The sequence below is a fragment of the Alteromonas sp. ABH4_456 genome (assembly GCF_056160645.1).
On the sequence record NZ_JBSWXO010000002.1, the window covers coordinates 346,029 to 461,371 of the forward strand.

Below are 115,343 nucleotides of genomic sequence, written 5' to 3' on the forward strand. Positions count from 1 at the left end.
CCAGGTATTGGTTTCGTCCTGGTCAAAACGCACCAGCGTACGGAAATCGATATTCTCAACCCCTTCTGCACCAGCGGCTACGTTGCTGTCCTCAACGGTGGCATCGCGGTTAATATCCGGAGAATCCCCTTCCTGTTTGTTGTAGTTCAGCACCGTACGGTGAGAGAAGCGCTCAGATAAGGGGCCGCTGACCACAACATCTGCGCGTTTATTGCCACCTTCCAGCGAATTTTCAGGAATTTCGGTTTGTACTGTAATGCTGCCTGCTGCTACATCCGGTTTTTTAGTAATGATGTTAATGACACCACCGGAAGCACCAGAGCCGTAACGTGCCGCCGCAGGACCACGGATAACTTCGATGCTTTCAATGGCTTCAGGTGGTACCCAGTTACTGTCACCACGGGTATTACGTTCGCCCGAGCGACCCATTTTGACAGCGTTGCGGGAAAGCACAGGCTTACCGTCGATAAGAATCAGGGTATTTTCCGGGCCCATGCCGCGGATATCAATTTGACGGTTATTACCATACTGTCCGGTGCTGGAGTTACCGGTCAGGTTGATACCCGGCATGGTTTTAACCAGCTCGGAGATGTCATTGGTAACCGGACGACGTTTGAAATCTTCTGCTGTAATAACCGACACACCCTGGGCTTGTTTAAGCTCTTCTGAAGCGGCTTGAACAACAGTGGTGTCGAGGGTTTCTAATTCTTCATTTTCTTGCGCGAAAACAGCGGCTGATAAGCCGGGAAATAATGACGTGAGCAGTACTATCTTACCTAATTTAGGCATTACTTTTTCCTTGAAACTCAGAGTGTTTTTATGTGGATGAAAAATAACTTACGAGAACACGGGAATACCGGCGGGTGAAAACGCTCTTCTAATCATTTAACTATACTTCCGTTCAAAGCGTATTAAAACATATATACCAATGAGAATCATTATCATTGATCATTAAAATAATTAAAGATATTTTTTAATCGATTTTAATAGTCGGAGGGGTGTTCGAGATGTGTCAGGAAGGGGTATTGGACATAGCTGTCGAGCAAATTGATCAGCGAGAACTCGTTTGCCAGGGCCTGATAGTCACCGCTTTCACGGAATTTCGTTAACTCAAGATTGAATTTGTCCCGGAGCTGTTTATTCGGAATGACGGCATGATAAGGGCTGACGTCAAAGAGTTCGTGTACGGTCACTTCCACATCCGGCCCTTTAGGATGTTTACTGCGTATTGCTTCAAAAATATTCCGGTCCAGTACAATAGCATCCACACTGCCAAGCAGCAGCATACTGACCTGACGGTGCTGATCGGCCATTTCAAGATAGCCCTTGTGCTTTGCTACTGCTTGTGAAAATTGGGGACCGAGAGCTTCTGACGCTGTCTGAAATGCCACCACGGTATGGTTTTTCAGATCTTCCACCCGTTCAATAGACAAATTACGGTTCTTCAGTGTCACCACAACATTCTGGTATACAACATACACGTCACTGAACCAGGCTTCGGGAATGTCGTTTCGACGGCTCACTGAAAGGGCCACATCCACATCACGCTCTTTGACAAGTCTGACTGAGCGGCCCATAGGTACATACATCATGTTAGGTTCGTAACCGGCATTTTGAAGGACAGATTTAACCAGCTCGATCTCAAATCCAGTATCACCCTGAGCGATCACATAGGGTGGCTTGTCCCAGCCGGAAACCACATCCACACTGCGCACCACGGCGCCGGATGCCGGAGCAGCCAGAAAAGCTATCATTACCAGTTTGGCCAGCAGTCTCATTGGTTTTCCTGTCTCAATACCTTTTATAAAAGTAGCATCTGCCAGTGAGAAACGAAATCAGACATAAGGATACTTCTTCCGGGGGGATTCAAAATTCGGGTTAAATGGCGCTGCGGGGTGCGTTTTGCAGGCAGTAACTGATAAAATATCTGCTGATTAACGTTTTCCCTTGAAAGAGTACCCATGTCCTGGATCCAGTTACGAATCGATTCTGACTCTGAACACGCAGAGCAAATTGGCAATATGTTAAGTGCCAATGGCGCGCAGGCTGTCACATTTGTTGATGCCAAAGACACGCCTATGTACGAACCAAAGCCCGGCGAGACCATGCTGTGGCCGGATACGCAGGTAGTCGGGTTATTCAGTGCAGCCGACGACATGAAAGCGGTGATTCAGAGACTTGAACAATCGAAGGTGCTGGGCAAAGGCTTTAAACACAAACTTGACCAGTTAGAAGATAAAGACTGGGAACGGGAATGGATGGATAACTTTCATCCCATGCAGTTCGGTAAGCGTTTGTGGATTTGTCCCAGCTGGCGTGACGTGCCGGACCCTGATGCGGTAAACGTTATGCTCGATCCGGGTCTGGCTTTCGGTACCGGTACGCACCCTACCACCGCACTCTGTCTGCGCTGGCTCGACAGCCTGGACCTGAAAGGCAAAACCGTGGTCGATTTCGGTTGCGGTTCAGGTATTCTCGCGCTGGCGGCACTGAAACTGGGAGCAAAAGAAGTGATCGGTATTGATATCGACCCTCAGGCCCTGCAGGCATCCATGGAAAATGCCCGCCGCAACGGTGTGGAAGACCGCTTAAGTGTGTATCTGCCTGAAGATCAACCCAAACTGGAAGCCGATGTGGTCATGGCCAATATTCTCAGCGGGCCACTCATAGAACTGCAATCCGTTATCACTGCCTACTGCAAAACCAGTGGAAAGCTCGTTTTATCAGGCATTCTGGAAGAGCAGGTGGAAAAAATTGAAGCAGCTTACCAGACCAGTTTTTCCCTGGAACCCAGTGCTGTAGAAGGCGATTGGGCAAGAGTCAGCGGCATAAGAACCCACTGAATCTATTCATAAAACTGTCAGAAATCTGTCAAATACAGGGGCTGTGGCCTTTTTCGGCGAAAGGCTGACGGGTTATTTCACACGCAAAACTCGCCAGCACTGTCAATAGCCCGGCTTGAAATTTTGTGTGATTTTTAGCCTTTTCAAGGCTTGCGAAAACACGTAAACTTAGCGCCCCGTTTTGGCCTGGTGTATAAATTCTGCGCAACAGTTGGCTGTAAAGTATGCGAATCGGACCTCACACACTCCAGAACAATTTGATGCTCGCGCCTATGGCTGGCGTGACAGACAGGCCCTTCCGGCAGATGTGCAGGAGAATGGGGGCAGGGTTAGTTGTATCTGAAATGTTGTCCAGCAACCCCAAGGTCTGGAAAACCGCAAAATCCATGCATCGTATGGATCATACCGGTGAAGACGGGATCCGCTCGGTACAGATTGCCGGCGCAGATCCTGACCTGATGGCGCAGGCGGCACAATTTAACGTTGAGAACGGTGCGCAAATCATCGATATCAACATGGGTTGTCCGGCCAAAAAGGTGAATAAGAAATTAGCTGGTTCAGCGCTCTTGCAGTACCCGGAGCTTGTAGAAAGCATTGTCCGGGCAGTGGTAGACGCTGTTGACGTACCAGTCACTCTGAAAATCCGTACAGGGTGGGACACAGATAACCGTAACGGGGCAGACATTGCCCGGATTGCGGAGCAGAACGGCATACAATCGCTGGCAGTTCACGGCAGAACGCGGGCTTGTATGTACCGGGGAAATGCAGAATACGACACCATTCGTGCCATTAAACAGGCGGTGTCTATTCCTGTAATCGCAAATGGTGATATTACTTCTCCGGAAAAAGCACGTTTCGTACTTGAGTATACCGGTGCTGACGGCGTAATGATTGGGCGCGGTGCGCAAGGTAATCCGTGGATTTTTAAACAAATCCAACATTACCTGCATACAGGTGAAAACTTGCCGCCTCCTTCGTTGTCAGAACAGCAAGCGGTATTGCATGAGCACGTTGTAAATGTACACGACTTCTACGGCGGCATTATGGGTGTGAGAATAGCCCGGAAGCACGTAGGGTGGTATCTCGCGGAGCACGACACGGAAAATCAGTTTCGCCGGACATTCAATGGTCTTGAGGAAGCTGACGCTCAACTCAACGCCCTTGATGCGTATTTTCAATCGCTGCAAACGAGAGATAAGCGACAGATCTCTCCTGCGGCATAGTAATGACTAACTAATAGAGCAAGAAAGTATTATGTTCGATCAAAATGTGACTTCACCTTTTACTACAACAGTAACTACTCCTTCACAAACTCAGGCACAGAAGCCTCTGCGTGACTCAGTAAAGCAAGCGGTAAACAAATACCTGAAGCAACTGGACAACGCTAACATCGATAATCTGTACGAACTTGTTCTGGCTGAAGTTGAGGCGCCGTTACTGGAAGAAGTAATGACTTACACCCGCGGCAACCAGACACGCGCCGCCATCATGATGGGCATCAACCGTGGCACACTGCGCAAAAAGCTGAAGCAGTACGGCATGAACTAAGATTAAAGGGCTTAGCCCGACTTTAAGAGCACCAAACGGTGCTCTTTTTTGTTCCACTCGTTAACTTACGCAAAGAGCTCAACACCACTATGCAAACACCTAAACCTATCAAGCGCGCCCTGTTAAGTGTTTCTGACAAAACCGGCATCGTTGAATTTGCCACGTCATTACACAACAAAGGCGTTGAACTGCTATCTACCGGCGGTACGGCAAAATTACTGGCGGAAGCCGGTTTGCCGGTTAAAGAGGTTTCAGAACACACTGGCCACCCTGAAATCATGGACGGTCGTGTGAAAACTCTGCACCCGAAAATCCACGGCGGCATTCTGGGTCGTCGCGGTCAGGACGAAGGTGTAATGGCTGAGAACAATATCGCGCCAATTGATCTGGTTGTAGTGAACCTTTACCCGTTCGCTGCCACTGTCGCAAAAGACGATTGCACGCTGGAAGACGCGATTGAGAACATCGATATCGGTGGCCCTACGATGGTTCGCGCCGCAGCGAAAAACCACAAAGATGTGACGATTGTGGTTAAAGCCGCCGATTACGGCCGCGTGCTTGCTGAAATGGAAGAAAATGCAGGTTCACTGACGTACCAGACACGTTTCGACCTGGCCATTAAAGCTTTCGAACATACCGCAGAATATGACGGCATGATTGCCAACTACTTCGGCGCGCGTATTGATTCTGTTGAGTGCGCAGACGACTGTGAGCACGAGCACAGTGAATTCCCCCGTACGTTCAACGTGCAGATGAGCAAAAAGCAGGATCTGCGTTACGGCGAGAACAGCCACCAGTCTGCGGCTTTCTATGTTGAGAACAACATTCAGGAAGCGTCTGTTGCTACCGCTGAGCAGCTTCAGGGTAAAGAACTGTCTTTCAATAACATTGCAGATACCGACGCAGCGCTGGAATGCGTGAAAGAATTCGACGTACCGGCTTGTGTCATTGTTAAGCACGCAAACCCTTGTGGTGTGGCGCTGGGTGACAACATCCTTGAAGCCTATGACCGCGCTTTCAAAACTGACCCGACTTCTGCTTTCGGCGGTATCATCGCGTTTAACCGTGAACTGGATGCCGACACAGCGAAAGCCATTGTTGACCGTCAATTCGTTGAAGTCATCATTGCCCCTACTGTCAGCGAAGAAGCGAAAGCCATCGTTGCTGAAAAGAAAAACGTACGTCTGCTCGCGTGTGGTGACTGGCAGGGTCAGCTCACCGACGGTTTCGACTTCAAACGTGTTAACGGCGGCCTGTTAATTCAGGAACGTGATTTTGGCATGGTGGATATGGAAGATCTGAAAGTCGTATCTAAAGTACAACCTTCAGAAGAGCAATTACGCGACCTGATGTTCTGCTGGAAAGTAGCAAAATACGTGAAATCTAACGCTATCGTTTATGCTAAAGACAGCATGACCATCGGTGTGGGTGCAGGCCAGATGAGCCGTGTGTATTCTGCGAAAATCGCCGGTATTAAAGCGGCTGATGAGAACCTGGAAGTGGCAGGTTCAGTAATGGCATCTGATGCATTCTTCCCGTTCCGTGACGGTATTGATGCAGCCGCGGCTGCCGGTATCAAAGCGGTAATCCAGCCGGGCGGTTCAATGCGTGACGATGAAGTTATCGCAGCAGCCGATGAACATGGCATTGCTATGGTATTCACCGGCATGCGTCACTTCCGCCATTAATTGAAAAAGTTGTTTACGGTAAAGGTTGTGGCTTTCGCCACAACCCTTTTGCGTTTTTACTGTCCTGCGTTAACCTAGCTGCTGCAGTACAAGGTATTACTTTAAAAATGCTATGCACCGTTAAAACAATTAAGGATCAATTATGAAGACCACGATGCGTGTAATTGCCGCTTCTTTGCTTGCTGTATCTGCTTCACTCACATCAACACTGGCCAGCGCAGACGCTATTACCGATGCGGTAAAAAACGATAACCGCTCAGCGGATGCCAAAGCCCGTGACGAATACCGTCATCCTCAACAAACTCTGCGCTTTTTCGGTATTGAACCGGACATGACCGTTGTTGAGATCTGGCCCGGCGGTGGCTGGTATGCCGATATTCTTGCACCTTTATTAAAAGACGACGGCAACTATATTGCAGCGCACTTCTTTATGTTCGACGGTGCACCGGGTTATTACGCCGGTTCGCTCAACGGCTTCAAAGAAAAAGCCAAAGCGGGCGGCCCTTATGAAGGTGCCACGATTACGGCTTTCCATCCTTCAAAGAGCCCTGACATTGCCCCTGACGGCAGCGCAGACGCAGTGCTGACCTTCCGTAATGTCCATAACTGGTACATGGGCGGCGATAAAGAAGGCGTGACCAGCTCGTTTAAGTCGTTCTACAAAGCCCTGAAGCCCGGCGGCATCCTGGGTGTAGTTGATCATGAATTACCGGAATCCGCTGCTGACGAAGCAATGAAAAGCAGCGGTTATATGAAAAAATCCTTTGTTATCGATGCTGCTGAAGCTGCCGGTTTCAAACTGGTAGCTGAAAGTGACGTAAATGCTAACCCTGCAGACAATGCCGATCACGCTAAAGGCGTGTGGACCTTGCCACCTTCACTGCGCTTAGGCGAAGAAGATCAGGCAAAGTATCTGTCTGTTGGTGAAAGCAACCGGATGACACTTAAATTTATTAAACCTGAATAAGAGATAACGGAACGCTTTGATGAACGTACTAGTTATTGGCAGCGGTGGCCGTGAACACGCATTAGCGTGGAAAGCCGCACAATCTGACTCTGTCTCCACTGTTTATGTTGCGCCGGGTAATGCAGGCACAGCCACTGAACCTAAGCTGAAAAACGTGAATATTGGTGTAACAGACATCGAAGGTTTGCTGGCGTTTGCCAAAGACACCGCGATTGACTTAACCATTGTCGGCCCTGAAGCGCCGCTGGTTGAAGGTGTTGTTGACGCGTTTCAGGCTGCCGGTCAGATGATTTTCGGACCGACACAAGCTGCGGCCCAACTGGAAGGCTCCAAAGCGTTTACTAAAGATTTCTTAGCCCGCCATGCCATTCCTACAGCGGAATACCAGAACTTCACTGAAATCGATCCCGCTATCGCCTATGTGCGTGAAAAAGGTGCACCGATTGTCGTGAAGGCTGACGGTCTGGCCGCCGGTAAAGGTGTTATCGTTGCGATGACGTTACAGGAAGCTGAAGATGCCATCCGTGACATGCTTGCAGGTAACGCATTTGGTGACGCCGGCAGCCGCGTGGTAATCGAAGAGTTTCTTGATGGTGAAGAAGCCTCTTTCATCGTGATGGTAGACGGTAAAAATGTTGTGCCTTTCGCCACCAGCCAGGATCACAAACGCGCAGGTAACGGTGACTCTGGTCTGAACACCGGCGGTATGGGTGCATACTCACCGGCTCCGGTTGTGACGCAGGAAATCCATGACCGCGTAATGAAGGAAGTCATCATGCCTACCGTTGAAGGTATGGCAAGTGAAGGGAATCCTTATACAGGCTTCCTGTATGCAGGCCTGATGATCATGGCAGACGGTACGCCAAAGGTTATCGAATACAACTGCCGTTTCGGCGATCCTGAAACCCAGCCTATCATGATGCGTTTGCAGTCTGATTTAGTGGCAATGTGCCAACTGGCCTGTAAAGGTGGACTGGCCGGCAAAACCATTGATTTTGATGAGCGCGCTGCGGTTGGTGTTGTACTGGCTGCAGGGGGTTACCCGGGCAGTTACGACAAAGGTGATGTCATTGAAGGGCTGGATAAAGCTGCTGCTCACGAAGGCAAAGTTTTCCATGCCGGCACTGCCATGAAAGACGGTAAGGTAGTGACTGCAGGCGGTCGTGTACTATGCGCTACTGCATTGGGCAACAATGTTACCGAAGCTCAGCAGAAAGCCTATGAATTACTGAATACCATCTGCTGGAAAGATGTGTATTTCAGAACAGATATCGCATACCGCGCTATCGCCCGCGAAGCAAGCGGTCAGGCATAATCCGGTAAGGGCGCTGCGGCGCCCTTTCTTTTTACCTTTTCTTCCCCTTCCCCCAAAGAAAGACCTTATTCTCTGGTCGTAACCCGACAGCCCCGGAAAATTCCCCGTTATATACGACCAAAGCACGGTGTGCCCGCCGGCACTTTCCAATTAGTCTTACAGGTCTGTACAAAAACGCTTCAATATAGTCAGATATGGCAAAATTTATCGAGCAAATTGAAAAACTGTTGCTGATCCTCATTATGCTGGCGACGCTGGTTGCTGTGGGCGATGAAATCATGCATATGTTTCATCAGCGTAAGGTTGAACTTTCAGATCTGCTGCTATTGTTCATCTACGCCGAAGTCATCGGCATGCTGGCCGCGTACTATAACAGCAGCCGGATTCCGGTTACGTTGCCGCTGATCATCGCCATGACAGCGCTCAGCCGCATGATTATTTTGCAAAGCAAAGAGCTGGATAAAATTGTGCTTCTTTATGAGTCCAGCAGTATCTTGTTGCTCAGTATTGCCGCAGTGATCATGAGTCTGAAAGATAAAATCAGTTTGGAGAAACTGAAAAACCGGCATCTGAATCCTCCCTGTTAACGGCGTACAAAGCACGCCCGGCAATGGCCGGGCACTATAAATCAGGTGAATTTCGAACCCGTTGCGGACTTATTCTGCAACATAGTTCCCCTTGATTCTTCCGTGCTGCCAGCTTATAACAGAAGTCCGGTATTCCTATTCTGTGATTATGTCAGCCAAACATCCGATTATTGCCATCACCGGTTCTTCCGGCGCAGGCACCACAACAACGACAAATGCGATCACGCACATCTTCCGTAACCTGAATGTCAATGCGGCAGTGGTTGGCGGTGACAGCTTCCACCGTTTTACCCGTCCGGAAATGGAGGTGGAAATCCGCAAAGCGCAGGAACAGGGCCGCCATATCAGTTACTTCGGCCCCCGCGCCAACGATTTTGAATTACTCGAAACCCTGTTTAAAGAATACGGACAAACCGGCACCGGACAATTCCGCCAGTATCTGCATACCTTTGATGAAGCCGTCCCGTTTAACCAGATGCCGGGCACATTCACGCCCTGGCAGGCGCTGCCGGAAAACACTGACTTACTGTTCTATGAAGGTCTGCACGGTGGCGTTGCCACAGAAGAAAATGACGTGGCGAGCCATGTAGATTTGCTGGTAGGCATGGTACCGATTGTAAACCTCGAGTGGATCCAGAAAATTGTCCGCGATACCACTGACCGGGGACACTCCCGTGAAGCGGTGATGAGCAGTATCGTGCGCGGACTGGACGATTATTTTCAGTACATCACACCGCAGTTTTCCCGCACTCACGTTAATTTCCAGCGTGTTCCCACTGTCGATACATCTAACCCGTTCAGCGCCCGGGAGATCCCTACCCAGGATGAGAGTTTTGTCGTCGTGCGATTCCGCCGTGAAATGAAAAACGTTGATTATCCGTACCTGCTGCAAATGATCGACGGCGCCTTTATGTCCCGCATTAATACCCTGGTGGTACCGGGTGGAAAAATGGGTCTGGCGATGGAATTAATTCTCACACCGCTGATTGAAGATATCCTTGATCAGAAGCGTCGGGCAGGCAGTCAGATGGACTGGGTGAGCGAGCAGTAAGCAAATCGTACATAGCCGTTAACAGCCCGTTTTCATTGTGTTTTCATCATTCAAATGCATAACGGATATAACTGATTTTCCGCGGTTTACAACGCACCGGGCGTTCAGCCGCGGGCCCTGAGAACGTATAATTTACCCCTTACAATTTGGGGGTAAAAACCATGCTGGATTATGTACTCATCGGCATAGCTGTACTGGCGTTACTTGGCGTCGTATTCGAAGAAGTCATTCACGTAAACAAAGCCAAAACGACGCTTTTTCTCGGAACACTTGCCTGGATCCTTCTCTTTATAAACGCTAACCGCGGGCCCGGTTTAGAAGAGCTCAACGAACACCTTACTGAAAACATCAGCGAAATCTCCACCCTGTGGCTGTTCCTCGTTGCTGCCATGACCTTTGTTGCTTACCTTAACCGTAAAGGCATGATTGAGAATATGCTCAATATCATCATGCCGGCCAAAATTACGCTGCGAAAACTTATCTTCTTCACCGCCATCTTCAGTTTCTGTTTCTCTTCTCTGGCAGACAACATCACCGCCACTCTGGTGTCCATAGCCATGGTACTGTCACTGGGATTACCGTTTAACCAGACCATGCGCTTTGCGGTGCTGGTGGTATTTGCAGTGAACTCCGGCGGCGTGTCACTCATCACCGGCGATGTGACCACACTGATGATTTTCCTCGACGGCAAGGTCACTATCACCCAGTTGCTGCTGCTCATCATTCCGTCCCTATCCGCCGTACTATTCCTGGCAATGATGCTGAGTATTGGTATGAACGGCACCGTGAAGATAAAGAAAACCCGTCATGATATGCGTTCCGTTGACTATGTCATTGCCGGTATATTCTTATCCACCATCATACTAACTCTGGTTGCCAACGTTCTGTTTTCCATCCCACCGATGCTGTGTTTCCTGGCTGGTATGGCTGTCATGTTCCTGGTCGCGACCTTCATGGGCGAAGAGAAGTATCATGACCCAATCCTGGACTACATCCGCCTCATTGAGTTCGACACCCTGCTGTTTTTCCTCGGTGTACTGTTGCTGGTTGGTATGCTGGACCATATTCATGCACTGGGTGCATTGCTTGAGGTGTACAACATCTTCCCGTCAACCGGCGCAAACTTCATCATGGGCGTGCTGTCTTCAATGATTGATAACGTGCCACTGACAGCCGCACTGCTGAAAGCTGATATATCCATGTCTACCGCGGAGTGGATGGCGTTTACCTATGCCGTTGGCGTAGGGGGTTCACTGCTGATCATCGGCTCTTCGGCGGGGATTGTTACCATGAGTAAAGTGAAAGGGCTGACCTTCGCTAAGTACGGCAAATTCGCCTTGCTGCTACTGGTGGCTTACTCTTTCGGTTTTGCCATGGTTCTGCTGATGGCGGACCTGGTACTCGGCTGACGGCAGACCTGATGCCCGGCTGACATTATTTGTAACATTCCACGGACATTCGCAACATCTCTGTGCTTTTGTCCGTGACCTGAAGTGGTTATAGTTAAGGTAACTTAAGACAGTACCCGCCGTTTTGCGCGGCGTACTGCTTTTTATTACTGGTTACACAGCCACTGTTCAGGAATAACAACCATGGGTCAGGAAACGTCCAAAATACTTGTTGTCGATGATGATATGCGCCTTCGCAGCCTGCTGGAGCGTTATCTTGTTGAACAGGGCTTTCAGGTGCGCAGCGCAGCCAATGCAGAGCAAATGGACCGCCTGCTTGAGCGTGAGAACTTCCATCTGATGGTTCTGGACCTGATGCTGCCGGGTGAAGATGGTTTATCTATCTGCCGGCGCATGCGACAGGCAGAAAACGACATGCCCATCATCATGCTCACAGCCAAGGGTGACGAAGTCGACCGCATTATCGGCCTGGAAATGGGTGCCGATGATTACCTGCCCAAGCCGTTTAATCCCCGCGAACTGCTGGCCCGTGCCAAAGCCGTATTACGACGCAAAACCACAGAAGCGCCCGGCGCACCGTCCAGAGACGAGCAAATTGTTGAGTTCGGTGATTACAGCCTGAACCTCGCTACCCGCGAAATGACAGCCGCAGGTAAGCCGCTGTCGTTAACCAGCGGCGAATTTGCTGTGCTTAAATCACTGGTCACCCACCCCAGAGAACCGCTTTCAAGGGACAAACTGATGAATCTGGCCCGTGGCCGTGATTACAGCGCGCTGGAACGGAGTATCGACGTTCAGGTTTCCCGTCTACGTCGCATGCTGGAGAAAGACCCGGCAAGCCCGCGCTATATTCAGACGGTATGGGGCCTTGGCTATGTGTTTGTGCCTGATGGTGGCGCAGCATAAGATGATGTTCCTTGCGTGAGGCTGCTTCCTAAAAGTGCATTCGGACAAACCGTACTGCTGATCGGTGTACTGCTGCTGATCAATCAGGTGGTATCCTATTTGTCAGTCACCTACTATTTTGTGCGTCCTACCACCCAGCAGATCAGCAGTTTGCTGGCAACGCAGGTACAAAGCGTGCAGTCGCAGGGGCTGATGAGCGCGCCTCTTGAGCAACGGCTGGCCTACGCAAAACAAACCAAAGTCGAAATCATGACCACGGAGCAGGCGCTGCAGCAGGGTCTGCGTGATGCCACACACTATAATTTCATGTCTTCACAGGTATCCTCCCAAATTGGTGTCAAAGCAGATGTGCGGATCAGTACAGCTGAAACCGCCGTTGGCAGCGAGCCTTACCGGGTGTGGATATCTCTCAGCACGCGACCGAATATCTGGGTCAGTATTCCGCTGATAGGCGGCAACGACGCCCATATTTCACCGCCCCCCACCATGTATTTGATGGTAATCGGTATTTTGAGTGTGACCGGCGGCTGGTGGTTTGTACGCCATCTTAACCGGCCGCTGCAGGCGCTGCAGCAGGCCGCATTGCAGGTTGGCAGAGGACAGTTTCCGCCCCCGCTGAAAGAACAGGGCAGCAGCGAAATGCGGGAAGTGACCCGCGCATTCAACCGGATGAATCAGGGTATAAAGCAACTGGAGGATGAGCGGACATTAATGACCGCCGGTATCTCTCATGATTTACGTACCCCGCTTACCCGAATCAGGCTGGCTTCGGAAATGCTGCCGGAAGAAAGTGAGTGGGTGCGTGACGGCATCAATGAAGACATCGAAGATATGAATGCAATCATCGATCAGTTTATTGAATACGCCCGCTTTGACCGTACCGGCGAATGGGAAAATGCCAATCTGAATACGCTTATCGGTGATATGGTAAGGGTGCATGAGCGTTACGAAAGCCATCATATCACCCTGAAACTGACTTCTTTGCCGGATACGCCGGTACGCACGGTAGCCATCAAGCGGGTACTGGATAACCTGATTGAAAATGCCTTCCGCTACGGCGGTGACAAAATTTCGATAAGTACCTTCTTTGACCGCGCGAAACAACGGGTTTATTGCCGCATCCGCGACTTCGGCCCCGGCATCCCTGACAACGAGCTGGATAACGCTTTTATGCCGTTCAAACAGGGAGATAAAGCAAGGGGCAGTCTGGGCTCAGGGCTGGGTCTGGCTATAACCCGTAAAATTATCAATATGCACTTCGGCAACATCACACTCAGGAATCACCCCGAAGGTGGCCTGGTCGCGGAATTCTGGCTACCCGGCGCTCACTAGCCGCCATTCAGTCATTACTGCTATACCTGCTGCTTAATCTGGCGACTGTAATACCAGGTGGTGCTCCACAGCCATATGCTGGCAAGCGGGATGATCCAGAAGGCGATGTGAAGCCCCTGAAAACTGGCCCAGAATCCGGTGGCAAAAGAGGCTACCTGCACCCCGATAGCATTCCCAATCAACGAAATCCCGGACAAAACCGGACCTTTTGACGGATCCACATTCATTGCCGCCGAAAGTACCAGAGGAAAGAGACCCCCTAATCCCAACCCGAGCAGGAAATTGAAGCTGCCAATAGCCACACTGCCTCCGGCAAGCTTAATACCGAAAGCACCGGCAAGGGTCATGGTGGCCAGAATTATCATTAACCGGTAAACACTGTAATAGCGCAGGAACCAGGAAAAAATCAGCCGGCTTAATGTCATACCGGCAGTGAAACACGCCAGCAGATTACGGGCCTGTTCACCATCGTAACCATCGTTTTTTGCGTAACTGACAAACCAGTTCGCATTACCGAACTCCACCGCCCCGTAGCCGAAACTCACCAGACACAGCAGCAGAAACACAGGCTGCCTGAGCATATCCATGTATTTGAGTGACGATTTCTTTTCTGCCGGTTTGCCTTTGCTCAGTTTTCTGTGCTGTCCTGCAATCATAAATGTGTAGGCCGACACGCAAAGCAGAAGGAAGGTCAGAAATTGCAGCGGCTTCTGCCACTCATGAGAAAAGGTGTAGATCAGGGTCACATAGAAAGACGCAGCGAAAGTACCGAGGCTGAACATAAAGTCCATCACCCCCATCATGGCAAACCGCTTCTCTGCGTACAATTGGGCTATGAGTGTATGTCCGATGGTGATCACCGCAGAGCTCACCACACCGGTGAGAAACACCATCAGCAGCATCCCTTGCCAGGCGGTCATCAGGGAGACCCCGAACACCAGCACCGCATCCACAGCACACAACCAAGCCAGCAGATAAAGAAAGTCGAATTTACTGACGTATTTGCCGCCAAAAAGAGCACCCAGCATCATCCCCAGCGAGAATAGCAGGAACAATGCTCCGCTGACGGTTTCACTCATTGCAAGATCGGCGGCAATCTCCGGCAGCAAAACGCCCCAGAGAATAAAAAGCATCCCGAACAGAAAAAATCCGCCAAATATAATCGCGGTAACCGGCCGGCGGCTCACAAGCACGCCTTACCGTCAGACGTCATGACTACCATTTTCTGTAACGAACTTAGGAATATTAAACGCAATCGCCAGCACACCAAACACGAACAGTAACATGGGGTACCAACAATACATGGAAACGGACAGCGGAGATAGCCCGCCCACAGCGGCGATTGTGAGGATTTGCGCACCGTAGGGCACCAGCCCCTGAAAACTGCACGAAAACACGTCCAGAATGCTGGCTGTACGACGGGGGTCAACGCCATATTGTTTATTCAGATCGCTGGCTATCGGACCGGCTGCCACGATAGAAATCGTGTTATTCGCCGTGGATAAATCCAGCAAACTGACCAGAGCCGCAATACTGTACTCTGCCCCCTGACGACTTTGCACACGCCGGGTTAGCACCTGAATCAGCCAGGTAATACCGCCGTAAGCATGCATCAGACTGACAATACCACCGATTGTCAGAGCGATGACCGACAGATTCTGCATCCATCCCAGGCCGGTTTGTATACTTTGCCACATCCCCATAGGTGCGAAACTACCGGTGATAAGGCCGATACCCCCTGCGGACCCGATACCGATAGCGAGCACCAGGACCACATTCAATCCTGCCAGTGCACAGGCAATAATGAGCATGTAGGGCAGAATGCGGATGAGTTCGTAATCACCCTGCTGTAACGAACTGGTATCCGCCACGCTGACAAATGCCAGAATGATAATGGTGATCACAGATGCCGGCAGGGTGATAAGCAGGTTAGCCTTAAATTTGTCGGTCAGCCTGACGCCCTGACTGCGGGTCGCCGCGATGGTGGTGTCTGACACAAAGGATAAGTTGTCACCAAACATGGCTCCGCCAACGACCACACCGGCCAGCAATGCCGGTGACACACCCAGCCCATCAGCCAGTCCGAGTCCGATGGGAGCCAGCGCCGTGATAGTGCCGGTAGATGTGCCCATGGAAAAAGAAATAAAACAACAGATGATAAACAGACCCGGCAATATCATTGGCGTTGGTATTACGCTTAACGCCAGGTTGACGGTGGCATCCCGCGCGCCGATATCGATGGTCAGCGAATAGAATGCGCCGGCGAGTAGAAATATCAGCACCAGCAAAATAATGTTCTTGTTACCCGCCCCCTCGCAGAATTGCGCAATCTTCTCATTCAGAGTGAGCTTCTGACCCTTCGGGTTCAGCAGCAGGGCATATCCGGCGGCCAGGAAAAGGGCTACCAGAACTGGCATAGCGGTAATGTCGTCGCTGATAATGCCGGCAATCAGCATAGTGACAACAAAAAACAATATAGGTGTTAGCCCCAGAAATTGAGCAGGTGCTGACTTTTGCACGGGACCTCGTTGATTGTGCAGATGAATCCGGAAAGGATTTTATCGTAAACACACTGTCCGCGTGAACGTTAAACAGCGGTAAAACAGAGACTTTAGCCTATATTATTTCACGCTATCTTATGTAATCCTTCTGCATGACGATTTTCATCCGTCATACAGGCGAGCGGTTACCGGCATGGAGATACCCGGCTGGCACTGCAAACAAGGAGCAGAAGAAAGGTGTAATATGAAGAAGTGAATCAGTGCTTTAATTATCAGCGCGTCGGCCCTGAGTGCCGCCCCCGCGATGTCGAACGAATTAGGCAGTTGTCTTATCGATTCCTTAAACGGCAAAGAAAGAAAATCGCTGGCAAAATGGATTTTCTTTTCCATGGCCGCTCATCCTGAAATAAAAAGCTATGCCGAAGTGTCGGAAAAAGACCGCCTTGAGTCTGATAAGGACATCGGCGACCTGGTGACCCGCCTGCTCGCAAGCGACTGCCCGGCGCAGTTTAAAGTTGCTTCAGAATCTGATCCCATGGCACTCCAGCGTGCCTTCGAACTGGTTGGTCAGGTCGCAATGGGCGAGTTGATGCAGGATCCGGTTGTTACTGACGCTATCGGTAAATATTCCCACTTCATGGATCCGCAAGCCATTCAAAGCGCACTGGCCGGCGGGCAGTAACCGCCAGCCGGAACTTTCATTGCAAAAAAGCCCGCAGACACACTGCGGGCAATAAGTCGACTAACGTCGGATAGAAAGCAGTCAGAAGCCGGGTCCGGCTTTCACGATGGCATCACTGACATCGTATTTTTCGAAATTGGCTTTGAATTCCTGCACCAGATTTTCAACATAGATTTGATAAGCCTCCTGGTCGGCCCAGGTTTCTGCCGGCACCAGCAATTTACTGTCGACACCCGGTACCGCTACCGGTACGTCCAGATTCAGACCATCAATATGCCGGGTTTCCACATTAGCCAGTTCGCCGGAAACGATGGCGTCGATGACTGCACGGGTAACTGGTATATCGAAGCGCTTGCCGGTGCCGTAGGGACCACCGGTCCAGCCGGTATTCACCAGGAACACTTTCGCGCCGAAACTCTTCACCCGTTTAATCAGTAATTCCGCATACACGCCGGCAGGACGTGGGAAAAACGGTGCGCCAAAGCAGGTTGAAAAAGTCGATTCAATATCAGCAGTAGACCCTATTTCTGTCGAGCCGACTTTTGCTGTGTAACCACTTAAGAAGTGATAGGCCGCAGCTTCTTCACTGAGCACAGAAACCGGCGGTAGTACGCCACTCACATCACAGGTGAGGAACACAACGGAGCGGGGCTCACCGCCCTTATTCTCAACCACACGCTTTTCAATATGATCCAGCGGATAGGCGGCACGGGAGTTCTGTGTCAGGCTGACGTCGGCATAATCCGGGGTGCGTTTTTCATCCAGTACCACATTTTCCAAAATCGTACCGAAACGGATGGCATCCCAGATGACAGGTTCATTTTTCTGCGATAAATCGATGCACTTTGCATAACAACCACCTTCCAGGTTGAACACGCTTCCGGGCGCCCAGCCATGCTCATCATCACCAATCAGAAAGCGCTTGGGATCGGCAGACAGAGTGGTTTTGCCGGTTCCGGACAATCCGAAGAATAAGGTGACATCACCTTGCTCTCCCACGTTGGCTGAGCAGTGCATAGGTAACACTTCTTCTGCGGGTAACAGGAAATTCTGTACGCTGAACATGGCTTTTTTCATTTCACCGGCATAACGCATACCGGCGATAAGCACCTTTTTCTCAGCAAAATTCAGAATAACCACACCGTCACTGTTGGTGCCGTCACACTCAGGATCACAGGTAAAACCGGGCACATTGAGGATCTGCCATGCCTCTTTGTTATCCGGATTCCACGTTGCGGGCTGAATAAACAGGTTGCGGGCAAAGATATGCTGCCATGCCGTTTGTGTTCGTACTTTTATTGGCAAAGCATGTGTAGGGTCAGAGCCAACCTGTAAATGAGAAAGGAAATGTTCCTGTGTATTTAAAAAAGCGTCTACGCGGTCCCACAATGCATCAAATTTATCTGCATCAAAGGGCTTGTTTACCTTACCCCAGTCAATGTCTGATTCCGTAGAGGGCTCTTTGACAATAAAGCGATCCGCAGGAGAACGACCTGTCCGGTGTCCGGTTTCGACTACCAGCGCACCATTGTCTGCAAGGCAGCCTTCGCCACGTTTAAGTGCAATTTCTATTAACTCAGCTGACGTAAGATCAGTGAGTACGTTTACTGCTGTATCTGAATTTAAAAGTGGTGCCGCTGTCATTTTGGTAAGCCCTTTGGTAAGTTTACATTTTAACTTTCAAAAATCCTTTTCAATTCGATTGTATATAAAACAAGGGCAGAGACAACATCATAAATACAAATAGCGATTATTTTTTGATCTGAATGACTTTTTAAAGAAATAAACTTTCAGAATGAGTAAAGCATGAAAAAGTTGGAATGAAAGATAATAATTGATTTTCAATAAATTATGAGAAAAACGGAAGGGTTGTAACTTGATTGTAAAATCAAAATACAGGGAACAGAATTTGGTTTACACACAATTAAACGTTGGTCGCCCTTTCCGGAAACAGGGCTTTGCAGCTGCGGCATGAAAGCGGGACCTGCCGGGGCTTAACCGGCAGGCGCTGTTGTATTTCCGCTTTTTGCGAAGCGCTTACGGAGGCACTTCGCAGGGCTTTTATTGATCTTTACGGGTTTCCACAAACTGGCCATTGTGAATGGCTTCCACATCGACGCTGTCGAACAGATATTCAGAATGACAATACTGGCAGTGCATTTTAATGGCACCATCCTCTTCAATGATCTGCAGCAACTCTTGTTTGTCCACGTTTCTCAGTGCGTCAGCACTGCGCTGTTTGGAGCAGGAACAGGAGAATGAAACCGGGTGAGCCGGATACACTTCAACTTCTTCCTGGTGGTAAAGACGATACAGAATATCATTCACCGGCAGACCAAACATTTCATCTTCTTTCAGGGTTTCGGTCAGCTTGCACACATGCTCAAAGTCAGTATCCTGCGCCACATTTGTTGCGGCAGCCTGACTGGGCAGTACCTGCAATAGCATACCCGCAGCACGGGCGCGGGTGGGTTCCTGCAAATCAGTCATCAGAATGATTTTCGTCGCCAGTTGTTCAGACTGCGTGAAATAGGCTTCCAGACATTCAGCAAGTGTAGGCTTGTCCAGCCCTACAACCCCCTGATACCGTTCACCTTCTTCCGGCGTGATGGTAATCACCAGTACAGCATCTTCTACCAGTTCACCAAAGCTATCAGGCAAAACCGTCAACGTTTCATCCCAGCGGGCTACGCCACGAAGTTTGTATTCGTGGGTGGCGTTGATTACCGCGTAACTCACCGGCCCTTTACTCTGAATTTGCAAACCGATTTCGCCTTTGAATTTTAAAATTGCTGTCAGCAAACAGGTTGCCGCTGCCATTTCACTCAACAGGTGCTGGATCTGCACCGGATATTCCGTGCTGTGCACAATGGATTGCAGACTTTCTTCCAGCCTGACCAGCTCGCCGCGTACGTTTGCTGCATTCAACAAATAGCGATGTAATTCATCATAGTTGCTCATGAAATCTATCCTGTCTTAGCAGCTTACTGCTGCTTAAATTTAATAATCTGTCTGCGTTGTTTTTTGTCCGGTCTGTTGTCAGGACGCGGACTGTGAAACGCACTTAATTTACGGGCCTGCTGATTGGATTCCCGCTGGGCAATACTCTCCGGTGTTTCCTCATAAAGCGCTTCAGCTAGCGGTGCACTCAGGCGTTTATCACTCAGTCCCAGCACTTTTATTTCTTTTGTGTCCCATCCGGCCGGAACTTTTATCATGGCACCGGGCTCTACGTTTCTGCCCGGCTTCGCACGCTGGCCGTTGTAATGCACTTTACCGGCCTGCACCATCTCCCGCGCCAGACCGCGGGTTTTGAACAGACGAACAGCCCAGAGCCACTTGTCCAGGCGGACATTTACGTCAGTATCGCTTTGATTACGATTGCTCATGTAATATTTTTGTCACTCTTTCGTTTTACTGTTGTGACCCCCGCCTCGACCGGGCTATGATGGGTCGGCTAGCTCTAAATCTATTATTAAAAAAGCAGTACCTTCGACAACGCATGACACTCGACAAATTGAATTCTCAGTCACTGGCACTTTTCTTCAGCCGGCATCAGAAACAAGTGCATCTCGCAATTGTTGTTTTGCTGAGCCTGTACCTGTTAGCGTTTGCTGCAAAACTCATCTGGCGAATTATACCCGAACCAGCCGGGCCTGCCACACCAGCCGGACTCACTTCACAGCCTGAACGCATTACATCTGCGCAAGGTGGGGTCGATGTTGCCGGATTACAACAGTTGAACCTGTTCGGAACCGTCAACCGGACAGAACAGGCCGCAGACGAACAGCCGGTGACAAACGCACCGGAAACAAAACTAAATTTAACGCTGACAGGCGTGGTAGTCAGTTCGCTTAAAGAAGAAGCCACGGCGATCATTGAAAATCGGGGCACCCAAAACGTATACGGTCTGGGCGAAAAAATAGAAGGGACTAACGCGACACTCGATCAGGTCATGAACGATCGCGTTATTATTAAAAACGGTATTCGCCGTGAAACCCTGATGCTTGACGGTGTGGATTACGACGAAGCAAACCGCCAGCGTACAGCGCGCGCTGATGACACCCCCCGTGCCGCAGCCCCCGCGCCTAAACGCCGCATTCCGCCTCCTCCGCAAAATCAGGTGGAGCTGGATGAAGACGTCGCCTCATCATTACGGGAAAGCCCGGCAGATTTCATGGATTTCATCGCTATTACGCCCAAAATCGGTGATGGCCAACTGGTCGGCTACGAAATCAAACCGGGTAAAAAACCAGATCTGTTTCAATCAGCCGGCCTGCAGGCGGGCGATGTTGTCATCCAAATCAACGGATTGGATTTGACCGATACCCAGCAATCAAAGGAAGCCATGAGTGAACTTCGTCAGGCCGATACCATAGAGCTGACGCTGACACGTGATGGTGAGTACATTACCTTGTACCTGGAAATCCCGGAGGCGGGTAATGACTAATAAAAACAGGAAGACAGACTCATGAGGCAAGAGAGCCGGACTTTATTCTCCCGGATTACTGCAGCTATCTGTGCTGCCGCGCTGTGCGTCTCTGCCACAGCCGCAGAGTACATGCCGAATTTCAAAGATACCGACATCAATGAATTCATTTCCATTGTTGGTAAAAACCTCAAGAAAACCATTATTGTCGAGCCCAATGTCAGGGGCAAAATCAGTGTGCGTTCATACGACATGCTCACTGAAGAACAATACTACCAGTTCTTTTTAAACGTACTGCAAGTCTACGATTTCGCTGTGGTAGAAATGCCCAGCGGTGTGCTGAAAGTCGTGCGCTCAAAGGAGGCGAAGACCTCCAATATTCCGGTTGTTGAAGGTTCGGCAGTGGACGGTGACGAAATGATCACCCGCGTTGTACCCGTTTATAACGTGCCTGTGCGTGAATTAGCCCCAATCCTTCGCCAACTTAATGATCAGGCCGGTGGCGGTAACGTGGTTGCTCATGATCCGTCCAACGTAATGATGCTCACAGGCCGTGCGGCCGTGGTAAACCGCCTGGTGGAAATTATCGAACGCGTTGACCGCGCCGGTGATGAAGAAGTGGAAATTGTTAAGCTGCGTTACGCATCGGCATCAGAAATGGTGCGTATTGTCGACAGCATCAATAAATCGCAGGGCAAAGCCGCTAACACCGGCAAGTCAGAGCCCCGCGCTGTGGCAGATGACCGTACAAACTCAGTGATCGTCAGCGGTGATGCTAAAGCCCGTGCCCGCATTGTTAACCTGATCCAGCGTATGGACCAGGAGCTGGAATCAAGCGGCAATACCCGCGTTGTCTTCCTGAACTATGCCAAAGCAGAAGATCTGGTAAAAGTTCTGCAGGGTGTATCTGCCAGCATTCAGGCTGAAGCACAGGGCGGCAACACACAAAGCCGTGGCAGTGCGAAACGTGACATCAGCATTGATGCCCATGAAGACTCCAATGCCGTGGTTATTACCGCTGAGCCGGACATGATGCGTTCTTTAGAAGAAGTTATCCGCCAGTTAGATGTTCGCCGTGCACAGGTACAGGTTGAAGCCATTATTGTTGAAGTATTTGAAGGCGACGGCGCAACCCTTGGTGTGCAATGGGTTACTGAAGAAGGCGGCGGCACCCAGTTTAACAATGGTGTTGTACCGGTTGGTTCACTGGCTGTGGCGCTGAAACAGGCAGAAGACACCACCACCACAGAAGCCTACATCACCGATGAAGGCAACGTGGTACAAATCGATTCCACCGAAGAGGGTGATTACACCGCCCTTGCAAGCCTGCTGAGCGGCGCTAATGGCCTGCTTGCCGGTATCATTAAAGACGGCTGGGGAGCCGTCGTTCAGGCAGTCAGTAACGATACCAACTCAAACGTACTGGCAACGCCTCACCTGACTACCATGGATAACGAAGAAGCTTTTTTTATCGTGGGCCAGGAAGTGCCTATCATTACCGGCACGACCACCGGCGATAATAATTCAAACCCTTTCCAGACCGTTGATCGTCAGGAAGTGGGTATCAAGCTGAAAGTCACCCCGCAAATTAACGAAGGTGATGCCGTTCAGCTGACCATCGAGCAGGAAGTATCCAGCGTCAGTGGCGCTACGTCTGTAGACATTTCTATCAACAAACGCCAAATCAAAACCACGGTCATTGTTGATGACGGCGGCACCATTGTACTGGGCGGCCTGATTGATGAAGATGTTCAGGAAAGTGTGTCTAAAGTACCGCTGCTGGGTGATATCCCAATTTTAGGTCACCTGTTCAAGTCTACCTCTACCAGCAAGCGTAAGCGTAACCTGATGGTGTTCTTAAAGCCTACCATCGTGCGCGACGGTGTCCGTATGAATGAAATCAGTCACCGTAAGTACAACTATATCCGTGCCCAGCAACTGAAGCGCCACTCTGAAGGTGTGTCGCTGATGCCATCACAGGAACAGCCTTCCATGCCGGAATGGGATGATGCGCTGGCGCTGCCTCCCTCTTTTGAAGATTACATTCTGGAAAAAGAGAAGAACAAGGATAACGATTGATCATGGCTGCGAATGAAGACCCGCTAGAGCAGGCTATCGCAGCACAGGAAGAAGCTATGGATAGCCTGCCGGATGATGAACTGGCAGAAGCAGCAGGCCCCCGCCAGCTGAGTTTCAGCTTTGCCAAACGGCATCATGTGTTGCTGGAGACAAATACGGATCCGGCCACCCTGTATTACACCGAAGCCACGCCATTTGCGGTATTTGCTGAAGTGCGCCGTTTTTACGGTGAGCCCTTTACCTTAACGGAAATTCAGCAGGATAAATTCGAAGGCTTGCTGACACAGGCATTCCAGCGTGACTCTTCGGCTGCCAAACAATTGATGGAAGATTTGGGTAATGAGAGCGACTTGTTCTCATTAGCCGAAGAATTACCGGATACCGAAGATCTTCTCGACAGTGAAGACGATGCGCCAATCATTAAACTGATCAACGCTATGCTCGGTGAAGCCATTAAAGAAGGCGCCTCGGATATTCACATCGAAACCTTCGAGAACCAGCTCATAGTGCGTTTTCGCGTTGACGGGGTATTGCGGGAAATTTTACGTCCTAACCGCAAGCTGTCTTCCATGCTGGTTTCCCGTATTAAAGTTATGGCCAAACTGGATATCGCCGAAAAGCGCGTCCCTCAGGATGGCCGTATTACCCTGCGTATAGCCGGCCGTGCGGTTGACGTGCGTGTATCGACCATGCCGTCCAATCACGGTGAACGGGTCGTACTGCGTTTATTAGATAAGAACAATGCCCGTCTGAATCTTGAAGATTTGGGCATGACCAAACGCAACCGGGATATCTTTTCATCGTTAATCCGTAAGCCTCACGGCATTATCCTGGTTACCGGTCCAACCGGTTCCGGTAAAAGTACCACCTTATATGCGGGCTTAACGGAAATTAACTCGAAAGACCGCAATATCCTCACCGTTGAAGATCCTATCGAATTTGATTTACCCGGCATCGGCCAGACTCAGGTAAATCCCCGTGTAGATATGACTTTCGCCCGCGGACTGCGAGCGATCCTTCGTCAGGATCCGGACGTGGTGATGGTGGGTGAAATCCGTGATATTGAAACCGCGCAAATTGCGGTTCAGGCCAGTTTAACCGGTCACTTAGTACTTTCAACACTGCACACCAATACCGCAGCCGGTGCCATTACCCGTCTTGAAGACATGGGCATCGAACCGTTTCTGATGTCTTCCAGTTTGCTTGCCGTGCTTTCCCAGCGCCTGGTCAGAACATTGTGTCCTGAATGCCGTATTCCGGTGAAACCAAACGAACAGCAGGCGGAATTACTGAATCTGCCCGCCGGTGAGCCACTGCCGACCATTTATCAGCCCAAAGGCTGTGCCGCCTGTAATCAGACCGGTTATCGCGGCCGGACAGGTATTCACGAGCTGCTGCTGGTTGATGAACCTATCCGCGGCATGATGCACGATGGTAAAGGTGAGCAGGCTATCGAAAAATACATTCGCCAGACCACCCCCAGTATTCGCGAAGACGGCTGCCATAAAGTGCTGGCCGGTAAAACGTCGCTGGAAGAAGTGTTGCGCGTGACCCGCGAGGATTAATCCATGGCAGCGTTTTCATACAAAGCGGTAAACGCCAGTGGTCGCAATAAACAGGGCGTACTTGAAGGCGATAATGCCAGACAGGTACGTCAGCAATTGCGTGAAAAAGGGCTTATCCCCTTAGAAGTTGAACTGGTAGCGGAAAAATCCGGCGGTAAATCACAGGGCTTTTCTCTGTTCCGCCCGCGTATTTCGGCCGCGGATCTGTCGCTGATCACCCGTCAGCTCTCTACCCTCATTGAATCGGCACTGCCTATCGAAGAAGCGTTACTGGCGGTGGCGGAACAAAGTGAAAAACCCCGTCATAAAAATATGATGATGGCAGTTCGCAGTAAAGTTGTGGAAGGTCACGGCCTTGCGGATGCCATGAACCAGTTCCCCGGGGTATTCGACGAACTCTACCGCGCTATGGTGGCAGCCGGTGAAAAATCCGGTCACCTTGACGTAGTATTAAACCGTCTTGCCGATTACACGGAACGAAGACAGCAAACCCGCAGTCAGATAACTCAGGCGCTGGTGTACCCGTCCATTATGCTGGTGTTTGCCATTGGTGTTATTTCACTGCTGCTGACCATAGTCGTGCCTAAAATTGTGGGTAATTTTACCAACATGGGGCAGGAGCTGCCGGCCATCACTCAGTTTCTTATCGATTTGAGTGAATGGATGCAGAGTTACGGTCTGGTTGTTTTACTGCTGATTTTCATTCTGGTTGCCGTGGGTAACCGGCTTGTGCAACAGCCAGCCATGAAGTTGAAATATCATCAGTTAATATTGCGCTTACCCGTGGTCGGAAAAGTCAGTAAAAGCCTGAATACCGCGAGGTTTGCCCGCACATTGAGTATTTTGACATCCAGTGCGGTTCCGCTGCTTGAAGCCATGCGCATTTCAGCGGATGTGCTGCAAAATCAGCATATCAAGAATCAAATAAACGAAGCGGCGGTCAATGTAAAAGAAGGCAGCAGCTTACGGGCAGCGCTGGATAACACCAGGATGTTTCCTCCGATGATGATGCACATGATTGCATCCGGCGAGAAATCCGGTGAATTACAACAAATGCTGGGCCGCGCTGCGGATAACCAGGAACGGGAATTTGAGACACAGGTCAGTATTTCCCTGAAAATTTTTGAACCTATGTTGATTGTGGTGATGGCCCTTGTGGTGCTGTTCATTGTAATGGCCATCCTGCAACCGATTTTAGCTATGAACAAAATGGTGAATATCTAATGAGAAAAATGAGAAGACATGCCGGTTTTACCCTGATTGAAGTCATGATCGTACTGGTGATCATCGGCATCATCGCTTCAATGGTATTACCCAACGTTATCGGCAACCAGGAAATCGCTCAGAAGAAAAAAGCAGCGGTAGACATTCAGCAGCTTGAAGGTGCTATTGCCATGTATAAAATGCAGGCAAACCGGTTCCCGACCACGGAACAGGGCCTTGAAGCACTGGTTCAGGCTCCGACTATCGAACCCATTCCGAAAAACTATCCCAAAGGCGGCATCATTCAGCGCCTGCCGGAAGATCCGTGGGGCAATCCTTACCAGTTCATGAGCCCGGGCGAAATGGGCGACTACGACATTTACTCTAACGGTCCTGACGGCGAACCGGGTACAGATGATGACATCGGTACATGGAACGTAAACGAATACCTGTAACGACTACGTGCATGAAACAGCCCCGGCATACATTACAGCGGCATTTGCAGTGCGGGTTTACGTTACTCGAACTGATGCTGGTAATGGCATTAATGGGGCTCGCTGCCACTTATGTGGTATTCAATGTTTTTACTGTCAGTCAGTCTGATCAGTTAAAAAAAGAAGCTCAGCGCCTGCAAGTGCTGGTTGATATGGCCAGCGACTATGCCGTACTGAACCAGCGCCAGTTGGGATTACGCATCGAGCAGACGGATCATGAATACTATTTTGTGTTTCTGAACGACGAAGACGAATGGCAAAAAATCGATGATGAGAAGCTGTATGCGCCTCATACCCTCGCGGAACCTTTCACCTTTGCACTGAACCTGGACGATCTTCCCTGGGATACAGAAGATCAGTTATTCGACCGTGAAGTATTCGATGAAAATTTCTCGCTGGATGACGCCGGTGTGGAAATCGGAAATGAGGAAGATAAAAAGTTGCCGCCTCCGCAGGTTCTCATTATGTCCAGTGGTGAAATCACGCCGTTTACCCTTGTGTTCAGCTATGAACCCTCCTTCAGCACCGACGCACCGGCGTATTTTCAGTTATTAAATCAGGATGTACCGCCGCTTACGCTTAATGGTCCACTGGAGCAGCCACCAGAATGATCACACTGGTAAAACAACGGGGTATGACCCTGCTGGAAGTTATGGCGGCGCTGGTGATTTTTGCACTGGCCGGTACTGCGGTAATGAAATCAGCGGCGGAACATCTGAGCAGCGTGAGCAGAGTGGAAGAAACCACTTTTGCTACCTGGGTGGCCAATAATCGTTTAAATGAGATGAAACTCACCGGCAAATGGCCGCCTGCGAATAACGCTAAAGGCACCATGGATATGGCGGATCGTACCTGGTACTGGCAGCAGAAAGTTACCAAAACCACTGATAACGATTTACGTGCCGTTGAAGTCAGCGTCGGGCTGGACGATCAATACGAATTTTTTGAAACCTCGGTGACCACCTTTGTGGCAAAACCTGCTGAAATTGCAGCTACAGCCGGATCATCAAACTCCCGCGCCAACGGAACCAGCGGAACCAGCAGCGCCTCAGACGATGATAACGGGACACCATGATGCAACGGGGATTCACGCTGGTTGAAATACTCATTGCCATCGCTATCTTTGCCTTTATCGGCGTGGCGTCTACGGCAGTGCTGACCACGGTTATCGACAGCGATGAACTGTCTTCTGCCCGGTTCGAAAAGTTTCAGCGCCTGCAACGCGCTGTCACCACCATCGAGCGGGATATGCAGCAGGCTGTGCCACGGGCAGTACGCACCGACGGTCAGACAAACACCATTGTTATGCGTGGCGGTGAGTCAGATGAAAGCGATAATGACGGCCTCGCTTTTGTGCGCAGCGGCTGGCAAAACCCGCAAATGATGTTGCCGCGAAGTACTCTGCAGGCCGTGGCCTACCGTGTAAGAGACGGCAAACTGGAACGGCTGTACACCAATTACGTGGACAATGTAGTGGGCACAGAGCCGAAAGTGCGCGTGCTGCTGGAAGATATCAGCGATTTTAAAATTGAATTTATTGCCGATATTGATGAAGAAGAAAACTCCCTGTCAGACAACGACGAACTGAACTGGCGTGAGAGTTTTGTCGGAGCCACCCTGCCCAAAGCCATCGCGTTTGAATTTGTCAGCGATGATTTTGGCCGCATCCGCCGTGAATTTACTCTCAGCGGAGCCAGCTTATGAAGGGGCTTCAAAAGCAGCGTGGCGTAGCACTTATCATCGTATTTATGATTGTGGCTATTGTCGTGGTTATAGCTACAGACATGGGCTCCCGCCTGCAAATACAAATTCAGCGGGCTGCTAACTTAAAAGATAATAATCAGGCTTACTGGTATGCCATGGGAGCAGAAGCCTTCGCCCGCAAGTCGATTAAAACCATTTTTGATGAAACCGGCGATAAAATTGTAATTACCCAGCCCTGGTCGCAAAAATTTGCTTATCCGCTCGACAATGGCGGCATTGAGGCGCAGCTGGAAGACGCCCAAAGCTGCTTCAACCTGAATGCGCTGGGTGAAAGTGACGATAACAACAATCAGAGCAGTGCGACGCAAACCACTGAAGCCATGGAAGCTTTCGGCCGTATGCTCGAGGCCACCGGCGATAACATCGACAATTACACCGCAGAAACTGTCCGCGACAGTCTGGCTGACTGGCTCGACAGCGATACGCGCATGCGTACCTACGGTGCTGAAGACAGTGAATATGAAAGTCGTGAGCATCCTTATCTGGCTGCCAACAGCTTAATGACCAATCAATCGGAGCTGAGACTTATAAACGGTGTCAGCCCTGTGTGGTTAAATGCTATTCTGCCTCTTGTGTGCGTGCTGCCGGAAGATACCGCTCTGGCTATCAATGTGAATACGCTTACAGAAGAGCGGGCAGCCATTCTGGCGGGACTGACCGGACTGGATATGTCTCAGGCCACCAGCCTTATCAGCAGCCGGCCACAGGATGGCTGGGCAGACGTTGACAGTTTTCTGGGTGAGCCCGTGCTGGCGGCACTGGATTTAAGTGATGAACAGCGAAGCTGGTTCACCGTGACCACCGGATATTTTATTTTGCATACGAAGACCAGCTACAATAAAGCCACTTTTTCGCTCAGTACGCTGTTTAAAGCTCAGGGTGGAGAGAACGTAAGCGTTATCCGACGTGAATTTGGAGGAGTAAAGTAATGGAACAATTACTGGTCAGGCTGGGCTCCCGGCATGAAGATCCGGTGCAGTGGCTGGTATGGTCGGGCGGTGAACAGGAGAGCATTGCGTCCGGCGAATTACCTGATGCCTCGCAACTTACCACCCTGAAGGAACGCGCAGGCCAACGTGCCGTTATTGCTCTGGCACCTGCCAGTGACGTGTTATTGCGTTGGGTGACACTTCCTCCCCGCGCCAGCCGTAAAGTACTCAATGCAATCCCTTTCATGCTGGAAGATGAGCTGGCACAGGATATCCACAAACAGTTTTTTGCCATGGGTCCGAAAAAAGGTGACCAGCAGGCAGTTGCTGTTGTCAGCCGTGAAAAAATGGATGAATGGCAACGATGGCTGAGTGACGCAGGGTTATTTTGCGACAAACTCATTCCTGATGTTCTGGCTGTTCCCCATACGCCGGGTGCCTGGAGCGTACTGACTATCGGTGATGCATTGCTGGTCCGTGAAGACGAATGGCAGGGGATGCAGGGGGAACTGAGCTGGTTGCTTCCGGCGTTCGCAAGCCAGTTACGTCGTTCTGATACCCTGGTGCCGGTGAAAAACTATTCCGACATCGATTTAGTCTCAGTACCCAATGCAGATATCCAGCAAACAGAGCTGGAATTGCCCATGCACATACTGGCAACGGAAGCCGTTAAGACAGACTTTAATCTGTTTCAGGGCGATTACCGCATTAAACGAAAAAAAGCCGGTCAGTGGCATCAGTGGCGGGTCGCCGCAGTACTGGCGGTTGTCGCTCTGACCACCAGCCTCATTGATAAAGGCGTGAGTATTTATCAGCTCAAGCAGGAAAATGCCCGCCTGAGTGCACAAATCGATCAGGTCGTTAAAGCCGGATTTCCTGGGCTGGGTCCTTACCGGGATCTCAGGCTAAAGATCCGCAGTGAAATGGCATCGATGGAACAGGGAGGCGGTGGCGCTTCCATGCTGGTGATGATGGATCAGCTCACTAATGCGTTCTCCTCATCACAAATCAAACCGCAAACGTTGCGTTTCGATGCCTCAAGAACGGAAATCCGTATGCAGGCACAGGGCAGAAATTTTGAGTCGCTGGAGCAGTTCCGCAGGCAGGCTGAGACCGCCGGATTCGAAATAGAGCAGGGTGCGATTAATAACCGCGATGACATGGTCATCGGCACAGTCGCGATACGGGGTTAATCATGAAGTTAATGGATAAATACCGTGCATTGAGTGAGCGTGAGCAGCGCCTGGTGATCATTACCGGTGTAGTCATGATTATCGCAATGTTCTACTGGCTGATCTGGCAACCCTTATCTGACGGATTAGCGCAGGAGAAAGCCCGTCTTGATAACCAGCAGGAGTTGCTGTTGTGGGTGCAGGAAAATGCAAACCGCGCACAACAACTTCGTCGCAGCGGCGGGATCAAAACCTTTAGTGGCTCACTGCCACAGGCAGTCAATACTACCTCGGCCCGTTTTAAAATCGCCATAGCCCGTATGCAGCCCCAGGACGAGCAGATTCAGGTGACGGTGGATGAAGCGCCGTTTAATGATGTGCTGGCATGGCTGCAAACCATGGAAGAAATGGGGATCCTCATTCTTCAGGCCGACCTTGCCGAAGGTAACGCCCCCGGCATGATCCGCATCCGTCGACTGCAATTGGGTAAATAATGAAATCGAAAATACTCTGGACCCTCGCTGCTGTTTTTGTGTTTCTTTTCTTTGTGGTGGCTTACATGCCCGCCGTCCACCTTATACAGAGTCAGACACTCCCGAAAGGCGTAAAGATTTATGGTGTCAGCGGTACTGTCTGGCACGGTAAAGCGCAGGCGGTAGTTGTAGAAGGCATTCCGGTAACCAACGTGGAATGGGATATTGCGGGCTTACCCATGCTGATTGGCAGCGTGCACGCCGACATTAAAGGCGGCAATTTACGTGATTCCGACGAAGTGTCGTTTAAAGGCGAACTGCGCACCAGCCTGCTGAATCCTGAAACCGTGGAGTCGGATGACTTTTTGCTGTTTCTGCCGGTAGACCGGGTGTTAGCGGAAGTGCAACTGCCACTGCCGGTTAACGCCGGCGGCCGGTTCAGAGCCAGAGTCGAAGCCTTATCGTTCGGTCCCGACTGTAACGAACTCACAGGCTTCGGCGACTGGCTGAATGCCACCGTAGCCGGTACCCGCGGCCCCATCGACTTCGGTAACTATTCAGCACAGCTACGCTGCGAAGGGAAAGGTATCGGTATTACCGTTAAAGAGCCCAACATGCTGGGACTTTCACTGGATGCGATTCTGGAACAGGGTTTTTCAAACTTCTCAATTAAAGGCAAGTTCAAACCCGACCCGTCATTACCTGAAGAAGTGCATCAGGCCGCCGCCATTTTCGGTGCGCCCGGTCCTGACGGGTATACAGAAATTCAGCTTTAAGCTGTTTAAAAAGCAAAGCCCCGGACGTCACCTGACTCCGGGGCTAATTCTTATTCAGGCCATATTTTTGGCCGTCAGACTGGCCTACTCAGCGATAAAAATCGTTTTCTCATTCACGAATTCACGCATACCGAAACCGCCGTGTTCACGGCCATAACCGCTGTCTTTCACGCCGCCAAACGGCAGGTTAGGCTGCGCCAAAGAATAACCGTTAATGTTCACCATACCGGTATCGAACTCTTCACGGGCCAAACGGATAGCTTTCTCTTTATCCGTGGTGAAGATACCGCCGCCCAGACCGTAACGGGAGTCATTGGCAATGCGCATGGCATCCGCATCGTTTTTTGCACGGATAAATGATGCCACAGGGCCAAACAGTTCATCATCATACGCTGGCATGCCCGGTTTAATGTTTTCCAGGATCGTGACCGGATAGAACCAACCTGTGGTGTCAGGGATCTCGCCGCCTAATGTGACTGTGGCACCGTTTTTCACTGACTCCTCAACCTGCTCGTGCAACTTGTCACGCAAATCTTCACGGGCCATTGGGCCAAGATCGGTTTCAGGATCGGTGGGGTCACCCACTTTCAACGCTTTAAATGCAGCGACGAATTTCTCACGGAAGGCATCATAAACACTGTCAACAATGATAAAACGCTTAGCCGCTACACACGTCTCGCCGTTATTGACGATTCGCCCCTGAACACAGGCTTCCACCGCGGTATCGATATCAGCATCAGATAACACCACAAAGGCATCGTTACTACCCAGTTCCAGCACGGTTTTCTTAGACAGACCGGCTGCGGTTTCGGCCACCGTTTTACCAACGTTATCACTGCCTGTGAAAGTCACGCCGCGCACCTTATCGTGCTCAATGAGCTTGCTGGCAGTTTTGCCGTCAATCAGTAACGACTGATACACGTTTTTCGGGAAACCGGCGTCCAGATACAGTTTTTCAATAAACTCTGCCATACCAAACACATTGGCGGCATGCTTCATCACCGTTGTATTACCCGCCATGACATTGGCTGCGCTGTAACGGATGACCTGATAAAGCGGGAAGTTCCAAGGCTGGATACCCAAAATAACGCCAATCGGCTGGAAAGTAATAATGGCGCTGCCACCGTCATATACCCGGTTTTCATCTTCCAGCACTTTTTCGCCGTTTTCAGCGGTGTAGCGACAAATAGAAGCACAGAGCGCAATTTCCTGCTTACCGTGTTCAGTCACCTTACCCATTTCTTTGGTCATCAAATCAAGAATGGTGTCCGCGTTATTCTCAATCTGATCAGCGAGGTTATTCATCAATTTAGCCCGCTCGTCGAAACTGGTCTTCTTCCATGACAGAAAGGCTTCATGGGCATTATCAACGGCTTGATTCGCGTCCGCTTCGGACATCAGCGTATATTCGGCAACGGTTTCTTCTGTTGCAGGATTAATCGTTTGTACTTTATCAGACATGCTCTGTCTCCTGTTTTCAACATGGACAGAAGGCGGTGCAAAGGTGAGGCCAACATAGAAAACACTGAAATAACAGTACGTTGAGAAAATATCGAATAAAAAGACTCAAACAACAGTAGTGACATCTACAGGGTACCCTGTTGAATTTGCAAAATCTTATGCAACGAATTGATGTCATCAGGTTCATCTGTCATAAAAATTTAGCCAATCCATTGGGCTGTTTGACGTAGACTACTGTCTTTTCCGCAGTGATAGTATTACGTTTTGTTTGTCTGGTGTGTGACCTTAATTACTCTGGCATTGTTTATCTGCCCACAGTCTGTTGCATCCAACCTCTCTCAACCATCAGAACCGCCAACGCTATTCAAGACGCTCAACACCATAGCGCAGCAGCGCAATGTCAATGTGCTTTATGAATCAAGTGCCATCCCCCCGTTCATTCATGGCCCTGTGGACAATACACTGCCGGTACCTGAACTGATTGCATCATTACTCGCTGACACACCGTTTACTGCACATCAGGTAGATGAACGCACCTTTATTATCCGGCGCAGGGCCACAGAAAAAAAAGAAGCAATAACAGAAAAATCCTACATGGATGAAGTGATTGTTACCGGCACGCGACTGCCCGACAGAACGATTCACACGGCACTCTCGCCAGTGGACGTTGTTAACGAGCCGGTAAATGTTAACTCTGTTGATTTAGCGGATAGTCTCGCTATACAGCTTCCGGGCTACACAGCTTTCAGATTGCCTCTCAGTGACGGGCAAATTTTTAACCGGCGGTCCGGATTGAGAGGACTTAATTCAGACCATGTGTTGATACTGGTTAACGGTAAACGGCGTCATCACTCTGCCTTTATCGAAACCGCCGATGGGCAGCCAACGGACTTATCTCACATCCCACTGTATGCAATCAAACGTATTGAAGTACTGCGTGATGGTGCTTCTGTTATGTATGGTTCTGACGCTATTGCCGGTGTGATTAATGTCATTCTGGATGATTCTCCGGAAACATCCTTGTCTGTGCAGTCGGGACAATATTTCGAAGGTGACGGACTTTCAAAACTGGTTCAGTTTAAAAGCGGGTACAGGACTACGGAGAGCCGGGCAACGCTGACACTGGCCGCGTTCTCGGATGACCCGACTTCAAGATCTGTACAACCCGCTGATGCGGTGGCATTTCGACGCGAACATCCTGATATTGCTTTACCTGACCCGGTACAACGATGGGGTCAGCCTGAGCGCGAAGGTATTCAGGCGGTAATCAACGCCGGGGGCACATTAAGCCCTCATTATGAATGGTTCAGCTTTGTCACACTGTCACAAACAGAAGGGACATCTGACTTCAACTGGCGAAACCCTGATACCAATGCCATTTATACACCAACGGCTGCGTTTAGCGATTTCGATTTGCGTACTGTTTACCCTGCCGGCTTTACACCTCACTTCGGGCAACATGAAACAGATATCGCAGCGACGCTTGGCACATCGGTGTCGCTTGAAGCCGGCGCTGAACTTGAAGCAAGTCTGACGGCGGGACAGAACACGATCGATTATTTCATCAGAAACACAATTAATGCGTCATTGGGCCCGTTAAGCCCCACAGACTTCAAACCTGGCGCACTGACACAGCGGGAATGGGTGCTGGATATCGATTACCAGCATCCTTTAAGTGAAAACAGCCTCTGGCAATCAGCGTCTTTAGCTACAGGGCTGGTTCTGAAAGGCGAGCAATACCGCATTCAGGCCGGCGACCCTGCATCATGGGAAGCAGGGCCTGCCACCATTTACGGTTTGCCCGCGGGCTCAAGCGGATTCCCGGGATATTCGCCGGAGCAGGCCGGAACATTTCACCAGCAAGGCTTTGCAGCCTATTCAGATCTCAATGTATCGCTGGCTCAGGATTTTGATGTCGATCTCGCCCTTCGCTATGAGGATACCGCTAACTATGCGGGAATCATTCGCGGCAAAGTGTCAGCACGCTACGCATGGAAAAATGGCTGGATGGCCAGAACAACACTGACTAACGGCTTTCGGACACCAAGCGCCGGACAGCTTTTTAGCGAGCGTACGTCACAAGGCTTAAATACCGAATATAACAGCGTTAACACCAGCGGGCGCTTTTCCCCGCTTAGTCCTGTAGCTGCAATTTTATCTCTTCGCAGCGACGTGACAATTGCGCCGCTGCGTCCCGAGCGCTCTGAAACGATAAGCGCCGGAATAGGCTACCGTACCTCAGACAACTTCGGGTTGAACGTTGATTTTTATCGTATTGAGTTAACCGACAGGTTCGGCACAACCCCTGCTTTTGAATTAACGGTACGGGAGCAAAGCGCCGTAGCAGCCATACACTCCGGCCTTAACTATCCCATCGATACCGCAACGTTTTTTCAAAACCTGTTTGATACAACCACTACAGGTTTTGACATCGTACTGACCAGACAAACCATACTGGCTGACGGACAACTTAATATCACCGCGGCAGCCAATTACAACAAAACAGACGTCACCCGACTAGGCGATGCGACAAACATTGCACAAAAGATACTGCAGGAAAAAGGCACGCCGGAATGGCAAGGCAGGGTGTCAATTAACTGGCAAAAAGGAGACTGGCAACACCAGTTCACCCTGCGGTATACCGGCAGCTGGACAGATCAACGGGAAACCGGAGAAGAAGTGTTTCAACGCTTTTCACCTATGACAATGTTTGATGTTTCCTCCACGTGGTTCATATCGTCAGCCTGGTCATTAAGGTTGTCCATAGAAAATCTCTTCAATACCTACCCCGACCGCGCGGCACTTCAGGCAAACCGCGGATTAATGTATTCAAGAAATGCCCCTTACGATACTGACGGCGGTTCATACTACCTCCGGACTGAATACTACTTTTAATGTTTCGTAGCGCCGGACATCCGGCGTGTTTTATGAAGCTTTTGTGAATTAAGCAACGAAACGCGCAGATCTTCAATTCAGGTTCGTCTTGTTAATTAGTCCCGACCGGATCCGGAAAAATGCATGCACGGTTTGGGAGTACTTTTAAGGACAACTCAACCTGGAAACCAAATGAACGCTAAATTTACTCTCTCAGCCTGTGCCATTGCACTCGCTACCGTTATGCAGCCACACGCTATGGCACAAACTCAAGACGCCTCAGCGGAAAAGGACGTTGAAAACGTCATTGTCACCGGCACACGCCAATCCAATCGCACTGTATTTGATTCAATGGCCCCTATCGACCTTATTTCCGGCGACGCCATTAACAGCACAACGTCGGAAGATCTGTCAGACAGCGTGGCGCAACTCGTACCGTCTTTTAAAGTACAGCGTTTGCCCATGGCCGACGGACAGGTATTTGTTCGCCCGGCGAGCTTACGGGGCCTGTCTTCAGACCACACGCTGGTACTGGTAAATGGCAAACGGTTACACCGCTCTGCGTTGCTCGGTTCCAATGGCGCTCAGTCTGCAGATCTTGCCACCATCCCAACTTATGCAATTAAGCGTATTGAAGTTTTGCGCGATGGTGCATCTGCACAATACGGTTCAGATGCCATTGCCGGGGTGATCAATATTATTCTGGACGACAAAGAAGGCTATAAAGCTTACAGCCAGTTCTCTCAGTACTATGAAGGCGATGGTGCCGCATGGCGTGCAGGTGGCAAGGCGGGGTGGTCGTTAAATGACAAGGGCTATCTGTCTTTCACTGCTGAATATTACGATGCCGACAGAACCAGCCGCTCGCGCCAGCGCGCAGATGCCATTGCCTATCAGGAAGCAAACCCTGAAGTCACATTGAGAAATCCGGTACAGGATTGGGGGCAGCCAGACAGAGAAGCAATGCGCTTTGCGTTTAACAGCCAGTACGATATTTCAGAGAACGCTGCTGTGTATCTGTTCGGCACATACAACGAAGGCGAAGGGCTATCTGACTTTAACTGGCGAAACCCGACTTCCGCCGTATATAACCAAAGCACTGTTTATCCTGACTTTGATCTGAACGATATTTATCCCGGAGGATTTGCTCCGCACTTTGGTCAGGAAGACTCAGATTACGCGGTGTATGGTGGTGTAAAAGGTGACCATGGAAACCTGAGCTGGGATGTATCTGCCAGCGTGGGCGGCAATGCTATCGATTACTTTATGTCGAACACCATCAACGCGTCTCTGGGCTCAGACAGCCCTACTGACTTTTACGCGGGTTCGTTAGAACAGGATGAAGTCACAATCAATGCCGACGGTGTTTACATTATCGAATCAGACAGTGTTTATGGCGATATCAACGTAGCATTTGGCACCGAATACAGGGAAGAAACCTATACTGTATCTCCCGGTGACGAAGCATCGTATGCAGTGGGTCCGGCTGCCAGTGAAGGTCTGGCATCCGGTTCAAACGGGTTCTTCGGATTCAGTCCTTCTCAGTCCGGTGAATTCAGCCAGGACAGTTACGCTGTATATCTGGATGTTGAAAGCGAGATCACTGACGCACTCACGTTAGGTGTGGCTGGCCGTTACGAAGACTATTCAGTATTTGGTGACAGCACCAACGGTAAAATATCTGCACGTTATGCTTTGTCAGAAAACCTGGCGCTGCGTTCCACATATTCAACCGGCTTTCGTGCCCCTACACCCGGTCAGCTGTTCAGTGAGCGCGTGTCCCAAGGCTTAGATACGAACACGCTTGAAGTATTTACCCGCGGCCGATACAGCCCTGAAGGTGCCATCGCGGATATCATCAACTTACGTGATGATGCAGATATTGCTTCTCTTGAACCGGAAAAATCCGACAACATCAGTTTGGGTATTACCTATCAGGGTAATGACGGTCTGTCTGCGTCACTGGATTTTTATCGCGTGGAAATTGAAGACCGCTTTGGTACGTCATCCACCTTCACACTGACAGATGAAGAGCGTCAGTCTCTGATTGATTTAGATGTCACCGGCGCAGAAAGTATAACCGGCGTGAACTTCTACCAGAATGATTTTGATACCCGCACCACGGGACTGGACGTGATTGTCAGTCAGTTATGGAAACTGGATAGCGGCTCACTGAATGTTGTGCTTGCCTATAACTACAACAAAACAGAAGTAGTGGGTGGAAATGTTGCGCAAAACGAAACCCAGCGCACACTCTTTGAAGATCGCCTGCCCACCAACAGTGCTAATTTCAGCGCCACATACAGTACCGGTGACTGGAGTTACAATGGCCGTGTACGTTACTACGGCACCTGGACAGACAGTTCCGGCAACAGCGATGGTGACATTTTTCAGGAGTTCGGTGCTGAGGCGTTTGTTGATGTCGGCGTTACATGGCAGGTATCCGACACAATTAAGCTGAGTGCCAATGTAGAAAACCTGTTCGACGCTTATCCTGATGAAGCCACTTATCAGGCAAGCCGGGGCCTGATTTACTCCAGAAACGCTCCTTATGACACTGACGGTGGCAGCTACTCGCTGCGCATTGACGCAAGCTTCTAACAGCGGCTCGTCATTATTTTGAGACATTGTGCATGTAGTTTGGTTTTCACATGCCAATGTCTTTCTATCTTTTTGTTTTTCGCAGGTATGCTATGCCACATATAACAAGACGCCATTTTGTGACCGGCGCGCTGGCTTCCACCGCCATGATATCCGCCTCAGAGGCTTTCGCTGACGACAAGGGCCTTCCTTTCCCGGAGCACTTTACAAGACAGCCCGGCCACAGCGATATCGCTTCAGATGAAGCGTTCTGGAGTCAGGTTGCCAGCTACTACGATGTTAAGCCGGGTATCATCAATGTGGAGAACGGTAACTGGGGAATCATGTCCCGCCCCGTGATGCAGGCTTACTTTGCGCACACACAACGGGTTAACCGTGACAACTCATACTTCTCACGCAAAGAATACTGGCCGGTGATGAAACCCGTCTGGCACGATGTTGCGAACCGGCTGAACGTTCTGCCGGAAGAGGTTTGTTTGACAAGAGGCGCAACCGAAGCACTGCAGAATCTGATTGGCAACTATCAGCTTTTAAAAGCCGGTGACGGCGTAATGTTCGCTGATCTCGACTATGATGCCATGCAGGCAGCGATGCGGCATAAAGCCGGCACAACAGGCGCTGACATTATTGAATTATCGATCCCGGAACCTGCTGATAAAGCATCGCTGATTCAGTTTTACCGGACTGAACTGGAAAAGCATCCGCACTGCAAGTTATTACTGCTTACCCATATCAGTCACCGTACCGGGCTGGTTATTCCGGTTGCAGAAATCACAGATATCGCAAAGGCCAGAGGCGTCGATGTCATTGTTGATGCTGCCCACTCCTGGGGACAACTCAACTTTACTGCTGACGAGCTGAAAGCAGATTTCATTGGCTTCAATATGCATAAATGGATGGGTGCCCCTATCGGCGCCGGAGCCATGTTTATTCGTAATGCCCGCCTGCAGGATATTGGCCTGAACATGTCATCAGAGCCTGAACAACAAGATTCAATCTGGGGGCGTGTGCACAGTGGCACCAGCAATTTTGCAGCGTTTTTGACCCTGCCTGATGCTTTTCGTTTTCACGATCTCATTGGCGCTGACGCAAAGGCTGCAAGGCTAAAATATTTACGCAATAACTGGGTTGATGCCGTATCAGATATAGAAGAAATCAATGTCCTCACGCCCAATGAAGATGACAGCCATGCGGGGATAACATCCTTTCGCCTGGCAGGCATAATAAGCACGCAGGAAAACAAGGCCATAGCAGACTATTTATTCAAAAAGCATGGCATTTTTACTGTTCACAGAGAAGGTATCGCCGCGGGCAGCTGCGTACGCATTACACCCGGTTATTACAACAGCTTGCAGGACATGCAAACCGTGTCTGCTGCGCTAAAGGATACCGTCGTTGCTTTCCGTGGTTAACATTAAGCCAGAGCAAGGCACACAGAGCGCGGGGCCGTGCCTTGCTTCATGGTATCGAAAATATGCTGTTACGCTCAGGCGGGTGGCCACTTTAAAGGGCGCAGACATTGATGATGCAGAAGAAATCGTGCAGGAACTTTTTATTAAATTACAGCGCTATGATTACTTGTCGGCGTTAGAAAACGAAGAAGCCTTTCTGCGTACCATGCTATCTAATTTAGTTACCGATCGTTTCAGAAAAGCACAGCGAACGCCGCAACTGGTTGATATCGACAGCATTGAGCCGGTACAAACTTCTGAGGCCCACGAACCGGAGTCGAAATACCAGGAAGACAATGAAGTAAAATTGCTTATGCAAGATCTTCAATCCCTGACTTCCGTTGCCCGCAACGTGTTTCTTTCACACAGAATTGACCACCTTTCCTACGATCTGATTGCTAAAAACAACAACATCACCGTGGCAGCGGTACGAAAACATTTACGCGATGCCCTGATAATTTTAACAACAAAGCGAGTTGAGCGTGACAGCGAAGCATAACCCACCAATATCTGAAGAGCAGATTGCGCAAGCTACCGATTGGGTACTCATTATGTCTGAGAACCCTGATATCGCACAGAACGCAGAATTTGCCCGCTGGTTGAGCCGGCACGAGAGCAATCTTACTGCATTTAATGAGGTCGCTGTCACATACGGCCTTGCCGCTAAACTACCTGAAACGATCCGGAACAAGCGCGGGCGCACTGTCTCCGGTTCTTTATCCGCAGTTTATTTTGCGCTAGCGGCATCTGTCGCACTGTGTTGCGTATTGTTGTTCACTCAGCCCCCTCCAGACAAGCAACCTGAACGACATGAGTTTGCTACCGTGACAGGCGAAATATCTCCGTTTACACTGCCGGACGACTCGACACTGGTGCTTGATACCAATTCGCGGGCTGATACGGTGATAACCGCGAAAACACGCGATGTGCATCTTAAGAAGGGCCGTATATTTGTCGATGTTGCTCACGATAAGACAAGACCGTTCTCTGTAGCCATTGATGACACCTTTGCCTTTACGGCACTCGGCACCGCCTATTCAGTTGAAAAAGAAGGAAGGGGCTGGACGCTGGAAGTTTATGAAGGCACCGTTGGTATCGCCAGTACTTTAATTACCCATGCACCGGTAAAAGCAGGCTGGGGACTGCGTTACGAAGAACGCCGCATTCACCGCTATCAGCTTCCTGAACCACTGGTTGAAGCAAAACCGGACTGGCAGCAACACCGGATCGTCTTCAACGACACATCACTACGGAACGCCATCGCCGAATTCAACCGCTACCTGACCAGACCAATAACCATTAACGATCCCGAACTGGCTTCGCTATCGCTGTCCGGCACGTTCGATTTAAGTGATAGTCAGGCATTTATAGCCAGCGTTGCTCAATTAACCGGCGCAAATATCCGTGATAGTGATGAAGGCTTTGAGATTGGTGAAGTCAGTACAAATCCGGATAATTAAACTTCGCCATGGCCAGTGTGATGGCAAGTTCATAAACACTCTGGCGGGTGGCGAGGTGATTGGTCAGCAGGCCGATTGCCCCGCCTTTCTGTTTGATGTTGTCCGTATTAAACAATTTGTCCATCAACGGGCCCAATTCTTCACCTGCCTCTAGTGCGGTGAAGACTGACGGAGGTAAAGGCAGGTTTGCACTGCGTCCCACAGACCAGATGCCCTGATGATAAATGGCAACAAAAGCAAACGTGGCCGGGCCGTCGTCAAACATATCGACACCGCCTTCAATGGCGATGAACCAGTCCTGCGCTATAGACCGCTCGTCTGCTTCTGCGAGACAGGCTTTGACCCTGTTTACAGCACCGTCCCGGGTTTGCGCAGTATTCATGGGCTGGTCCGGCACACCGCTTGGCACATTCACGCCAATGGCCTCAAGGGCAGGCAATTGCAGGGATAAACTTAACGCATTACGGGCTGCATTCAGCTTTACCGGATTTTTCGAACCCACAATGCAAACCGTCATGTTATTTCTCCACCGGAAACTGGCGAATTTCGTCCAGCAAGGTGCGGTAATCGGTTACGGAAGGGAATGCTTCAATGTCCCGGACTGGTTGCTGACTGTCCGGGTTACTTACGGCCAGCAGGTGGCCGATCCCGAACTTTTTCGCCGCCTGCAAAATAGTGATGCTGTCATCGACAAATAATGTGCGGGCGGGATCAAACTGTAATCTGGCCTGAAGCTGCTTCCATAAGTTCTGAGACTCCTTCGTCACACCAAACTCATGGGTACTGATCAACGTATCAATGTGAGCATCAAGTCGCGTATGTTCCACCTTTAGTGAAAGGCTGCCCGGATGAGCGTTGGTTACCAGCACCACATTCCGGCCGGTTTCATGAAGGGCATCAAGGAAAGGCAGCGTATCATCGCGCATGGAAATTAAGTGCTCAACTTCCCGCTTGGCGGCCATAATGTCCATGTTTAACTGCTCAGCCCAGTAATCCAGACAATACCATTGGATCTGCCCCATCACACGCTGATAATGCGCCATCATTGTGGCTTTGCACTCTTCAACGGGCTTTCCGCTCCGTTCAGCGATTTTCTTTGGTAAATGTTCGATCCAAAAGTGATTATCGAAGTGTAAATCCAGTAAGGTTCCGTCCATGTCGAGCAGAACTGTGTCGATTTCACTCCAGGGTAGAAATGGCAAGCGATTTTCCTTCAAATACATTAAGCTTAAGCATTGGTTGTCATCATAACGAAAGTTGTAACGGATAAACATGAGTAAAATCGATCCCGCCAAAACATTGCCGCAAATCAAACACCGGGAAATTGTTGCCCGCAGTCGTTTATTTAAAGTCGAAAGGCTGGATCTTACTTTCTCAAACGGTGCCGAACGTCAGTTCGAGCGCATGGCTGGTAGCGGCCGTGGCGCTGTAATGATTGTGCCGATGTTAGATGACAATACTATGGTGCTTATCCGCGAATATGCGGCGGGCACGCATACCTACGAGCTTGGTTTTCCGAAGGGTTTGATTGATCCGGGTGAAACGCCCGTTGAGGCAGCAAACCGTGAGCTCCAGGAAGAAGCAGGTTACGCCGCCCGCGACCTGAACGTAATTCATACCGTCAGCATGGCCCCCACATTTTTCAATGCAGAAATGACCATTGTTCTCGCCCGGGATTTATATCCGCAAACACTTGAAGGTGATGAACCGGAGCCGCTGGAGGTGGTCAACTGGCCTCTCAGCCAGGCAGATGAACTTCTCGGCCGGGAAGATTTCAAAGAAGCCCGCTGCGTCGCCGCCTTGTTCTTAGCTCAGAAGTGGTTAAAGGAGCAATAACATTATGCCAGACGACACCCGCGCCTCCTTACTGGAGATAGCCAAACGTATTGCTGTTGAAGCCGGCGAAGCGGTACTTAAAGTTTATGACAAAGGCGATTTCGACGCCTACACCAAAGATGATGAGTCTCCGGTAACCAGTGCCGACTACCTCGCCAACGACATCATCAACAAGCGCCTGATTGAAGCTACCCCTGACATTCCGATCCTGTCTGAAGAAAACAAACACGCCAGCCTTGCTGAGCGCGAAGCATGGCAGCGTTACTGGCTTATCGATCCCATTGACGGCACGCAGGAGTTTATCGCCCGGAGCGGTGACTTCGCCGTGAATATTGCCCTTATCGAGAACAATGAACCTACTATAGGTGTCATATTCTGGCCTCCCGGACAATCACTTTATTACGCCAGCAAAGATGCCGGCGCATTCAAGGAAAGTCCGGATGAGCACAAACAGATCCACGTCAGGAAGCTGGATGATCCCCATGAAAGTGTGGTGATGATTGCCATCAGCCGCCGTCAGTCAAGGGACAAAGTGTTTTCCCGCATGTGTGCGAAACGGGTTTATCAAACGTTACCTCTGGGTAGCTGCTCGTTGAAATCATGCTTTATTGCCGAAGGTAAAGCTGATGTATTCATGCGTATAGGCATTACCGGCGAATGGGATACAGGTGCATCGCAATGCATCGTGTCGGAAGCCGGTGGTAGCATCCTGGCAGCGAATTTTGAGCCACTGACTTATAACCAGCGTCATACGCTGGAAAACCCGGACTTTGTGGTGCTTGGTGATCAACGGGTCCCCTGGCAGGACATTGTCCAATATGAAAAAGGAGCGAAGGAATGATGAAACGAACGTTACTGGCATTATCGGCGTGTATTGCTTTACCGGCCTCAGCGGCATGGACTTTAGACAGCGATACCTCCAGCCTGCATTTTTTGTCTACCAAGAATGCCCAGATAACGGAAGTTCACAGCTTCGATGAATTATCCGGCACGCTCAGCGATGGTGGTAAGTTATCTGTTACCGTTCCGCTGACCAGTGTGAACACCAGCATTGAATTGCGTGATACCCGCATGCAGGAAATGCTGTTTGATACCACGAACTTTGCTAATGCCACCTTCACGGCAGATGTTCCTGCTGAACTGATGAAGTTGAAAAAAGGTAGCAGCAAGACTGGCTCTGTAACCGGTGAACTGGATTTACACGGCGTAAAAGCGCCCGCTACCTTTCAGGTGATTGTCAGCAAGCTGGCCAATGACAAGTTAACGGTATCTACCACAGCCCCGACGGTGATAAACGCTTCTTCTTTTAAACTGGAAGGCGGTATTCAGGCACTTCAGGATGTTGCCAAGTTAAGCAGCATCACACTGGCTGTCCCGGTGACATTCTCGGTCACGTTTGAAGAGTAACATTCTCTTTTTGCCATTTATAACGGACAAAGCCGCCAACTCGCTTTGTCCGTTACCATTATTTACGCATCTGGCTTACTGAGCCCTGTCAGAATGAATATCAGGCTGCGTGTTTCGCCTTCGGCCGGCTTTGAGCAAACTCTGCAATCTGTCCGTCTGTTAAGCGTTTTGGTAAAGGCGGGGCTTTGAGATCCTGCACGAACATGGTCTGATGGGTTTCGTCAGGCAGAACCGGTTGCAGCGCAGGATAACCTGCAATTTCTTCTGCTGAGATAGTCGCCATGTGCTCACGCACTCCCACCAGTACCGGAGCTTCGTTTATCTCTTCCTGAATCACAAAGATCCCCAACCTACGGCAGGTTTTGCCAAACGACAAGCTGCTGGTTAAACGGATAATGGGCGCTGCGAACACCATACCGGTCAATACCGGCAGCAACCACAGGAATAGCGAAGGTGTGAAGTAGAAAGTCACACCGGCCCAGATTAGTCCCAATGTGGTCATTGTTACGGCTTTAGAAATAGCGACTTTCCATGGCACCATACGTCCTTCACGGGTTTGCGCTTCCCACTTTACCTGGTGACCAATGAATACGCTGATCACGAAGTAACTGTGGAAGAACATCATCATAGGCGCGATAAGTACGGCCATAAACAGCTCGATAAGCGCACCGGACATGAGCCTGAAAGCACCACCAAAATCTTTTCTGCGCTGTATAAGCGCCAGAATAACGCCCAGCATTTTCGGCATGAACAGCAAGGCAATGGTGCCGTAAAGCGTGGCTATCATTAACCCCTCGTGGACAATTTGCCATTCGGGGAATAACTGGTGGGCAGATGTAAAATAAACCGGGTCGATAAGCGCTTTAACCAGCGCATCGGCAGTCCCCGCCATGAGCATCATAAACAACAGCAGCGACGACATGTAAGCAAAGGCACCGAAAGCAAAGTGCAACCGGTTCGTAGCTTTAAGTCCCTTAGTGCTTAACAACCCTAAGTGCTGAATATTCCCCTGCACCCAGCGACGGTCGCGGATAGCGTAATCTACCATGTTACCGGGTACTTCCTCGTATGATCCGTCAGTGTCGGTGATGAGATAACACTCCCAGCCGGCACGGCGCAATAGTGCCGCTTCCACAAAATCGTGACTCAGTACATCACCACCAAACGGTGCCCGGCCTTTCAGGGTTGGCAACCCACAGTGCTGCATAAAAGGTTGCACGCGGATGATGGCATTATGGCCCCAATAATTTGCGCTGTCTGTCTGCCAGAACGACAAACCGGTGGCCAGCATCGGGCTGTAGAGGTGCGCCGCAAACTGCACAAAACGCCCGAAGAACGTGTCCTGACGCACAGGCATGGGAATAGTCTGAATCATTGCCGCTTCGGGGTTAGCTTCAATGCGGCGGGTCATATCCAGCACGCGGTGTGCAGACATGACACTGTCGGCATCCAACACCAGCATCGATTCGTACTGACTACCCCAGCGTTCACAAAAATCGGTGATGTTACCTACCTTGCGGCCCCAGTTATCCTCGCGGCGTCGATAAAAAATTTGTTGGCTTTGTTCGCCAAGACGGGAAATAAGACGCTGCCAGGCTTTAAGCTCTGCTTCGGCTTTCGCCTTATCCTGGGTATCGCTCAACATATAAAAATCGTATTTGTCAGCGTACGGGGTATCAAGAATGGCTTTAACGCAGGCTTCGAACCCGACGATAATGCGGTCAGTATCCTCGTTGTACACCGGCATGACGATAGCGTGGCGTTGGGTGACGGGCGCCTGATCATCAGAGGCCTTCAATTCCCGGCGAAGTGATAACGGGTCGATATGAAAAAGCTTCAGCAGAAAGCCGATAACAGAGGTCCAGAATGACCAGGTCAGCCAGATGAACAGCACCATACTCAGCGCTAGTTGTATCATTTCCAGCGGCGTAAACCGGTTGGGCCTGAAAATTTCAAACAGGCTGTAACCGGCAAGGGCCGTAGACACTATGGTCAACAGCCCCATCAGCACCAGCCGCCACCGGCGGCCGTTTACTTTTAAAATTTTATCTTTCGTGGCTATGTTGTCCGGTGCCACGGTGCTTTCCCCGGGATCATTGTGGCTCATACACATAGCTCCAAATTTCGCTCATTTGCGTTTCGTTCTGATTTAAAAACATGCGCATATCGACAACCGCTTCGCCGTCGGGAATGACCAGAAATGTCACGCGAACGCTTTTATCACCATCTACCTTGTACACTCTGGCCTGCTCGACCTTGCCGTTAGTGGCGTCTAAAATCAGATCTACCTCATCAGGATTCAGCTTCATGCCTTCCGGTAAAGTGAAATCAACAACAAACCGGCGCACATTTCGCTCTTCCGTTGTTTCAAAGCCGGGCAGTTGACTAATACCCTGACGAGTGCGCTCCACTGTCGCCAGACCATAAGGCATAGGCTGCTTTTCAACGGTCTTCAATTCATATTCAAAGTAGCGGTTTTCACCGGCATTGAACGGCTTCTCAGGCACCCAGTAAGCCACGATATTGTCGTTCACTTCTGAGTCAGTAGGAATTTCCACGATTTCCAGCTTACCTTTGCCGAACCCTTTTTTCGGGGTTACCCACAAGCTCGGGCGCAGATGATAGTTCGCCTCGGCATCGAGATAATTAGCAAAGTCTGTATCCCGCTGCAGCACACCAAAGCCTTTGGGAGCCACATCGCTCAGCGAAGTGATTTGTAATTTGGTCGGGTTAGTCAGAGGACGCCAGATAATTTCCCCGCTATTGTTGAGCATCATCACCCCGTCACTGTCATGCACTTCAGGGCGATAGTCATCGCGGCGGATTTGCGAGTTTTCGCCGTAAAGGAACATGCTGGTGAATGGTGCGACGCCAAGCTTACCCACATTCTCCCGGGCAAATATCCAGCTTTTTACCTGCATGGTGGTATCTTTACCCGGCATGATTTCAAAACTGTAAGCACCCGCAACAGACGGGCTTTCTAAACGGGCATAAATTTTAATGGGCTGGCCTTCACGGGGCTCAACCACCCAGAACTTGGTAAAGTGGGGAAATTCCTCACCATCCGGCATCGCCGTATCGATGGCAAGGCCGCGGGCTGAAATGCCATAAACCTGATTTTTGCCTACTAAACGAAAATACGAAGCGCCGAGAAAAACGGCGAATTCGTCTTTGTATTCTTTGTTTTTAATAGGGTAATGCAAGCGAAATCCGGCATAGCCGGATTTTGCATCGGTCAGACCGGCCAGCGGCTCTGCATTCTTTTCATAGATGAAATTATTGCTGTCAAAGGGTACGGTATGTTCACTGTTGTCCGGAGCAATGGTGACCACTGTGACAGGTTGCTGATAGAGAAAGCCCGGGTGAAAGAATTGCATTTCATAATCATGCTCACCGTGCCACAAGGATTTTTCGGGATTGAAGCGAATTTGACGATAGGTTTCGTAACCGATGTTTTTCAATTCGTCTGCCAGATTGTGATCATTAACCACATAATCACGTGTAGCATTTTTTTGCGCCGATTCAATAACGCGATTCAATATAGGTTTGCCTTCCGGCAGGTTTCCGGTAGCCGTTTCATCCGCCAGACTCAATGTGCTGAAGCCCACGCAAATGCAATATACAAAGGCGCGCATTACCGCCGGGCTTATTGAGAAAAAAGCGCAAAAGGATGCGACGAATGAAGTAAAAGATGGTGTCGTAATTTCCGTGTTATTCGCTAACTGTAATTGCGGCAGCATGGTTGACTGACTCCGGTTCAAATTTTCCTAACGGGAACATTCCGTTTCTTATTGACCGGATGAATGCAAAAGGTGATCCATGTCGTTTGGATCACATATTTACGATGTTTTTCATAACCTTACCGAATCCGTCCGTAACAGTGTGTAGAGAGTGCACAGCAAGTATTACAGACCACCGGGTAAAACAGGGGAACCTGTCTGCTCAGACAGACACTAAGGTAGTATGAACATTGAACACCATGCTTCAGACTTAGACGCCCCCCTCCTAACCTCACGTTAAAACACCAGCCTCCCGGCAATTAATATTGACATATAAAACATAGCCTTACGGAATTATACAAGTAGAAAATAGCGCCAACGATGACCGGATTGGCAAAAAGATTGCTGAACAGGCCACTGACAGTGGATTTTCTTTTTGCATATTTAAGGAGTTTTCTATGCGCTTCACTAAAACTTTTACCGCTTTTGTTACTGCAACCACACTATCTTCTGCAGCGATGGCGGCATCACCGAACTGGCGCTTCGCTGAGGGCGGGTATACAAATGCCGAATTTGGCCGCGCAGATTTTGACGGACTTGACCTGGGTGCCACATATTTACTGGAAAACAATATTTATGTTACCGGCGATTACAGCATGCTCGATGAAAGTGGTACCGATCTGGACTTACTGACATTAGGTGCAGGGTACCGGCTGCCTCTGAACAGTTTCACCGATGCCTATTTCGTTCTGAACTATGAACGTGCAGAGGTGGAAAATAACGAAGACAGCGGCTATTCCCTGAATGCCGGCGTGAGATCCATGGTAACTGAACAGGTAGAGCTGCAGGGTGAACTGGGTTACTACGATATCGATGACGGTGATGTCACGGTAAAAGTTGGTGCTAATTACTACTTCTCACCCCGCTGGGCTGTGGGTGCAAGCTATGAAAAAATTGATGATTTGGACATTACGCAACTGAACGCCCGTTACACGTTCTGAGTATGAACGCCGTTTGACCGGAAGGACGTGTATTCACGTCCTTTTTTATTACGTGCTGTAGGAAATGTCCAGATCGTTCAGATACGCGAATGACTGGATTTGGCAGCATCAGCGCAACTTACCGGCGAGATTTACAACCCTGTTTACGAATCTGAAAGATGCGAGAGAGTCTTTGCAGCTCTGCGCCTTGTGATTATTAACGTTAGCATTAGCACTGCACCTGCAATGGTAGCCAAAATATCCATGACATCGAATGTTCTTTCCGGAATGTAAGGCTGAAGACATTCGTAAATGATAAGACCGGCGGCTACACCTGACAGACTTTTAAATTCCTGCGAGGGGTAAAGTAAAAGACATAAGGACGTAGTAATAACCACAGCACAAACATTCGGCAGGGATTCGAGCAGTAGAGAAGAGCCGGTCTCACGCAGCGAATAACCATATTCGCAGCAGTGCCAGGCAACCAGACCTGTCAAAAAATACCACAACCTGAAGGCTGCTAATTTAGAAAGAGAGGCTGAAAACACCTCTCTGTACAGCATGCTTAACTTCACCTTTAAGCAAATGCCTTCCGCGCTCTGCCAGACCAGTAATTGATACTGGATTTAGCCGAATCCCAGCTGTTCCGGAAATAGCGATCGATGCCTTCCTTGCCACCCATCGCATCATACATGTAAGCGCCCACGAGCCCTAAAGCGAGGGCTGGTAAAACTGCGCCTGATACTGTTTGTACTTCATCTTCCTTAAGCTCTCTCATTGAAATAGTCCTTTAAATTGAAATTAAAAAATCAGTGATATCCGGGTAGATGAGCAGTTCATCTTTTCACCGCGGATAAGAGGAGAATATCAATTGCTTCAGATCGGTTAAACCGGGCGGACGGACAGCTTCAGGCGTCTTCTTCACTTTCCCGGTAATCACCTTTTTCGCGGATATTTACCGAGTCGTGGAGCTCTGAATAAACCAGCACAACGTCACCCTGCTTCAGTGCTGCCAGTACCTGTTCCACTTTGTCTTGAAAGCTCGCTTCAACTTCGCCGTAATCAGTACCTTCACGAAGTACAAAGGATTCTACAATGTTACGCAGCGTGTCTTTCTCTAACGCGTCGATGGGGATAATCATGCTTGCCTCACTTTGCTGGCCGGACTGGCAGAAACTCAGAAAAATAGTCGACGGCACGCTGCTGCAGCCAGACCACCGGTCGCAGAAAGCCGCCCTGGATAAAGCCTACATGACCACCAAACTCACTGAGTTCAAGGGTAACATTGCGGGACAGTGCTGTAGCATCCGGCACAATGGACGGACTCATAAAAGGATCGTCCAGACTGTGGACAATTAACGTGGGACAATGAATGGCACTCAGGAAAGGATACGCACTGCATTTCCCGTAGTAATCCTGCGCATCCTTAAAACCGTGTAAGGGTGCCGTCACTTTTTCATCGAACTCCCGGAACGACGACAGCTTGCCTGCCTGCTCAACCGTCAGCGATAACAAATCTTTGTAGTCCAGCTTACGCATTTTACTGGTCAGCGTGGCCTTCATACTCTTTAACAGGTAGTTCTGATAAACCTTCGAAAAACCCTCGCCAATGCTGTCACTGCACGCATCCAGCTTTACCGGCGCCGACACAGCCATGGCGGCCTGCAGCCATTTCTGACCGGGTTTTTCACCCAGCAATTTAAGCAACATGTTGCCACCCAGTGAAAAGCCGATGGCGACTTTCGGCACGTCCGGGAAATGTTTGTCCAGCCAGTCTAAAAAGAACGCCGGGTCTTCTGTTTCGCCGGAATGATAAGCGCGGGGCTGGCGGTTGACTTCACCACTGCAACTCCTGAAGTGCATCATAACCACCTGCCAGCCCTGTTCGCTAAGCGCGGCCATCATGTCGTTGGCATAGTGAGAACGGATACTGCCTTCAAGTCCGTGAAACATCACAACCATGCCCTGCATATCTTGTGGTTCTGGTCCCCAGGCGAGATCAAGAAAGTCGTCGTCTGGCGTGTTTATACGCTGCCAGGTGTAAGAAACCGGTCTGCGTTTCTGAAAAAATCGAGGCCAGATAGTTTGAATATGACAGTTACGGGCCCACCATGACGGTTCGAAATGACTGCGGCGAACAACGCCATGACCATGTTCAGGTGTGTGCATGAATTACTTCGCGGTGCTGTGCAGAGACTGAATCACTGACGTAAGGTATTTAACCGCCTGAGGTTGCTGGCGCAACTTAAATAAATTCACGAAACTGGCAATGCTGCCGTTCACTCCCTGAACCGGCACATATTCTACAGACAGCCGGTTGTACATGGTAGTAAGTGCTTCCTGCTGCTGCATTTCAAGATCCAGTTCTTCCCGCTTCAGGGCGTCATAGACTTTTTCATTAAACGGACTGGCCTGCCTTGCTGCACGGCGTTTTTCACGGTGAGCCACAAGTAAACTCTCAGTTTCAGCAATTGCCGCATGCAGCACCTGCCACTGGTTCAATGTAACAATACCGCCGTTGTCCATACACCAGCATAACAGCAGCAACATATTCACATTTACGCCGAAGTCATCCTGCAACGCAATCGCTGTGGCAGCGACATTATCCCGTCCGTAAACATCTAAACTGTATTGCCAGAAGGTGTCAGTATTCAGATTCATAAGTGGCTTTTGCCGCCTCCATTGCTTCCTGGGCGTCGAGCCATGCCATTTCATGCTCTTCCATCGCCTGTTTCAACGTTGTCTGTTCATCAAGCAGTGCCATCAGCCTGGCCTTGTTTTGCTCTTCGTATAACGTGGTATCGCTTAACGACGTTTCCACGTCAGAAAGTTTGGCTGACGTGGCTTCCATGGCTTTTTCATGCTTCTCAATCGCCTTTTTCAGCGGTGCGACTGACTGACGAAACTCAGCTTCACGACGTTTTTCCGCTTTGCGATCTACTTTCGGTTTATCGGTTTGCTGCTTCGCCGCTTTCTCTTCATTTTGTTGGGATAAAATCCAGCTGCGGTAATCTTCCAAATCACCGTTAAAAGGCTCAACCTGACCACTGTCGACCAGATAAAAGTCTTCGCAAACAGAGGTCAGCAGGAAGCGGTCGTGTGATACCAGCACCATCGCGCCTTCGAACCCCTGTAAGGCCATGTTCAGTGCATGACGCATTTCCAGGTCGAGGTGGTTGGTCGGCTCATCGAGTAACAATAAATTGGGCTTCTGATAAACGATCAACGCCAGTACCAGACGTGCTTTCTCGCCACCGGACATAGGTGCAACATGTTCCAGGGCCTGATCACCATGAAAACCGAAGCCTCCCAGATAATCCCGTAACTGTTGTTCGGTAGCCTGCTTATCTAACCGCTGAAGATGCAAAATAGCAGAGGCTTTGGGATCTAACGTTTCCAACTGATGCTGGGCAAAATAGCCCACGTTAAGCCCTTTAGCTGTGGTAAACGAGCCTTGCATAGGATCGTGCACGCAAGCGAGGAGTTTGATCAGTGTCGACTTACCCTGACCATTGCGTCCCAGCAAGCCGATGCGGCTGCCCGGCACCAGATTCAGTTTGACGTTGTTTAGAATAACCTTGTCGCCATAGCCCAGTTGAATATCCCGTATTTGAATAAGCGGATTCGGCAGACCGGTTGGCTCTGCAAATTCGAAATTAAAAGCACTGGCAGCATGAGCCGGTAAAATCTGCTCCATGCGCTCGAGTTGCTTGATACGGCTTTGCGCCTGTTTAGCTTTACTGGCTTTGGCTTTGAAGCGGGTAATGAAAGACTCAAGATGAGCGATTTTATCCTGCTGTTTCTGAAATTCGATATTCTGTAAGCGGAGTCGTTCTGCACGCTGCTTTTCGTAGGAAGAGTAATTGCCTGTGTAGGCAATAAGTTGTTGCTGTTCAACACTGACGATTTGCGCCACAGTGTTATCAATAAATGCCTTATCGTGAGAAATAAGAATCAGCGTTCCTGAATAGCGTTGCAGCCATTTTTCCAACCAGATGACTGCATCTAAATCGAGGTGGTTGGTCGGTTCGTCCAGCAACAGCAGATCAGAAGGACAAAGCAGTGCCTGCGCCAGGTTGAGCCGCATGCGCCACCCACCTGAAAAATCAGTCACCGGTGCTGACAGCTGAGCGGTTGAGAAGCCCAGACCAGCCAGAATGGTAGCCGCCCGCGCCTCTACATCGTAAGCGCCTGCATGTTCCAGCTGACCATGCAGCTGTCCCATAGCTTCGCCATCCTGCTTCGCTTCGGCTTCAGCCAGTTTAGCCTGTAATCCGCGCAGTAATTTGTCACCGTCAATCACGTAATCAATCGCACAGCGATCGGTGGCCGGTGTTTCCTGTGCCACGCTGACGATACGCCAGTGTGCAGGTACCTGACAATCGCCGGCATCAACCTGTAATTCTCCGCGAAGTAAAGCGAACAAACTCGACTTACCACAGCCATTGCTGCCGATCAGAGCGGTTTTGTGTCCGGGGAATATTTGTGTACTGGCGTTTTCAAGTAGCACTTTGCTACCACGCATCAATGTAACGTCAGATAAGGTGATCATGCCTGCGCAGTTGTCCTGTAATTTAAGCGGCGTATGATAGCAAACTCACCCGGCAATGGCTTGTATTTCACTCATTAGTCGCCATAATCCAGCAAGAAGAAATTGTTGTAACCTGCGGAGTAATCATGGCTGAACGCAAAAGAAAACGTTTTATCGCCGGCGCAACCTGTCCCAAGTGTCAGGCATTAGATTCCATCATGTTGTTTTTTGAGAACAATGTGGAAAAACTGGAATGCGTTAAGTGCGGATATTCGCAATCGCAAACCGACGACAAAGTAGAAGCAAAAACCCGATCGGATGAAAATGTGATTGGTGTATTTAAGCCACACTGATTTGTTAAAGTTACCCGCCGGAGCAGGAAAAGGGTGAGCGATTATGCCGCACGGACCTGCCCGACTACCTGACTTACTTTCATTTTTCCCGTTAAAACAAAACGTTAACTCTATAACCCTGCAGCACCCCTCTCTTTACATTCACTGGCACGCCACTTGAATCGATAATAAATACCTCCGGATTATTTATTTTTCATTTAAGCGCGGACTGATCATGGCCAGACATCAAACAAGAACCATATTAAAAGCACTCGCGATCCTCGCCGGGCTGCTGATAATTGTCCGCATCAGTTTGCCTTTTGCAGCTCAGTGGTACATCAACGACGTACTGGATGAAGGGGAAGAATTTACCGGTAGTGTTGGAGATGTGGACATTATGCTGTGGCGCGGCGCTTACAGTCTGGATGACGTGGTGATTCTGAAACGGACCGGTGAGGTAGAACAACCGTTCTTTGAAGCAAAGCAGGTAGAGTTCAGCCTGTTGTGGAATGCCCTGCTGGATAAAGCCCTGGTAGCGCAGGTCGACCTTACCGCACCGGAGCTAAACTTCGTAGACGGTAAAAGTGATGCTGAAAGTCAGTCAGGTGAAAATGAGAACTGGCTTTATCTGGCGGACCAGCTAGTGCCACTTAAGGTTGACCGCTTTGAAATCCGCCGGGGTATTGTCCGGTTCATCAACCCGGATTCAGAACCCGCCGTTAACATTGAACTGCACGATATTCATGCCGTAGCAAGAAATCTGGTTAACAGCCGCTCTTTGTCAAAAGATCTCATTGCCACCATCGAAGCCAGCGGAAATACAGAGCAACAAGGGACCATTACGCTGTCGGGCTCACTGAATCCGGCTACTAAGAATCCGACCTTCGATGTCAATCTGCAGGCCAATGATGTGGCGCTGGTGAATTTCAAAAACTTCCTCGATACCTACGCACCCTTCGATTTAGAAGCCGGTACATTAGAACTGGCGCTGGAACTGGCCAGCGACGATGGCGAAATATCAGGCTACGCCAAGCCTATTCTGCATCAGGTTGAGGTTTTTTCATGGAAAGGTGATATCGAAGAAGATGACGATGGCTTCTTTCGCGGACTTGCCGAAGCACTGTCAGCTTTTATTGCGGAATTGTTCGAAAACCAGAGTGAAGATCAGATAGCCACACGCATTCCCATTTCCGGCTCACTGAATGATGTGGACACACCGGTTCTGGCGACTATCGGTGGCATTCTGAAAAATGCATTTATTCAGGCTATCAACGGTAATCTTGAAGACAGTGTGCAATGGCGCGACGCCGAAGAGGCAAAAGAAGAGAAAGAACAGGAAGCCGCCAGTGAAGAAAACCCGCGCCCTGATCCACAGTAACCGGCAGGGGTGAATCAGTTTACCATCACCCGCTCAGCTGCTCAGGACGTCACAGCCTTCTTCCGCGGACGTCCGCGCTTACCTTCCGTCAAACGACGACCGGTAACCTGCTCAATGCGCTTGATGAAACCGGGATCTCCCATAGCCAGTCCCATTTTCAGTGACTTGGCAATATCTGCATCCAGATCGTTACTCTGGTGCTGCAAGTGCTGCAAATGCAGCGCTCTTCGTTGTTCCGGTTGTTTTGCTGTTCGTTCGTAAGCACTGTGAGGCGTCACCATGGTGTTGGGTAACCCCAGTGCATTGGTACTGACACTTGACCAGGCGTATTGTTCCGGCGTACTGCACAACGCTTCATTTACCGGCTTCTGCTCTATGAAGCGGTACACTTCCAAAAGCAGCTCATCATCTAAAACCAGTGCAGATTTATAACGATCACGCCAGATTGCTCCGCTGGTACCATACCGCTGGTGAAAATACTGCGCATAAAGTCGCCCGGTTGCCTGCAACATTAACGAGATACCGTCACCGGCCGCGGGGGTACACAGAAAAAGAATGCTGTCTTTACCTGCCGACCAGGCATGCATTGCCACATTATAACGCTGTGCATAACGGCCGAGATAATCGAGATAGGTCAGCCTGTCTGTGTCATCCCGAAACGGGGAGACACCTTTTCGTCCTGTTCGCTGGACGATTTGCGGAATACCTGCCGGAGACGTTCTTAACTTTCTGGCCATGAAAAGTGCTTCGTTATGTCATTTAACGGGTCGTTTTCTTAGCTTAGACAAGATTCATGCAATTATCTAAAACAATCAACAGATTATTTCACTGCCTGCACTGACAGGTGTTGCAGACAGATTAATAGTGAGGAGGCGGAGTTTCGTCGGACAGCTTGGCAATATTAGACGGTTCAAAGCCTTTGACTTTCTCCATCATAAAACGCAACTGTACCTGCATTTTCTCGATTTGATATTGTTGAGACGTCAATGCTTCATTCAACGTATCAATTGTGTGTTCCTGGAACGCTACCTTGGTCTGCAGTTCTTCAATTTCCTGCATGGCGTGTTCCAGCGTAAGTGTGTCGCTCATTCTTCAATTGCCCATAATTCAGCTAATCCACTGCTGCTTTCAGAGAGCAGTGTGTTGTTACCCATAAACCCGACGGCATACACCACGGCAGTTGCCGGCCTCGTGCCTTCTTTCGCCGCCACTTTCCATTCGCCGGTCTGCTCACCGGTTTTAACATCCCACATGTAGATACTGCGTGAGGGTGAACCGGTAAGTAAATGCTTACCATCTTCAGAGAATACGGCATCAGTAAATATTTTCTGGCGCGCAATATACTTCAGGTTGCTGATCTGCGCACCTGTTTGTGCATCCCACACCTTAGAGCCCTGTTTACTGTCTGCAGTAAATACGTAGCGTCCGGCATCGTCCAGCGCCACTTTAGTAATACGGCTGCTGTGAGTAAAGGTATGGATAATTTGCCCGGTCTGCGTACTCCATAGATACGCCACATAGTCGTTACCGCCGGTAAGGGCATATTCACCGTTGGGTGAAATATCCACAGAGTTGATGCGTTCCCGGTGACCCAGAAACTCAAGCCGCCGTCCGGTTTCCGGTTCAAAATACATGACTTTACCGCTGGAGCGGCCAACGAGGATCCCTTTTCCATTATTGGTTACCGCCACATCGCGGATTGTCGATTCATCAATGCGCCAGAATCCTACCGGCTCACCACTTTCAATGCTCCATAACGCAAAAGCTTCGCGGTCTGATGTCACCACAAATTTATTGTCAGCGGAAATATGAATAGCCAGGACCAGATTGTTGCCTTCGCTCTGGTGCTGCCAGTGAAACAGCACATTGTCATCTAAATTGTGCCAAACGTTGATACCGTTATCGACACCGGATACCACGCTGTACTCACCGTTCGGGGATATGTCTGCGGCGTAAGCGCCGTCTTCTGCATGCCACCACTGGTTAACCGGGGTGGTATCAGGCACAGTACATCCGGTTACTGAAAAAAGTAAAAACGCCAGTAATGGCATTGTTTGGAACAATCGTCGATGAATCATGTCTTACAGGTTTCGCTTTATATGCAGCCGTGTTTACCATAGCATGGAACAGTTAGGGTCGGATGACCTTAATATCAATTTAGCAAAATGATTCTACTTTGATCGGTTTGCTAAATTGATTAGTTTATACCTTATAACACAAGCCAGTCGTCCCCGTGCGGTGCGACGAACATAATATTAGAATGGAGAAGTTTATGCGTAAGTCGCTTGTCGCCTTATCAACCGTTGCTGCTTTAGGTCTTTTTGCCTGTCAGCCAAATACAAATGAGCAGTCTAAAGAAGCTGCGGCAAAAGAAGCACCTGCACAGGGTACAGCCGCTGCGGACATGACAGACGAACAGAAGCACGCCTACGCAATGGGTGCAAGCATGGGCGTATTCATCACGACCCGCGCAAAGCAGCAGGAACAGGTTGGTTTACCGCTGGATATTGAAACGCTGAAACAGGGTTTCACTGACGCTCTGGGCGAAAACATGAAGTTCAGCCGTCCTGAAATTCAACAATTTGCTCAGGCCGGTGAAGAAGCCATGCGTGCAAAGCAGCAGGAAATGGCAGCAAAAGCCGCAGAAGAGAATATTCAGCTGGGCGCTGATTACCTGGCAGAAAACGCTAAGAAAGAAGGCGTGACTGTGACTGATTCAGGTCTTCAGTACGAAGTGATTGAAGAAGGCACCGGAAAGAGCCCTGAAGCCACTGACACAGTTAAAGTTCACTACCACGGTACGTTGATTGACGGTACTGTGTTCGATTCTTCATATGAGCGTAATGAGCCGGTGACTTTCCCGCTTAACCGCGTTATCCCGGGCTGGACCGAAGGTGTTCAGTTAATGAAAGAAGGTTCAAAATTCCGTTTCGTTATTCCAGCGGAACTGGCTTACGGCGAACGTTCTACCGGTCTGATCACACCTAACTCAACGCTTATCTTCGATGTTGAGTTGATTGAAGTAGTGGACACTGAAGAAGGCGAAACAGAGTAATTTGTTTCCCTCTCCGGCCGCGCCGGAAACAGAATTGAAAACGGCCCTTAACGGGCCGTTTTGTTATTCACTGTAAAACGGATAATCGATATATCCCTTACCCTGCGGATTGATTTGGGTGGCTTCGCAAATGATGAGTCCTGCCGTAGCACGCTGCTGATAATAAGTCAGGGCCATATCTGCAGGCACATCGGTGGTATCGTCAGCGCGACTACGGGTGAGCGGCGCCATAAAGATGCGGTTATTCACATCCACATTCCCCATGCGGGCAGATTCAAATAGTGATTTCATATTAGCTTCCCTGAAATTAACTGTGATGGATAGCAGGTAATTTCCCTACGCACCTGATCATCGGGAAGTTTAGTTACAAACATTAAATCTGCCGGCGGCCAGAACGAAACAACCCCCTCACGAAGGAGGGGGTTGTTGTATCAAAAGTTACATCTGTCAGCCCTGTATCAGCTGTTACCTGACAATAAATGTCTGCGACGCTCCGGTCTCTTCCTTAACGTAGCGCAGTGGCGGATCATCATATGACCAACTTTATAAGCGGCGATACCACCCACCAGCAACGCTGCGGTTTTCACACTGTTAATGTGAACTAAAATATCTATCATCCCGATGGAGAACAGAATAACGCCGGTGAGAAACAGCAGAAAGCCGGCAATAGTAATACCGTTTGACGTGAAGGACTGACCACCACGTTTTACTTCTGTCTGAGTTTGCTCATGCTGCATAATGTTATTCACTCGATTTATTCCATGTTAATAATGGATATTACTACGACATTTTATTTACAAATTTGTTCAATATTCATGCAAACAATCTGCATAAGCTTGTAAAAGTTATGCACAATTACCACATTGCAAACTAGTTATCGACGTAATTTTAGTTTTGATTAGCTGAAAAAACAAAAACATAGCGAAAAAGGCAAATGCGAACACCGCTTATTACCCGGAATGGGTACCGAAAGTTACAGGCAGAGCTGGATCATCTCTGGCGTGAAGAAAGACCGGAGACAACACGCAAAGTCACCTGGGCAGCGAGTCTCGGGGATCGTAGTGAGAATGCTGACTATCAGTACAATAAAAAACGTCTGCGGGAAATCGACCGCAGGGTCCGCTACTTGCGTAAGTGTTTGGAAAATCTCAAAGTTGTGGATTACTCGCCGCAACAGGAAGGTAAAGTGTTTTTTGGTGCCTGGGTCGAAATTGAAAATGAAGACGGCAAAACCATGACCCTCCGCATTGTCGGCTATGATGAAATTTTCGGGCGCAAGGACTATATCTCGGTGGATGCGCCGATGGCCCGTGCACTCATCGGAAAAACCACCGAAGATGAAATGTTTGTCAAAACCGAAGCAGGCAACTTTGAGTGGTGGATAAATAAAATTTGGTACGACACGACGGATAAGATATAGCAAACCCGCTAAAAGAGGCATGAAATGAAGTTCGCTGAGACAAAAGCCCTTCTGACATAAGCCATCGGTGATATACTTACGCCTCTTTTTTGCACCCTATTTAGGTAACAGCTGGCAGCGACTCGGGGCAGAGTGCTCATCTCCCTTTTTTAATCCAGCAGGACACAAATTAAAACGCCACAGAGCTTATTTATGATTATCAACAAAATTGCCGAAGAACTTGCCGTTAATGCCAATCAGGTGCAGGCGGCTGTTTCATTACTCGATGAGGGTGCTACGGTTCCTTTTATCGCCCGTTACCGGAAAGAGGCAACGCAAGGACTGGACGATACTCAGCTTCGTAACCTCGAACAGCGACTGACATACCTGCGTGAATTAGAAGATCGCCGCAGCGTGATTTTAAAGTCCATTGAAGAACAGGGTAAGCTTACCGATGCGCTGAGAAAGGACATCACCACGGCGGACAGCAAAACGACGCTGGAGGATTTATACCTGCCCTACAAGCCACGTCGCCGCACTAAAGGTCAGATCGCTATTGAAGCAGGGCTTGAACCTTTAGCTGATAAACTGTTTAACGACCCGTCGCTGACACCGGAAGCCGAAGCAGAAGCGTTTGTTTCTGCTGACAAAGGCGTAGCTGATACCAAAGCCGCACTGGAAGGTGCCCGCTTTATCCTGATGGAACGGTTTGCCGAAGACGCTTCTCTGCTGGCGAAAGTACGCCGCTATCTGAATGACAATGCCTTCGTAACCAGTACAGTGGCTCCCGGTAAAGAGCAGGAAGCCATTAAGTACAAAGATTATTTCGACCATCAGGAAAAACTGAAAAGCGTGCCGTCTCACCGTGCTCTTGCCATGTTCCGTGGCCGCAATGAGGGCATGCTGCATATTCAGTTGAACGCAGACCCGCAAAATGAAGATGCCACGGCACCGTCACACTGCGAATTCATCATTGCCGATCATTACAATATCAGTGACAAAGGCCGTGCTGCTGATGCGTTTTTAAAGCAGGTTGTACAATGGACCTGGAAAATCAAAATTGCTCTGCACATGGAAACCGAACTGTTTTCGGGCTTACGTGAACAGGCTGAAGAAGAAGCCATCAGCGTATTCGCTAAAAACCTCAATGACCTGCTGATGGCAGCGCCGGCCGGCGCGAAAACCACCATGGGTCTGGATCCGGGCTTACGTACCGGGGTCAAAGTCGCGGTGGTAGATAGAACCGGTAAGGTAGTAGCCACAAATACGATTTTCCCCCACGCGCCGCAAAACGCCTGGGATAAGTCTATGCGCACACTGATTAATGTGTGCAAACAGCATAAAGTAGAGCTCATCAGTATCGGTAACGGTACCGGCTCCCGCGAAACGGATAAACTGGTTGCTGAAATGCTGAAAGCAGCGCCGGAGCTGGGTGCTCAGAAAATCATGGTCAGTGAAGCCGGAGCATCGGTGTACTCGGCGTCGGAACTGGCATCGAAAGAACTGCCGGATATGGACGTATCGCTGCGTGGCGCTGTATCAATTGCCCGTCGTCTGCAGGATCCTCTCGCCGAACTGGTAAAAATTGAGCCGAAGGCTATTGGTGTTGGCCAGTATCAGCACGACGTAAGCCAGAGTCAGTTAGGCAAATCACTGGATCGCGTTATCGAGGACTGTGTAAACGCCGTAGGCGTCGACCTGAACACCGCGTCTCCTGCACTGCTGTCTTATGTATCGGGCCTGAACAAAACACTGGCACAAAATATTGTTGCATTTCGCGATAACAACGGCGCTTTTGGCGACCGTAAATCCTTATTAAAAGTTGAACGGTTAGGTCCTAAAGCCTTTGAACAGGCAGCCGGCTTCCTGCGTATCACCGCAGGCACAAACCCGCTGGATGCCTCCGCCGTTCACCCGGAAGCCTATCCGGTTATAGACAGCATTGTTGACCGTACGCAGGTCGCCGTAAACGACCTGATTGGTAACACCGATCTGCTGCGTAAGCTGGCACCAGAGGACTTCACCAGTGAAGCATTCGGTTTGCCAACCGTAAAAGATATCCTGAATGAGCTGGACAAACCCGGCCGTGACCCCCGTCCAGAATTTAAAACAGCAACCTTCAAAGAAGGCGTTGAAACCATCAGCGATCTGAAGCCGGGCATGATTCTGGAAGGTGTTGTCAGTAACGTGGCAAACTTCGGTGCCTTCGTTGACGTGGGTGTGCATCAGGATGGTCTGGTTCACATCTCGGCACTGACCAACAAGTTCATCTCGGATCCCCGAGAAGTAGTAAAAGCCGGTGATATCGTAAAAGTGAAAGTGCTGGAAGTAGACGTACAGCGTAAGCGTATCTCTTTTACCATGCGCCTTGACGATACCCCTGCGCCGGCCGCTGAAAAGCGCCAGAGCGGCGCCGGAAAACCTGCCGGGAAGCAAGGTAAAGGACGCCAGCCCGGTCGCAATGGCGGTGGTAATAACCGACAGGCGCAAGCGCCGGCTAATGCTGCCATGGGCAATGCGTTCGCGGATGCATTTGCTAAAGCTAAGCAGAAGTAGCTTCGGACAGAACCGTTAGAAAGCCGGCATAATGCCGGCTTTCTTGCTTTTACCCGCCGCTCTGAGTAAATTTAATAAAACATTCAGGACAGGCTATATGTCACAGTGATCACCATTAAATTTATCTGGCGCCCGCTGGCTGTTGCGCTCTGTTTTATCAGCCTGACTGTAGCTGCCACCAACCTGACTTCAGAACTGGAAAGCTTTGAACAAAGACTCCGGCAGGAAATCCCTATGCCGGTCGGTGAAGTGCTCGACACACTGGAATCCCGGTTGCTGGGCGACGACTATACACAGTCAGAAAAAGCCCGCATCGGGGCGCTTTACGTCGTTTACATGCTAAAGATTCATCATTCAGCCTCTGATAACGTGATCGCGGTGCTGGAATCTGTCTCGCAGGACAAAGAATCCGGCCCGGTTATCCGCGTTGGCCTGGCCAGAATGTATGGCATCAATGCTGAATACAGTAAAAGCTATTACTTGTTCGAAGGACTCCTGAAGCAAGCTTCCCATGCACCTGACGTCCGCGCACTTGCCATCGCCTACCTGATTGTGACCTACAGCGAAAACCAGGTATTTGCTTCTAACGCCAGGCTCATCAATACGCTCAGCGAGCTTATATTCAGTAATCAGCTGGAACAGTTACTCCCCCTGCACAATTACATGGTTGCTGATTACTATCATTCCATTAATTCGCTGGATATAGCGCTGGAGTATTATGAGAAGTCACTCAACGGGGCGCTCAGTCAGCAAGACTGGCTGCTGGTCAGCGACAACCTGTACGACATTGGGATATTGCACCGTAACCGGGGCAACTACGATGCCGCCATCAGCTACTTCAGAAAAGCGGAGGCCAACGATAAGAACATCGATATCAACTACTCTGAATACCTTGCTCTGTATGGTATGGCAACGACCTATTTCAATTCAGGACAGTACGATCTCGCACTACCTCTTTCGGAAGCCGTTACCTCTCATCCGCTGACATCTGCATTTTACGATACCGAAATTTATAAATGGCGGGCAAAAGCGTTTCTGGATATGAAGCAATATGCAGAGGCAGAAGAGGCTCTGGATATTTCCCGTAAAATGTACGACGAAGACAGAACTGCTGAGCAGACGACCTGGCGTGCAGAACTGGAACAGATTGCTGCTCATATAACGGCGGCCAGAGGAGATTACAAAACCGCATTTGCTCAGTACGAACAATTTCATGAAGACTATCTGGATGCAAAGAAGTACGAAGACCTGGAATTAATTGAGAGTGCGAATCTGGTACATCAGATAGAGCAGGAAAGAGAGAAAGCCAGTGAACTGGAGAAAGAAAACGAGTCTATATCGGCACTTCTCACGGCCATAGAATCGGCCAGAGCAACCCAGCAACGTTACAATCAGTGGTTAGTTGTGGTTATCGTTCTGGGTATTGTCACACTGCTCATCATTCTCTATCTGCTTCGCAAATCACGCCACACTAACCAGTTGTACGCAGATGCAAAAGCCAAAGCTGAACTTCAGGACAAGCTGAAAACCGATTTCCTGTCGAATATCAGTCACGAAATCCGTACTCCGTTAAACGCTATTATCGGTTTTGGACAGGTGCTGACCGAAAAACTGGATAATCCGAAACATAAACGGCTTACGAATCAGATCGTTAACTCTTCAGAAATGCTGCTGCAATTGATTAATGACCTGCTCGACTTCTCTAAAATTGAAGCCGGCAAGCTGGAGCTTGATGCCGAACAGTACAACATTCGCCATAGTCTGAAAAAACTGGCGGATATCTTCCACGGTCAGGCTCAGAATAAAGGGCTAAAGCTGGTTTTCTCCATCGATCCTGAGTTGCCTCCGGTACTGATATTCGACGAATTGAGATTCAAGCAGATCCTGGCGAATCTGATCAGTAACGCCATTAAATTTTCATCTGAAGGCAAAATTGAAATCAGGCTGAAACTACTGCGTATTGATGAGGAAAGCTGCACATTTGAAGCCGGTGTGAAAGATACCGGCATCGGTATCAGTGAGGCACAAAAAGAAACCCTGTTTGAACCCTTTATTCAGGCTGAAAGCTCAACTGCCCGCAAATACGGCGGCTCAGGTCTGGGACTGCATATCTGTAATCAGCTGTTGTCGCTGATGGACTCTAAGCTTGAACTGGAAAGTGAAACAGGCAAAGGCTCTGACTTCTTTTTCACCGTCACCATGCCTTACGCAACACACATAAAGCCCGTTAAACCGGTAACAAAAACGTCAGACAATACTTTTTCGGGGCAGCGGTTACTGCTGGTAGAAGACAACGATATTAACGTGGAAGTGATTCTGGCCATGCTTTCAACCACCAGCCTTCAAATCACCCGCGCTGCTAACGGCCGTGAGGCTGTGCAACAGATGGTCGACAACACCTTTGATATTGTACTGATGGATATTCAGATGCCGGAAATGGATGGCTATGAGGCAACCCGTCATATCAGACAGGAAATGGGTATTACCACACCGGTTATTGCCCTGACGGCAAACGCCATGAGTCAGGACATTGAAGCCTGCCGTGCGGCGGGTATGAATGACCACATCAGTAAGCCGGTGCAGAAAGACACCTTACTGGACACAATAATGAAGTATCTGAGCGACGACTAAATGCCGGTTAAAAATAAATACCGGTAAATCGCATCAGGCGCTGGCGGAGAAACCACCTGCTTTCGGGGTCACAGTGGCCTGATAGAATTGCTGAATTACGCCAATACGTGACTGTATGGCCGGAGACTGGTAAGCATCGCCGCCAATTTCCAGCGAACGGTCAGCAACAGCGTCAACAGAAAATGCTTCTGTATTATCCCCGCTTTCAGACTCTGTTGAGCCCGGGTTACCACCGGATGACAATTCCTGACGGGCTTCATTTGCTTTGCGCGATGCCTCTGCGGCCACTTTTAAATCTTGCGAAGATGGCTCAGCCGGCGCTAAAGCGGCAGCGCGCACCTGCTCCATTTTCTGAACGGTCTGCTCAGGCGTTTCAGCATCGGACACATCAATGCTGACTTCCCCGTCAGTTACGTATCGCTGACCATCCGGGCCTGTTTCATACTGATATTGCGGAGAACCTGCATACTGACCACCACGGGCTGCATGAGCCTGCTCGTGCTGACGCACTTCCTGGTCACGGGCTTTCAGGTCATCAACTTCCTGCTGCTGAGCCTGCTGTTGCTGCTTCTCTTCTGCCGATTCTTTACCTGCGCTTTCCTGATTAGCGTTATCGGTAGCAGCTTCAGGGCTGTCTGCATTTTCATTCTGCTGCAGTGCATCAGCACGGGCATCAACCTGAATTTGCGGGCGTTCATAGGTTACGGGAGCAGGTTTCTGACCGGGCAGTCTTGCACGATCTGATTCAGAACCTAATCCTTGCTCAGACGCACTCTGATCTGCATCTTTAGAAGGAGGAATGGTATCTTTCAGTAAGTTGTCACGGCGTGCTGACTCGGTGTTCACATTTGCTGTAGTGAACACTAACGAAGTCGGAACGGGCGTGACAATATTCATAATATTGAAGCTGTGATCAGGTCAGAGTATCGATAATGGTGCCGACGGTATCAAACGCCGTATCGACCACTTTTGCAGAAGCAAGGGCATTGTTGCGGTTGTACTGCAATGACATTAAATCAGACGTCAGGCTGTCACCACCGGTGGGCAGTGTGTTGCGGATATTCGACAAATTGTTCAGCGATGCATTGGTCAGCACCTGGCTGGTGCCATTTAATTCAACGCTGGTTTGCGCTGCGCGCTGGGCAATATTCACGGATGCCTGTGTCATGCCCTGATAGGCATTCTGAATGCCGCTCATGCCAGACACAATCGCCGAATTGATATTATTACCAATAATACTCGACATGACTGATACCTCTATTTTGCATATTGGCTACCACACCAATCTGCACCTCATACTCTCTCACGGTTAATTATTGACCAGAAATAAGTAAAAGTAAAAGCATCTATACGCTGTTTACGCTAAACGTTTGGCCGGTTTAGATATTTAGTTCAGAGAACAGATAGAAAGGCAGCCAGATCTGCTATTTCTCTGGCGACACGTCTTGCTTACACGTCAGAACCATTAAATAAATAACACTTAAGGGTGGCAAAAATGATGACAGAAAAGTAATCAGGGCAACTAAGCCCGGTGTCTCAGTTTTTCGTTTTCCTAAAATAAAGCCGATGACAGCAAAAACTATCGCCATCAAAATAATTAGCTGTCCAAGATAGGTAACATTTGCGTTCATAAATACTCCTTTTTATTAATTCGACACTGTAACTATTTCTGTAAGAGTTCGTTAAACTGATATTTGATTTGCTTTCTCAGGAGCAGTAGTTATTTTTAAAGTTCGTGAGCATCACAGGGTTATCAATCTTCGAATGAACGATCACCGCATCAACTGGGTCCGCGTTTACTAATATGCAGGCATCCTCTTTCGAAACAACTTGACTAAAAGTTATATTTTCGCTACTCGCCTCACAGTCATGAGGAACATCAGATTCTATCCACTCAATTAGCGAACTATCTGTTATCTCACTACTGTATAATTTCTCTTCTCCAATTATATATGCTGAGCAAGAAAAGCTTGTATAAAACGCCGTGGTGTTTATTTCAGCATGGCTACTAACGGGGAGCAAGCTCACACTCACTAGTAATAAAGATATTTTACTATTCATATTTCATCCTTATTTATTATCAATACGATGTTGAAGTTGTTAAACAGGATAAAAATCCCATTTTAAATACCCTTGTAACTACATCATTATTTCATTTTTTTCCGGTTACAGTATTTTTAGAAAAGCTACCAAGTGCTCTATTTCCGTCTTACTGAGATTCAAAGGGTGTAATAGATCTGTCGTTTCAGGAAATAACGGATCATTCGCGTGTTTAGCTCTTCGTTTTGGTCTCGAGCCTCCGGCGTTATACATTCGGACAATGCCCTCAAGGTCGGTAAATAAACCATTGTGCATCCACGGTTTTGTGCTGTTTAGTGCGAGCAAAGTCGGTGTACGAAACTTACCAACGTCGGCAGTATTGCCTGTGATCTGATAACGGCCAAGATCTTCAAACTTGCGTCCGTAATAGCTCAACCCAGTGTTGTGAAACTCATTGTCACTTAATAAAGCTCCTTCGTGACATGTCATACAGCGGGCTTTAGTTCTGAAAAGATGCAAACCACTAAGTTGTGCATCAGTCAGGCTATCTACTGCTTGGCTATCTCCAGATTCAACTCTTCGAAGAAACTGCTGAAATCGCGTGTCTGGTGGCGGAATAGTGAGTTCGAAAGCAACCAATGCCTCAGCCAGTCGCTCCGCAGTAATATTCCCTGCGCCGTAACTTCGGTTAAAGGCTAATTTCATATCCGGGTCCTGCGACAATATCGCAACCACTTCTGCTGGCGACGAATCCATTTCCTTCGGATCGGCAATTGGGAGAAGTGCTTGATGAGCTGCAGTCGAAGCGCGCCCATCCCAGAAAAAATTTTTCCAGGCGCTGATCTCAATCAACGCTGGCGTATTTCTCCTACCAACTTGTCCATCAATCCCAAGAGCCTGTCTTCTTCCATCACTAAAATGTAAATGTGGAATATGGCAACTTGCGCAAGACATGGTGCCATCCCTCGATAACCTCGTATCAAAAAATAGCTTTCTTCCAAGACTAACTTTTTCAGGCTCGGACTGAACCAACCGTATAAGTGCTTTCAATTGTTCTGGGGGTTTATTATCTGTTGTTTGTGCAACTGGCCAGCTTTCTACCGCTCCCTGATACTGTTCGCGAAGAGATTGCGGCGTCGCATTTACCTTGATGACAAATAATGCCACGGAAAGAACAGATACAACGCCATTTAGCCTCACCAATCCCACTCGACCCCAGCCCAAAGCGTTCTGCCTGTCTCCACGCCACCCGCCCCCGGAGCAATAAGATATGTTCTAGCGTTAAGCAGATTAGTGGCATCGACAGATAGTGACAGATCACCAAAATTCATTGTCTCTAACCGATATCGGGCAGCCAGATTTAACTGCCATCTCGAAGCTACACTGACCTTGCTGTAGACCGGTACCAAAAAACTGTCTACACCACAATCACTGCACAGCCAGGCTATGCGACCACTCGTTTCATAACGCCCTGTATTTACGGCTGTATCGTAGCCTTGGGTATAGTTGCCGTTAAGAGTAGTAGAAAACTGCTCTGTCCATTGACCGTGCCAACCGAAGTTAACCCTCAGCGGCCGTGAGAAGTTAGTGTTTATTGTAGCAATGGCAGATACGGTTGTTAACGATGCTACTCCATCATTGTAATAGAGCACGATCTCATCCAATGAGACATCTTCAACCACTTCATTGTAAGAATCATTGCTACTCTTGGTTTTGCTAAAGTCTGTATTCGCCCAGAAAGAATGCCTGTCCCAGCTTCCACTCCAGGCAATGGATACTCGCTGACTGGTCCCGTATCCACTATTGTCCTGATATGCATATCTATAACCGTCCTCTCCCAACACAGACTCTTCCGCCCTTGCCAGTTGATCTTTTTGCCAGCGGTATACTCCTCTTATGGAAAGATAACCAAAAACGCCCAGACTTTGCTTCAGTGCAACAGTAATCTCATCGTTGTAAGGTGAATCAACATCATCATACCGATACCTGAGGTTGGCATCCTGACTTGATGGGATCCATGCTTGCAGACTGCCATTCAAAATACTTCTGAATTCTGAATAGTAAGGTTCTTGCTCCTCTTTTAATTTGTAAGTTACCAGACCAGCGTCATAGTAGCGGTTTAAACCAAATATAAATAACGTATTGTTGTCGTCAAACCAGTCCCAACTTCCGCTTAAACGCGGTGCTATTGTGTGATTTTGAAAAAAGTCGTCATAGTCGTAACGTAAACCCAATTGGAACTTCCAACGCCCCCAATTAATTTCGTCATTGATATAGGCAGAAAATTGATTTACTGCAACTTCGATATCTTCCTTTGGATATACCAGCCTGAAACTAAAATACTGAGGCGTCTGTGTAACAATATTGCTGTAGGCGAGAACATGTTCAGGATTCGAAAAGTCTAAAGACTTCCCCAGTTGAGCTTCCAATTCCTCTATTGTCATTGATGTTTCAAGCTCAACACAATCAAGGGTGTAGCCGCTACAATTTAGCGGGTTATTTCCTGCTGAGGCGCTATATTGCTGAGGTGAATTATAATAATAGCTGTCAGAGATTCGCTGACGGGCTAATTGTTGGCGTGACAGTGTCACGCCCATCATTACTCGATGCTCGACCTCACCTGTAACGAAATCATTCCATTGAAACTTTTGTTCCATACGAGCGGTAGTCTGTGTTTTATCAAGGTTACCGTAGCCGCCTTCTTTCGACACATCACTCGCGCCTTGGTTATTCAGCTGTCCCCATTCCTTTCCTCTGGCTGTTAACCAGAGGAAATAGTGCTGAGGGGCTTCGCGGCTGTTTTCACTGAAATCAATGCTAATTTCACTGCGCCAAATGCCGCTATCAAACACTTTTTTAGTATTTAGTGTTGTTCCATATCCGCCCCCTGAAACTGTAAACTCCGAATTCAATGCATCAGTGAGTAAATTACGATTTTCATACGGCGCATACATCAATGAAAAATCCAGCGTATCAAACCATATATTCTTCGCAGAGTAAGTGGCCATCAGATTGATATTTTCCCTTTCCGTATCCCACGTTTCTGATAAAGATAATTTACTTTTAGTCGATTTCAGGTAGTTTCCTGACAACACTAATGCGTGATCCTCTGCTATAGGTAATTCAGCAAGCAAGTTGAGACTATCTTGTTGAAAAACAGGGAGCTGACTGGTTAACTCTTCTGATGATGTCTCTGGATTTTCATCTGAACCATCACTTTCAATAATATGGTACTCATTCCAGTCGCTACGAGAAGCCCGATATCCCAGTGAAAAGTGAGGTTCGCTTAAGCCAGCTACATTACGGGTCTTTACATCCACAACGCCCCCAGAAAATCCACCAAAGTCAACTGGAATATTACTGTCGTATACATCAATCGATTCTACGATTTGACTGTTTACATTGAAACTTTGTGGCCCTCCCTGCACGTCATTCACTGATGACTCTGAACGACTGTATGCATCGGGGTCAATTCGACTGTTGTAATTCATTCCATTGATAAAAAAGCCGGTTTGCCAGGGTTGTGCACCCGATATTGAGAGCGGTTTTGCACGAATTTCGCCGGCAGCAGAAACCGCCAGAGCATCCTCGGATAATTGCACCCCCGGAAGCAATGCAACAATATCGTTAATATCACCGGTTGTTTTTGGCGCGTTGCGAATAAAATCTTCATCTAACGTAAACCTGCCGAATGTTTCGGGCACTTCAATACCGATGTATTGACCGATAACTTCAATGTATTCTACATCCTCGGCTTTACTTTCTTCTGCTTGTTCGTCTTCATTTTGCTGAGCAAAAGCTTCTGTTGCCATTACTGGCAACAGAAGTATTACCGCAATGAAGGGCGCCCTCGTTTTACGATACTGCGTCATTATCTATTCCGCAGCATTAAGCGGTGCCAGATCTTCGATATCCGTGACACCATCGTTATCAGAATCTTCATCTGCAATCAGTTCTGACGCAGTAATTTCTTCTTCAGATGCGTCAAGCAGGAAGAAATTTACTAATCCGTCGTTGTCGGTATCGACGTTAGCAACTAGTATCCCCGGAAAATCATCCTGCTCAGCTACGATTGTAGATAATGCTGCAAAGAACTCATATTCTTCAGCTAATTCATTAACATCGCTAACCACTAGTTCTTCTGCTTCTGCGTAGAGCCCCGCATTGGCATTGAGAGTTATTAAATCTGAAATCAGATTTTGCTGCTCATTAACTGTGAGAGCGGCAGAGGCGTTTGTTAGAGCGGTAAGTGAAGCTTCTAACTGGGTTTGGAACAGAGAGAATAGCGAAGAAAAATCTTCCGTCTCCGAAATATGCTGTCGTAAGCCAGTTTTAGTGTCATAAACGTTATAGAAACTGTCAGTAAGGGAACCTGAGCCATTAAGGTCGAAGTAATTGCCCATCATATTATCGATAGCATCTTCCGTTTGCCCTTCTACTGTATCCAGCAGTTCAGTCACTAAAGTGAATACATTCTCAGCGTGTTCAACAGCAACTTCAGCGAATCCGTAAGATGCAAGTGTGCTGGAAGACAGGGCATAAAGTTCAATCGTATCGTAATCACTCTCCAGCGCACCTGTAATATCGCCAGCACTTGCTGCAAAGTTGCTAACGTTCTCACTGTCTTGTGCCAGTGCGAGCGTTTTAAGTACAAAATCGTAACCGTCTACTGTCGTTCCGTTAGTGACATTACTCTGGGAGGGCAGATAATAGTTATTGAAAATTGACATGCATGTCTGTGCCGGAACTGCTGCATCGAGCTCTTCACGGTCATATAATTTGGTAAGTCCGGCACAACCATAACTACCCAGCGTATAACGTGCTGACTCTTCCATAATGTAATCTGCATTCTGAAGAACAGTTAGTCCTTCCGCCAATACAACTTCAAGGGCATCAGTAAAACCACGATTGGCCAGAAAACCAGCTAAACGTGAATCAATATCAGCCCCGTACTGAATTAGAAACTCGTAGTAATCACGTAAGTCACCGTTTTCTTCAAAATATGTCTTAGCTGTTACCAGCGCAGAGGCAACGTCCCCATTTACTTCAGCGATCAGAACCGCTTCATAAATGTAGGTGAAAGTCACTGCGTCAATATAATTAGCCGTTCCTTCTTCCAACATATCCAGAGCAAGGTTGGATTCGGCATCTGGATAGTAGTATGCAAACAAACCCGCTAGGTTCTCTACGAAAGCACTGTAGGCATCTAAGGTTGCAGGCCCGGATTCATAAGCCTCTACGATGTAGTCGCTGTCGTATCCAGAAACGCCATAGACCGCAAATGCATCTGCCATTGCTTGTTTAGCAAGTTCGTCCTCTTTCAAATTGAAGAAATGCTCTGCAACCCTAGTGATATAAAGTACCCTCAAGTTGTAATTTTTGTCTCCTTCGAACTCACCGCTTGAAATTGTCCGGTAACCGATGTTTCCGGCAAGTTGCCAAAGTAACTTAGTTGTATTTAAGGCCAGCTGCCGGTCATCTTCATCACCTGTGGCGAAATACTGTTCCTGAAGATCAGATACATTGATCCAGACGGTAGCAACGACCTGTGCAAAAGTAGAAATATAGGTCTCTTCGTTAATAGCATCAGCATAAATAATAAGGCTGGACACTACAGAAGTAGCGGCTTCAGCGTTCCCTGCGGCGTCATAATCGTTAAATAAACCAGTAAAGAATTCAGCATCGTCTTTACTAAAATTATCAATACCCTTTTCTGCAAGATATTGATTAAAAAGAGATAGAGACGTAGCACGATAATCATCTGCCGTATCGTGTTCACCAAATTCATCTAATTTTTTCGCGATACTTCTATAACCTCTGGCTTGGGTATCCAAAGTGGTAACAGTTGCCAATACAGTCTTAGCTTGTTCACTGAAACCGGCAGCTATATATCCTACCGCGAGTGCCGTTTTTGCTTTGTTTAGCGCTTCGTCATCTCCAATATTTTTAAACATGGCTTCAGCTTGTTTAAGATGCGAGAAATCAGAACTGTAGTAATAATTTAACTTATCGGCGTTAGTAGTAAATGATGGGGAGAGGCTGATTTCTGCCTCTATTGGTTCTGCAATAACGCCGTCGGTGTACGAAACGACAAAAGAACCATCTACTAGCTCCAGGTCATCTGGCGTATAAGTAAAATCGCCAGAACTACTATCAATTGTCACCACACCATTTTCTGGCTGTGAGACAATAGCGAAGGTAATTTCATCACCGTCCGCATCTGACACATCAATAGTACCTGTGCTTGCACCTTGAGCACTTACAGTCAGCGAAGTTGTATTAATGACGGGTGCATCATTCACGTTTTCTACTGTGAAAGCGAGTGAGGTTGTGACTGATAGTTTACCATCAGTTGCAGCAATAGATGCAGTGTCTTCACCGGCGAAGTTTGTGTCGGGCGTATAGGTAAAGCTGCCATCACTGTTCAGTTCAACAGTGCCGTTATTGGCAGAAGAAGCAAGTGTATAAGTTAGGGTGTCACCATCAGCATCTGTGGCAGAAACACTACTTTCTAAACTTTCATCCTCAGTAACGGTGAAAGTATAGGTAGTGTTATCAAATTCAGGGGCATTATTGCTGTCGCTGCTTCCGCATGCGGATAACCCAAAAATTGCAGATAAGATAAGTGTATGTCTGAATGTGAAAATCTTCATTTTTATAATAACCTCCTTCAAGGAGGCTGAAGATTAACACAAACGCAAATGACATCAATTATCATTTACATACCCATATCAAAAAAAGTTGGACTAATTTGAATTACAAATAAAAACGCGCCTCCTGTAAACCGTTGGAGGCGCGTTTGTCACTAAGGTATTGATAGTTAATTAATCAATCTCGGGAATCGCTTCGGCGTCCTGGGAAATTTTTCCCACACCGGCATGATTAATGACTCTCACTTTCACAGAATCCGCATCGTCCAGCGTGTAATCATACGGTACGGAGTAACTGGAAGTCGGCTCAGCGTCCGGTCCGGCTGATACATCACCGGCATCAGGTTCTGTCCAGGTGACACCGGTTCCGAATACGTTTCCGGCGGTATTCCAGTAACCAATTACGTCAGAATAGAACGACACAATGGGGTTTTGCGTTTGCTCAAACACATTGTTCTCGATTTGCAGTTCTGCACCAATACGGGAGTTAATGGCCGTTGAGGAAATACCGTTGTAGTAGTTGTTGTACAGGTGTCCGTAGCCATAACGGAACAGCGGTAAACGGGACTCAATATTTTCAAAACGGTTATGGTGGAAAGTGATAAAGCGGTCGGTGTTATCACTGTCCGTATCATTTTCGGTATGACCATGCAGGGATGCTTTCCAGTGATCATGCAGATAGTTGTACGAAATGGTGATGTTTTTCGCGCCACGCTTACTGTCTACCAGACCATCATAGAAGTCTTTATCCACCGATAACGTGCTGTACAACTCGTTGTGGTCAATCCAGATATTACTGGTCGTCGAACCGTCATTATCACCCTCGATGCCAATGGCGTCTTTGCCTTCGGTTAACACGTGATGGATTTTCAGGTTTTGAATGATCACGTTGTTGGCCCGTTTGATGAGGATACCGATTCCGTCAAACTCGCCACGGTCGGCCACACCGATAATGGACACATCGTTCATATCTCGAACTTCAATAGGGCTGCCGGTACCACCTGTGTTGGCATCGGTAATTACGCCGTCTACATACACTGTCACCGGCGTATTGGTTGATGCTGCGGTATCCAGTGCGGCCTGCAGGTCAGCGCCGTTATCTACCGTAACAACCGTACCTCCGGCACCGCCGGTGAGCGTATAGTTATAAGCTGCAAAGCCGTTGGCTAAAGCCTCAGGTTCCTCTGCGATAACCGGTGCACTTAACGGCGACGGTATCCAGCCTTCATTGTTATTGTAGTGAGCGAAGATACTGTCGCGATCCGTCAGACCTGTCACGTCACCGGCAGTCAGCACGTAGCCAAACTGACGGGAAGAGAGATCCAGCGGATTGCCCTGCATGTCCATGCTGCCGTATTCCCGCCAGCCGGCTGACGCCGTTGCCGGATTCGGGTTAGACGCAGGCTGGCTATTGATGCCTTCACCGGCCCAGCCGATATCCGCGATGTGAGTATCAAAGCGGTTATTGATCAGCGTGATGTTATCAAAATATTCGCTGCTACCACCGCTTCGGGCAATGTACGTGGAGTTATCCAGTACGTCGTTGCCGATGGGTCCCGGACCATGGGTAAATTCACTGTTTAAGAAAATAAACCCTTTATTATTGATGTCCGGTACGCGGGCCTGCAGTACATAGCCGCCGGAAGTATCCTGAGTCGGATCGCCGTTTTTGGAATCACCGATGGTGCGGATTTCGCTTTCTTCAAACAGAGCAGTGTTCGCATAACCCCAGATGAAGTCTACGTTGCCGGCAACAAGCGACTGATAAAACCAGCTGTACCCTTTCAGCAGCAGGGTATCCTGCTCACTGATGAAGTTCATGTTGGTAGCAGTCAGACGGCCGTTATCACTGTTGAAGTACAGAGTTTCAGCCTGATTAGAGTACTCACTGCTGCGAATATGGCTGTTCTTCAGCGTAAAATTATTCAGCACCAGATTATCCACGCCCTCAATCAGGAAAACGCTGCGACCACCTGATGGTGTGCCGGTGCCCGGCGCTTCACTCTTACCGCTGCCACTGTTGAAGCTTTCAAAGTTATTGTAATACACCACGGTATTGTCACGACCTTCCCCTTGTAAGGTGACGTTATCGTGGTCCCGCAGCAGCATCATTTCCTCGTACTCACCGGCCATGATAGTGATGGTGGCAGCTTCACCAGAAGGTACACTCTGCATTACGTAGTTCAGCGCGCCCTGCACGGTTCTGAAGTCAGCTTCACCATCGTCATCTACCACCAGCGCATTACCTTCCGGTGCAGCTTCGCGGGTGGTAAATGTCCAGCCGGACGTTTTACCCAGCCCGGTGAACACTTCGCCATTTAGAGTTCCGCTGGTTACAACGTTTTCGCCAATCGCCACATAGTAGTCTTTGCCGTATTCCAGCACATGATTATGGGGTTTGATAAGCAACGTATTGCCGTCTACCTGAACAGGGCGGTAATACACTTTACGTTGACGTTCCTGACCGGCGTAGCCGATAAAGTCTTCGTCCACACCAACGTTGATCACATCAACCACAGTATCGTCGCTGGCATCGTAAATACGGATTTCACCCACGTCACCTAACACGGGCACATCATCAAATGTCAGCGCCAGAGACGTATCGATGTGGGTGTTTTGCTTACCGGCGTAAGGCACGGTGTCACCGGTGAGGCTGCCATACGCGCCTGCCGGCATCACAAAACCTTCAGCTACGTCTACGGTGATGGTTTTAACCAGTGTACTGTCTGAACCTGAAGTAAACGTTACCGAGGATGAACCGGCTGCCACAGGCGTCAGCACCACTGTCGGCCCGTCGATTTCAACATCAACAACTGCTGTGTCACTGCTTGTGGCTGTAAAGGTGTCGTCAGTAACACCGTCATTTTGCACCGCAGTCACATACACATAGAGCGGATCACTGCTGGTGGTCGTTTCCCAGCCCGGCTCCTTATAATCCAGCGTCAGCTGTACCGGTTTGACGGTGGGATCACCAATCTTAATATCATCGATTTCAAACGAACGGTTGTTGGTGAACATGCCAACCAGGCCTTTTGCCGAATACTGGCTGTCTGCCACCGTCCCCATGTTTTCGCCATCAAGATAAACCGTCAGGTTTTCACCCTGCATTTCAAATCGCACCCGGTACCAGGTGCCGTCTGTTCCGTCTTTCTCACCCAGCAAAACCGGCGATTTCTTCTGTACCGGACGGGAAATACTGCCACCGGTACTGGTTGCCACTTCCACCTGCGTACTGGAAGAAGAGTTCTGCACATTCAGACCACCGCCATACCAGTTTCCGGCACTGTCGTAGCGACCCAGCAGGAAGATCTGCTTATTCCGGGTGGTACTGTTCTGACGGGGCCGGATACGGGCTTCGACAAAGTAGTCGCCGGAATCCGGCACACCGGCCATGGCCGCGTCTGTCAGCAGGAAGATTTCACCGCCCTCTCCGCCGGCGGTATAACGCAGTACGTTATTACCGTCATCATCCAGAATATCGAATACACCCTGAGGCCCGTTACTGCCCTCAATATTGGAAAGCAGATTAAAGTTCTCCGTCGAGCCGTCAGCGAAATCATCACAGAAGTACAAAGCCGGCTCGCTGTCACAACTGAATACCTGCGGTGACGCTGCGTCGCCGGTATACGACAATACCAGATTATCAATAACCACTTTGCCCCCGCTTTCAGTCCGTAACTGCAGGAACGAGGAGGACGAGGCAATGAAACCTTCGACAGTAAGCCGCTCTCCCGGTGTGAGACTAGTAAGCGGTTCACTGAAGAACTTCGATGCGCCGCCATGCACTGACTTACCGCTGCTGCTGGTGTTGTTATCAGCATAGATAATGAAGTTGTTATTACCTTCCGTATCCGCAACAGACACGATATCCATGCTGATGGTGTACTCACGGCTTAAATCCAGAACACCCGTTGTGACGGTATCCGCATCGGTGGTTTCAGTATCCGGCGTGGTATTACCCAGCGTAAACCGCGCACTGTCGATGGACAGTTCGCCATCTGTAATGGCCAGACCGCTGCCACCGCCGGTAATGCTGTAGAACGGCACTCTGCCGTCACCACCGGTACTTTTGTACTCAGCGGAAAACAGGGTGCTGGTGTCCGTTTCAAACTTCTCTTCCAGCAGAGTATTTGCCTGAACATACTCAATGCGAATATTGTCGATAACAACAATTGAGCCGCTTTCAGTGCGGAACTGAAGATATGAATTCTGGCCGGCGATTTGTCCGGGCACACTCAGTGTGGTGCCTGCTGTTAATGTTGTCACCAGCTCATTGTAGAACCGGGAATCACCGCCAAGATAAGAATTGGCGCTACCTGACGTGTTGTTGTCGACATAAATCTGAAATTTGTTGTCTCCTTCACTGTCTTCCACGTAGACGACATCAAACACCACGTTATAAGGACGGCTCAAGTCCAGCGCCCCGCTGGCAGTAGTGTTGTCTGCCGCACTGAGGTTATCAGGATCGGTATTCCCCAGTGTAAACCGGCCGCCATCCAGCTGAATGCCGTTTTCAACCAGGGTAACTGAACCGCCGGTATTGACGAACATTGGTACAGACTCACCGGCAGCGTTTTCGGCAGCCGCAAAACTGACGGAGAAAATATCCTCGTTAGTGCCGGAAAAGGTATAGCTCTGTGGTAAATCTACCCGCGGAATGGTTACGGGAACTTCCGGCTCTTCCGGTTCCACCGGTTCTTCAGGCTCAGCGGGCTCCACCGCATCGGCCACGGTTTCTATGCGCAGATTATCCAGCGTAATGGACGCGCTGGAGTCAGTACGTAACTGGAAGAAGCTGTTGGTCACAGCCGGATTGAGGATCTTCGCATCCTCTGCAGCAGGATCGCCGCCGCTGATATCTGCGCCCGGTTCATAGGTATAACTGAAGCGGGTCCCCGGCGCTAAACCGTCGCCGTCCAGACCAATGCTGACAAACTTACTTGCAGCACCGTGAACAGAATTGTCCTGTCCGGTGGTATTGTTATCCACATACAACGAGAACGTGCCTGCGCCGTTATTGGCAACAACGTCAAAACTGATAGTGAAACCTTCACTGAGGTTATAAATACCCGTGCCCACGGTGTCAGAACCTGACGTATTGGCTAACGGATTTGCTGCCGCATTACCTATACTGAAACGATCACCTTCTAAAATAAGATGTCCGGTAGCAGGATCAACAACAGGGCTGCCGCCGGTTTTCACATACAGCGGGCCGGAATCAGGATCATCAGACAAACGCTTGTAGGATGAAGAGAAGAAGGTGGCGGTATCGGTATCGAAGTTCTCTTCCAGCGCCGCCTGAACAGCATTGGCCGCTTCCACCAACCTTTCGTTTTCTGCCTGCGCCTGAGATTCGCTGAATGCAAATACAGCGCTCATAGGATCGTCTTCAGCCAGGCATTGCTCCACTAATTCCACCATCGACGGTCCGTCAGCGGTCATTTCCCCCTGACAAAGACTGTAAACCTGATTAACGGTGTTGAACGCGCGGGATATCAGCCAGGTTTCGTTGTCACCGGATGTGAGTACCAGCACTTTGCGTCCGAAAGCAAAATGATATTCGCCGCTGACCTCCCCGTCCTCCAGGGTTTGTGTGTAGGTACCGTTTAAGTTGGTCTCATCCGCAGGGGTGAAATTATAAGATGTTTGCGTCACCGTACGACCATTTCGCACCGGTGCATAAACCGAACCGGTAAATAAATCCACATCGAAGGTATTGGGGAACAGTGTACCCCGTTCTGTCTCCAGGTAATTCACGAAATGGGTAATCGCATCGTACTTGCTGATTAAGGTGCTGCTTGCACCGCCCGCAGCACCCAGCCATGCTTCCACATCAGCCGCAAAGTCTGTATCAGACTGGGCAAAGAAATCCTGTGCGGTTTCGCCATCTCCCAACAACATTTCTGCCGCCGCGGCTGCGCTGCTGCTTAAGGTAATACCGTTTGACGGATCACCGTCGGTATCCAGTGATTGTAATAAGCGCAGTGTGTTCACTACCGGCTGATTAAACGCATTGTCGGTAGCAAATAAGTCCAGCGGCGAAATCACGCTGGAGGCCGGCGCATCCGGAAAAACCAGATCACCGATAAAGAAAGTCAGTTGTTCACCACGGAAGTAAGAAAACTCTCCGTCAGCATTGGTCGTGCCGTCGCTTACCGATTCAGAACGGTACCCCAGGCCGGCAACCGGGCTGTCAACAAACACACCGGTTAACGCCGGATCGGGTGGCAATGTTACGTTAGTTGTACTTTTTTCTCCGCAAGCGGATAGCAGCATCACGCCACTCACTACGGTGGCTATTTTTGTGAGTTTCATATCACTCAATCTCCGTTTATCTGCTGGGCGCACGTTCCCTGACGATTGTCCGCACCAGCTAAAATAGGCTCTGCCGGTGCAAGCACCGGCGCAGACAATTAGTAGAATTTCACGTTCATACCCAGCTGATAGCTGCGTCCGTATTCTTCTTTTTGGTAAAGAATATTGCCGCCGCTTTGCTCATTACCCCGGAAGTAGCGCAGATCAGCCTGGTTAGTGAGATTAATGGCGTCAAAGTAAAGCTGCACAGTGTCGGTGACGTCATATTGCAGTTTGAAATCGAGGCTCTTCACATCGGCCTGATATTGGTCGCCCCAGATTTTGCAGGACTTAGCATCATCCAGCGACGCAGACTCAGGACAGGAACCAATCTGCTCAAGGACATCCGAGCGGATATTACCGATAAGACGGGCGGAGAAAGTCTGACTTTCCCAACCGAACACCAGGTTAAACATGGTGTCGGCCTGATCGGGTAACGCCACACTGCCCTGACGAATTGAACTGTCGAGGGTCGCCTTACTGTCGAGTAATGTGGCATTACTTTGCAGGAAGAAGCCGTTGTCGAAATACTGGTTGTAGCTAAGCTCAATACCGTACACTTTGGCTTTATCGCCGTTGATGGTGATATTGATTTCGTTGAGATACAGGTTCTGCGGGATCACAAACTCCGTCACCTGATTGACCGGCAGCGTGAGCGGCAGATTATCGATAGACATGCCGATACCGTTCACATCAACAATGAAATTCTCGATATCTTTATAGAAAATGGCTGCTTCCATAAAGAGATCTTCATCAGGATACCAACCGATTGACGCATCGTAGTTAACCGATGTCATCGCCAGCAGGTTCGGATTCCCCACATCCAACGCATTGTCTGAGCCCAGAACATACTGGCTCAACTGCTGTAGTGAGGCTCCGCCCTGACTGTCATCACAGTCGTCACTGCCGGGCGGACAAAGCTCAATATCACTGTCGAAAATCGCATAGGCACGGGCCTGTTTAAACGAAGGACGGGTAAAGCTGGTCCATACCGCCGCACGCACCAGAATATCTTCAGAGGCTTCCCACTTTAAGTGTGCACTGGGGAAAAACTCGCTGTAGGTGATAGAGGCTTCCGGTAAAGGGATCGCAATATCGAGTGCACCGGCGCCGGCACCGTTAAACTCAAAGTCATCATTTTCCAGCGACATATAGCCGGTGGAAGAAAACTCAGTTTCGGTCCAGCGCACACCGGTAATGAGGGTGGCATCCATGCCTATGGGAAATTCAACCATGCCGTAAATGGCTTTGGTGTCTTCAACAATGCTGTAATCCCCTTTGGTACTTTCAATGGAGACTTCATCGTTGGTTGCAACAGCCACGGTCTGACGTGTTGCATTCACAATATCATCCACCGTTGAGCGGCTTTCAAAGGGAAGCTGAAACTGACTGCCTGCCGGAATACTGCTGTCGTAGTCAGCAAGAGTGGAATTTACTGCAGTAATGCAGGCATCATCGCTGCAATCGGCGGCGGAGGGGTCGAAGCTCCAGCGATCTTTGTCCCGCACGTGATCCCGCTGCGTCACCTGACCACCCACTTTTACGTAGTTAACCCAGTCATTGAACACGTCCGCGCGCAGATTAAGATTAACGGTTTTGATTTCGTCAGTCCTGAGGCCGTCCTCTAAGAACAAGTTATCGAATTGGTAATTAGACAGATCGGAGCCATCGCCACTGCCGGACGTACCGAAAATGCTGTCTTCAGGATCGTAAGTAAGACCGGCTATGTCTGCCGCTTCACCGGGAGAAAGGACCCTGGCACGGATGTTATCCCGCAGACCCTGACCGTAAACAATTAAATCACGCTCTCGGAACTGCACGCGGCGGTCGCCGCGGGAGTCTTCTTCAGAACGGGACTGGGCATATTCATAATCCAGCACGAACCTTTCCGCGATGCGGTTTTCGCCACCAAAACTGAACGTGACGGTTTTGTTCTCACTTTCCTGAATAAATTGCTGATGAAAGACATCAATATCGCTGAGGATGAACTCTTTGGTATCACTGTTAACGTAAACGATTTCGCCACTGCCCACAGACCCCGCATCCTGAAAGTCATAGAATTCCCGTAATGCCAGGTCGTCATCTTCGAACTGGGTGTAAGTGCCTTTTGCAAAGTAATAGGCATCAGGATTTGGCTTATACTCGATATTCAGCGCTGCGGCCTGACGGGTCCGGCCTGCCACTTCACGGCGATATTCCAGCTGTGACGGCGCGAGTATTTCATCTCCGGCAGCAATTTCCTCATCGGTTTTACCCAAATCCGCCGTGTAGAACTTCATCTCATTAGAGCTGTGATGACGGGTCTCATCGATAAGGGTTTTGCGATCTTCATGGGAAATGGCAAAACCCACACCGAGGGTTTCATCTAAAAAGAATTGTGTGCCGTCAAAACTGAATTTTGGGGAGTGCTCTTCACGGTTTTCAGAGTAGGCATCCTGAATCCGCATTTTCAGTGTGTTCTTACCGCGATCAAATGCAGAAATGGCTTTAACGTTAACCGTACCACCAATGGAGTTCAGGTTCTGGTCCGGCGTCAGGGTTTTCAGCACTTCGATGGTGCCGAGCAGGTCGGCGGGCAGGGCATCAAGGCCCACTTTTCGCTCTTCCCCGGCGCCTGACATCTGCGATCCGTTCATGTTCACAGACACAAAGCCCGGTCCCAACCCCCGCACGGTAACAAACTTACCTTCACCTTCTGAACGTTGCAGGGTAACCCCCGGCAAGCGTCGTAACGATTCCGCGACGTTCTGATCAACAAAGTTGCCTAAATCGTCGGTGGAGATCACCGAACTGAAGCCGTTTTTCATCCGTTCTAAATCACGGGCTTTCAGATCAGCTTGTTTAACCCCTTTAACCTCAACAATTTCAATATCGCTGTCCTGCGCCGTATTTTCCGCGGCCTGATTGTCACTTTGCTGAGTGGTTTGCCGGCCATTTGCGGCCTGTTCTGTGTCTGCGGTTTGTGCCAGAGCCGGCAGCGCTGAAGATATCGCCACTGCCAGAGCTGTCCATTTAAACACTCTCATGTCCTGCACTCCTTAATTCGTTTTAATTGTCGCGGCTTTATTACACTACGAATGCCACCGGTAGCATTATTGCGAAAAAAGGAATGCAGATCACATTATTTTTAACTTTTATTTCACAAAATATTAAAATGTAAACATTGAGAAAGTCGGGCTTATTAAAGCGCGAGTATACGCCACTGTTCCGCTGACAATTCTTCTGTTTCAGCGGTATCAGCAGAAGACAATTCTGCTCGATATTGCTGCCAGTCAGTCACTTCCAGTTCACTGTCGATAATGCCGTCTTTACCGGCGTAGGAGCCTGAGCGGATAGCTGCGAGGATCCGCCGGTCAGTGCTGTCGTGAGCTTTACGTCCACGGCGTAAAAAGCTGCCGGCATCGGCATTTTCTATTAGCGCCACATATGCCTGTTGCGCAGTCAATGTTGATTCCTGTAACGCACTGATTGCCCCTTGCCGGAGAGGCTTATCCGCCAGGCTCGCGGCTTTGATAGCAGCAGCCTGCTGCGGATTTTTCTTTGCCCCTTTTACTATGATACCCAGCGCGTTGCTGGCAGACATTTCAGGGTGGTCATGCATCACATTGCCATTGGCATACAGCAGTGCGAGGGGACGGTCATCTCCCCAGAATTCAAAGAACCTTGCGGATTTTGTGGCAGGACCCGGCAGGAAATAGTTAGCCGTGAAATTCGCTTTTCCACCCTCACCGCCGTAGCCGGACGCATCCTGCCAGTTCACAATAACGTTGTTGCTGATATCAACGAATTCATCTTCCTGCGGATAGGGCGACTTTAACCGCCAGCCGTTTATGCGGGGATTCCGGCTGATGTGACTTACCAGTACATTTCGCAGAAATGAAGCGTCTCTGCCTCCCCAAATCCCGCCGTAGCCGTGACTGCCTTTATGATGTCCGGCGTTATTCAGGCTCTCTGCAATTATGCTGTTCTGCAGGGTAAACCGGGTATTGTTATAAAACGACGCCACTTCGTCATTCGCCCAGCTCAGGGAACAATGGTCAATAATGATATCTGAATGACTCCGCGCACTCAGCGCATCACCTTCCTGCAAAAAATGCCCGGGGCGGAAGGCCATATGACGGATGATAACCTGATCGGCTTCAATTGACGTTGATGCTCCAGCCACCACGATTCCGGCCGGTGAAGTGTGGCCGGCGATGGTGATGTGCGGCTCTTTGATTTCGAGTGTTTTTTCCAACTGAATCACACCGGAAACGGCAAATACGACCAGTCGCGGGTAGGATTGCTTCACTGCCCAGCGTAGCGTACCTTCTTGCGGATCTTTGCTGTTATCAGCCAGACTGGACACCACCAGTACCTTGCCCTCATTTCCGCCGGTGGTGTATTTACCAAAACCGCTTGCCCCGCTGAAAGCCAGCGCTGGCTGCTCTGCTCTGATCCCCTGTGAGATGAGAAGCAGCATGACAACCACACTGCTCCGGAAGTACTTCATGAATCTCATCCGGCTTCCTTTTTATTTTGTGTACAGGTGGCTGCAGGTAATGCCGCCACAGGTTTCAGTTTGCCCGCCCAGTGGCTGAGCAGCTCTGCATCACCATGATGCTCATCCAGTTCAAGGCACAGCATCGCCAGCAGTTCACCGTCGCTTGCCAGCACCGGCACTGACACCAGCTGACCTTTTCCCGCCGGCGCATCGGACACAGCAAAACCCCGGGTGCAGGTTTGCGCTGCAAGCTTCATGACTCTGCGCGAGTCGAGTTCGGCAATATTCAGACTATTTTCATCCCGGTAGCGGGGATGATAAGCCAGCATAATGTGACCCGGCGCCGAGCCGGTAAGTGACAGTTGCATACCCGGCCGGATAGCAGACAGGCGGTGACTGTTAGAACAGAATACATCTGCAGCTACCGCACAATTGTCGGCAGGCACACACAGAATTGCTGTGTGAGTCGTATCGCCGGTGAGGGCGGTCAGTGGTGCTGCCAGCAAACGTTGAAATTTCTGTAGTCTGGGTGCCGCCCCGCCAATTCCGTACATGCCGTTTGCCAGATAGTAGCGGGTACCGCGCTTTTCTATCAGCCGCTCACTGCATAAGGTTTTAAGCAGCCGGAAAACGGAGGATCGGGGCAGTTGCAACTGCTCTTCCAGTGCCAGTGATGTCATGCCATATTCTGCGTCACCTAAGGTGCGGCAGAGCTGAATGGCCTGGTAAACGCTTGGAATAATGTAACGTTCCATAATGCATCCCTTCAGAGAAAATCAAATTACATAACGCACTTTTAACATTTCGTTAATTATTTGCCACCGGTGGCAAATGTCAAGTATTTTTGCAACTTTAGTATATAAACCATAAGGAATATAAAGAACGGGCGAGCCTTGTGGCCCGCCAATTTCAGAAGGTTGCTACCAGAAACTGACGAATAATATCGGCAGACTGTTGCGGATGAGAAATAAAAGGGGCGTGAGATGCATGGGGCAACACAACCGTGTCACTTTGCGGGTGCAGCTCGCAGATACGGTCAATGCCGCTGGTCGGTACCAGGCTGTCCAGCCGTCCGTATATCCTTAATGTCGGCTGCCTGATACGCCCGATATGTTCGCGGAGATCTTCACTGGAAAGCAGCGCCAGAGAAGCTTTCAGCGCCTCTTCTGCCGGTGAAGGCCATGCGGTAATACTTTGTCTGATGGCTTTCATATCCTGGCGGGCGGTATCACTGCCCATGGCCTGAATGGCAAGAAACCGCTCCAGGGTTTTGCCGTAATCTTTTGCCAGCTGAGTTTCAAACTGGGCAAGCAATTCGGCATCAATACCGGGCCAGCAGGGGCCGTTAACAAATCTGGGCGTTGAGGCAATGGTGATGAGTGCACTCACATGCTCCGGTAAATCCAGAGCCAGTTGTTGTGCGACCAGACCGCCCAGTGACCATCCTGCGACCACACACTTTTCCGGCAGATACGGCGTGATTAATTTCGCCACAGATGCCACGGTGTAGGGCTCTTCCGGCAGCACACCGTTGTTTTCACCAAAGCCCGGCAAATCAATGGTGGTCACTCTGAATTCGCTCTCCAGCAACGGAATGAAGTGTTCAAACACACCACTGTTCATGCCCCAGCCGTGAAGCAAAACCAGATCTTTTCCTGTACCCCGGGTACGGCTGACGAGATTTTCTGAGACGTTAGCATTTAACACTGATGACATCCTTTGACTATGCCTGCAATTTTGCCGCTGCAGAGCACCACTGCCGGGCTGACAGAGTACTTAACCATGCGACTTCCCAACTTAGCTTGTTTGCTGTGTAATCAGTACAGTGACGTACCTGTGTGTACGTTCTGCAAATTTGATACCCGCTTTTTATTACAGCTTGGCTATCAGGGTAATTTACTGCGCTACAAAAAAATCAGCCAGCAATTTTTACCGCCCTCCTACAGTGCGTTAAGGGCCTGCGGAGAATATCGCTGGCCATTTGACCAGCTTATCAAAGCCATGAAATTCCGGCGCTGTCAGATAAGTCCGGCCATTCTTGCCAACTGGTTCACCTCACAGTGTATCGATGAAGACACACTGTTACCGGATGCCTTACTCCCCGTTCCCGTACCACTACACCGCTTTTTTCGCCGGCAATTCAACCAGGCAACAGAACTGGCCCGTCACATCGGCCGCAGAATAGAAAGACCGGTCATCGCTGACTGGGCCCGCCGCACCGGAGGACGTTCACAACACACGCTGAAAAAGGACCACCGGATGTATAATTTGCACAGCGCTTTTCGGGTGAAGCCCTGTAAGGATCTACGTCACGTAGCCATCATTGATGATGTTATGACCACAGGCGCGACGGCTAATGTGCTCGCCGGTCAGCTGCGTCAACATCATCCTGACCTCATCATCGAAGTCTGGGTGATGGCGCTGACCTGCCGGTTTCCCTTAGCGGACTAAGTGACCTGACTGATAGATCGCGTTTGACATCAGCTTACCGGTACCATACCAGTAACCTCGGAAAAGCAGGTTGTCAGTAAAGCCAATCACCACGCCACGACCTTTTGGCTGAGTCAGCACAGATGCCGTGCCGCCAATCATGGTTTCCAGTTGTTTTGCACTGAATCCGGCCATTAACGGACTGCCGGAATAGTAACCGGGCCTGGTGAACGGGTCGGCGTCAGCATGCACAATCATATTACTGGTTTTAAATACCGGCAATGTTTTCCCCGTGTAACCAAAGAAAATGGGATGAGTCGGGTCAATACCGGTTTCGTACACGGCACCGGCAATAATTTTACTGGCACCCAGCGCAGATTTATCTGCATAGGTCAGCTTATCTACCGGAAAAACACTGTCGACTTTATCGCGGGATACGATTTCCGCATCCAGCCAGCCTTTTTGTGCAAAGAATTTTACCGCCGATTTCTGTCCAATCAGCACGCCGCCATTATTCACCCAGTCACTGATATCATTGTTGAGCTTGTCGCTCAGACCACTGTAACTGCCACTGACGAAAATAATATGGGAGTAGTCAGCCAGGCGGATAGTGCTCAGACGGTCCTGCTCCACAATGACCGGCGCTGTGCCTACACGGGTGTCCAGATAGTGCCAGATTTCTCCGGCTTCCGATGAACTGGTGCCGTTACCGCCCACCAGCAGAATTGATGGCGCTTTTACTGGTGCAAGGGTACGACCGCCAAGATCCGAGCCCTGCGGCGTCAGTCCGCTTTTTATACCAAACACTTCCACACCGGTTAAGGCCGACGCATCCTGTAACAGGCTGAGCAGATCATCAGGCTGTGATAATGGTGTGGGCACAATAATGGTTCCGGCTGCGAAATCACGATTCCGGCCATCAGTCAGTTTGGCGGTAAAGGGCGTTTCAGCACTGCGCACTGTGGCCCCGTTTTCCAGCAGTTGTTGCAGCATTGCCGGCGCATAGTAACTTTTCCATTCAAATGCATAGGCGTACGCTTCACCATCAACGAGCGGTACCGGCATTTTCACCGGCCCGGCTTCAGTTTTGATGCCACGCCCGGCACGTTTGCTCAGCACGTCGTAATCAAGATTAAACGCCAGCGCGATATTCCAGTTAGACACGTCATAGAAGGTGTTCTCAGCAAATTGCTGACGGGTAGAAAACAGGCTCTTTACCAGGCGGTATTTTGATTGATTAAAAGGCACAACCAGACTGCCTTTGCTGTAGCGCTTGTTATCAATTTCCTCGTCATCTCTTGCGTAACTGTATTGGATCTCATGTTGATTGAGGATCGACAGTAAAGCCTCTTTACGGCCACTGTCATCCGGCATAGCCACAATCGCCCCGAAGTGCTCATCCTTATCAATCGCGTTAGCCGTCTCAGAGAAAAATGTATTCTGGTAATTCAGAATAGCAGGCTTATTGGCCAGCGAACCGGCAATCGTACTCAGACTGGTAGTCACATGGTTCTGGATAGTTTGTGCAAAGGCCAGCTCTCCGTTCACCGTATCCTGTACGTGTCCGCGGCTGCTTGCCTGTTCAAACAGAATACCGATACTACCCATGGAATCGGGATACGATGAGCCTTTCCCGTAGTAAAAATCGTCAAAACCTTCTTCCGAGAAGTATAACTGACCTGCGTCATCAAACGCTTTGGCGTGAAAAGCTGCCAGCGCTTCTGTAAGCCTCACATTGCCGTCAGGCGTATTCGGGTTTTTCCGCGACGGCACACCGGGCTGGAAGAAATAGGTGCTGTCCGGCCCCATCTCATGATGATCGGTCAGTACATGAGGACGCCATTTCTGAAACTGTTTGATCCGCGCCTGTGACTCAGGATGGGTCAGCAATAACCAGTCACGGTTTAAGTCGAACCAGTAATGATTCGTTCTGCCGGAAGGCCAGTCTTCCTTGTGCTCCCGGTTTTCTCCGTCAGCGACAAGATTTTTGCTTTTATGCATGTTTGCCCACTGTGCGAAACGGGACAAACCGTCAGGATTGAATGAGGGATCCAGCAACACGACATTTTTGCTGAGCAAATCTGTTACCGTTTCATCCTGCGCCGCGGCCAGGTAATACGCCATAACCAGTGCAGCGTTGCTTCCGGAAGGCTCATTACCATGAATGCTGTAACCCATGTACAGAAACAGGGGCGCATCTTTTGCGGCTTTAGCCCCGCTGTTCACTGTTTTGAGATGGTTTTCCCGCCATTGCGGTAACTTGCTGCGGTTTTCCGGTGCAGTAATGGTGAGCAGCAATAACGGACGGTTTTCATGGGTGCGGCCGGTTTCTTCAATGCTGATGCGGTCAGATGCTGCTGCCAGGGTATACATGTACCCGGCCAGCTGATCATGGCGTACATGCCAGGTACCCACTTCAGTACCAAGATAAGATTCAGGGGTCGGAATAGCAGGGTCATAGCTGGTATTAGCCGGCAGATAAGCGGTAACCGGTTTACCTCCGGTATCTTTAAATACCGGTGCTGCTGATGCTGAATACACGACAAAAGCAAAAAGGGCGAACACCCATTTTCCTGCGCGTCTGAAACTTGAATCCATTTTTCTTTTTCCTGTTGTTTTTTGTACTTTTGACCACACCTGTATAAAAGCATGCAATACTTGACTGTTTTAGTCAGGTAAATTTGTTATTATATGCGCTATCACGATGCAACGTAGGATTTGTTAATGATCAATATATCAGAAGACGCACAGGCTCACTTCGCAAAACTGCTGGAAAAACAAGATGCCGGGACGAACATCAGAGTGTTCGTGGTTAACCCCGGAACCTCAACAGCGGAATGCGGTGTGTCTTATTGTCCTCCGTCTGCTGTTGAACCCGGCGACATCCGTTTAAACTTCAACGGATTCGACGCCATTGTTGACGCAGAGAGTGCGCCGTTTCTGGAAGAAGCAGAGATTGACTACGTGACGGACCAGATGGGTTCTCAGCTCACTCTGAAAGCGCCAAATGCAAAAGCCAGAAAAGTGGACGACAACGCGCCTCTGGTTGACCGTGTAAGCTATGTCATTGAGTCGGAAGTTAACCCGCAACTGGCCAGCCACGGCGGTAAAGTAGTATTGCTTGAAATCACTGAAGAAGGTTTCGCCATTCTGCAATTTGGTGGCGGCTGTAACGGTTGTTCAATGGTCGATGTTACCCTGAAAGAAGGGATTGAAAAGCAGTTGCTTGAACAGTTCCCGGGAGAACTGACAGGTGTGCGTGACGCCACCGAGCACGAAGCCGGCGAGCACTCGTATTATTAATCCGTCTGACGCGTCGCTGACTGCACTACACCGCAGCTGGCGACGGTTCAAAACAGGCCTGGCACTCTTTATCGCGGGTGCCACGGCGCTGATGACCATCAGCACTTACCATTCCGCGCTGTATTTTATCTCGCTTATCGTTCTGTTCAGTGGTTTTGTCATCGCCATGAGTGGCTATCTGGCCATACTGTGGCAACGTCTTAAAGTGATGAATCCCGCCGCCAGAAAACGAAACCGAGAGTGATCCCTCTGGCCAGCAGGAAAGCCAGCATCGCATACCAGAGCGCCACATTCCCCTGTGACTGACACACCCACCAAACCGGAAAAAACACAAAAGCCGCACTGACAAGCATGGTATTTCGCATGGCGTCTGAGCGGGTAAGCCCAACAAATACGCCGTCAAAGAAAAAGCACCAGTGTGCCACCAGCGGCAACAACACCATGAGGGGCAAATAAGCCTGCGCAGCGGTTTGCAACGCAGCAATCCCCGTGAGAGATGCGATAATAAAATCACCGGCAAGGTAAAACAAAGCGGCATACACCAGGGCAAAAGCCGAAGACCAGAATAATCCCCGCTTCACATGCCCGCCCAGGCGTTCCTCGTCATTTGCGCCGGCCGCTTCGCCGATAAGCGCTTCAACAGCATAGGCAACGCCGTCCAGCCCCAGTGCAATTAACACGAAAAACTGCATGAGAATGGCATTCACCGCTGCCGCGGTTTCACCGATCCTCGCCCCCTGAATGGTCAGAAATGCAATGCAGGCCTGAAGCGCCAGGTTCCGGATTAACATATCGCTGTTAAGCTTCAGCAGAATTTTTTGTGCTGCGCGGTTAAACCAGTCTGCCTGCGGACGCCAACCTGTAGTGAGCTTGAGGGCGCACACCGCGCCCGATAACATCATGGTGTATTCAGCCAGCACACTGGCCAGCGCCACACCACCAACAGACATATCCAGGCCATACACAAACAGAATATCCAGCGCAGCATTCAACAGGTTGCCTGCCACCTGTATCCATAACACATGACGGGTTTTCTGTTGACCTACCAGCCAGCCGGTTAATGCCATGTTGAGCATCGCAGCCGGTGCGCCCCATACCCGGATATTAAAGTACTCGCGGGTATAAGAAGCCACTTCAGCACCGGATGAGGCTAACGCAAGCCCGGCCTGCAATACAGGCACTTGCAGAGCAACGATAAGTAAACCGGAGCCGAGGGCAACCGCACCTGTTTGCCAAAGTACTTTTGCGGAGAGCAAGCCGGGCTGTTTTGGATCGCCTTTTGCCTGTGCACTCAGGCCAGTGGACGACATTCTGAGAAAGCCGCACACCCAGTAGATTTGCGTGAGGATCAATGTTCCAATAGATGCACCGGCCAGCATGGCAGATGAATCCATATGCCCCATTACGGCCGTATCAACCAACCCGAGTAAGGGAGTGGTAATATTGGCCAGAATCATGGGAAAAGCGATGGCCAGTAAGGTTTTATGGGCTGGCCAGCCAGCATTGGCGGTCGTGGTCAAAACGGAAATAACACAGTTTAAGGAATATGCATGCAGCTTATCAGAAACCGCGCAATGAAGTGGGGAAAAGGTGTGTTTGCCAGCGTTGTGATGCTGTTAGTGGTGGCACAATCTGCGGCCGCTGCCGGGCAGGACAGTGCAGTGGTTTTACTTTACCACCACGTATCTGAAGACACGCCGGCAAGCACCAGTGTTACACCTGAACAATTTAAAACCCACATGACCTGGCTGGCGGAAAATTACAAAGTCATGCCCCTTCAGGACATTACAGAAGCGCTGAAAAACAAGCAGACATTGCCGGAAAATGCCGTGGCGGTCACCTTTGATGACGGTTACCGGAATATTCTTGAAAACGGTCACCCTGTGATGCAGTCATTGAAACTTCCCTACACCGTATTTATCAATCCTGATGAAATTGGCCGCTTGAAAAACCAGTTAAGCTGGGATGATGTAAAAGCTATGCACAAAGACGGTGTGGATTTTGCCAACCATACACTGGACCATTTGCACATGCTGGACCGTCAGCAGGATGAGTCCAAAGAGGCCTGGTTAGAACGGGTATGGCAAAATGTAGAAGAAGCGGAGAAGAAACTCACGGCACAAACCGGTGAGTCACTGAAATACCTGGCGTATCCCTTCGGTGAATACAATAAAATACTGGCTGATAAACTGGCAAAAGAGGGATACACCGGATTCGGACAGCATTCCGGCGGCATCAGCAGTTACAGTGATTTTACCGCGTTACCTCGCTTTCCTGCGGCTGGCCGTTTTGCCAATATGGCGCCTTTGAAAGTGAAAATTGCAAGTTTGGGTATGCCGGTGACACACAACGATATCGATAACCCTGAGCGCACTGCCAGAGTCATCGATGAAACATTGTCGTTCACCACCAATAGCGACGATGTGGGCTTGACCCGCGCCGCCTGTTACTACCAGGGTGAATCACTGCCGGTTAACATCAACGGCAAAACCTTATCATACACGCTGAATACAGTGCTGCCGGTTGGCCGTTCACGTATTAACTGTACCGCACCGTCGAACTCGCAGAACGGTCGCTACTATTGGTTTTCGCAACCGTTCTTTATTTCCGGCGAAGACGGCACCTATCCGGATTAAGTGATAACCGGCGCAATACCTTTAGTGAATTGAATGAAAGGTGGAATTCCCTGCCTCGATTTGAAGCCCATGGATTTATAGAAATCGATGGCTCTGGTGTTGTGTTCCTCTACGTCCAGGACGAGAGATAATTTGCCCAGTTCACGTGCCATGTTTTCCATGTACCTGACGAGGATGGTGGCAACACCACTTCGTCTGGCTCCGGCTGCTACAGCGAGATGTCCGATAGACATTTCCAGCACCATAGGCGGGTTAAGCGCGATGGTGTAAGTTTGACTTCGCATCACCACATCAATAGCTTCATCAAGACCAAAGAAATCGGTAATAGATGTCAATGTATCCCGATCAAAGTGCTGCGGAAGGCTGTCATGCCAGCATGAAATAATACCGACAATTTCGTCTTCTATACACGCCAACCAGTGATTGGCAAAACCATATTGTCCCGTGCCGCGAAGCCAGGCCGCTGACAGGAAAGCAAACGCCGTATCACGGTCGCCGTCCCCATATATTTTCGTAAGTAAATGCTCTCCCGCATCCAGTAACAACGGCACCGCATAAGTCGCATCCCTTGCGGTTGCCTGACGTACTACTACTGTCATGAATACTACCGGGTGATAACCACCTTAGGCATATCTGCAAGAATTTGCTCACTGTCTATGATCGCTAACTTCCCGGGCTCCATTATTGGTTTGAACCTTCCGAGCACTTCCGCTTCGGGGCTGATGAGAACCACCGACGCGCTATGATCGACCAGATAGTCAGCTTTATCAGTGTCCTCAGTTAATGAGTACATCAATCCCATGTTCCTGACAAGAGGGAATATTTCGGCGTGCGGACCGGTTGCAGCGATGAAGTCTTTATTAAAAAAACTTATATAACTTTTAAGTCTTTGAAAAGTATCCCTTTTGGGATCCACAGACAAAAATAGTACTTGAGTATTAGCCCTGGATTTTATGGACGAAAGTTTAGGCCATATTTTATTTAAAGACGCCATCGTTGTGGGGCACACATCCGGACAATAAGTGTAGCCTAAAAATACTAATGTCCAGGCACCGGTCAGGTTTTCCCTGGTAAATGGTTGTCCGTCAGCATCTGTGAGTGAAAAATCAGCCAGTGGTTTGGGCAGAGGATAAGCCTGAAAGTACTCCGGTGCCCGGCTTTCACCGGAAGGCGGAGCGATATAAAGGGCACCTGCGATGCCGGCGATCAACGCTACCACAGCGATGATGCCGGTTAAGGTTCTTTGAGTCATAATGTTACGGGTAAGTAGTGGTCAATTAAGAGCACCACAAACAATAACATGAGATGGTAAATAGAATAGCGGAATGTTTTCATTGCCGTGTCGGGCTTTGCGGCAAACTTTAACCTGCATGCCCACAAACAGAACCCTGCATTCAATACCAGCGATCCCGCCAGATAAATTAGGTGAGACATACCGGTAAGGTAGGGCAGCAAACACACCAGAACCAGCAGCACGGTGTAAGCCAGCACCGAGGTTTTGGTGAACGACTCCCCGTGGGTAACCGGCAGCATAGGCACGTTTGCCCGTGCGTAGTCCTTTTGCCTGTGTATCGCCAGCGCCCAGAAGTGAGGGGGAGTCCAGGTAAAAACAATTAATACCAGCAGCAAAGCATGGGCGTGAATCTCGCCGGTAACCGCTGTCCAGCCCAGCAGCGGCGGTGCTGCACCTGCCAGTCCGCCGATAACAATATTCTGAGGCGTCGCCCGCTTGAGGAACATGGTGTAGATAACCGCATACCCGACCAGACTGGCCAGTGTGAGCATGGCGGTAAGGGCATTCACGAAAAACCACAGTAATGCGAATCCGGCGAGCCCCAGTACAGCAGCAAAAAACAGCGCCTGAGATACACTCACCTTACCCTTCACGACCGGGCGGTTAACAGTACGGGCCATCATGCCGTCAATGCGGTGGTCAACCACATGATTAATCACCGCAGCAGAGGACGCCAGCATACCAATCCCCGCCATACCTGCAATCAGAGCATTTGCCGGCACCAGCGACTCTGTGGCCAGGCACATACCCACCAGGGCTGTGAGCAACAGCAGCATAACCACCTTAGGCTTGGTTAACTCATAATAGTCACGCCAGCTGACCGGCTGAGATGTCGCTAAGTGGCGCTGATGAACAGAAACAGATTTAGCCATGTGCTCCTCCCTGTTGCGGATCACCCTGATAGCGAGACACCTGATAAGTGATCCATACCATTACCAGTAATAAACAGGCAGCGACGATGTTGTGAGCAACGGCAACAATGACGGGCAGACTCAGCACGACATTGCTTACGCCCAGTGTTACCTGAATCATCAGCACCCCGATGAGCAGCAGCGCGGCACTTTTCACCGGCGCAGCCACCTCCCGGCTGTACAGCCTGAAGCCGAGCCAGAGTAAATATAAAAACGTAATGACCGCGCCGGCTCTGTGCACAATATGCATTGTCATGCGTTCACCGTATCCGTGGGCGCCATATTCGTAGGTTTCTGCATAAGGCACACTGAATGCACCGGAAAAGTCGAGCCTGGAGGCCCAGCCATCTTCACAAACCGGAAAGTCAGTACAGGCAAGTGCGGCATAGTTTGCAGATGTCCATCCCCCCAGGCCAATCTGCATCAGCAGAATAGCCATGCCCAACAGCGCAAATTTGGTGATGCTGTTAATACGCCGGGGCTTTCGTTTACTCTCCCGTAATTTGAGATGCAGTAAAAACAGGCACGCCAGTATGGTGAAGCCGCCGAGCAGATGCCCCATTACCACAACCGGCAATAAATTCAGCGTCACGGTCCACATGCCCAGGGCAGCCTGAAAGATTACCAAAGCAACAAGCAACAGTGGCAGGCGCACAGTACGCCCGCTGTGACGCTGCTTCACAGCGATGGCAGCGATAGTAAAAATACATAAACCCAGTGCACCGGCAAAGTAACGGTGAATCATTTCATTCCAGGCTTTGGCAACTTCTACCGGACGTTCGGGGAAAGCGGCATTCGCCGCCTCAACATGGTGGTCTTCCAGCGGAACGGTGAGCAACCCGTAGCATCCCGGCCAGTCAGGACAGCCCAGCCCGGCATCGGTGAGCCGCGTATAGGCACCGAGAATAATAACAACCACCGCGAGGATCAGACTAAACAGGACTAACTTTCTCATGCTTGCCTCCCGGATTATCCGATACGTGACAGTTTCAGCAGTTTTTTCACGTCAGCCAGAATATCCCGGCTATGCTGTATTGCCATTTGCTTGTCTGTAAAGGTGGGGTAACGAAGCATGGCATTATTCAGGGTGTCGACGAGCAAAATAGACCCTGCATCACTCACATTAAGTGCTGCCTGCTGACGACTGTCTGCCACCTTTACAACATGCAGGTTTTGTTCTGACTGCAACTTCTCAGCAATGGCGGCATCACTGTTACCGGTAAGCAGTACCGTTGCCTCAACTCTGTCAGTCTCCCTGCCAAGGGCAATCCACACCTGATGAATACTGTAAATCGCATTCTGGCAGGCGGCATCGCACTGCTCCGGCACAGAGTACACAATGCGCCATTTAGGCTTTTCAGCGGCAAACACCGGGGTCAGATCCCTCACAGGCTGCAGCAGCTCTCCTTTGTTAGTGGCTGCATTGGTAAACCACTGATTGTCCAGGGCCAGCTTTGCCAGCATAACCGGAAGTACAAATACGGCGGCAACGCCTAACATAGTCAACTTGCTGTTTTTTCCTGCCATACTGATCATCCTTTTTTATTCGAATTCATTGAAAAGTAACTGACTGCAGCCGCAGCGATGGCCAGCCCGAACCATTGCATGGCATAACCCAGGTGCTTCTGCGGCGGCATTACAACGGGCTGCCAGTTGCGGACAAACGCACTTTTTTCCGGTGCAGTTAACTCAACCACAAAGGGTTGCAGAGGCTGTCCGGTCAGGCGGCGGATAAAGGGGATATCCAGCGCCTGCACCACCACGGGAAACGTAGCATCAGACGACAGCGTTTCGCGCACCACCGGATTGTGTCCCGGCATAGTTATACGGCCATGGAAGTGCTGAAACTTGCTTTCTACATCCACTTCGGGCAGTTCATTCCGGCTTAACGGCGCCTCCACCCATCCAAAATTCACCAGCACCGTGCCTTCACTGCTATGTACAGGCACGATAACGTCATACCCCACGCGCCCGTTTTCCACCCTGTTATCCAGAAACAGTAGCTGAGATGTATCAGCGCGGCCGTTAAACCCCACCTGATAATCACGGATATCTTCCCGCACAGGATCCAGCTGACTGAGAGAGATTGCCCCTTCGCTGCTTTTTTGCGCTATGCTAGCCAGACGCTGTTCTTTCTGGTGCATCCGGTCGAGTTGCCAGAAGCCCAGCGAAATCATGCAGATAACCGCTGTCAGTACCACAACAGCGAGAGGTAAGGAACGGAACCGGTTTGCCTGATTCATAATTGGCTCCCCTTATTGACGGAGAAAAAAATGATTATAAAAATCGTCCTTGTATGCTTAGTGATTTACATGATCGCTAACTTGTTTCTCGCCATGCGGGTAATGATGAAAGATGACCCGGACGGCGAGCCTATGAGCAAATTCATCGGCCGCCGTGTTTTAACTTCTGTCATCATTGTTACCCTGATCCTTGTTGCACTGGCTACCGGACTTATCAGTCCGAATCCCGCCCCTTACTGAGGCGGGCCAGTGCGCTGTCACTTAAAACACATACACAAACAGATACAGCATTACCCAAACCACATCGACGAAATGCCAGTACCAGCTGCCGGCCTGAAACGCGAAGTGACTTTTGGGTGTAAAGTGCCCTTTCAGCACCCTTAAGAACAACACAATCAAAATGATGGTACCCAGCGTCACATGCATTCCGTGGAAGCCGGTGAGCATGAAAAAGGTGTTGCCGTACACGCCGGACTGCAGTGTCAGACCCAGCTCCTGATAAGCATGAATATATTCTTCGACTTGTAGTGTCAGAAAGCCCAGTCCCAGTAATATGGTTACGCCCAGCATGACGGTCAGCTGTTTGCGTTTGTTCTGCTCAAGGCCCACGTGAGCAAAGTGCAGGGTAACGGAAGAAATCAGCAGAATAATGGTGTTAATGGTAGGCAATCCGGCAGCACTCATTTCCTGAGTAGTCGTGCCCCCGGGCGTGGTAACAAGGGGCCACATGGCTTCAAATGCCGGCCACAACACATCATTGGTCATCGCATTGTTCGAGGCGCCTCCGAGCCATGGCACCGAAATCATGCGTGCGTAAAACAGTGCGCCGAAAAAGGCGGCAAAAAACATCACCTCAGAGAAAATAAACCAGCTCATCCCCTGACGGTAAGAGCGGCCAAGCTGATCGCTGTATAACCCGCCCATGGATTCATCAATCTGATTTTTAAACCAGCCAAACAACATCACCAGCAACGTGACGATGCCCGCCGCCAGAACATGCGGCCCGTAGCCGCCTTCCCCTTTGGTACTTTCAATGACGGTGTTGCCGGCTCCCACCGCAATCAGAAATAAGGCTACCGCCCCGACAATGGGCCAGGGACTTTGTGCAGGCACATAATACCGTTGATATTCTTGTTGCATGGCTACTCTCCTTCCGGCCTGTCAGCGGCTGCCGCTTACAGGCTGTCGTAAATAAGGGTTGTCACTGCCGCTCAGATCGCCGGCCCTGGCGGTCACGTCGTACAGTGTGTACTGCAAGGTAAAATAGGTAATATATTCCGGCAGCCCGGCATCCACGTAGAACGACATAGGCATCCACGCTTCCTGACCAGCCTGTAAGGGCTGCTGGTTAAAGCAAAAGCATTCGGTTTTATTCAGATAAAGGGCCGCCTGTCCCGGACTGACAGAGGGAATTGCCTGAGCAATGATGTTACTGGCAGCCGGGTTTCTGACGTAAAACGCCACGGTATTCACTTCTCCGGGGTGCACCTTCACACGCTGTGTTTCTGCACGAAATTCCCAGGGCATTCCGCTGTTTGTGCGGGTAATAAATTCCACGGTCACAGTGCGGCTGGTATCGATATCTTTGCCCTGCCACACTGCGGCCCGGTTAGCCGTTTTTCCGTTGATACCGGTGATATCACAGAACACGTCATACAAAGGCACCAGAGCGAAACCGAAGCCAAACATACCCGCTACGACTACAAGCAGTCGCAGGGTAAGGGTGCGGTTACCGGCTGCGCGGTTGTCCATTTTGATAACTCACTTCACAACCGGAGGCGTTTCAAACGTGTGGTAAGGAGCAGGAGAGGGAATTTCCCACTCCAGACCTTCAGCACCTTCCCACACTTGTGACGTAACCGGTTCGCCCTGCTTTTTGCAGGCTTTAATGAGCAGTACCAGGAAAATCAGCTGGGATAACCCGAAAGCAAACCCGCCAATACTGATCCACTGGTTGTAATCAGCAAATTGCAGCGAGTAATCAGGGATCCGCCGTGGCATACCCGCCAGTCCCACAAAATGCATAGGGAAGAACAGCACATTCACGGAAATCAGTGAGCACCAGAAATGCCACTTAGCCAGCGTGATATCAAACATTTTACCGGTCCACTTGGGCAGCCAGTAATACACCGCCGCCATAATGGAAAACACCGCTCCGGTCACCAGAACATAATGGAAATGGGCCACGACAAAGTAAGTATCGTGGTACTGAAAATCCACAGGTGTGATTGCCAGCATCAATCCGGACAGGCCACCGATGGTGAACAGCACAATGAAGGCAAGAGCAAATAACATGGGGATTTCAAAGGTCATGGAACCCCGCCACATAGTGGCCACCCAGTTAAACACTTTCACGCCGGTGGGTACGGAGATCAGCATGGTGGCGAACATAAAGAACATTTCAGCAAACACCGGCATACCTGTGGTAAACATATGGTGAGCCCAGACAATGAATGAGAGCAGGGCGATGGAGGCAGTGGCGTACACCATGGAGGCATAGCCGAACAGGCGCTTGCGGGCGAAGGTCGGCACAATCTGCGAGATAATGCCAAAAGCCGGCAAGATCATGATGTAGACTTCAGGGTGCCCGAAGAACCAGAAAATATGCTGGAACATCACCGGATCACCGCCGCCGGCAGCATCAAAGAAACTCGTCCCGAAGAATTTATCGGTAAGCACCATGGTCACTGCACCGGCCAGTACAGGCATTACAGCAATCAGCAGGAATGCAGTAATAAGCCAAGTCCAGACGAACAGTGGCATTTTCATCCACGTCATACCCGGCGCACGCATATTAAAGATAGTCACGATTACGTTGATTGCGCCCATGATGGAGGAAATCCCCATAATATGGACTGAGAACACAAACAGCGCGGTACTGTCGCTGCTGTATGTCGTCGACAGCGGCGCATAGAAGGTCCAGCCGAAAGCCGGGCCACCGCCTTCCATGAACAGTGAACCTAACAACATGGAAAATGCAAACGGCAGGATCCAGAAGCTCCAGTTGTTCATTCTGGGCAATGCCATATCCGGTGCGCCAATCATCATGGGGATCAGCCAGTTAGCCAGACCGGTAAACGCCGGCATGACAGCACCGAATACCATGATCAGGCCGTGCACTGTGGTCATCTGATTAAAGAAATTCGGGTCTACGATTTGTAAACCGGGCTGGAACAGTTCGGCGCGGATCACCATCGCCATCGCGCCGCCGGTAAGAAACATGATGAAGGCGAACCACAGATATAACGTACCGATATCTTTGTGGTTAGTTGTCAGCACCCAACGCATCAGGCCTGCCGGAGCGCCGTGTCCGTGGTGATCATCGTGATGTTCATCATGTGCCGCAGTGTGCTCCGGCGTCATAGTTTCAGTTGCTTTACTCATCGCACGCTCCTATTTACCGGTTGCTACTGCATTAACGTCTTTAGGCTGGATCACATCGCCGGTGTTATTTCCCCAGGCATTCCGCTCGTAGGTAATCACAGCGGCAATATCTTTCAGGGACAGCATCTTGCCAAACGCCTGCATGGCCGTGCCTGCTTTACCGTTAAGCACAATATCGATGTGCGCTTTCTGATCCTCCAATACCATCTGACTGCCTTTAAGTGCAGGGAAAACGCCCGGCAACCCCTGACCGTTAGGCATATGGCAGGCTGCGCATGTCGCGTTGTACACTTTCTCGCCGGTACTCATCAGCTCTTCTTTGCTCATGCTCATGGCCAGCAGGCGCTGCTCTTCTTCTTTCGCCTGTTTCACAATGGCTTCCTGCTCTGTCATCCAGGTTTTATATTCATCTGGGCTCTTCGCAATCACCACTACCGGCATGAAACCATGATCCTTCCCGCACAGTTCAGCGCACTGTCCACGGTAGATACCGGGCTCATTCACTTTTGTCCACGCCTCATTGATGAAGCCCGGATTAGCATCTTTCTTTACTGCGAAATCTGGCACCCACCAGGAATGGATAACGTCGTCAGAGGTGATCAGGAAGCGAACTTTTTGTCCGGTAGGAATGACCAGAGGACGATCTACCTCAAGCAGGTAGTTTTCTCCTTTTTCGAATTTGTTCTCAATCTGCTCACGCTGTGTGGCCATGATGGAGTAAAAGGACACATCGCTGTCCATGTACTTGTAATGCCATTTCCACTGGGAACCGGTGACAAGAACCGTCATTTCAGGTTCGCTGGCATCTTCCATAGCGATGAGGGTTTGTGCTGCCGGAACGGCCATAAAAATCAGAATCAGGAAAGGAATGACTGTCCAGGCGATTTCTACTTTCACGTTTTCGTGGAAGTGCGCCGGTTTGGCGCCCCGGGATTTACGGTGCTTGAACATGGAGTAAAACATCACTCCGAACACCACCACAGCGATGGCCACACAAATTGAGAACATCAGCATATGCAGGTCGTACACCTGTCCACTGATGTCTGTGACACCTTGTCTCAGGTTGATTTCACCTGCCCGGTCTGATGTTGCCATGGTTTCTGCTTGCAGCGACGCCGGAATAACAGTCATCGCTAACCCCCAAACCATCATTGCGTTACATACGAGTTTCTTCACTCAACACCTCCGTGATGGAGGATCTTGTGTAATACCCTGCTCACAGGACCCTGTCGTATCAGGCTAGCCGCCTGTTAATTTTTATCTCTTTTTGTTATTTTTTCGTTAACAACGGTATAAGAATTAAACAGATTTCATCTTGTGTCTAGTCTTTCTGAAAAAATAAATGGCCGGGGTGGCCTCAGAAACAGGGTCAAAGCACTTCATTCTGATATTTCGAATGTTTCGTTCAGATCTTCGACACATCCGTATTTGAGGAACGCCGTATTATAGGTAAGTAAATCGTCCTCACACTTGTGACATCAACGTTATGAAAGGAATGTGTAATGAATAAATTTATCCCGGCAGTATTAGTTTCAGGTTTAATCAGTGCAGGCGCATTCGCGGCGCCTGTGAGCTATCAGATTGATCCTACTCACACCAGCGTTATCGCTTCATGGAATCACTTCGGATTCTCTAATCCGACAGCCGCCATCAACGGCGCTGAAGGCACCATCGTGTTTGACAAAGACGCGCCGGAAGACAGCAAAATCGATGTGTCGGTGAAAATTGATACCATTGATTCATTTGTTAAAAATCTGAATGAAGAATTTGTCGGTGCTGACTGGTTCAATGCAGCGAAGTTTCCTTCTGCCACCTTCACCAGTACAGATGTTGAAATGACAGGTGATAAGACGATGGAAGTGACCGGCGATCTGACGATCAAAGGAGTGACTAAGTCCGTCACTATGGATGTCACTCTGAATGGTTCAGGTGTACACCCGATGACACAGAAAGAAGCGATTGGTTTTGATGCAATGACCACCATCAAGCGTTCTGACTTCGGGATTGATATGTATGTACCGAATGTGAGTGACGAAGTCACGCTGCACATCACCACAGAAGCACAAGCTAAATAAGTTTTCGCATCACCGTCCGGATGCCCGGCCCGCGCGAGCGGGCTTTTTTATTGGTAGCGGCCTGTTAACTGCGGTAGTCTGATTGTTTTTATTGTCAGGGATTGCTTCTATGTTGCGCCGCGCTGTTTTCTCCTCTTTTCTGTTATTTTTAACACCCTCTGTTTTTGCCAAAGATCTTCCTTCCGGCGCTATTAACGCTCTGTTTGAAGAAGCGGTAAGTCATGACACAGTGCCGGGTATAACCATGGCACTGGGCAACGATAAGAGCATGCTGATGGCTAAAGGCTACGGTTTTGCCGACGTGGAAAACCAAGCACTGATGACGACAGATCACAAGGTGCGTATAGGTAGTGTCTCTAAACTCATCGCCACCGCCGGATTAATGCGCCTTGCAGAAGCAGGCTACATTGATCTGGATAAACCGGTAACTGAATACGTCAGCGCATGGCCTGCTGATAAACCGGTCATTACTCTGCGCCAGCTTACCTCACATACAGCAGGCATCAGGCACTACAAAGAAGGTGCCAATGAATTCCTTCTGAATGAAAGTTATCCGGATATCTACAGTGCACTGGCGATGTTTAAAGATGATCCGCTGCTGTTTGCACCTGGCACAGATCACCGTTATTCAACGTTTGCCTGGACACTGGTCAGTGCCGCAATGGAAGGGGCTGACTCGTCCCGGGATTTCCGCGCCATCATAAACGAAGAAGTGTTCGCGCCGCTGAAACTGGACAACACGGTATTTGACGACCAGTACACTATCATCGATCACCGGGCGAGACCTTACACCGTACACGAAGGTGAGCTGATTAATGCGCCACAAACGGATCACAGCTATAAATGGGCCGGCGGCGGTTTTATTTCTACGCCGTCAGATATTGTCCGGTTTGCTGTAGCCCATGTGGCAAGCGACTACCTGAAACCAGAGACTACCCGCGCCATGTTTACTCCTGCCAGGCTTAACAATGGTGAAACCGTGGGCTTCGGCATAGGCTGGAAAACCGGTTTTGGCGATTACAAACAACGTAAAGCGTATAAAGATAATGTGAGCGCGCTGGCTTTGATGGACGATATTCCTGATGCAGTGATGCACTCAGGTGGCAGTATGGGCGGCATTACAATGACCATTCTTTGCCGTGAACATAAAACAGCGGTTACTGTAGTAAAAAATGTCAGTGGTGAAGACAATGCTGATGTTTTTCTGCTGGCGCTCAAGACACTGCACTTTGCACATACCAGCCAATAGTAATGAAAAAGGGCGATGATGGTTCACATCACCGCCCTTCTAATTTTTCAACGCTGTGGCCAGCGCACACAATAGTTATTGCACCGCGCTTAGCGAAAAGACTTACATCCAGTCAGCATTGCGGATAACACCTACGGCCAGACCTTCAATGTTGAATGGTTCAGCAGCAAGATCTACCTTGATGGTATCGAATTCTTCATTTTCTGCATGCAGCCATACTTCGCGGCCGCGTTTTTCCAGACGTTTTACCGTGACATCCTCATCAACCCTGGCAACAACAACCTGCCCATTGTGCACGTCAGTAGTTCGGTGAACGGCAAGTAAATCACCATCCAGAATACCGATATCTTTCATACTCATACCGTTTACACGTAACAGGAAATCTGCACGGGGGTGGAACAGATCAGGGTCGACCTTGTAATGCATTTCCACATGTTCCTGCGCCAGAATAGGTTCACCTGCCGCAACACGGCCGATTAACGGTAAGCCTGCGTCTTCATCGTTTTCTGCTTCCAGCGGAATATTCAGCTTTATACCCCGTGAGGTACCCGCCAGAATTTCGATAACACCTTTACGGGCCAGCGCCTTTAAATGCTCTTCTGCTGCATTAGCTGATTTAAACCCTAATTGCTTCGCAATTTCCGCACGGGTGGGCGGCATGCCGGTTTCCAGCATGGTGGTTTTGATCAGTTCGAGAACTTCCGTTTGTCTTGGAGTAAGTGGACGCATAAACAGCCCTGTTTTTCTATACAGTTCCTGTGAGTATATACAGTTGCGCTGGTTTGACAAGAGCTGCCGGCGAAATTATTACGCTTATTCAAGGGGCGCAGTTAACAGCGCCTGGTTTTCATTGCAACGATATGCATTAGTTATACATTGTAATACGCTGTTTTAGTTCTCCTTGGGAATAAAAAGGTATCTTCTTATCAAGAAATTTTCGCCAGGTGGCCTCCTAATCAGAACGCCACCGGCTAGATTTGAGGGGAATTATGCAAGTTGTTTAATCAAGGCTTGCGCGACAGCTTCGGAGCTGGCTGGATTTTGGCCTGTAATCAATCGGCCATCTTCAACTACGTGAGGCTCCCAGTCCGCACCTTTTTCATAGTGACCGCCAAGACGAATGAATTCATCTTCTATCAAGAATGGCACCACATCAGTCAACTCCACTCCCGCTTCTTCTCCGTTAGTAAAGCCAGTAACTTTACGACCTTTGATAAGCGGCTCGCCGTTATCAGTTTTTACATGACGCAGGACCCCAGGGGCATGACACACAAAACTGATTGGCTTGCCTGCCCGCTCAAACGCTTCGATCAGTGAAACAGACTGATCTGACTCGGCAAGATCCCACAGAGGGCCATGACCGCCAGGGTAAAACACTGCATCAAAATCTGCTTGTGATACGTTTTCAAGTTTGACGGTATTCGCCAGTACTTGCTGCGCCTGCTCGTCTTGTTTAAATCGCTCGGTAGCAGGGGTTTGAAAGTCAGGCAAGTCACTTTTCGGGTCCAGAGGTGGTTGTCCCCCCAGAGGTGAAGCCAACACCAGCTCAGCACCTGCATCTAAAAAGGTGTAGTAAGGTGCGGCAAACTCTTCTAACCAAAAGCCTGTTTTTTCACCGGTGTTACCCAGCTCATTATGCGATGTAAGTACCATTAAAATTTTCATATAAACCTCTCTATCTTTTATCAATATGGGTGAATCAGTGATTAAAAAAAGCGTCTACGGCTGCTTGTTTGTCTGCATACGGTGCTCGCAAGCGAAGGTTTGATGTACCCGCTTCGCTTTGTACTACCACCGCCCTGGCATGAGAGAACTGGCGGAAGCCATGAATACCATGGTAAGCCCCCATACCTGACGCGCCCACACCACCAAAAGGCAGCTCATCAATAGATACATGGGTCATAACGTCGTTGATGACCAGCGCCCCAGAAGTCGTTTGTTGCGCAAACGCTTGCTGTGCTGTGCTGTCCTCATTGAAGTAATAGGCGGCCAAAGGACGAGGGTGTTGATTAATGTACTTAATTGCCTCGTCTTCTTCTTGATACAGACGAATGGGCAACAATGGACCAAATATTTCTTCCTGCATGATCGCCATGTCGTCAGTTGCCCCAATCACCAAATGCGGAGCGATTTTACGGCTAGAGGCGTCGTAAGCCGGTTCATTTTGCGGCGCAAGATTGATGATCTCGGCGCCTTTTTGACGTGCATCTTCTAATAGATCGACTAAGCGCTGGTAATGGCGTTCGTTAATGATCGCGGTGTAGTCGGTATTTTCTTGAATGCTTGGGAAAGTTTTTCCCATGAATTCTCGCGCTTGGTCTTTGAACGCTTGAGCCTGTTCTGCAGGCAGCAAAACATAATCTGGTGACAGGCAAATTTGACCAGCATTAAAGGATTTAATCGTTAATGTGCGTTCAACGGCTTTGCTCAGGTCAGCACCTTTGGCCACCATAACTGGTGACTTTCCGCCCAGCTCCAATGTCACTGGCACAAGGTTCTCTGCAGCAGCCCGCATCACATGCTTACCCACAGCGGTACTACCAGTAAAGACTAAATGATCGAAAGGTAAGTGGCTGAAAGCTTGGCCAACATCCGCATCTCCTAGTACGACGGTTAGCTCTTCAGGGCCGAAATAACGGGCCACTAATTCAGCCAATAAATCTGAAGTCTCAGGCGTCAGCTCAGAAGGCTTCAACATGGCGCTATTACCGGCTGCGAATACGCCAGCTAACGGTCCAAATGCTAAATTGATTGGAAAATTCCAGGGACTAATGACACCAACAACCCCTAACGGTTGAAACTGTATTTCAGTGTGCATTTCAGGATCAGGTGAGGCGGTTTGTTCTGCCTCCATCCAGGTATCGAGATTATCGATCGCGTGTTGCAGCATCTTGCTGGTCGTTACCATATCGGCCACGTAGGACTGATATAAGCTACGGTGCCCAAAATCTTCGCTCATTGCAGGACTAGAGGTGGCCATTGGGCGACCTTTATTTGAACGTTCTTCTAGTGGCGTCGAGCCTACCTCCACAGCGGATGAATTAGCCATGGGCATTGGTGATAAGCTGGAAGCAGCAGAGGCGGCTTTGGCTTCAGCAAGAGATCGATCAATGGACATCTCTGGTGTCTTGCAGATAGTCGGACATGCGGATTTTATAGCTGAGATACTCAGTGTACCGATGCTACCGTTATTGGAGTCGGGGGTGAAAATTCGTATGCACACCGGTAACGGCAGTATGGTGTCGGACATGTTACTTGAGGGGCACTGTGATCTGGGAATCTCAGCCCACCCAGTCTTAGATGATCGTTTAAAAAGCGAGCTGATTTATACCAGTAAAGTACTCCCAGTGGCCGCTCCAAGTACCGTAAAGCGCATATTGTCAGCACAAGACTTTGGCGAAGCGATTCGTGCCGAGCCTTTATTGGCTTATAACCTGGAGTTATCTTTGATCGAGCCTTGGCTGCTAAAAAATCAAATTAGTATTGCATCGTTGGTGCCTGCTGTTGTTAGTCAAGATCTGCGTGCCCAGCGTAAATTGCTGGCACAAGGCTTTGGTTGGTCTGTTATGCCCGAGTTCTTATGTCAGCAGCAAATTGCTCAAAGCGAACTCATGGAGATCCCTTCGCCAGTTGGTACACATGAAATTCACTACTACCTAATTTGGTTACCCAGTGCTTTACGTCAAGTCCGCGTTGCTCACGCAAGACAGACCTTACTCACTCAATTAAGGTCGTAATGTCGCCGTTTACTCTGGGCGTCATTATTTATCTTTTTCAGTAGCTAACGCGTTATGCACCGCACGGGTGAGAGGATAAAACCAGAGCACCACAGCCCCGAGCAGACAGCCTGCGCTGGCTACCAGCGAAATGATTTCGACAAACAGCACAGACTCAATATCAGCGTTTGCACTTTGCGCCGCATATTCCAGCGCACCGGCAATCACAGCAAAAGACAGCCCGTCGCTTATCCGCATCACCAGATGAAATGCGCCAAAGGTAAGCGCCTGATTAGGTATCCCCTGATCCCTGGCACCGTATTCAATGGTGTCTGGTAATGCTGACCACACCAGTACCAGCAGTCCGCCTGAGAAAAAACCACAAACAGCGAAATAAACACATGCACCGGTCATCGTGGCCGGGATCAGCAGAAGAAAGCTAAGGAAAGTCACAGCCAGCCCGGCCAGCGCAAGGATCATGGCATGATGCTTTTCCATGCGCTGTGAGAGGCGGTTAAACCAGGGTAGCGCCACCAGCTTTCCTGCCGCCAGACTCATAATGAACCAGGTCGTCAGCTTCTCGTCGTGAAAAAGCATGCTTGCGAAGTAAACGCCGGATTTGTAGAACACCGGAATAAAGATACACGGCAGTAATGAATATACCGCCAGTACCATGAATGCCTTATTTCGCAGGAGTGCACGGAATGCTTTACTGAGCGGAGGCGGGTGTTTGACCGCTGTCAGATTACCTTCCCGCCAGACCGGCAAAATACATAAATAAATATTCACCAGCATGAACACGCTTGCCGTGATAAGCAAGATAGTCCGCATCCCGTTATCCTTTGACTCCAGCATGGCAAGTGTATCGCCGGCAAATGCGGCGAAGAGCAGGATTGCACAGGAATTATAAAAAATGCGGGATGAAGACAGACGTGTCCGCTCATGGCTGTCTCTGGTCAGTGACCCCATCATCGCGTTGTGAGGTATGTCTACCAGTGCATAACCAATGCGAAAGAGGATGGTCACCACAAGATAAAAAGTAAACAGATAGTCCGCACCGGCCGGCAGGGGATAAAACAAAATAGCGAACGACAGTACTGTCAGCGGCGCACCTGAGGCGATGACTTTCTGGTAGTGCAAATTATATCTGTCGAGAAGCAGAGACAGCGAGATATCCAGCACGCCGGATACAAGCAGAGACACCATCAGGATCAGGCCCGCTGCCGCTGCCCCCAGTCCCTGTATATCGGCAAAATAATAAAGCAGCAGTAAATCAGTAAAGTTCCAGAGTGTACTTTTAGTAAAAGCACCGGATGCATAGGCCTGTCTCTGGAAAGATGTCAGCATGAGCAGCTTCCGGAGGGCGGGATAGCAACCGGCATATTCATATCAGAGCAGCGGCCCGCAGGAGCTTCGCTGCACGTATTTACAAGTCAGATCTTCTTTCTCTTCATAGGGACGATGCAACACAAGCTGTTGGATCAGCTTGCCGGCCGCTGCGCGTCCCAGATTGCCCACCGGCTGGTGCACAGTGCTGAGTGGTGGCCACAGATTCTTACTGGAAGGGTCGTCGTCAAAACCTATCACCGATACATCATAAGGGATCCGCAATTTCAGCTGGCTGGCCACTTTGTAAACCAGAGTGGCAAGATAATCATTGAAGGTAAAAAATGCGGTGGGGCGATCGTCCCCAGACAGCAGATGACGGATAATCTTTTCATATTCTTCATCTGACGACATAGGGCCCTGAAAAACCAGCGATGGATCAACAGGAATATCAAAATCGCGGTGCGCTTCTTCATAGCCCTGATAACGCAGTAAGCCACCGTGTACATTGTTAAAATTAATGATCGCAACACGGCGGTGCCCCAGCGTAAGTAAATGACTCACCGCCTCTTTCACGCCGGCCACAATGTCACAGGAGACACAGCTGTTGGCGTCCAGTGACATAGGCAGAATTTTAATCGCCGGTTTTTGTTCAGCTTCGATGACTGACAATACTCCCTGATCATCACACAGTGGTGGCGTAAGAATGTAACCGTCAGGGTTTGAACGTTCCGCCAGTGCCTTAACCTGTTCCGCCAGCGAGGTTCTGTCTTTTACCGGCCGCACCAGTAAATCGTAGCCAGCTTCGTCACACACTTCGATAGCACCGGATGTCAGTCTCGCCGAATAGGAGTTCGAGGCATAGTCCATATATAAGAGACAAATAAGATAAGACTGTTTGGTGCGCAGGCGCCTGGCATTGAGGTCCGGCCGGTAGCCGGTAACGGCCACTGCACTGAGCACCTTTTCTTTATTTTTATCTCTGACTGTCGGGTCATTATTTAATACACGCGATACCGTTTTAATTGATACACCGGCAACCCGGGCGACATCATGTACCGTGAGATTCTTATCCGTCTTCATTATGGCGAGCTTCGTATATTTATGAACACATTGTGCCACAGAAGACACCTGACAGAGAATCCATCAAGTTGTAAAAAGTTTCGCAAATAGACAACGATAGCATATACCTTACAAAGATATTTTTATAACCATTCAGAATATGTAAAATAAACATAAATTAAATCATAAAATTAAACTTAACTGACTTAACAAATAGCTAAAAGACAACGATAGACTTTTTAAATATCAACGTAGTATGATTGTTAAACATTTAACAGATATTAAACATTTGCCACACCGGAATCTGCCGTACCGGTGAGTGATAAAAATAAAAACCGTTAATTTGCCGGGTGCTGATAACAGCCCCGAAAGGACTACACTCTGAGGAGAAAATCCGATGTTTAACAAAAAACCACTGAATCGCGCATTGTTGCTCGCACTGGGCACGATGACATCCACTTATGCCGCGGCTCAGGACAACACCAGTGATGACGCGAAAGCGAACTCACAACTGGAGGTCATTGAAGTCACCGCACAAAAGCGGGTACAGGGCTTCATGGAAGTACCGGTTGCCGTTACCACAGTATCCGGCGAAATTTTAGATGCCGCTCAGGCCACAGAATTCCAGGACTTAGTTCAGGTAAGTCCGTCGGTGACATTTAACCAGTCCGGCGATATGCGTGGTTCCGGTGTGAACATTCGCGGGATTGGTACCACCGCGTTCCAGACTGCTGTTGAACCTACTGTCAGTACAGTCATTGACGGTGTCCCCCTTGGCCGTACGGTACAGTTTTTGTCGGATCTGGCAGATATTGACCGGGTTGAAGTACTACGCGGACCGCAGGGCACCTTGTTTGGTAAAAATGCTTCCGGTGGTGTACTGAGTATTTTTACTAAACGTCCGGAAGATTCATTCTTTGGTGAAGTCCGCCTTACGCTCACTGATGATGACGCCTGGGGCATGATGGGTCAGGTGACCGGCCCGATCAGTGACAATGTGCGCGGACGGTTGTCTTTTTATAACCGTGATTTCGATGGTTTTGTGGAAAATGTTACTAATGGCGACACCATCAACGGAGACGAAAGTAAAGGTGTAAGAGGTAAACTCGATATCGACCTGGGTATGAATGACAACGTTTATATTATTGCCGATTATTCGAAGCAGGAAAGGGACTGCTGTACGTCAGTTTTACAAAGTATTGGCCGGGGTTCACTGGCAGACTTGCATCAGTTAGGAGAAGACTATGCCGACGTGGATGTATCCTGGGGTAACAACAAGGTCAAGATTGCCAGTCCGGCATATTCCAACACTGAAACCGGCGGGATCTCAGTTGAATACAACCACAGCTTTGAAGACTTTGCGCTGACCTCAATTACTGCTTATCGCGGCTTCACCCTGGAAACAGCTCAGGATGCAGATATCAATCCGTACACGTCGCCGGTAACAGGCCATGTACTGTTCACCAAAAACGGCGCTTCCGGCGGCGGCGATCAGCAACAAACCCAGTTCTCACAGGAACTGCGTTTATCCGGCCAGGCCACTGATAATATTTTCCTGACAGCGGGTGCATTCTACTGGGAGCAAACCGTTGAGCGTTATTTTGAACGTGAAGTGATGCGCTGCGCCGATGCCTACGATCCGGCTGTGGGCACTGTCGCCTGTTCAGAAGAAGGCTCAGGCATCGGTTTTGCTGCGATGGACTCAAAAGTTGATACCCGCAACTACGCATTCTTTGGTCAGGCAGACTGGGATGTAACCGAAGATTTTACTGCGTCATTGGGCCTGCGCTACACCAAAGATGAAATATCTTTTGATTTCGCCCGCGGCGCTACAGTCATTACCGGCCCGTTCTCAGGATTACCGGCACTGCCTGCGTCAGCCGGGTATTTCACCAATGAAACCGAAGACGACGCACTAACAGGCCGCCTGGCGCTGTCGTACGATATCAACGATACCACCATGATTTTCGGTAGCTATGCCGAAGGTTACAAAGCCCCTGCGTTCGACCTGATTTTCTCGCTGAACGAAAGCCGAACCGCACCGGTACCGGCGGAAACAAACAAAGCCTGGGAAGGCGGCGTGCGTTCAGAGTTTTTCGACCGCAGATTGCGTCTGTCTGTCACCGGTTTCCACACTACCTTCGAAAATTTCCAGGGTCAGGCTTACAACCCGGAAACGGTGACCTTCTCACTCACCAGCGCCGGTGAAGTGATCACCGAAGGTCTGGAAGTAGAGTTTAACGCCAAGCCTGTCCCTGAGTTACTGATCAGTGGGGGTGTCGCCTTTATCGATGCAACCTACGGTGAATTCCAGGATCAACAATGCTATTTTAATCAAACAGCAGCACAAGGCTGTATTGACGGCTTCCAGTCGATTACCGGCGGAGATGTGCCTAACTCTCCGGATACCAAGTTTACTTTGTCCGGCAAATACAACATCTACCTGGACGGCGACATGGATATGTTCGTCAGCGCCAATTACCGCTGGCAGGATGAAACCCAGATGAATCAGAACCAGGCACCGTATCTTATTCTGCCAAGCTACAGCGTATTGGATCTGACTGTCGGTCTGCAGGCTGATGACGGTAAATGGGTCGCCAGTGTATTTGCGAAAAACGCACTCAACGACACCTATGTTGCTCAAATCGGTACCGCTATCTTTGATCAGAGCAACATTAACGCGCAGCTGACCAGAGACTTCCAGCGTTATATGGGTGTTGAATTTACATACCGCTTCGGCGCTTACTAACCCGGTGATACATTTCGCGGATAAAAGACAGCGTTGCTTTTATCCGCACTTTTTCACTTTTTACAAATACGGAATAAGCAACCATGCCCGACACATTCACTAAGAAGCTGTTAACTGCTGCCAGCGCCATCGCCTTAAGCTTGTCGATGAATGCCAGCGCTGCAGAACAACAGCGTAACGTTATTTTTGTACTGATGGATGACCTTCGCTACGACGGTATGGGTTTTCTGCAGGAAGAACTGCAAACCCCTAACATTGATAAACTGGCTGAAACCGGTGTGTATTTTCCCAATGCGGTAGTGACATCTTCACTGTGTTCACCCAGCCGCGCCACCATTCTTACCGGCATGACCGCCCGTAACCACAAGATTGTTGATAACAATAACTCCAGTGAAGAAGGCCTGACCTTCTTTCCCAAATACCTGCAACAGGCAGGCTATCAAACCGGTTTTTTCGGTAAGTGGCACATGGGCAGCCATTCAGATATGCCCCGTGACGGATTTGATAAATGGGTCAGCTTTCCCGGACAGGGAGCCTATTACCCGACTGACGCCATTCCGGCTCCGATGCTGGCGAAAGGTGTGGTGAATCAGCTCAACGTGGACGGTAAACACGTTAATCAGAAAGGCTACATCACTGACGAGCTGACGGATTACGCACTGGACTGGCTGAAAAATGATGTGAAAGGAAACCAGCCATTTTTCATGTACCTGAGCCATAAAGCCGTGCATTCCGATGCCACGCCGGCTGAGCGCCATAAAGGACAGTACGATGATGTGGATTTCAAATTACCGGACTCAGCGGTGGTGACAGAAGAGGACGCTAAAAACAAGCCCATGTGGGTACATAACCAGCGCAACAGCTGGCACGGCACTGACTTTTTCTATGCCAGCGACCGCACTATGGAAGCATACCTTAAAGAGTATTACGCCACCTTGTCAGCCGTTGATGACAGCCTGGGCGAGTTAGTGCAGTACCTGAAAGACAACGATCTGTACGACAATACCATGGTGGTATTTTACTCTGACAACGGATTTCTGATTGGCGATCACGGCCTTATCGATAAGCGCAATGCTTATGAAGGCTCAGTACGCGTTCCTCTGGTGATCAGCGCGCCGGGCCTGCTGCCACAAGGTGCGACCAGTGAAGCACTGGTGAGAAACCTGGATATGGCTCCTACTTTCCTCGAACTGGCGGGCGCTGCGCAACCTGAACAGTTTGAAGGAAAAAGCTTTTTACCCGTGGCATCCGGCAAGGTAGCAGAAGAAGACTGGCAGTCGCCTGATTTTGTTTACGAGTACTACTGGGAATGGTCTTTCCCCATGACGCCTACCACCTTCGCCATTCGTCGCGGCGATCTTAAATACATCCAGTATCACGGTGTCTGGGACATCGAAGAACTTTACGATCTGAAAAACGACCCGGAAGAAATGCATAACCTTATCCGCGATCCGAAATACGCTCATGAGTTACTGCCACTGCGTCAGGCGCTTTACGCCGCTCTGCGTCCTGCTGATAACAGCAAGCCCTCGGTACCCTTTAACGCAAGGCTGGCTGAAGGTATGAACCTGCGCAAGAAAGACGGGTTGAAGGCCGCTCCGTTTCCGGACTGGTGGCTGGTTGAGCCCAACCGCAAAGACATTTACATGGGACTGTTTCCTGATACGCCGATGAAAATCGACATGCAGCGCAAAGGTGAAATGTACTTCCCGTGGATGGAAAAAACGGCTGACAAGCCGCGTCACTAAGGAGTTTGGTAAATGCGAATGTTACGCTGGTTAACTTTCACCGTTGTTGCCGGTTTATCCCTTACCGCGTGGGGAAAGCAACCCAACATCTTGTTCATCGTTGCCGAAGATCTGAGTCCGCGCATAGGATCGTTCGGCGATGAGATTGCTAAGACCCCAAATATTGATGCACTCGCTGAGCAAGGCATTCGCTTTACCAACGTTTATGCAGCGGCCGGCGTGTGTGCGCCGAACCCCTCTGCATATACCACTGATAGTGCGGTTTCCCGACAGACGCGGTGCCGGTACTCAAAACGATAAATTAAT

102 protein-coding genes and 1 pseudogene (2 of these 103 cut by a window edge) are annotated in these 115,343 nt (G+C 49.6%); 51 read left to right on the plus strand and 52 right to left on the minus strand.

What is annotated here, in order from left to right; all coding sequences use genetic code 11:
* Both ACXAG2_RS04560 and ACXAG2_RS04565 read right to left on the minus strand, forming a co-directional pair.
* On the minus strand, positions 1 to 789 hold the start of the coding sequence (locus ACXAG2_RS04560; RefSeq protein WP_474864871.1) for a FepA family TonB-dependent siderophore receptor. Its footprint begins 1,428 nt before the window's first position; 789 of the gene's 2,217 nt are visible here — the first part of the coding sequence; it begins with the start codon at positions 787 to 789; its stop codon lies off the left edge, out of view.
* A gap of 194 nt (positions 790 to 983) precedes the next feature.
* On the minus strand, positions 984 to 1,778 hold the full coding sequence (locus tag ACXAG2_RS04565) for a substrate-binding periplasmic protein (protein ID WP_474864872.1): 795 nt from the start codon (positions 1,776 to 1,778) through the stop codon (positions 984 to 986).
* Between the two features lie 183 nt (positions 1,779 to 1,961).
* Between ACXAG2_RS04565 and prmA the strand changes: the two genes are divergently transcribed.
* From prmA to envZ, 11 genes are all read left to right on the plus strand, one after another.
* Entirely contained in the window at positions 1,962 to 2,843 is an 882-nt protein-coding gene (gene prmA, locus ACXAG2_RS04570) for a 50S ribosomal protein L11 methyltransferase (protein ID WP_474864874.1), read from the plus strand.
* A 224-nt stretch (positions 2,844 to 3,067) separates the two neighbouring features.
* Entirely contained in the window at positions 3,068 to 4,066 is a 999-nt protein-coding gene (gene dusB / locus ACXAG2_RS04575) for a tRNA dihydrouridine synthase DusB (RefSeq protein WP_474864875.1), read from the plus strand.
* 31 nt (positions 4,067 to 4,097) lie between these two features.
* A complete protein-coding gene (fis, locus tag ACXAG2_RS04580; RefSeq protein ID WP_018982332.1) occupies positions 4,098 to 4,391 on the plus strand; it encodes a DNA-binding transcriptional regulator Fis in 294 nt (97 codons plus the stop codon).
* Positions 4,392 to 4,480: 89 nt separating this feature from the next.
* Positions 4,481 to 6,079 carry a bifunctional phosphoribosylaminoimidazolecarboxamide formyltransferase/IMP cyclohydrolase gene (purH, locus tag ACXAG2_RS04585; protein WP_474864877.1) on the plus strand — a complete coding sequence of 533 codons (1,599 nt, stop codon included), beginning with the start codon at positions 4,481 to 4,483 and terminating at the stop codon, positions 6,077 to 6,079.
* A 154-nt stretch (positions 6,080 to 6,233) separates the two neighbouring features.
* Complete coding sequence (locus ACXAG2_RS04590; protein ID WP_474864996.1) at positions 6,234 to 7,046, plus strand: class I SAM-dependent methyltransferase; 813 nt, start codon at positions 6,234 to 6,236, stop codon at positions 7,044 to 7,046.
* 19 nt (positions 7,047 to 7,065) lie between these two features.
* On the plus strand, positions 7,066 to 8,361 hold the full coding sequence (purD, locus tag ACXAG2_RS04595) for a phosphoribosylamine--glycine ligase (RefSeq protein WP_474864879.1): 1,296 nt from the start codon (positions 7,066 to 7,068) through the stop codon (positions 8,359 to 8,361).
* Positions 8,362 to 8,555: 194 nt separating this feature from the next.
* On the plus strand, positions 8,556 to 8,948 hold the full coding sequence (locus ACXAG2_RS04600) for a phosphate-starvation-inducible PsiE family protein (protein WP_474864881.1): 393 nt from the start codon (positions 8,556 to 8,558) through the stop codon (positions 8,946 to 8,948).
* Between the two features lie 148 nt (positions 8,949 to 9,096).
* The gene (locus tag ACXAG2_RS04605) at positions 9,097 to 9,999 is read left to right on the plus strand and encodes a phosphoribulokinase (protein WP_119503087.1); all 903 of its coding nucleotides are present in this window, start codon (positions 9,097 to 9,099) and stop codon (positions 9,997 to 9,999) included.
* Between the two features lie 161 nt (positions 10,000 to 10,160).
* A complete protein-coding gene (gene nhaD, locus ACXAG2_RS04610; protein WP_474864882.1) occupies positions 10,161 to 11,408 on the plus strand; it encodes a sodium:proton antiporter NhaD in 1,248 nt (415 codons plus the stop codon).
* 183 nt (positions 11,409 to 11,591) lie between these two features.
* Positions 11,592 to 12,314 carry an osmolarity response regulator transcription factor OmpR gene (gene ompR, locus ACXAG2_RS04615; protein WP_119503088.1) on the plus strand — a complete coding sequence of 241 codons (723 nt, stop codon included), beginning with the start codon at positions 11,592 to 11,594 and terminating at the stop codon, positions 12,312 to 12,314.
* A 15-nt stretch (positions 12,315 to 12,329) separates the two neighbouring features.
* A complete protein-coding gene (gene envZ / locus ACXAG2_RS04620) occupies positions 12,330 to 13,646 on the plus strand; it encodes a two-component system sensor histidine kinase EnvZ (protein WP_349590632.1) in 1,317 nt (438 codons plus the stop codon).
* Between the two features lie 20 nt (positions 13,647 to 13,666).
* Here envZ and ACXAG2_RS04625 read toward each other — a convergent pair whose 3' ends face one another.
* Together ACXAG2_RS04625 and ACXAG2_RS04630 are read right to left on the minus strand one after the other, a co-directional pair.
* Positions 13,667 to 14,833: an MFS transporter gene (locus ACXAG2_RS04625; RefSeq protein ID WP_474864884.1), complete on the minus strand. Its 1,167-nt coding sequence runs from the start codon at positions 14,831 to 14,833 to the stop codon at positions 13,667 to 13,669.
* Positions 14,834 to 14,848: 15 nt separating this feature from the next.
* A complete protein-coding gene (locus ACXAG2_RS04630) occupies positions 14,849 to 16,165 on the minus strand; it encodes a Na+/H+ antiporter NhaC family protein (RefSeq protein WP_474864886.1) in 1,317 nt (438 codons plus the stop codon).
* Positions 16,166 to 16,451: 286 nt separating this feature from the next.
* Between ACXAG2_RS04630 and ACXAG2_RS04635 the strand changes: the two genes are divergently transcribed.
* The gene (locus ACXAG2_RS04635) at positions 16,452 to 16,829 is read left to right on the plus strand and encodes a hypothetical protein (RefSeq protein WP_474864888.1); all 378 of its coding nucleotides are present in this window, start codon (positions 16,452 to 16,454) and stop codon (positions 16,827 to 16,829) included.
* Between the two features lie 81 nt (positions 16,830 to 16,910).
* Here the strand turns inward: ACXAG2_RS04635 and ACXAG2_RS04640 are convergent, their stop codons facing one another.
* The 3 genes from ACXAG2_RS04640 to hslR all read right to left on the minus strand — a co-directional run bounded on the left by ACXAG2_RS04640 (position 16,911) and on the right by hslR (position 20,218).
* Positions 16,911 to 18,473, minus strand: a complete 1,563-nt coding sequence (locus ACXAG2_RS04640) for a phosphoenolpyruvate carboxykinase (protein ID WP_474864889.1) — start codon at positions 18,471 to 18,473, stop codon at positions 16,911 to 16,913.
* A 417-nt stretch (positions 18,474 to 18,890) separates the two neighbouring features.
* A complete protein-coding gene (gene hslO / locus ACXAG2_RS04645) occupies positions 18,891 to 19,790 on the minus strand; it encodes an Hsp33 family molecular chaperone HslO (RefSeq protein ID WP_474864891.1) in 900 nt (299 codons plus the stop codon).
* A 23-nt stretch (positions 19,791 to 19,813) separates the two neighbouring features.
* Positions 19,814 to 20,218, minus strand: a complete 405-nt coding sequence (hslR, locus tag ACXAG2_RS04650) for a ribosome-associated heat shock protein Hsp15 (protein WP_303572403.1) — start codon at positions 20,216 to 20,218, stop codon at positions 19,814 to 19,816.
* A gap of 113 nt (positions 20,219 to 20,331) precedes the next feature.
* Here hslR and gspC point away from each other — a divergent pair, with 113 nt between their 5' ends.
* The 12 genes and pseudogenes from gspC (at position 20,332) to ACXAG2_RS04710 (ending at position 31,713) form a co-directional block, all read left to right on the plus strand.
* Positions 20,332 to 21,279: a type II secretion system protein GspC gene (gene gspC / locus ACXAG2_RS04655; protein ID WP_474864893.1), complete on the plus strand. Its 948-nt coding sequence runs from the start codon at positions 20,332 to 20,334 to the stop codon at positions 21,277 to 21,279.
* A 21-nt stretch (positions 21,280 to 21,300) separates the two neighbouring features.
* On the plus strand, positions 21,301 to 23,337 hold the full coding sequence (gspD, locus tag ACXAG2_RS04660) for a type II secretion system secretin GspD (RefSeq protein WP_474842107.1): 2,037 nt from the start codon (positions 21,301 to 21,303) through the stop codon (positions 23,335 to 23,337).
* Positions 23,338 to 23,339: 2 nt separating this feature from the next.
* The gene (gene gspE / locus ACXAG2_RS04665) at positions 23,340 to 24,902 is read left to right on the plus strand and encodes a type II secretion system ATPase GspE (RefSeq protein ID WP_474864895.1); all 1,563 of its coding nucleotides are present in this window, start codon (positions 23,340 to 23,342) and stop codon (positions 24,900 to 24,902) included.
* 3 nt (positions 24,903 to 24,905) lie between these two features.
* Complete coding sequence (gene gspF, locus ACXAG2_RS04670) at positions 24,906 to 26,126, plus strand: type II secretion system inner membrane protein GspF (RefSeq protein WP_474842111.1); 1,221 nt, start codon at positions 24,906 to 24,908, stop codon at positions 26,124 to 26,126.
* Positions 26,127 to 26,134: 8 nt separating this feature from the next.
* Entirely contained in the window at positions 26,135 to 26,560 is a 426-nt protein-coding gene (gene gspG / locus ACXAG2_RS04675) for a type II secretion system major pseudopilin GspG (RefSeq protein WP_442858472.1), read from the plus strand.
* An 11-nt stretch (positions 26,561 to 26,571) separates the two neighbouring features.
* Positions 26,572 to 27,210 (plus strand): type II secretion system minor pseudopilin GspH, encoded by a 639-nt coding sequence (gene gspH / locus ACXAG2_RS04680; protein ID WP_474842113.1) that lies wholly within the window; start codon positions 26,572 to 26,574, stop codon positions 27,208 to 27,210.
* A pseudogene (gspI, locus tag ACXAG2_RS04685) lies at positions 27,207 to 27,578 on the plus strand (type II secretion system minor pseudopilin GspI); the annotation flags it as partial. The gene gspH and the pseudogene gspI, both read left to right, overlap by 4 nt.
* 95 nt (positions 27,579 to 27,673) lie before the next feature.
* Positions 27,674 to 28,303, plus strand: a complete 630-nt coding sequence (gene gspJ / locus ACXAG2_RS04690) for a type II secretion system minor pseudopilin GspJ (protein WP_474848830.1) — start codon at positions 27,674 to 27,676, stop codon at positions 28,301 to 28,303.
* The gene (gene gspK / locus ACXAG2_RS04695; RefSeq protein ID WP_474842117.1) at positions 28,300 to 29,292 is read left to right on the plus strand and encodes a type II secretion system minor pseudopilin GspK; all 993 of its coding nucleotides are present in this window, start codon (positions 28,300 to 28,302) and stop codon (positions 29,290 to 29,292) included. Before gspJ ends, gspK begins: the two co-directional genes overlap by 4 nt.
* Entirely contained in the window at positions 29,292 to 30,485 is a 1,194-nt protein-coding gene (gene gspL, locus ACXAG2_RS04700; RefSeq protein ID WP_474864897.1) for a type II secretion system protein GspL, read from the plus strand. Before gspK ends, gspL begins: the two co-directional genes overlap by 1 nt.
* Positions 30,485 to 30,958: a type II secretion system protein GspM gene (gene gspM, locus ACXAG2_RS04705; RefSeq protein ID WP_474864998.1), complete on the plus strand. Its 474-nt coding sequence runs from the start codon at positions 30,485 to 30,487 to the stop codon at positions 30,956 to 30,958. Before gspL ends, gspM begins: the two co-directional genes overlap by 1 nt.
* The gene (locus ACXAG2_RS04710; RefSeq protein ID WP_474842119.1) at positions 30,958 to 31,713 is read left to right on the plus strand and encodes a type II secretion system protein N; all 756 of its coding nucleotides are present in this window, start codon (positions 30,958 to 30,960) and stop codon (positions 31,711 to 31,713) included. The genes gspM and ACXAG2_RS04710 overlap by 1 nt, the downstream gene beginning before the upstream one ends.
* 84 nt (positions 31,714 to 31,797) lie before the next feature.
* Here the strand turns inward: ACXAG2_RS04710 and ACXAG2_RS04715 are convergent, their stop codons facing one another.
* The gene (locus ACXAG2_RS04715) at positions 31,798 to 33,174 is read right to left on the minus strand and encodes an NAD-dependent succinate-semialdehyde dehydrogenase (RefSeq protein ID WP_474842121.1); all 1,377 of its coding nucleotides are present in this window, start codon (positions 33,172 to 33,174) and stop codon (positions 31,798 to 31,800) included.
* A gap of 279 nt (positions 33,175 to 33,453) precedes the next feature.
* Between ACXAG2_RS04715 and ACXAG2_RS04720 the strand changes: the two genes are divergently transcribed.
* The 5 genes from ACXAG2_RS04720 (at position 33,454) to ACXAG2_RS04740 (ending at position 41,560) form a co-directional block, all read left to right on the plus strand.
* Complete coding sequence (locus tag ACXAG2_RS04720; protein WP_474864898.1) at positions 33,454 to 36,069, plus strand: TonB-dependent receptor plug domain-containing protein; 2,616 nt, start codon at positions 33,454 to 33,456, stop codon at positions 36,067 to 36,069.
* 171 nt (positions 36,070 to 36,240) lie between these two features.
* Entirely contained in the window at positions 36,241 to 38,649 is a 2,409-nt protein-coding gene (locus ACXAG2_RS04725; protein WP_474864899.1) for a TonB-dependent receptor plug domain-containing protein, read from the plus strand.
* Positions 38,650 to 38,741: 92 nt separating this feature from the next.
* Positions 38,742 to 40,061: an aminotransferase class V-fold PLP-dependent enzyme gene (locus ACXAG2_RS04730; protein ID WP_474864900.1), complete on the plus strand. Its 1,320-nt coding sequence runs from the start codon at positions 38,742 to 38,744 to the stop codon at positions 40,059 to 40,061.
* Positions 40,054 to 40,599 (plus strand): RNA polymerase sigma factor, encoded by a 546-nt coding sequence (locus ACXAG2_RS04735; protein ID WP_474865000.1) that lies wholly within the window; start codon positions 40,054 to 40,056, stop codon positions 40,597 to 40,599. The genes ACXAG2_RS04730 and ACXAG2_RS04735 overlap by 8 nt, the downstream gene beginning before the upstream one ends.
* Entirely contained in the window at positions 40,583 to 41,560 is a 978-nt protein-coding gene (locus ACXAG2_RS04740) for a FecR family protein (protein ID WP_474864901.1), read from the plus strand. Before ACXAG2_RS04735 ends, ACXAG2_RS04740 begins: the two co-directional genes overlap by 17 nt.
* Here ACXAG2_RS04740 and yjjX read toward each other — a convergent pair.
* Together yjjX and yrfG are read right to left on the minus strand one after the other, a co-directional pair.
* Complete coding sequence (yjjX, locus tag ACXAG2_RS04745; RefSeq protein WP_474864902.1) at positions 41,538 to 42,077, minus strand: inosine/xanthosine triphosphatase; 540 nt, start codon at positions 42,075 to 42,077, stop codon at positions 41,538 to 41,540. The genes ACXAG2_RS04740 and yjjX overlap by 23 nt on opposite strands.
* A gap of 1 nt (position 42,078) precedes the next feature.
* A complete protein-coding gene (gene yrfG, locus ACXAG2_RS04750; protein ID WP_474864903.1) occupies positions 42,079 to 42,762 on the minus strand; it encodes a GMP/IMP nucleotidase in 684 nt (227 codons plus the stop codon).
* Between the two features lie 70 nt (positions 42,763 to 42,832).
* Here yrfG and nudE point away from each other — a divergent pair, with 70 nt between their 5' ends.
* Genes nudE through ACXAG2_RS04765 form a run of 3 tightly spaced genes read left to right on the plus strand, consistent with a single transcriptional unit; the run spans position 42,833 to position 44,803 of the window.
* Complete coding sequence (gene nudE, locus ACXAG2_RS04755; RefSeq protein ID WP_119503108.1) at positions 42,833 to 43,396, plus strand: ADP compounds hydrolase NudE; 564 nt, start codon at positions 42,833 to 42,835, stop codon at positions 43,394 to 43,396.
* A 4-nt stretch (positions 43,397 to 43,400) separates the two neighbouring features.
* A complete protein-coding gene (gene cysQ / locus ACXAG2_RS04760; protein ID WP_474864904.1) occupies positions 43,401 to 44,237 on the plus strand; it encodes a 3'(2'),5'-bisphosphate nucleotidase CysQ in 837 nt (278 codons plus the stop codon).
* Complete coding sequence (locus tag ACXAG2_RS04765; RefSeq protein ID WP_474864905.1) at positions 44,234 to 44,803, plus strand: YceI family protein; 570 nt, start codon at positions 44,234 to 44,236, stop codon at positions 44,801 to 44,803. Before cysQ ends, ACXAG2_RS04765 begins: the two co-directional genes overlap by 4 nt.
* A gap of 100 nt (positions 44,804 to 44,903) precedes the next feature.
* Here ACXAG2_RS04765 and mdoH read toward each other — a convergent pair whose 3' ends face one another.
* The gene (gene mdoH / locus ACXAG2_RS04770; protein ID WP_474864906.1) at positions 44,904 to 46,910 is read right to left on the minus strand and encodes a glucans biosynthesis glucosyltransferase MdoH; all 2,007 of its coding nucleotides are present in this window, start codon (positions 46,908 to 46,910) and stop codon (positions 44,904 to 44,906) included.
* Positions 46,897 to 48,438, minus strand: a complete 1,542-nt coding sequence (locus ACXAG2_RS04775; RefSeq protein ID WP_474864907.1) for an OpgD/OpgG family glucan biosynthesis protein — start codon at positions 48,436 to 48,438, stop codon at positions 46,897 to 46,899. The genes mdoH and ACXAG2_RS04775 overlap by 14 nt, the downstream gene beginning before the upstream one ends.
* Positions 48,439 to 48,980: 542 nt before the next feature.
* Here ACXAG2_RS04775 and ACXAG2_RS04780 point away from each other — a divergent pair.
* The gene (locus tag ACXAG2_RS04780; RefSeq protein ID WP_474864908.1) at positions 48,981 to 49,523 is read left to right on the plus strand and encodes an outer membrane beta-barrel protein; all 543 of its coding nucleotides are present in this window, start codon (positions 48,981 to 48,983) and stop codon (positions 49,521 to 49,523) included.
* Positions 49,524 to 49,666: 143 nt separating this feature from the next.
* Here ACXAG2_RS04780 and ACXAG2_RS04785 read toward each other — a convergent pair whose 3' ends face one another.
* The 6 genes from ACXAG2_RS04785 to ACXAG2_RS04810 form a co-directional block, all read right to left on the minus strand.
* On the minus strand, positions 49,667 to 50,065 hold the full coding sequence (locus tag ACXAG2_RS04785; protein ID WP_474864909.1) for a VanZ family protein: 399 nt from the start codon (positions 50,063 to 50,065) through the stop codon (positions 49,667 to 49,669).
* A 14-nt stretch (positions 50,066 to 50,079) separates the two neighbouring features.
* Positions 50,080 to 50,280, minus strand: coding sequence for a hypothetical protein (locus tag ACXAG2_RS04790; protein WP_474864910.1), 201 nt, complete (start codon positions 50,278 to 50,280; stop codon positions 50,080 to 50,082).
* A 130-nt stretch (positions 50,281 to 50,410) separates the two neighbouring features.
* Complete coding sequence (locus tag ACXAG2_RS04795) at positions 50,411 to 50,644, minus strand: YheU family protein (RefSeq protein ID WP_474864911.1); 234 nt, start codon at positions 50,642 to 50,644, stop codon at positions 50,411 to 50,413.
* Positions 50,645 to 50,651: 7 nt separating this feature from the next.
* Positions 50,652 to 51,671 (minus strand): hydrolase, encoded by a 1,020-nt coding sequence (locus ACXAG2_RS04800; protein WP_474864912.1) that lies wholly within the window; start codon positions 51,669 to 51,671, stop codon positions 50,652 to 50,654.
* A gap of 3 nt (positions 51,672 to 51,674) precedes the next feature.
* The gene (locus ACXAG2_RS04805) at positions 51,675 to 52,163 is read right to left on the minus strand and encodes a TIGR02444 family protein (RefSeq protein WP_474864913.1); all 489 of its coding nucleotides are present in this window, start codon (positions 52,161 to 52,163) and stop codon (positions 51,675 to 51,677) included.
* Entirely contained in the window at positions 52,147 to 54,054 is a 1,908-nt protein-coding gene (locus ACXAG2_RS04810) for an ATP-binding cassette domain-containing protein (protein ID WP_474864914.1), read from the minus strand. The genes ACXAG2_RS04805 and ACXAG2_RS04810 overlap by 17 nt, the downstream gene beginning before the upstream one ends.
* Before the next feature lie 125 nt (positions 54,055 to 54,179).
* Between ACXAG2_RS04810 and ACXAG2_RS04815 the strand changes: the two genes are divergently transcribed.
* Positions 54,180 to 54,386 carry a YheV family putative zinc ribbon protein gene (locus ACXAG2_RS04815; RefSeq protein ID WP_119503119.1) on the plus strand — a complete coding sequence of 69 codons (207 nt, stop codon included), beginning with the start codon at positions 54,180 to 54,182 and terminating at the stop codon, positions 54,384 to 54,386.
* A 214-nt stretch (positions 54,387 to 54,600) separates the two neighbouring features.
* Positions 54,601 to 55,743: a DUF748 domain-containing protein gene (locus tag ACXAG2_RS04820; protein ID WP_474864915.1), complete on the plus strand. Its 1,143-nt coding sequence runs from the start codon at positions 54,601 to 54,603 to the stop codon at positions 55,741 to 55,743.
* 41 nt (positions 55,744 to 55,784) lie between these two features.
* On the opposite strand, the gene ACXAG2_RS04825 is transcribed toward ACXAG2_RS04820, so the two are convergent.
* The 3 genes from ACXAG2_RS04825 to ACXAG2_RS04835 form a co-directional block, all read right to left on the minus strand.
* Entirely contained in the window at positions 55,785 to 56,480 is a 696-nt protein-coding gene (locus tag ACXAG2_RS04825; protein ID WP_474864916.1) for a transposase, read from the minus strand.
* Between the two features lie 121 nt (positions 56,481 to 56,601).
* Positions 56,602 to 56,832 (minus strand): SlyX family protein, encoded by a 231-nt coding sequence (locus tag ACXAG2_RS04830; RefSeq protein ID WP_303572434.1) that lies wholly within the window; start codon positions 56,830 to 56,832, stop codon positions 56,602 to 56,604.
* Entirely contained in the window at positions 56,829 to 57,794 is a 966-nt protein-coding gene (locus ACXAG2_RS04835) for a WD40 repeat domain-containing protein (RefSeq protein WP_474865002.1), read from the minus strand. The genes ACXAG2_RS04830 and ACXAG2_RS04835 overlap by 4 nt, the downstream gene beginning before the upstream one ends.
* Positions 57,795 to 58,015: 221 nt before the next feature.
* On the opposite strand from ACXAG2_RS04835, the gene fkpA reads away from it, so the two are divergent.
* Positions 58,016 to 58,798 carry an FKBP-type peptidyl-prolyl cis-trans isomerase gene (gene fkpA / locus ACXAG2_RS04840; RefSeq protein WP_474864917.1) on the plus strand — a complete coding sequence of 261 codons (783 nt, stop codon included), beginning with the start codon at positions 58,016 to 58,018 and terminating at the stop codon, positions 58,796 to 58,798.
* Positions 58,799 to 58,861: 63 nt separating this feature from the next.
* Here fkpA and ACXAG2_RS04845 read toward each other — a convergent pair whose 3' ends face one another.
* Both ACXAG2_RS04845 and ACXAG2_RS04850 read right to left on the minus strand, forming a co-directional pair.
* Positions 58,862 to 59,089, minus strand: a complete 228-nt coding sequence (locus tag ACXAG2_RS04845) for an oxidoreductase (protein WP_474864918.1) — start codon at positions 59,087 to 59,089, stop codon at positions 58,862 to 58,864.
* A gap of 167 nt (positions 59,090 to 59,256) precedes the next feature.
* Positions 59,257 to 59,547: a hypothetical protein gene (locus tag ACXAG2_RS04850; RefSeq protein WP_474842154.1), complete on the minus strand. Its 291-nt coding sequence runs from the start codon at positions 59,545 to 59,547 to the stop codon at positions 59,257 to 59,259.
* A 185-nt stretch (positions 59,548 to 59,732) separates the two neighbouring features.
* Between ACXAG2_RS04850 and greB the strand changes: the two genes are divergently transcribed.
* From greB to ACXAG2_RS04865, 3 genes are all read left to right on the plus strand, one after another.
* The gene (gene greB / locus ACXAG2_RS04855) at positions 59,733 to 60,218 is read left to right on the plus strand and encodes a transcription elongation factor GreB (RefSeq protein WP_474864919.1); all 486 of its coding nucleotides are present in this window, start codon (positions 59,733 to 59,735) and stop codon (positions 60,216 to 60,218) included.
* 192 nt (positions 60,219 to 60,410) lie between these two features.
* Positions 60,411 to 62,753 (plus strand): Tex family protein, encoded by a 2,343-nt coding sequence (locus ACXAG2_RS04860; RefSeq protein ID WP_474864920.1) that lies wholly within the window; start codon positions 60,411 to 60,413, stop codon positions 62,751 to 62,753.
* 105 nt (positions 62,754 to 62,858) lie between these two features.
* Positions 62,859 to 65,384, plus strand: a complete 2,526-nt coding sequence (locus tag ACXAG2_RS04865) for a response regulator (RefSeq protein WP_474864921.1) — start codon at positions 62,859 to 62,861, stop codon at positions 65,382 to 65,384.
* Positions 65,385 to 65,417: 33 nt separating this feature from the next.
* Here ACXAG2_RS04865 and ACXAG2_RS04870 read toward each other — a convergent pair whose 3' ends face one another.
* The 12 genes from ACXAG2_RS04870 to bioH form a co-directional block, all read right to left on the minus strand.
* Positions 65,418 to 66,281: a putative metalloprotease CJM1_0395 family protein gene (locus ACXAG2_RS04870; protein WP_474864922.1), complete on the minus strand. Its 864-nt coding sequence runs from the start codon at positions 66,279 to 66,281 to the stop codon at positions 65,418 to 65,420.
* Between the two features lie 16 nt (positions 66,282 to 66,297).
* Complete coding sequence (locus ACXAG2_RS04875; protein ID WP_119503133.1) at positions 66,298 to 66,630, minus strand: hypothetical protein; 333 nt, start codon at positions 66,628 to 66,630, stop codon at positions 66,298 to 66,300.
* 178 nt (positions 66,631 to 66,808) lie between these two features.
* Positions 66,809 to 67,015 (minus strand): hypothetical protein, encoded by a 207-nt coding sequence (locus ACXAG2_RS04880; RefSeq protein ID WP_474864923.1) that lies wholly within the window; start codon positions 67,013 to 67,015, stop codon positions 66,809 to 66,811.
* Between the two features lie 76 nt (positions 67,016 to 67,091).
* Positions 67,092 to 67,445, minus strand: coding sequence for a hypothetical protein (locus tag ACXAG2_RS04885; protein WP_474864924.1), 354 nt, complete (start codon positions 67,443 to 67,445; stop codon positions 67,092 to 67,094).
* A gap of 105 nt (positions 67,446 to 67,550) precedes the next feature.
* Positions 67,551 to 68,648, minus strand: coding sequence for a cytochrome-c peroxidase (locus ACXAG2_RS04890; RefSeq protein WP_474864925.1), 1,098 nt, complete (start codon positions 68,646 to 68,648; stop codon positions 67,551 to 67,553).
* A complete protein-coding gene (locus tag ACXAG2_RS04895) occupies positions 68,621 to 71,296 on the minus strand; it encodes a TonB-dependent receptor (protein WP_474864926.1) in 2,676 nt (891 codons plus the stop codon). Before ACXAG2_RS04895 ends, ACXAG2_RS04890 begins: the two co-directional genes overlap by 28 nt.
* 3 nt (positions 71,297 to 71,299) lie before the next feature.
* Positions 71,300 to 74,077 carry a cadherin-like domain-containing protein gene (locus ACXAG2_RS04900; RefSeq protein WP_474864927.1) on the minus strand — a complete coding sequence of 926 codons (2,778 nt, stop codon included), beginning with the start codon at positions 74,075 to 74,077 and terminating at the stop codon, positions 71,300 to 71,302.
* Between the two features lie 171 nt (positions 74,078 to 74,248).
* On the minus strand, positions 74,249 to 80,389 hold the full coding sequence (locus ACXAG2_RS04905; RefSeq protein ID WP_474864928.1) for a pectinesterase family protein: 6,141 nt from the start codon (positions 80,387 to 80,389) through the stop codon (positions 74,249 to 74,251).
* 98 nt (positions 80,390 to 80,487) lie between these two features.
* The gene (locus tag ACXAG2_RS04910; RefSeq protein WP_474864929.1) at positions 80,488 to 83,454 is read right to left on the minus strand and encodes a TonB-dependent receptor; all 2,967 of its coding nucleotides are present in this window, start codon (positions 83,452 to 83,454) and stop codon (positions 80,488 to 80,490) included.
* A gap of 155 nt (positions 83,455 to 83,609) precedes the next feature.
* Positions 83,610 to 84,929, minus strand: a complete 1,320-nt coding sequence (locus ACXAG2_RS04915; RefSeq protein WP_474864930.1) for a pectate lyase family protein — start codon at positions 84,927 to 84,929, stop codon at positions 83,610 to 83,612.
* Positions 84,926 to 85,666 (minus strand): helix-turn-helix domain-containing protein, encoded by a 741-nt coding sequence (locus ACXAG2_RS04920; RefSeq protein ID WP_474864931.1) that lies wholly within the window; start codon positions 85,664 to 85,666, stop codon positions 84,926 to 84,928. The genes ACXAG2_RS04915 and ACXAG2_RS04920 overlap by 4 nt, the downstream gene beginning before the upstream one ends.
* Before the next feature lie 154 nt (positions 85,667 to 85,820).
* Positions 85,821 to 86,618: a pimeloyl-ACP methyl ester esterase BioH gene (gene bioH, locus ACXAG2_RS04925; RefSeq protein WP_474865004.1), complete on the minus strand. Its 798-nt coding sequence runs from the start codon at positions 86,616 to 86,618 to the stop codon at positions 85,821 to 85,823.
* A gap of 18 nt (positions 86,619 to 86,636) precedes the next feature.
* Here bioH and ACXAG2_RS04930 point away from each other — a divergent pair, with 18 nt between their 5' ends.
* Complete coding sequence (locus ACXAG2_RS04930) at positions 86,637 to 87,362, plus strand: ComF family protein (RefSeq protein ID WP_474864932.1); 726 nt, start codon at positions 86,637 to 86,639, stop codon at positions 87,360 to 87,362.
* On the opposite strand, the gene ACXAG2_RS04935 is transcribed toward ACXAG2_RS04930, so the two are convergent.
* Positions 87,351 to 89,939 (minus strand): M14 family metallopeptidase, encoded by a 2,589-nt coding sequence (locus ACXAG2_RS04935; protein WP_474864933.1) that lies wholly within the window; start codon positions 89,937 to 89,939, stop codon positions 87,351 to 87,353. The two genes, ACXAG2_RS04930 and ACXAG2_RS04935, sit on opposite strands and share 12 nt — an antisense overlap.
* A gap of 126 nt (positions 89,940 to 90,065) precedes the next feature.
* Between ACXAG2_RS04935 and nfuA the strand changes: the two genes are divergently transcribed.
* The gene (gene nfuA / locus ACXAG2_RS04940; protein WP_119503141.1) at positions 90,066 to 90,644 is read left to right on the plus strand and encodes a Fe-S biogenesis protein NfuA; all 579 of its coding nucleotides are present in this window, start codon (positions 90,066 to 90,068) and stop codon (positions 90,642 to 90,644) included.
* Positions 90,601 to 90,888, plus strand: coding sequence for a hypothetical protein (locus ACXAG2_RS04945; RefSeq protein WP_474864934.1), 288 nt, complete (start codon positions 90,601 to 90,603; stop codon positions 90,886 to 90,888). Before nfuA ends, ACXAG2_RS04945 begins: the two co-directional genes overlap by 44 nt.
* Here ACXAG2_RS04945 and ACXAG2_RS04950 read toward each other — a convergent pair.
* Positions 90,845 to 92,173, minus strand: coding sequence for an MATE family efflux transporter (locus ACXAG2_RS04950; protein ID WP_474865006.1), 1,329 nt, complete (start codon positions 92,171 to 92,173; stop codon positions 90,845 to 90,847). The genes ACXAG2_RS04945 and ACXAG2_RS04950 overlap by 44 nt on opposite strands.
* A 21-nt stretch (positions 92,174 to 92,194) precedes the next feature.
* On the opposite strand from ACXAG2_RS04950, the gene ACXAG2_RS04955 reads away from it, so the two are divergent.
* Positions 92,195 to 93,280, plus strand: a complete 1,086-nt coding sequence (locus ACXAG2_RS04955) for a polysaccharide deacetylase family protein (RefSeq protein WP_474864935.1) — start codon at positions 92,195 to 92,197, stop codon at positions 93,278 to 93,280.
* Here ACXAG2_RS04955 and ACXAG2_RS04960 read toward each other — a convergent pair.
* Genes ACXAG2_RS04960 through ACXAG2_RS04985 form a run of 6 tightly spaced genes read right to left on the minus strand, consistent with a single transcriptional unit; the run spans position 93,277 to position 97,728 of the window.
* Entirely contained in the window at positions 93,277 to 93,879 is a 603-nt protein-coding gene (locus tag ACXAG2_RS04960) for a GNAT family N-acetyltransferase (RefSeq protein ID WP_303572457.1), read from the minus strand. The two genes, ACXAG2_RS04955 and ACXAG2_RS04960, sit on opposite strands and share 4 nt — an antisense overlap.
* A gap of 5 nt (positions 93,880 to 93,884) precedes the next feature.
* Positions 93,885 to 94,532: an SCO family protein gene (locus tag ACXAG2_RS04965; protein WP_474864936.1), complete on the minus strand. Its 648-nt coding sequence runs from the start codon at positions 94,530 to 94,532 to the stop codon at positions 93,885 to 93,887.
* The gene (gene cyoE / locus ACXAG2_RS04970; RefSeq protein ID WP_474864937.1) at positions 94,529 to 95,446 is read right to left on the minus strand and encodes a heme o synthase; all 918 of its coding nucleotides are present in this window, start codon (positions 95,444 to 95,446) and stop codon (positions 94,529 to 94,531) included. Before cyoE ends, ACXAG2_RS04965 begins: the two co-directional genes overlap by 4 nt.
* Positions 95,439 to 96,440, minus strand: a complete 1,002-nt coding sequence (locus tag ACXAG2_RS04975; protein ID WP_474864938.1) for a COX15/CtaA family protein — start codon at positions 96,438 to 96,440, stop codon at positions 95,439 to 95,441. Before ACXAG2_RS04975 ends, cyoE begins: the two co-directional genes overlap by 8 nt.
* A gap of 14 nt (positions 96,441 to 96,454) precedes the next feature.
* On the minus strand, positions 96,455 to 97,012 hold the full coding sequence (locus ACXAG2_RS04980; RefSeq protein ID WP_119503146.1) for a hypothetical protein: 558 nt from the start codon (positions 97,010 to 97,012) through the stop codon (positions 96,455 to 96,457).
* Positions 97,013 to 97,017: 5 nt separating this feature from the next.
* Positions 97,018 to 97,728, minus strand: coding sequence for an SURF1 family protein (locus ACXAG2_RS04985; protein WP_474864939.1), 711 nt, complete (start codon positions 97,726 to 97,728; stop codon positions 97,018 to 97,020).
* 30 nt (positions 97,729 to 97,758) lie between these two features.
* On the opposite strand from ACXAG2_RS04985, the gene ACXAG2_RS04990 reads away from it, so the two are divergent.
* Complete coding sequence (locus ACXAG2_RS04990; RefSeq protein ID WP_474864940.1) at positions 97,759 to 97,968, plus strand: DUF2909 domain-containing protein; 210 nt, start codon at positions 97,759 to 97,761, stop codon at positions 97,966 to 97,968.
* 21 nt (positions 97,969 to 97,989) lie between these two features.
* Here the strand turns inward: ACXAG2_RS04990 and ACXAG2_RS04995 are convergent, their stop codons facing one another.
* From ACXAG2_RS04995 to coxB, 4 genes are read right to left on the minus strand one after another with little or no spacing between them, the layout of a single operon-like run.
* The gene (locus tag ACXAG2_RS04995) at positions 97,990 to 98,868 is read right to left on the minus strand and encodes a cytochrome c oxidase subunit 3 (RefSeq protein WP_474864941.1); all 879 of its coding nucleotides are present in this window, start codon (positions 98,866 to 98,868) and stop codon (positions 97,990 to 97,992) included.
* Between the two features lie 21 nt (positions 98,869 to 98,889).
* Positions 98,890 to 99,480: a cytochrome c oxidase assembly protein gene (locus ACXAG2_RS05000; protein WP_474864942.1), complete on the minus strand. Its 591-nt coding sequence runs from the start codon at positions 99,478 to 99,480 to the stop codon at positions 98,890 to 98,892.
* 9 nt (positions 99,481 to 99,489) lie between these two features.
* Positions 99,490 to 101,112: a cytochrome c oxidase subunit I gene (gene ctaD / locus ACXAG2_RS05005; protein ID WP_119503151.1), complete on the minus strand. Its 1,623-nt coding sequence runs from the start codon at positions 101,110 to 101,112 to the stop codon at positions 99,490 to 99,492.
* A 9-nt stretch (positions 101,113 to 101,121) separates the two neighbouring features.
* The gene (gene coxB, locus ACXAG2_RS05010; RefSeq protein ID WP_303572597.1) at positions 101,122 to 102,207 is read right to left on the minus strand and encodes a cytochrome c oxidase subunit II; all 1,086 of its coding nucleotides are present in this window, start codon (positions 102,205 to 102,207) and stop codon (positions 101,122 to 101,124) included.
* A 407-nt stretch (positions 102,208 to 102,614) separates the two neighbouring features.
* Here coxB and ACXAG2_RS05015 point away from each other — a divergent pair, with 407 nt between their 5' ends.
* Together ACXAG2_RS05015 and ACXAG2_RS05020 are read left to right on the plus strand one after the other, a co-directional pair.
* The gene (locus tag ACXAG2_RS05015; protein WP_474864943.1) at positions 102,615 to 103,187 is read left to right on the plus strand and encodes a YceI family protein; all 573 of its coding nucleotides are present in this window, start codon (positions 102,615 to 102,617) and stop codon (positions 103,185 to 103,187) included.
* 109 nt (positions 103,188 to 103,296) lie between these two features.
* The gene (locus tag ACXAG2_RS05020) at positions 103,297 to 104,436 is read left to right on the plus strand and encodes a serine hydrolase domain-containing protein (protein WP_474864944.1); all 1,140 of its coding nucleotides are present in this window, start codon (positions 103,297 to 103,299) and stop codon (positions 104,434 to 104,436) included.
* 102 nt (positions 104,437 to 104,538) lie between these two features.
* Here the strand turns inward: ACXAG2_RS05020 and lexA are convergent, their stop codons facing one another.
* The 3 genes from lexA to ACXAG2_RS05035 form a co-directional block, all read right to left on the minus strand.
* The gene (gene lexA / locus ACXAG2_RS05025; RefSeq protein WP_119503154.1) at positions 104,539 to 105,165 is read right to left on the minus strand and encodes a transcriptional repressor LexA; all 627 of its coding nucleotides are present in this window, start codon (positions 105,163 to 105,165) and stop codon (positions 104,539 to 104,541) included.
* A 258-nt stretch (positions 105,166 to 105,423) separates the two neighbouring features.
* Positions 105,424 to 106,101: a type 1 glutamine amidotransferase domain-containing protein gene (locus tag ACXAG2_RS05030; RefSeq protein WP_474864945.1), complete on the minus strand. Its 678-nt coding sequence runs from the start codon at positions 106,099 to 106,101 to the stop codon at positions 105,424 to 105,426.
* A gap of 34 nt (positions 106,102 to 106,135) precedes the next feature.
* Positions 106,136 to 107,416: a coniferyl aldehyde dehydrogenase gene (locus ACXAG2_RS05035; protein WP_474864946.1), complete on the minus strand. Its 1,281-nt coding sequence runs from the start codon at positions 107,414 to 107,416 to the stop codon at positions 106,136 to 106,138.
* 67 nt (positions 107,417 to 107,483) lie between these two features.
* Here ACXAG2_RS05035 and ACXAG2_RS05040 point away from each other — a divergent pair, with 67 nt between their 5' ends.
* On the plus strand, positions 107,484 to 108,173 hold the full coding sequence (locus ACXAG2_RS05040) for a substrate-binding domain-containing protein (protein WP_474864947.1): 690 nt from the start codon (positions 107,484 to 107,486) through the stop codon (positions 108,171 to 108,173).
* A gap of 24 nt (positions 108,174 to 108,197) precedes the next feature.
* On the opposite strand, the gene ACXAG2_RS05045 is transcribed toward ACXAG2_RS05040, so the two are convergent.
* The gene (locus ACXAG2_RS05045; RefSeq protein ID WP_474864948.1) at positions 108,198 to 109,499 is read right to left on the minus strand and encodes an MFS transporter; all 1,302 of its coding nucleotides are present in this window, start codon (positions 109,497 to 109,499) and stop codon (positions 108,198 to 108,200) included.
* Between the two features lie 42 nt (positions 109,500 to 109,541).
* Positions 109,542 to 110,561: a LacI family DNA-binding transcriptional regulator gene (locus ACXAG2_RS05050; protein ID WP_474864949.1), complete on the minus strand. Its 1,020-nt coding sequence runs from the start codon at positions 110,559 to 110,561 to the stop codon at positions 109,542 to 109,544.
* 376 nt (positions 110,562 to 110,937) lie between these two features.
* Between ACXAG2_RS05050 and ACXAG2_RS05055 the strand changes: the two genes are divergently transcribed.
* The 4 genes from ACXAG2_RS05055 to ACXAG2_RS05070 all read left to right on the plus strand — a co-directional run.
* A complete protein-coding gene (locus ACXAG2_RS05055) occupies positions 110,938 to 113,289 on the plus strand; it encodes a TonB-dependent receptor (RefSeq protein ID WP_474864950.1) in 2,352 nt (783 codons plus the stop codon).
* An 83-nt stretch (positions 113,290 to 113,372) separates the two neighbouring features.
* Positions 113,373 to 115,037 carry a sulfatase family protein gene (locus tag ACXAG2_RS05060; RefSeq protein ID WP_474864951.1) on the plus strand — a complete coding sequence of 555 codons (1,665 nt, stop codon included), beginning with the start codon at positions 113,373 to 113,375 and terminating at the stop codon, positions 115,035 to 115,037.
* A 12-nt stretch (positions 115,038 to 115,049) separates the two neighbouring features.
* A complete protein-coding gene (locus tag ACXAG2_RS05065) occupies positions 115,050 to 115,337 on the plus strand; it encodes a sulfatase-like hydrolase/transferase (RefSeq protein ID WP_474864952.1) in 288 nt (95 codons plus the stop codon).
* Positions 115,243 to 115,343 carry the beginning of a sulfatase/phosphatase domain-containing protein gene (locus tag ACXAG2_RS05070; protein ID WP_474865009.1) on the plus strand. Its footprint extends 181 nt past the window's final position, so only the first 101 of its 282 coding nucleotides appear in the window; the start codon lies at positions 115,243 to 115,245; its stop codon lies beyond the right edge, outside the window. Before ACXAG2_RS05065 ends, ACXAG2_RS05070 begins: the two co-directional genes overlap by 95 nt.

Excerpts from the sequence above, each read along its gene's own strand:
- ACXAG2_RS04870 (WP_474864922.1), bottom strand. The coding sequence starts at position 66,281 with ATGAATATTGTCACGCCCGTTCCGACTTCGTTAGTGTTCACTACAGCA.
- ACXAG2_RS04845 (WP_474864918.1), bottom strand. The coding sequence starts at position 59,089 with ATGAAATCACTATTTGAATCTGCCCGCATGGGGAATGTGGATGTGAAT.
- ACXAG2_RS04805 (WP_474864913.1), bottom strand. The coding sequence starts at position 52,163 with ATGAATCTGAATACTGACACCTTCTGGCAATACAGTTTAGATGTTTAC.
- ACXAG2_RS04765 (WP_474864905.1), top strand. The coding sequence starts at position 44,234 with ATGATGAAACGAACGTTACTGGCATTATCGGCGTGTATTGCTTTACCG.
- ACXAG2_RS04880 (WP_474864923.1), bottom strand. The coding sequence starts at position 67,015 with ATGAACGCAAATGTTACCTATCTTGGACAGCTAATTATTTTGATGGCG.
- ACXAG2_RS04910 (WP_474864929.1), bottom strand. The coding sequence starts at position 83,454 with ATGAGAGTGTTTAAATGGACAGCTCTGGCAGTGGCGATATCTTCAGCG.
- ACXAG2_RS04605 (WP_119503087.1), top strand. The coding sequence starts at position 9,097 with ATGTCAGCCAAACATCCGATTATTGCCATCACCGGTTCTTCCGGCGCA.
- fkpA (WP_474864917.1), top strand. The coding sequence starts at position 58,016 with ATGCGTAAGTCGCTTGTCGCCTTATCAACCGTTGCTGCTTTAGGTCTT.
- ACXAG2_RS04990 (WP_474864940.1), top strand. The coding sequence starts at position 97,759 with ATGATTATAAAAATCGTCCTTGTATGCTTAGTGATTTACATGATCGCT.
- ACXAG2_RS05035 (WP_474864946.1), bottom strand. The coding sequence starts at position 107,416 with ATGGCCACCTCTAGTCCTGCAATGAGCGAAGATTTTGGGCACCGTAGC.
- ACXAG2_RS04800 (WP_474864912.1), bottom strand. The coding sequence starts at position 51,671 with ATGCACACACCTGAACATGGTCATGGCGTTGTTCGCCGCAGTCATTTC.
- ompR (WP_119503088.1), top strand. The coding sequence starts at position 11,592 with ATGGGTCAGGAAACGTCCAAAATACTTGTTGTCGATGATGATATGCGC.
- ACXAG2_RS04980 (WP_119503146.1), bottom strand. The coding sequence starts at position 97,012 with ATGGCAGGAAAAAACAGCAAGTTGACTATGTTAGGCGTTGCCGCCGTA.
- fis (WP_018982332.1), top strand. The coding sequence starts at position 4,098 with ATGTTCGATCAAAATGTGACTTCACCTTTTACTACAACAGTAACTACT.
- ACXAG2_RS04775 (WP_474864907.1), bottom strand. The coding sequence starts at position 48,438 with ATGCGCGCCTTTGTATATTGCATTTGCGTGGGCTTCAGCACATTGAGT.
- ACXAG2_RS04785 (WP_474864909.1), bottom strand. The coding sequence starts at position 50,065 with ATGCTGTACAGAGAGGTGTTTTCAGCCTCTCTTTCTAAATTAGCAGCC.
- ACXAG2_RS04815 (WP_119503119.1), top strand. The coding sequence starts at position 54,180 with ATGGCTGAACGCAAAAGAAAACGTTTTATCGCCGGCGCAACCTGTCCC.
- ACXAG2_RS05045 (WP_474864948.1), bottom strand. The coding sequence starts at position 109,499 with ATGCTGACATCTTTCCAGAGACAGGCCTATGCATCCGGTGCTTTTACT.
- ACXAG2_RS04825 (WP_474864916.1), bottom strand. The coding sequence starts at position 56,480 with ATGGCCAGAAAGTTAAGAACGTCTCCGGCAGGTATTCCGCAAATCGTC.
- ACXAG2_RS04995 (WP_474864941.1), bottom strand. The coding sequence starts at position 98,868 with ATGCAACAAGAATATCAACGGTATTATGTGCCTGCACAAAGTCCCTGG.
- gspE (WP_474864895.1), top strand. The coding sequence starts at position 23,340 with ATGGCTGCGAATGAAGACCCGCTAGAGCAGGCTATCGCAGCACAGGAA.
- coxB (WP_303572597.1), bottom strand. The coding sequence starts at position 102,207 with ATGGCAACATCAGACCGGGCAGGTGAAATCAACCTGAGACAAGGTGTC.
- ACXAG2_RS04780 (WP_474864908.1), top strand. The coding sequence starts at position 48,981 with ATGCGCTTCACTAAAACTTTTACCGCTTTTGTTACTGCAACCACACTA.
- gspC (WP_474864893.1), top strand. The coding sequence starts at position 20,332 with ATGACACTCGACAAATTGAATTCTCAGTCACTGGCACTTTTCTTCAGC.
- gspD (WP_474842107.1), top strand. The coding sequence starts at position 21,301 with ATGAGGCAAGAGAGCCGGACTTTATTCTCCCGGATTACTGCAGCTATC.
- nhaD (WP_474864882.1), top strand. The coding sequence starts at position 10,161 with ATGCTGGATTATGTACTCATCGGCATAGCTGTACTGGCGTTACTTGGC.
- gspJ (WP_474848830.1), top strand. The coding sequence starts at position 27,674 with ATGCAACGGGGATTCACGCTGGTTGAAATACTCATTGCCATCGCTATC.
- yjjX (WP_474864902.1), bottom strand. The coding sequence starts at position 42,077 with ATGACGGTTTGCATTGTGGGTTCGAAAAATCCGGTAAAGCTGAATGCA.
- ACXAG2_RS04730 (WP_474864900.1), top strand. The coding sequence starts at position 38,742 with ATGCCACATATAACAAGACGCCATTTTGTGACCGGCGCGCTGGCTTCC.
- ACXAG2_RS04960 (WP_303572457.1), bottom strand. The coding sequence starts at position 93,879 with ATGACAGTAGTAGTACGTCAGGCAACCGCAAGGGATGCGACTTATGCG.
- ACXAG2_RS04895 (WP_474864926.1), bottom strand. The coding sequence starts at position 71,296 with ATGACGCAGTATCGTAAAACGAGGGCGCCCTTCATTGCGGTAATACTT.
- cyoE (WP_474864937.1), bottom strand. The coding sequence starts at position 95,446 with ATGGCTAAATCTGTTTCTGTTCATCAGCGCCACTTAGCGACATCTCAG.
- ACXAG2_RS04810 (WP_474864914.1), bottom strand. The coding sequence starts at position 54,054 with ATGATCACCTTATCTGACGTTACATTGATGCGTGGTAGCAAAGTGCTA.
- hslO (WP_474864891.1), bottom strand. The coding sequence starts at position 19,790 with ATGAGCAACTATGATGAATTACATCGCTATTTGTTGAATGCAGCAAAC.
- mdoH (WP_474864906.1), bottom strand. The coding sequence starts at position 46,910 with ATGAGCCACAATGATCCCGGGGAAAGCACCGTGGCACCGGACAACATA.
- ACXAG2_RS04935 (WP_474864933.1), bottom strand. The coding sequence starts at position 89,939 with ATGGATTCAAGTTTCAGACGCGCAGGAAAATGGGTGTTCGCCCTTTTT.
- ACXAG2_RS05060 (WP_474864951.1), top strand. The coding sequence starts at position 113,373 with ATGCCCGACACATTCACTAAGAAGCTGTTAACTGCTGCCAGCGCCATC.
- cysQ (WP_474864904.1), top strand. The coding sequence starts at position 43,401 with ATGCCAGACGACACCCGCGCCTCCTTACTGGAGATAGCCAAACGTATT.
- ACXAG2_RS04985 (WP_474864939.1), bottom strand. The coding sequence starts at position 97,728 with ATGAATCAGGCAAACCGGTTCCGTTCCTTACCTCTCGCTGTTGTGGTA.
- ACXAG2_RS04915 (WP_474864930.1), bottom strand. The coding sequence starts at position 84,929 with ATGAGATTCATGAAGTACTTCCGGAGCAGTGTGGTTGTCATGCTGCTT.
- nudE (WP_119503108.1), top strand. The coding sequence starts at position 42,833 with ATGAGTAAAATCGATCCCGCCAAAACATTGCCGCAAATCAAACACCGG.
- ACXAG2_RS04725 (WP_474864899.1), top strand. The coding sequence starts at position 36,241 with ATGAACGCTAAATTTACTCTCTCAGCCTGTGCCATTGCACTCGCTACC.
- ACXAG2_RS05055 (WP_474864950.1), top strand. The coding sequence starts at position 110,938 with ATGTTTAACAAAAAACCACTGAATCGCGCATTGTTGCTCGCACTGGGC.
- purD (WP_474864879.1), top strand. The coding sequence starts at position 7,066 with ATGAACGTACTAGTTATTGGCAGCGGTGGCCGTGAACACGCATTAGCG.
- ACXAG2_RS04820 (WP_474864915.1), top strand. The coding sequence starts at position 54,601 with ATGGCCAGACATCAAACAAGAACCATATTAAAAGCACTCGCGATCCTC.
- ACXAG2_RS04635 (WP_474864888.1), top strand. The coding sequence starts at position 16,452 with ATGTCGAACGAATTAGGCAGTTGTCTTATCGATTCCTTAAACGGCAAA.
- ACXAG2_RS05050 (WP_474864949.1), bottom strand. The coding sequence starts at position 110,561 with ATGAAGACGGATAAGAATCTCACGGTACATGATGTCGCCCGGGTTGCC.
- ACXAG2_RS04930 (WP_474864932.1), top strand. The coding sequence starts at position 86,637 with ATGCCTGCAATTTTGCCGCTGCAGAGCACCACTGCCGGGCTGACAGAG.
- ACXAG2_RS05000 (WP_474864942.1), bottom strand. The coding sequence starts at position 99,480 with ATGGACAACCGCGCAGCCGGTAACCGCACCCTTACCCTGCGACTGCTT.
- dusB (WP_474864875.1), top strand. The coding sequence starts at position 3,068 with ATGCGAATCGGACCTCACACACTCCAGAACAATTTGATGCTCGCGCCT.
- ACXAG2_RS04975 (WP_474864938.1), bottom strand. The coding sequence starts at position 96,440 with ATGAGAAAGTTAGTCCTGTTTAGTCTGATCCTCGCGGTGGTTGTTATT.
- gspL (WP_474864897.1), top strand. The coding sequence starts at position 29,292 with ATGGAACAATTACTGGTCAGGCTGGGCTCCCGGCATGAAGATCCGGTG.
- ACXAG2_RS05015 (WP_474864943.1), top strand. The coding sequence starts at position 102,615 with ATGAATAAATTTATCCCGGCAGTATTAGTTTCAGGTTTAATCAGTGCA.
- ACXAG2_RS05030 (WP_474864945.1), bottom strand. The coding sequence starts at position 106,101 with ATGAAAATTTTAATGGTACTTACATCGCATAATGAGCTGGGTAACACC.
- ACXAG2_RS04715 (WP_474842121.1), bottom strand. The coding sequence starts at position 33,174 with ATGTCTGATAAAGTACAAACGATTAATCCTGCAACAGAAGAAACCGTT.
- ACXAG2_RS04710 (WP_474842119.1), top strand. The coding sequence starts at position 30,958 with ATGAAATCGAAAATACTCTGGACCCTCGCTGCTGTTTTTGTGTTTCTT.
- gspG (WP_442858472.1), top strand. The coding sequence starts at position 26,135 with ATGAGAAGACATGCCGGTTTTACCCTGATTGAAGTCATGATCGTACTG.
- ctaD (WP_119503151.1), bottom strand. The coding sequence starts at position 101,112 with ATGAGTAAAGCAACTGAAACTATGACGCCGGAGCACACTGCGGCACAT.
- ACXAG2_RS04860 (WP_474864920.1), top strand. The coding sequence starts at position 60,411 with ATGATTATCAACAAAATTGCCGAAGAACTTGCCGTTAATGCCAATCAG.
- ACXAG2_RS04830 (WP_303572434.1), bottom strand. The coding sequence starts at position 56,832 with ATGAGCGACACACTTACGCTGGAACACGCCATGCAGGAAATTGAAGAA.
- ACXAG2_RS04790 (WP_474864910.1), bottom strand. The coding sequence starts at position 50,280 with ATGAGAGAGCTTAAGGAAGATGAAGTACAAACAGTATCAGGCGCAGTT.
- ACXAG2_RS04955 (WP_474864935.1), top strand. The coding sequence starts at position 92,195 with ATGCAGCTTATCAGAAACCGCGCAATGAAGTGGGGAAAAGGTGTGTTT.
- gspF (WP_474842111.1), top strand. The coding sequence starts at position 24,906 with ATGGCAGCGTTTTCATACAAAGCGGTAAACGCCAGTGGTCGCAATAAA.
- gspH (WP_474842113.1), top strand. The coding sequence starts at position 26,572 with ATGAAACAGCCCCGGCATACATTACAGCGGCATTTGCAGTGCGGGTTT.
- ACXAG2_RS04565 (WP_474864872.1), bottom strand. The coding sequence starts at position 1,778 with ATGAGACTGCTGGCCAAACTGGTAATGATAGCTTTTCTGGCTGCTCCG.
- ACXAG2_RS04875 (WP_119503133.1), bottom strand. The coding sequence starts at position 66,630 with ATGTCGAGTATTATTGGTAATAATATCAATTCGGCGATTGTGTCTGGC.
- lexA (WP_119503154.1), bottom strand. The coding sequence starts at position 105,165 with ATGCGTCCACTTACTCCAAGACAAACGGAAGTTCTCGAACTGATCAAA.
- ACXAG2_RS04795 (WP_474864911.1), bottom strand. The coding sequence starts at position 50,644 with ATGATTATCCCCATCGACGCGTTAGAGAAAGACACGCTGCGTAACATT.
- ACXAG2_RS04885 (WP_474864924.1), bottom strand. The coding sequence starts at position 67,445 with ATGAATAGTAAAATATCTTTATTACTAGTGAGTGTGAGCTTGCTCCCC.
- ACXAG2_RS04600 (WP_474864881.1), top strand. The coding sequence starts at position 8,556 with ATGGCAAAATTTATCGAGCAAATTGAAAAACTGTTGCTGATCCTCATT.
- ACXAG2_RS04835 (WP_474865002.1), bottom strand. The coding sequence starts at position 57,794 with ATGCCATTACTGGCGTTTTTACTTTTTTCAGTAACCGGATGTACTGTG.
- gspK (WP_474842117.1), top strand. The coding sequence starts at position 28,300 with ATGAAGGGGCTTCAAAAGCAGCGTGGCGTAGCACTTATCATCGTATTT.
- ACXAG2_RS04965 (WP_474864936.1), bottom strand. The coding sequence starts at position 94,532 with ATGACTCAAAGAACCTTAACCGGCATCATCGCTGTGGTAGCGTTGATC.
- ACXAG2_RS04900 (WP_474864927.1), bottom strand. The coding sequence starts at position 74,077 with ATGAAGATTTTCACATTCAGACATACACTTATCTTATCTGCAATTTTT.
- ACXAG2_RS04590 (WP_474864996.1), top strand. The coding sequence starts at position 6,234 with ATGCGTGTAATTGCCGCTTCTTTGCTTGCTGTATCTGCTTCACTCACA.
- purH (WP_474864877.1), top strand. The coding sequence starts at position 4,481 with ATGCAAACACCTAAACCTATCAAGCGCGCCCTGTTAAGTGTTTCTGAC.
- ACXAG2_RS04920 (WP_474864931.1), bottom strand. The coding sequence starts at position 85,666 with ATGGAACGTTACATTATTCCAAGCGTTTACCAGGCCATTCAGCTCTGC.
- ACXAG2_RS04905 (WP_474864928.1), bottom strand. The coding sequence starts at position 80,389 with ATGAAACTCACAAAAATAGCCACCGTAGTGAGTGGCGTGATGCTGCTA.
- hslR (WP_303572403.1), bottom strand. The coding sequence starts at position 20,218 with ATGAGCAATCGTAATCAAAGCGATACTGACGTAAATGTCCGCCTGGAC.
- ACXAG2_RS05065 (WP_474864952.1), top strand. The coding sequence starts at position 115,050 with ATGCGAATGTTACGCTGGTTAACTTTCACCGTTGTTGCCGGTTTATCC.
- nfuA (WP_119503141.1), top strand. The coding sequence starts at position 90,066 with ATGATCAATATATCAGAAGACGCACAGGCTCACTTCGCAAAACTGCTG.
- ACXAG2_RS05020 (WP_474864944.1), top strand. The coding sequence starts at position 103,297 with ATGTTGCGCCGCGCTGTTTTCTCCTCTTTTCTGTTATTTTTAACACCC.
- ACXAG2_RS05040 (WP_474864947.1), top strand. The coding sequence starts at position 107,484 with ATGGGCATTGGTGATAAGCTGGAAGCAGCAGAGGCGGCTTTGGCTTCA.
- prmA (WP_474864874.1), top strand. The coding sequence starts at position 1,962 with ATGTCCTGGATCCAGTTACGAATCGATTCTGACTCTGAACACGCAGAG.
- greB (WP_474864919.1), top strand. The coding sequence starts at position 59,733 with ATGCGAACACCGCTTATTACCCGGAATGGGTACCGAAAGTTACAGGCA.
- ACXAG2_RS04640 (WP_474864889.1), bottom strand. The coding sequence starts at position 18,473 with ATGACAGCGGCACCACTTTTAAATTCAGATACAGCAGTAAACGTACTC.